The sequence below is a fragment of the Oenococcus oeni DSM 20252 = AWRIB129 genome, from assembly GCF_000372485.1.
Classification (GTDB): Bacteria; Bacillota; Bacilli; order Lactobacillales; family Lactobacillaceae; genus Oenococcus; species Oenococcus oeni.
The window spans coordinates 1-97,086 of the sequence record NZ_AQVA01000007.1; the positions used below are offsets into that span (position 1 = coordinate 1).

Annotated in this window: 94 protein-coding genes, 4 tRNA genes and 2 pseudogenes; 52 read left to right on the plus strand and 48 right to left on the minus strand. The window is 36.3% G+C overall.

The genetic code is table 11. The annotated features are described in order from the left end of the window. The 3 genes from A3G9_RS0105565 to A3G9_RS0105575 all read left to right on the plus strand — a co-directional run. The coding region (locus A3G9_RS0105565) for an MFS transporter (protein ID WP_018025257.1) at positions 1–1,183 on the plus strand (1,183 nt) is incomplete at its 5' end. A 257-nt stretch (positions 1,184–1,440) separates the two neighbouring features. Beyond that, positions 1,441–2,400, plus strand: a complete 960-nt coding sequence (locus A3G9_RS0105570; protein ID WP_002821509.1) for a Gfo/Idh/MocA family protein — start codon at positions 1,441–1,443, stop codon at positions 2,398–2,400. 184 nt (positions 2,401–2,584) lie between these two features. Further along, positions 2,585–3,181 (plus strand): helix-turn-helix domain-containing protein, encoded by a 597-nt coding sequence (locus A3G9_RS0105575; RefSeq protein WP_002821508.1) that lies wholly within the window; start codon positions 2,585–2,587, stop codon positions 3,179–3,181. Positions 3,182–3,319: 138 nt separating this feature from the next. Here A3G9_RS0105575 and A3G9_RS0105585 read toward each other — a convergent pair whose 3' ends face one another. Further along, positions 3,320–3,865 (minus strand): TetR/AcrR family transcriptional regulator, encoded by a 546-nt coding sequence (locus tag A3G9_RS0105585; protein WP_002817975.1) that lies wholly within the window; start codon positions 3,863–3,865, stop codon positions 3,320–3,322. 102 nt (positions 3,866–3,967) lie between these two features. Here A3G9_RS0105585 and A3G9_RS0105590 point away from each other — a divergent pair, with 102 nt between their 5' ends. Continuing rightward, the gene (locus A3G9_RS0105590; RefSeq protein WP_002817974.1) at positions 3,968–4,759 is read left to right on the plus strand and encodes an SDR family NAD(P)-dependent oxidoreductase; all 792 of its coding nucleotides are present in this window, start codon (positions 3,968–3,970) and stop codon (positions 4,757–4,759) included. 9 nt (positions 4,760–4,768) lie between these two features. Next, positions 4,769–5,101 (plus strand): hypothetical protein, encoded by a 333-nt coding sequence (locus tag A3G9_RS0105595; protein ID WP_002817972.1) that lies wholly within the window; start codon positions 4,769–4,771, stop codon positions 5,099–5,101. Positions 5,102–5,346: 245 nt separating this feature from the next. Here the strand turns inward: A3G9_RS0105595 and A3G9_RS0105600 are convergent, their stop codons facing one another. Next, a complete protein-coding gene (locus A3G9_RS0105600; protein WP_002817971.1) occupies positions 5,347–6,333 on the minus strand; it encodes a LacI family DNA-binding transcriptional regulator in 987 nt (328 codons plus the stop codon). A gap of 188 nt (positions 6,334–6,521) precedes the next feature. Between A3G9_RS0105600 and A3G9_RS0105605 the strand changes: the two genes are divergently transcribed. From A3G9_RS0105605 to A3G9_RS0105615, 3 genes are all read left to right on the plus strand, one after another. After that, complete coding sequence (locus A3G9_RS0105605) at positions 6,522–7,937, plus strand: SLC45 family MFS transporter (RefSeq protein WP_002821507.1); 1,416 nt, start codon at positions 6,522–6,524, stop codon at positions 7,935–7,937. Between the two features lie 35 nt (positions 7,938–7,972). Further along, a complete protein-coding gene (locus tag A3G9_RS0105610) occupies positions 7,973–9,643 on the plus strand; it encodes a glycoside hydrolase family 13 protein (RefSeq protein ID WP_002817968.1) in 1,671 nt (556 codons plus the stop codon). Between the two features lie 351 nt (positions 9,644–9,994). Then, positions 9,995–10,783: a sulfite exporter TauE/SafE family protein gene (locus tag A3G9_RS0105615; RefSeq protein ID WP_002821505.1), complete on the plus strand. Its 789-nt coding sequence runs from the start codon at positions 9,995–9,997 to the stop codon at positions 10,781–10,783. Between the two features lie 25 nt (positions 10,784–10,808). Here the strand turns inward: A3G9_RS0105615 and murQ are convergent, their stop codons facing one another. Then, positions 10,809–11,708 carry an N-acetylmuramic acid 6-phosphate etherase gene (gene murQ / locus A3G9_RS0105620; RefSeq protein ID WP_026163839.1) on the minus strand — a complete coding sequence of 300 codons (900 nt, stop codon included), beginning with the start codon at positions 11,706–11,708 and terminating at the stop codon, positions 10,809–10,811. 628 nt (positions 11,709–12,336) lie between these two features. Between murQ and A3G9_RS0105630 the strand changes: the two genes are divergently transcribed. The 6 genes from A3G9_RS0105630 to A3G9_RS0105660 all read left to right on the plus strand — a co-directional run bounded on the left by A3G9_RS0105630 (position 12,337) and on the right by A3G9_RS0105660 (position 17,325). After that, positions 12,337–13,281, plus strand: a complete 945-nt coding sequence (locus A3G9_RS0105630; protein WP_002817960.1) for an aldo/keto reductase — start codon at positions 12,337–12,339, stop codon at positions 13,279–13,281. Positions 13,282–13,838: 557 nt separating this feature from the next. Beyond that, positions 13,839–14,081: a hypothetical protein gene (locus tag A3G9_RS0105640; protein WP_002817958.1), complete on the plus strand. Its 243-nt coding sequence runs from the start codon at positions 13,839–13,841 to the stop codon at positions 14,079–14,081. Positions 14,082–14,203: 122 nt separating this feature from the next. Beyond that, positions 14,204–15,577 (plus strand): hypothetical protein, encoded by a 1,374-nt coding sequence (locus A3G9_RS0105645; protein WP_002821504.1) that lies wholly within the window; start codon positions 14,204–14,206, stop codon positions 15,575–15,577. After that, positions 15,549–16,067 (plus strand): stage II sporulation protein M, encoded by a 519-nt coding sequence (locus A3G9_RS0105650; protein WP_002817956.1) that lies wholly within the window; start codon positions 15,549–15,551, stop codon positions 16,065–16,067. The genes A3G9_RS0105645 and A3G9_RS0105650 overlap by 29 nt, the downstream gene beginning before the upstream one ends. Positions 16,068–16,078: 11 nt before the next feature. Then, complete coding sequence (locus tag A3G9_RS0105655; protein WP_002817955.1) at positions 16,079–16,636, plus strand: hypothetical protein; 558 nt, start codon at positions 16,079–16,081, stop codon at positions 16,634–16,636. Continuing rightward, a complete protein-coding gene (locus A3G9_RS0105660) occupies positions 16,633–17,325 on the plus strand; it encodes an ABC transporter ATP-binding protein (RefSeq protein WP_002817954.1) in 693 nt (230 codons plus the stop codon). The genes A3G9_RS0105655 and A3G9_RS0105660 overlap by 4 nt, the downstream gene beginning before the upstream one ends. Positions 17,326–17,426: 101 nt before the next feature. On the opposite strand, the gene A3G9_RS0105665 is transcribed toward A3G9_RS0105660, so the two are convergent. Continuing rightward, positions 17,427–18,803 carry a class II fumarate hydratase gene (locus A3G9_RS0105665; protein WP_002817953.1) on the minus strand — a complete coding sequence of 459 codons (1,377 nt, stop codon included), beginning with the start codon at positions 18,801–18,803 and terminating at the stop codon, positions 17,427–17,429. A gap of 77 nt (positions 18,804–18,880) precedes the next feature. Then, positions 18,881–19,351 carry a cupin domain-containing protein gene (locus tag A3G9_RS01000000109510; RefSeq protein WP_256210791.1) on the minus strand — a complete coding sequence of 157 codons (471 nt, stop codon included), beginning with the start codon at positions 19,349–19,351 and terminating at the stop codon, positions 18,881–18,883. Between the two features lie 221 nt (positions 19,352–19,572). On the opposite strand from A3G9_RS01000000109510, the gene A3G9_RS0105675 reads away from it, so the two are divergent. The 3 genes from A3G9_RS0105675 (at position 19,573) to A3G9_RS0105685 (ending at position 22,414) form a co-directional block, all read left to right on the plus strand. Next, positions 19,573–19,944 (plus strand): cupin domain-containing protein, encoded by a 372-nt coding sequence (locus A3G9_RS0105675; RefSeq protein ID WP_002821502.1) that lies wholly within the window; start codon positions 19,573–19,575, stop codon positions 19,942–19,944. A 61-nt stretch (positions 19,945–20,005) separates the two neighbouring features. Beyond that, entirely contained in the window at positions 20,006–20,965 is a 960-nt protein-coding gene (locus A3G9_RS0105680; protein WP_002817950.1) for a 2-hydroxyacid dehydrogenase family protein, read from the plus strand. A 132-nt stretch (positions 20,966–21,097) separates the two neighbouring features. Beyond that, on the plus strand, positions 21,098–22,414 hold the full coding sequence (locus tag A3G9_RS0105685; RefSeq protein WP_002821499.1) for a C1 family peptidase: 1,317 nt from the start codon (positions 21,098–21,100) through the stop codon (positions 22,412–22,414). Between the two features lie 67 nt (positions 22,415–22,481). Here the strand turns inward: A3G9_RS0105685 and A3G9_RS0105690 are convergent, their stop codons facing one another. The 3 genes from A3G9_RS0105690 to A3G9_RS0105700 are packed head-to-tail and all read right to left on the minus strand — an operon-like array spanning position 22,482 to position 25,438. Beyond that, positions 22,482–23,297, minus strand: coding sequence for a carbohydrate ABC transporter permease (locus A3G9_RS0105690; RefSeq protein WP_002817498.1), 816 nt, complete (start codon positions 23,295–23,297; stop codon positions 22,482–22,484). Beyond that, on the minus strand, positions 23,297–24,151 hold the full coding sequence (locus A3G9_RS0105695) for a carbohydrate ABC transporter permease (RefSeq protein WP_002817497.1): 855 nt from the start codon (positions 24,149–24,151) through the stop codon (positions 23,297–23,299). The genes A3G9_RS0105690 and A3G9_RS0105695 overlap by 1 nt, the downstream gene beginning before the upstream one ends. Then, a complete protein-coding gene (locus A3G9_RS0105700) occupies positions 24,152–25,438 on the minus strand; it encodes an ABC transporter substrate-binding protein (RefSeq protein ID WP_002817948.1) in 1,287 nt (428 codons plus the stop codon). A gap of 114 nt (positions 25,439–25,552) precedes the next feature. Here A3G9_RS0105700 and A3G9_RS0105705 point away from each other — a divergent pair, with 114 nt between their 5' ends. Next, positions 25,553–26,674, plus strand: coding sequence for an ABC transporter ATP-binding protein (locus A3G9_RS0105705; RefSeq protein WP_002817947.1), 1,122 nt, complete (start codon positions 25,553–25,555; stop codon positions 26,672–26,674). Between the two features lie 18 nt (positions 26,675–26,692). Here A3G9_RS0105705 and dtd read toward each other — a convergent pair whose 3' ends face one another. After that, positions 26,693–27,139 carry a D-aminoacyl-tRNA deacylase gene (gene dtd / locus A3G9_RS0105710; RefSeq protein WP_002817946.1) on the minus strand — a complete coding sequence of 149 codons (447 nt, stop codon included), beginning with the start codon at positions 27,137–27,139 and terminating at the stop codon, positions 26,693–26,695. Between the two features lie 85 nt (positions 27,140–27,224). Here dtd and A3G9_RS0105715 point away from each other — a divergent pair, with 85 nt between their 5' ends. After that, complete coding sequence (locus tag A3G9_RS0105715; RefSeq protein WP_002817945.1) at positions 27,225–28,016, plus strand: membrane protein; 792 nt, start codon at positions 27,225–27,227, stop codon at positions 28,014–28,016. Continuing rightward, positions 28,016–28,585, plus strand: a complete 570-nt coding sequence (locus tag A3G9_RS0105720; RefSeq protein WP_002817944.1) for a zinc metalloprotease — start codon at positions 28,016–28,018, stop codon at positions 28,583–28,585. Before A3G9_RS0105715 ends, A3G9_RS0105720 begins: the two co-directional genes overlap by 1 nt. A 13-nt stretch (positions 28,586–28,598) precedes the next feature. On the opposite strand, the gene A3G9_RS0105725 is transcribed toward A3G9_RS0105720, so the two are convergent. The 8 genes from A3G9_RS0105725 to A3G9_RS0105760 all read right to left on the minus strand — a co-directional run bounded on the left by A3G9_RS0105725 (position 28,599) and on the right by A3G9_RS0105760 (position 36,987). Then, complete coding sequence (locus tag A3G9_RS0105725; RefSeq protein WP_002817491.1) at positions 28,599–29,816, minus strand: MBL fold metallo-hydrolase; 1,218 nt, start codon at positions 29,814–29,816, stop codon at positions 28,599–28,601. Positions 29,817–29,960: 144 nt separating this feature from the next. Further along, positions 29,961–31,418, minus strand: coding sequence for a replicative DNA helicase (gene dnaB, locus A3G9_RS0105730; protein WP_018025260.1), 1,458 nt, complete (start codon positions 31,416–31,418; stop codon positions 29,961–29,963). A 5-nt stretch (positions 31,419–31,423) separates the two neighbouring features. Beyond that, entirely contained in the window at positions 31,424–31,879 is a 456-nt protein-coding gene (rplI, locus tag A3G9_RS0105735) for a 50S ribosomal protein L9 (protein ID WP_002817489.1), read from the minus strand. A 13-nt stretch (positions 31,880–31,892) separates the two neighbouring features. Next, complete coding sequence (locus tag A3G9_RS0105740) at positions 31,893–33,950, minus strand: DHH family phosphoesterase (RefSeq protein ID WP_002821498.1); 2,058 nt, start codon at positions 33,948–33,950, stop codon at positions 31,893–31,895. A gap of 102 nt (positions 33,951–34,052) precedes the next feature. Further along, positions 34,053–34,373 (minus strand): 30S ribosomal protein S18, encoded by a 321-nt coding sequence (rpsR, locus tag A3G9_RS0105745; protein WP_002817941.1) that lies wholly within the window; start codon positions 34,371–34,373, stop codon positions 34,053–34,055. Between the two features lie 22 nt (positions 34,374–34,395). After that, complete coding sequence (gene ssb, locus A3G9_RS0105750; RefSeq protein WP_002817940.1) at positions 34,396–34,953, minus strand: single-stranded DNA-binding protein; 558 nt, start codon at positions 34,951–34,953, stop codon at positions 34,396–34,398. A gap of 8 nt (positions 34,954–34,961) precedes the next feature. After that, the gene (gene rpsF / locus A3G9_RS0105755; RefSeq protein WP_002817809.1) at positions 34,962–35,402 is read right to left on the minus strand and encodes a 30S ribosomal protein S6; all 441 of its coding nucleotides are present in this window, start codon (positions 35,400–35,402) and stop codon (positions 34,962–34,964) included. A gap of 118 nt (positions 35,403–35,520) precedes the next feature. Further along, positions 35,521–36,987 carry a multicopper oxidase family protein gene (locus A3G9_RS0105760; protein WP_002821497.1) on the minus strand — a complete coding sequence of 489 codons (1,467 nt, stop codon included), beginning with the start codon at positions 36,985–36,987 and terminating at the stop codon, positions 35,521–35,523. Between the two features lie 230 nt (positions 36,988–37,217). Between A3G9_RS0105760 and nadE the strand changes: the two genes are divergently transcribed. Next, positions 37,218–38,045 (plus strand): ammonia-dependent NAD(+) synthetase, encoded by an 828-nt coding sequence (nadE, locus tag A3G9_RS0105765; protein ID WP_002817938.1) that lies wholly within the window; start codon positions 37,218–37,220, stop codon positions 38,043–38,045. Between the two features lie 50 nt (positions 38,046–38,095). Here nadE and A3G9_RS1000000110230 read toward each other — a convergent pair whose 3' ends face one another. From A3G9_RS1000000110230 to dnaA, 7 genes are all read right to left on the minus strand, one after another. After that, positions 38,096–38,263, minus strand: coding sequence for a hypothetical protein (locus A3G9_RS1000000110230; protein ID WP_018025261.1), 168 nt, complete (start codon positions 38,261–38,263; stop codon positions 38,096–38,098). Positions 38,264–38,429: 166 nt separating this feature from the next. Beyond that, positions 38,430–41,030: a DNA gyrase subunit A gene (gene gyrA, locus A3G9_RS0105775; protein ID WP_002821495.1), complete on the minus strand. Its 2,601-nt coding sequence runs from the start codon at positions 41,028–41,030 to the stop codon at positions 38,430–38,432. 8 nt (positions 41,031–41,038) lie between these two features. Further along, positions 41,039–42,997 (minus strand): DNA topoisomerase (ATP-hydrolyzing) subunit B, encoded by a 1,959-nt coding sequence (gene gyrB, locus A3G9_RS0105780; protein ID WP_002821494.1) that lies wholly within the window; start codon positions 42,995–42,997, stop codon positions 41,039–41,041. Beyond that, positions 42,990–44,111 carry a DNA replication/repair protein RecF gene (recF, locus tag A3G9_RS0105785; protein WP_002817932.1) on the minus strand — a complete coding sequence of 374 codons (1,122 nt, stop codon included), beginning with the start codon at positions 44,109–44,111 and terminating at the stop codon, positions 42,990–42,992. The genes gyrB and recF overlap by 8 nt, the downstream gene beginning before the upstream one ends. After that, on the minus strand, positions 44,098–44,319 hold the full coding sequence (gene yaaA / locus A3G9_RS0105790; RefSeq protein WP_002817801.1) for a S4 domain-containing protein YaaA: 222 nt from the start codon (positions 44,317–44,319) through the stop codon (positions 44,098–44,100). Before yaaA ends, recF begins: the two co-directional genes overlap by 14 nt. A gap of 126 nt (positions 44,320–44,445) precedes the next feature. Further along, on the minus strand, positions 44,446–45,570 hold the full coding sequence (dnaN, locus tag A3G9_RS0105795) for a DNA polymerase III subunit beta (protein WP_002817931.1): 1,125 nt from the start codon (positions 45,568–45,570) through the stop codon (positions 44,446–44,448). 174 nt (positions 45,571–45,744) lie between these two features. Next, complete coding sequence (gene dnaA / locus A3G9_RS0105800; protein WP_002821493.1) at positions 45,745–47,097, minus strand: chromosomal replication initiator protein DnaA; 1,353 nt, start codon at positions 47,095–47,097, stop codon at positions 45,745–45,747. 95 nt (positions 47,098–47,192) lie between these two features. Between dnaA and A3G9_RS1000000110755 the strand changes: the two are divergent. From A3G9_RS1000000110755 to lepB (A3G9_RS0105825), 6 genes and pseudogenes are all read left to right on the plus strand, one after another. After that, a pseudogene (locus A3G9_RS1000000110755) lies at positions 47,193–47,363 on the plus strand (hypothetical protein); the annotation flags it as partial. A gap of 182 nt (positions 47,364–47,545) precedes the next feature. Next, a complete protein-coding gene (rpmH, locus tag A3G9_RS1000000109885) occupies positions 47,546–47,680 on the plus strand; it encodes a 50S ribosomal protein L34 (protein WP_002819722.1) in 135 nt (44 codons plus the stop codon). Positions 47,681–47,710: 30 nt separating this feature from the next. Beyond that, on the plus strand, positions 47,711–48,079 hold the full coding sequence (gene rnpA, locus A3G9_RS0105810; protein ID WP_002817798.1) for a ribonuclease P protein component: 369 nt from the start codon (positions 47,711–47,713) through the stop codon (positions 48,077–48,079). Then, complete coding sequence (locus A3G9_RS0105815; protein WP_002821492.1) at positions 48,060–48,920, plus strand: membrane protein insertase YidC; 861 nt, start codon at positions 48,060–48,062, stop codon at positions 48,918–48,920. The genes rnpA and A3G9_RS0105815 overlap by 20 nt, the downstream gene beginning before the upstream one ends. A gap of 2 nt (positions 48,921–48,922) precedes the next feature. Further along, a complete protein-coding gene (gene lepB / locus A3G9_RS0105820) occupies positions 48,923–49,543 on the plus strand; it encodes a signal peptidase I (RefSeq protein ID WP_002819720.1) in 621 nt (206 codons plus the stop codon). Continuing rightward, entirely contained in the window at positions 49,540–50,160 is a 621-nt protein-coding gene (lepB, locus tag A3G9_RS0105825) for a signal peptidase I (protein ID WP_002819719.1), read from the plus strand. The genes lepB (A3G9_RS0105820) and lepB (A3G9_RS0105825) overlap by 4 nt, the downstream gene beginning before the upstream one ends. A gap of 39 nt (positions 50,161–50,199) precedes the next feature. On the opposite strand, the gene A3G9_RS0105830 is transcribed toward lepB (A3G9_RS0105825), so the two are convergent. Then, on the minus strand, positions 50,200–52,071 hold the full coding sequence (locus tag A3G9_RS0105830) for an FAD/NAD(P)-binding protein (RefSeq protein WP_002821491.1): 1,872 nt from the start codon (positions 52,069–52,071) through the stop codon (positions 50,200–50,202). 81 nt (positions 52,072–52,152) lie between these two features. Further along, complete coding sequence (locus tag A3G9_RS0105835; RefSeq protein ID WP_002821490.1) at positions 52,153–53,046, minus strand: aldo/keto reductase; 894 nt, start codon at positions 53,044–53,046, stop codon at positions 52,153–52,155. Positions 53,047–53,191: 145 nt separating this feature from the next. Here A3G9_RS0105835 and A3G9_RS0105840 point away from each other — a divergent pair, with 145 nt between their 5' ends. The 6 genes from A3G9_RS0105840 to A3G9_RS0105865 all read left to right on the plus strand — a co-directional run bounded on the left by A3G9_RS0105840 (position 53,192) and on the right by A3G9_RS0105865 (position 57,794). Continuing rightward, a complete protein-coding gene (locus tag A3G9_RS0105840; RefSeq protein ID WP_002819716.1) occupies positions 53,192–53,569 on the plus strand; it encodes a PaaI family thioesterase in 378 nt (125 codons plus the stop codon). A gap of 2 nt (positions 53,570–53,571) precedes the next feature. Beyond that, positions 53,572–54,204, plus strand: a complete 633-nt coding sequence (locus A3G9_RS1000000110695) for a hypothetical protein (protein WP_002821489.1) — start codon at positions 53,572–53,574, stop codon at positions 54,202–54,204. A 59-nt stretch (positions 54,205–54,263) separates the two neighbouring features. Next, positions 54,264–54,794 carry a phosphatidylglycerophosphatase A family protein gene (locus tag A3G9_RS0105850; RefSeq protein ID WP_002819714.1) on the plus strand — a complete coding sequence of 177 codons (531 nt, stop codon included), beginning with the start codon at positions 54,264–54,266 and terminating at the stop codon, positions 54,792–54,794. Positions 54,795–55,360: 566 nt separating this feature from the next. Continuing rightward, positions 55,361–55,777 (plus strand): MarR family winged helix-turn-helix transcriptional regulator, encoded by a 417-nt coding sequence (locus A3G9_RS0105855; protein WP_002819711.1) that lies wholly within the window; start codon positions 55,361–55,363, stop codon positions 55,775–55,777. Positions 55,778–55,801: 24 nt separating this feature from the next. Beyond that, a complete protein-coding gene (locus tag A3G9_RS0105860) occupies positions 55,802–57,217 on the plus strand; it encodes an MFS transporter (RefSeq protein ID WP_002821488.1) in 1,416 nt (471 codons plus the stop codon). A gap of 157 nt (positions 57,218–57,374) precedes the next feature. Beyond that, the gene (locus tag A3G9_RS0105865) at positions 57,375–57,794 is read left to right on the plus strand and encodes an Ohr family peroxiredoxin (RefSeq protein WP_002819709.1); all 420 of its coding nucleotides are present in this window, start codon (positions 57,375–57,377) and stop codon (positions 57,792–57,794) included. Between the two features lie 42 nt (positions 57,795–57,836). Here the strand turns inward: A3G9_RS0105865 and A3G9_RS0105870 are convergent, their stop codons facing one another. The 7 genes from A3G9_RS0105870 to A3G9_RS0105905 form a co-directional block, all read right to left on the minus strand. Next, on the minus strand, positions 57,837–58,919 hold the full coding sequence (locus A3G9_RS0105870; protein WP_236608169.1) for an acyltransferase family protein: 1,083 nt from the start codon (positions 58,917–58,919) through the stop codon (positions 57,837–57,839). Between the two features lie 274 nt (positions 58,920–59,193). Then, positions 59,194–59,655: a hypothetical protein gene (locus A3G9_RS0105880; RefSeq protein WP_002819693.1), complete on the minus strand. Its 462-nt coding sequence runs from the start codon at positions 59,653–59,655 to the stop codon at positions 59,194–59,196. Between the two features lie 254 nt (positions 59,656–59,909). Further along, positions 59,910–59,982, minus strand: a tRNA-Gln gene (locus A3G9_RS0105885). A gap of 47 nt (positions 59,983–60,029) precedes the next feature. Continuing rightward, positions 60,030–60,112, minus strand: a tRNA-Tyr gene (locus tag A3G9_RS0105890). Between the two features lie 257 nt (positions 60,113–60,369). Beyond that, complete coding sequence (locus tag A3G9_RS0105895; protein ID WP_002817784.1) at positions 60,370–61,179, minus strand: Cof-type HAD-IIB family hydrolase; 810 nt, start codon at positions 61,177–61,179, stop codon at positions 60,370–60,372. Between the two features lie 11 nt (positions 61,180–61,190). After that, a complete protein-coding gene (locus A3G9_RS0105900) occupies positions 61,191–61,565 on the minus strand; it encodes a DUF1634 domain-containing protein (protein WP_002819691.1) in 375 nt (124 codons plus the stop codon). Then, entirely contained in the window at positions 61,565–62,416 is an 852-nt protein-coding gene (locus A3G9_RS0105905) for a sulfite exporter TauE/SafE family protein (protein WP_002819690.1), read from the minus strand. The genes A3G9_RS0105900 and A3G9_RS0105905 overlap by 1 nt, the downstream gene beginning before the upstream one ends. A 175-nt stretch (positions 62,417–62,591) precedes the next feature. On the opposite strand from A3G9_RS0105905, the gene A3G9_RS0105910 reads away from it, so the two are divergent. Beyond that, a tRNA-Asn gene (locus A3G9_RS0105910) sits at positions 62,592–62,663 on the plus strand. A 32-nt stretch (positions 62,664–62,695) separates the two neighbouring features. Here the strand turns inward: A3G9_RS0105910 and A3G9_RS0105915 are convergent. Next, complete coding sequence (locus A3G9_RS0105915) at positions 62,696–63,556, minus strand: CPBP family intramembrane glutamic endopeptidase (protein ID WP_002819689.1); 861 nt, start codon at positions 63,554–63,556, stop codon at positions 62,696–62,698. 89 nt (positions 63,557–63,645) lie between these two features. On the opposite strand from A3G9_RS0105915, the gene A3G9_RS0105920 reads away from it, so the two are divergent. From A3G9_RS0105920 to cydB, 5 genes are all read left to right on the plus strand, one after another. After that, the gene (locus tag A3G9_RS0105920) at positions 63,646–64,119 is read left to right on the plus strand and encodes a DUF669 domain-containing protein (RefSeq protein WP_002821487.1); all 474 of its coding nucleotides are present in this window, start codon (positions 63,646–63,648) and stop codon (positions 64,117–64,119) included. Between the two features lie 194 nt (positions 64,120–64,313). After that, on the plus strand, positions 64,314–64,934 hold the full coding sequence (locus tag A3G9_RS0105925) for a LysM peptidoglycan-binding domain-containing protein (RefSeq protein WP_002821486.1): 621 nt from the start codon (positions 64,314–64,316) through the stop codon (positions 64,932–64,934). A 435-nt stretch (positions 64,935–65,369) separates the two neighbouring features. Beyond that, entirely contained in the window at positions 65,370–66,542 is a 1,173-nt protein-coding gene (locus tag A3G9_RS0105930; protein WP_002821485.1) for an NAD(P)/FAD-dependent oxidoreductase, read from the plus strand. A gap of 25 nt (positions 66,543–66,567) precedes the next feature. Then, positions 66,568–68,010 (plus strand): cytochrome ubiquinol oxidase subunit I, encoded by a 1,443-nt coding sequence (locus tag A3G9_RS0105935; protein ID WP_002821484.1) that lies wholly within the window; start codon positions 66,568–66,570, stop codon positions 68,008–68,010. Continuing rightward, complete coding sequence (gene cydB / locus A3G9_RS0105940; RefSeq protein ID WP_002821483.1) at positions 68,010–69,017, plus strand: cytochrome d ubiquinol oxidase subunit II; 1,008 nt, start codon at positions 68,010–68,012, stop codon at positions 69,015–69,017. Before A3G9_RS0105935 ends, cydB begins: the two co-directional genes overlap by 1 nt. A gap of 52 nt (positions 69,018–69,069) precedes the next feature. Here the strand turns inward: cydB and A3G9_RS0105945 are convergent, their stop codons facing one another. Beyond that, positions 69,070–70,077, minus strand: a complete 1,008-nt coding sequence (locus A3G9_RS0105945) for a polyprenyl synthetase family protein (protein WP_002821482.1) — start codon at positions 70,075–70,077, stop codon at positions 69,070–69,072. Between the two features lie 118 nt (positions 70,078–70,195). Between A3G9_RS0105945 and A3G9_RS0105950 the strand changes: the two genes are divergently transcribed. After that, positions 70,196–71,110, plus strand: a complete 915-nt coding sequence (locus A3G9_RS0105950) for a 1,4-dihydroxy-2-naphthoate polyprenyltransferase (protein WP_002817775.1) — start codon at positions 70,196–70,198, stop codon at positions 71,108–71,110. Positions 71,111–71,234: 124 nt separating this feature from the next. On the opposite strand, the gene A3G9_RS0105955 is transcribed toward A3G9_RS0105950, so the two are convergent. From A3G9_RS0105955 to A3G9_RS0105965, 4 genes are read right to left on the minus strand one after another with little or no spacing between them, the layout of a single operon-like run. Further along, positions 71,235–72,572, minus strand: coding sequence for a glycoside hydrolase family 30 protein (locus A3G9_RS0105955; RefSeq protein WP_002821481.1), 1,338 nt, complete (start codon positions 72,570–72,572; stop codon positions 71,235–71,237). A gap of 58 nt (positions 72,573–72,630) precedes the next feature. Continuing rightward, complete coding sequence (locus A3G9_RS1000000110290; RefSeq protein ID WP_079994139.1) at positions 72,631–72,891, minus strand: MFS transporter; 261 nt, start codon at positions 72,889–72,891, stop codon at positions 72,631–72,633. Then, the gene (locus A3G9_RS0105960) at positions 72,812–73,873 is read right to left on the minus strand and encodes an MFS transporter (RefSeq protein ID WP_002826184.1); all 1,062 of its coding nucleotides are present in this window, start codon (positions 73,871–73,873) and stop codon (positions 72,812–72,814) included. Before A3G9_RS0105960 ends, A3G9_RS1000000110290 begins: the two co-directional genes overlap by 80 nt. 2 nt (positions 73,874–73,875) lie before the next feature. Then, positions 73,876–75,891, minus strand: a complete 2,016-nt coding sequence (locus A3G9_RS0105965; RefSeq protein WP_002820687.1) for a beta-galactosidase — start codon at positions 75,889–75,891, stop codon at positions 73,876–73,878. Between the two features lie 119 nt (positions 75,892–76,010). Here A3G9_RS0105965 and A3G9_RS0105970 point away from each other — a divergent pair, with 119 nt between their 5' ends. Further along, entirely contained in the window at positions 76,011–76,892 is an 882-nt protein-coding gene (locus tag A3G9_RS0105970) for an AraC family transcriptional regulator (RefSeq protein ID WP_002820686.1), read from the plus strand. A gap of 71 nt (positions 76,893–76,963) precedes the next feature. Here the strand turns inward: A3G9_RS0105970 and A3G9_RS0105975 are convergent, their stop codons facing one another. Beyond that, positions 76,964–79,777: a YfhO family protein gene (locus tag A3G9_RS0105975; protein ID WP_002820685.1), complete on the minus strand. Its 2,814-nt coding sequence runs from the start codon at positions 79,775–79,777 to the stop codon at positions 76,964–76,966. Positions 79,778–80,099: 322 nt separating this feature from the next. After that, positions 80,100–80,303 (minus strand): hypothetical protein, encoded by a 204-nt coding sequence (locus tag A3G9_RS0105980; RefSeq protein WP_002826832.1) that lies wholly within the window; start codon positions 80,301–80,303, stop codon positions 80,100–80,102. A gap of 154 nt (positions 80,304–80,457) precedes the next feature. On the opposite strand from A3G9_RS0105980, the gene A3G9_RS0105985 reads away from it, so the two are divergent. Next, a complete protein-coding gene (locus tag A3G9_RS0105985) occupies positions 80,458–81,267 on the plus strand; it encodes an alpha/beta fold hydrolase (protein ID WP_002821479.1) in 810 nt (269 codons plus the stop codon). A 436-nt stretch (positions 81,268–81,703) separates the two neighbouring features. Here the strand turns inward: A3G9_RS0105985 and A3G9_RS0105995 are convergent, their stop codons facing one another. Then, positions 81,704–82,474 carry a MerR family transcriptional regulator gene (locus A3G9_RS0105995; RefSeq protein WP_002820682.1) on the minus strand — a complete coding sequence of 257 codons (771 nt, stop codon included), beginning with the start codon at positions 82,472–82,474 and terminating at the stop codon, positions 81,704–81,706. A 344-nt stretch (positions 82,475–82,818) separates the two neighbouring features. On the opposite strand from A3G9_RS0105995, the gene A3G9_RS1000000109910 reads away from it, so the two are divergent. Together A3G9_RS1000000109910 and A3G9_RS0106005 are read left to right on the plus strand one after the other, a co-directional pair. Continuing rightward, complete coding sequence (locus tag A3G9_RS1000000109910) at positions 82,819–83,094, plus strand: YibE/F family protein (protein ID WP_080034724.1); 276 nt, start codon at positions 82,819–82,821, stop codon at positions 83,092–83,094. Further along, the gene (locus A3G9_RS0106005; RefSeq protein ID WP_002820679.1) at positions 83,091–83,867 is read left to right on the plus strand and encodes a YibE/F family protein; all 777 of its coding nucleotides are present in this window, start codon (positions 83,091–83,093) and stop codon (positions 83,865–83,867) included. The genes A3G9_RS1000000109910 and A3G9_RS0106005 overlap by 4 nt, the downstream gene beginning before the upstream one ends. Before the next feature lie 63 nt (positions 83,868–83,930). On the opposite strand, the gene A3G9_RS0106010 is transcribed toward A3G9_RS0106005, so the two are convergent. Further along, positions 83,931–84,818 carry a LysR family transcriptional regulator gene (locus A3G9_RS0106010; protein ID WP_002821476.1) on the minus strand — a complete coding sequence of 296 codons (888 nt, stop codon included), beginning with the start codon at positions 84,816–84,818 and terminating at the stop codon, positions 83,931–83,933. A gap of 157 nt (positions 84,819–84,975) precedes the next feature. On the opposite strand from A3G9_RS0106010, the gene A3G9_RS1000000109740 reads away from it, so the two are divergent. The 6 genes and pseudogenes from A3G9_RS1000000109740 to A3G9_RS01000000109520 all read left to right on the plus strand — a co-directional run bounded on the left by A3G9_RS1000000109740 (position 84,976) and on the right by A3G9_RS01000000109520 (position 89,924). Beyond that, positions 84,976–85,281: an LCP family protein gene (locus A3G9_RS1000000109740; protein ID WP_004164925.1), complete on the plus strand. Its 306-nt coding sequence runs from the start codon at positions 84,976–84,978 to the stop codon at positions 85,279–85,281. After that, positions 85,251–86,033, plus strand: a complete 783-nt coding sequence (locus A3G9_RS01000000109515; RefSeq protein ID WP_080111455.1) for an LCP family protein — start codon at positions 85,251–85,253, stop codon at positions 86,031–86,033. Before A3G9_RS1000000109740 ends, A3G9_RS01000000109515 begins: the two co-directional genes overlap by 31 nt. Before the next feature lie 104 nt (positions 86,034–86,137). Then, complete coding sequence (locus A3G9_RS0106020) at positions 86,138–86,953, plus strand: undecaprenyl-diphosphate phosphatase (RefSeq protein WP_002821475.1); 816 nt, start codon at positions 86,138–86,140, stop codon at positions 86,951–86,953. Between the two features lie 82 nt (positions 86,954–87,035). Next, complete coding sequence (locus tag A3G9_RS0106025) at positions 87,036–87,491, plus strand: GNAT family N-acetyltransferase (protein ID WP_002821474.1); 456 nt, start codon at positions 87,036–87,038, stop codon at positions 87,489–87,491. A 176-nt stretch (positions 87,492–87,667) separates the two neighbouring features. Continuing rightward, a complete protein-coding gene (locus tag A3G9_RS0106035; protein WP_002817749.1) occupies positions 87,668–87,886 on the plus strand; it encodes a DUF2188 domain-containing protein in 219 nt (72 codons plus the stop codon). 300 nt (positions 87,887–88,186) lie between these two features. After that, positions 88,187–89,924, plus strand: a pseudogene (locus tag A3G9_RS01000000109520) (pyruvate oxidase). 117 nt (positions 89,925–90,041) lie between these two features. On the opposite strand, the gene A3G9_RS0106050 reads toward A3G9_RS01000000109520, so the two are convergent. The 5 genes from A3G9_RS0106050 to A3G9_RS0106070 form a co-directional block, all read right to left on the minus strand. After that, complete coding sequence (locus A3G9_RS0106050; protein ID WP_002821473.1) at positions 90,042–90,692, minus strand: DUF1345 domain-containing protein; 651 nt, start codon at positions 90,690–90,692, stop codon at positions 90,042–90,044. Positions 90,693–90,720: 28 nt separating this feature from the next. Then, positions 90,721–90,793, minus strand: a tRNA-Ala gene (locus A3G9_RS0106055). A 42-nt stretch (positions 90,794–90,835) separates the two neighbouring features. Beyond that, on the minus strand, positions 90,836–92,089 hold the full coding sequence (tyrS, locus tag A3G9_RS0106060) for a tyrosine--tRNA ligase (protein ID WP_002821472.1): 1,254 nt from the start codon (positions 92,087–92,089) through the stop codon (positions 90,836–90,838). A 233-nt stretch (positions 92,090–92,322) separates the two neighbouring features. Next, entirely contained in the window at positions 92,323–92,970 is a 648-nt protein-coding gene (locus tag A3G9_RS0106065; protein WP_002822724.1) for a hypothetical protein, read from the minus strand. 44 nt (positions 92,971–93,014) lie between these two features. Further along, complete coding sequence (locus A3G9_RS0106070) at positions 93,015–93,524, minus strand: aminoacyl-tRNA deacylase (protein WP_002817744.1); 510 nt, start codon at positions 93,522–93,524, stop codon at positions 93,015–93,017. 158 nt (positions 93,525–93,682) lie between these two features. On the opposite strand from A3G9_RS0106070, the gene A3G9_RS0106075 reads away from it, so the two are divergent. Both A3G9_RS0106075 and A3G9_RS1000000109925 read left to right on the plus strand, forming a co-directional pair. Further along, positions 93,683–96,136 (plus strand): phosphoketolase family protein, encoded by a 2,454-nt coding sequence (locus A3G9_RS0106075; protein WP_002817743.1) that lies wholly within the window; start codon positions 93,683–93,685, stop codon positions 96,134–96,136. A gap of 750 nt (positions 96,137–96,886) precedes the next feature. Further along, on the plus strand, positions 96,887–97,086 hold a 200-nt coding region (locus A3G9_RS1000000109925; RefSeq protein WP_143444855.1), incomplete at its 3' end, for a helix-turn-helix domain-containing protein.

The window sequence follows — 97,086 nt, forward strand, 5'->3', positions numbered from 1 at the left end:
ACTTTTTAAATTGCAAAGTATGGTTTTAATTGCCATTGCTTTTGTTCTTGGCTGCAGCGAATACATTATTGTCGGTATTCTGGACAATTTGGCCAAGCAATTTCAAATTGGAATTAGTCAGGTGGGTTATCTGGTCACAGGCTTCGCTTTAGTCTACGCCATTAGCACGCCTTTAATCACACTGGCAATTGGTAAAAAAAGTCTTTATAAGGCTCTTTTGATTTTGTTATCGATTTTTATCGTCGGAAACTTGCTGACAGCCGTTGCCAATAGCTACATAATTCTGGCCGTCTCTCGACTTATAACGGCAACCAGTTCCGGGGCCTGTATCGCTGTTGCTTTGGCTTTTGCCAACTTTATTGCACCAATTAAAAAGAGAGGTTGGCTAGTTTCGTGGGTCTTTTCCGGTTTTAGCATCGCTTCGGTTTTCGGAGTCCCTTTTGGAACCTGGATCAGTAAAAATTATGGTTGGCGATATTCTTTTTATGCAATTATCTTAGTCAGCATTATTATTCTATTCTTTTCGATTCTGCTTCTTCCTAAAAATATTCATCAACAGGCCAGCAAAAACTTCAAAGAACAACTACGAATTTTTGGTGACAGGAGAATTCAGATTGGCATGTTTTTACCAATGTTCAATTTAGCGGGAATTTATGTTTTCTATACTTACCTGCAACCGATTCTTTCTCATATCTTACTTGTTAAAGAAAATTTTTTAACATTAACATTATTTTTGTATGGCCTCATGGCATTAATTAGTAATCAACTAAGCGGAAAAATTTCAAGTAGTTCCGGTCTGAAAAAAATGCCGGAAATATACATAGGTCAATTCCTGTTACTAGTACTGTTTCCTTTTCTAGCAGTCGTTCCCTTTATTGGAATGATTGTTGTTATGCTTTTAGGAGTTAGTATGTATCTGCTAAATTCACCAATCCAAATCTTTTTTCTAACGGTTGCTGAAGCCGATTACCCGCAATCTTTGATATTAGCCTCATCGCTTAATTCCATTTTTGCTAATTTCGGGATTGCTTTAGGATCGGCTACCGGTGGAATTGTAACTGAATACTTCAGTTTAAATAAAATCGCACCTATTGGGTCGCTTTACGTTCTAATTGCTCTGGTTTTGACACTAATTCTCGAACGAATCGGAAAACTGTCAACCCATAAATTTAATATGATATAAAATTTCATAAATAATTCCTAGTTTTCATTCAATGATATATTTTCTTAGTTTTTCCTCAATTCAAATATTCAAAAAGCAACTTTACGATAATCGTTCTTTATATATTTCGACATTCTATGCTGCACTATCGATAATGGATTAGAAATATAATTAGAGGCAGGTAGGTCACTATAAGAACTCGATCCATTCTGAGCAAAAAGAGCCATCTCGGAAGGAGATCAATTGTCAAAAAATAAAAGCGACCAAAGAGGCAATTTATGATAAATTTCGGAATTATCGGCGCTGGCAATATTGCCAACCGCTTCGCAGACAGTTTGAGCCATTTTAAGGATGCTAATTTATATGCCGTTGCTTGTCGTGGAATTGAAAAAGCAGCTGCCTTCCAAAGAAAGCATCCCTGCCAATTAATCTACGATGATTATGATGAGCTCTTGTCCAATAAAGATATCGATATTGTTTATATCGCTGTACCTCATGGTTTTCACTATTTATGGATATCGAAGGCCCTTAAAAAAGGAAAAGCTGTGCTCTGCGAAAAACCTGCCACGCTCAACGCCGAGCAGATGAAATCGGTTCAAAAATTAGCAGAAGCAAAAAATATTTTCTTTATGGAAGCAATGAAAAGCCGTTTTACACCAGCATATCAAGAGATAAAAACAATCATTAACAATGGCGAAATCGGCAAAATAATCAGTATCGACAGCTCCTTTTGTCGGGAAATATCTAAAAAAACAGCAACTTATCATTTCCAGCCAATTCAAGGCGGCTGTTTGTTAGATATTGGAATTTATAATGTTGCCCTGACCGAAGACTTTGCCAAAACGCTGCCTAAGGTCGAAGTGCTGGAGAACAAAATGGATATCAGCGGTGTTGAATCATATACCAAGGCAAAGCTTCTGTTCCCAAACCTTTCGGCGACCATTGAGTGTGCCTTTGACCGGAACAAACAAACCGAAGCTACGATCAAAGGAGAAAAAGGTCAAATAGAAATCAAAAATTTTCATCGAGCCGAATCCTTTATCGTAAAGACATCCAGTGGGACAAAAAATTATCATATAGCTTATGAACAAGATGATTTTCATGGCGAAATCGCTCATGTGATTCAGTGTTATGGCAAAAATAAGACCGAAAGCAATAATATGCCAATCAGCGATTCGGTCAACTGTGCGCTAATCATTGAGAAAATCAAAAATCAAATCCCAGAATTAGCTGTTTGATAGTGGTTGTGTGATATTCCAACTTGGGGACGCTTTAATTAAAATGGATCAAAAGAATAAACTGGATTTTTGCGCATTTTTTTGTAATTAATTGAATCGAATATACAAAGAAGGAGTATCTAGTTGGATGTTTTTTAACGCAATAAATCCTTGCTGGCAATCATCTGTTTGACTGGATAGAATGATGCTGAAAGAAGGGTTTATGGTATTCAGTGAAATTATCTCCAGTAAAAGAAGAGAATTGGGCATGACTCAAGATCAAGTAGCCGAACTTTTGTATGTCAGCCGCCAAGCCTTATCGAACTGGGAAAAAGGTAAAAATTATCCGGATCTGGATACCTTGGTTGAACTAAGCAAAATATACGACCTGTCTTTAGATGTATTGATTAAAGGAGACAAAAAGGTTATGAAAAAAGTTCAGGAAGATTCGCAGGATCTTAGAAAACAAAAGAAATTAAGAGTGCTCGATATCTCTTTGGCCGCTGTAATCATAATCTTAATCCTGGTTCCGGTCTTATTGAACTTTTTTGGTGATAGAAACATTTTGAATGGTCATCTTATGAGCGGCCTGATGTCTATCCTGATTATGTATATTATGATTGCTGCTTTGTGGCATTATCATCTGGCCTATCCAGGGCCAATTAGTAAACAAGCACCGATTCTGATTCCTAAAAGTTTTGGGATTGGCTTGACGATAAATCCGCAAAGTCCGATCGGATTGGCAATCTGGATTATTTTATTAGTTATTATCGTAATAGCGTTCATGCCAATGATTTTTTGATAATGGAACCGAAATAAAATGACTTTGTTTAATAGTAAAGTAAATAGCTATTTTGGAAAACTGAGGCATATGCCTAATCAAACTCGTGCTTTGAAACAAATTAATTCTATAAAGGTTCAAGATATTATCGATAAGGTCTTAATCATTTAAACTTTCAGCAACTAATGCCCATATATTTTCAAACTGTTGTTCGGATTGCTCGTTCCATAAGAAAGCCAGTTTAGGAGCTGAAAAGAGAATAAAGGCTTCAATAACGGCAAGAGCTTTATCTCTATTTTCCCATCCTGTTGCTGCCAATAAACTATTTATTAATGCATTCATATGTTCTTGTAATAATTTAGGATTGGAATCAATGTACTCCGTATATAGCTTAAACATTTCTGGATCCTTCTGATAGGCCAATATTTTTTGAGTAAACAGAGTCCACAACCAATCATGAACAATGTCTGCTTTAGTGTTATAAGGGCTTTTGTTGAAAGGAAATAATTTGATTAACAACGCATCAAGCCATTCCTGAGCTAATGCACTTAAAAGAGCATTTTTGTTTGGAAAATATTTGTATAAAGCTGCATGGCTTGTACCAAGTACTCTGGCAATATCGGTCAAAGAAACCGAATCGATGCCCTTTTGCTTTATTAATTGTGTTGCTTCATCCAGGATGTTTTTTTTAGATAATTTATTCATTTTGTCTTTAAGTTACATAATTTGACTTTTGTAACCTACTTGTTTATACTCCTTTTTAGTTACATTTATTAGAAATTGTAACCTAATAAGGAGCACTTTACAATGGAATTAAAAAATAAAAAAATTGTTGTGACGGGCGGAACTTCGGGGATTGGATTAGCTTTTGCCAAGAAATTGGCGGCTATCGACAATCAGATAATTATTGGCAGTCGTTCAAAAGAAAAAATCACTGAAGTAGTTAAAGATAATAAGAATATCAGTGGTTACCAAGTAGATGTGAGCGACCAGGAGAGCGTAGAGCGATTTTACAAGCAGACAATTTCAGAATTTAAAAACATCGATATTGTTATTAATTCAGCTGGTATTATGAGACATTATAATTTGCTTGATGAAAAAACAACTTCTCAAAAACTTCAAGCTGAGATCCAAACAAACTTGATTGGAACAATAAATATTGACAAAATATTTCTGCCGATTTTACGTAAACAAGCAGAATCGATGATCGTTAATATAAGTTCCGGATTAGCCAATCTTAGTTCGGCAGCACATCCAATATATTCAGCTACTAAAGCAGGCGTACATATGTTTACTGACGCTTTGAGGGAACAATTACACTTTGCCGGCGAAGACCATATTCATATAGTGGAATTAGTACCTCCGCTGGTAGCTGAAACAAATCTCGAAAAAGATGTTAATTCACAAAATACACCACTTAATATAAAACTATCTGACTTAATAAATGAAGCCATTCAAGGAATTGAAGAAAATTCAATCCGCATTAATGCAGGTATGGCAAAAGAGATGAGAAAGATGGGCCAAACCGATCCTGATAAAAACGAAAGAGAAATGGCAACTATGATGATTCCAATGTATTTTCCTGATGGATTAAAGTGAGGTTTTATAATGAATAATACTGATTTGCCACAAGTAATTAATCAATTTGTTGAATATACTAATTCCGAAAACTCAAAAGATTTTATCAATTTGTTCGCCGAAGAAGCGATTTTAAATGATTGGGGACGTATTTTTAAAGGTCGTGATTCAATTTCAGAATGGAACAAAAATGAAAATATTGGTAAAAAATCCCGCTTCCAGATATTAGATAGTCATGAAACAGCTGTTAATAATTGGATGGTTCAAATAAAGGTAAACGGAAACGGTTTTAATGGCACCGGACCAATGGAATTTAAAATTAGCGATAACCATATTTTATCGATTAGAATATTACCCAACTAATCCATTTTTAAACGATTTTTCTAACATGCGTTTTTCCGGGAACGTCCAGAGAGTCACTGCTAACCGCAGACCGCCCACTTGTTTATTGACGAAAGCGAAGAAACAAATCAGGATAGGAATACGGCAAGTCGCTTATGTATTAATTTACAGGAGCGATTTTTAGAGTCTCAACTTTCGTCACCAGTTTTTGCCTTAAACACTTCTTAGGACTGAAAAAGATAAATAAATAATAGCTTTCTTAAAGATCAAATATTCCCTGTACTTTGACGTTCTTCAATTTTTGTTTCTGTATATTTGGATTTTAATTCGGGGTTCAACAACATCTTCATGCTCTCAACTCCCATTGTATAAAAAGACTGAGTAACACTCGTTAAATTGGGGTCAACAATATTCACAGCATCGGTCCCATCAATGCTCATGACAGAAAGCTGCTGCGGTACCTTGAAACCGATCTTTTTCGCTTGATTAATAATCCCGATTGCAACTAAATCGCTTGCTCCGATAATTGCTGTTAATTCAGTATCGGAACCATAATATTTCATTGCCTGAACACCATCGTCATATGAATAATTACCGGAAAATATCCAATTTTCATTAGAAGGAAGAGAATGTTCATTTAAAGCCCGAAGATAGCCGTTTATTCGCTGGCGGCCAATAAACGTATTTGGTTCCAAAGCCGCCAAACCAATTTTTTTGTGCCCTTTATTAATCAAAAAATTGGCCGCTTGATAGCCGATTTGAAAATCGTCAGAAGCAATAAATCTAATATTCTCGCTTTGAACTGCTATTGAAACATATACATACGGAATATTAGAACTGTTTAATAATTCTTGATTTTCCTTTTCCAATTGAGAAGATAACAACAAGATACCATTCACTGATCTCTCAATCACCGTTGTTAGGGCTCTTTTTTGTTTCTCCCGATCATTATTTCCGATATATAAAATAATTACGCTTAAATCAATTTTAAAGGCTTCATTTTGAATTCCTTCAATAATACTATTTGAAAAAGTTGTTTTTGTGTCTGGAAGGATAACGGCAATTACTTTACTTTTCATCGTAACTAACTCAACAGCAGCCGTATTTTTTCTATACCCTAAATCTCTAATAGCTTTTTTAACTTTTTTTTCGGTTTTTTCAGAATAAAAAAAATCTTTTCCAGAAAGTACTCGTGAAACCGTTGCAGTTGAGACCCCGGCAGCTTTGGCGACATCTTTAATTGTCACAGACATTAAGCTCTCCCATTTGAATATCTTTATAAATAAAGTCTAACATTATGAGTATTTTTTATTTTTACAGTAAACGTTTACTATCTTGTTAAAAAGCCATTGTAAACGTTTACTGTATGTGCTAATATTCTTTTTTGTAAACGTTTACTTAAAAACTTAAAGAAATTATTTTAGTTTAAGGAGAATAATTTATGAATTTGAGCCATGCTTCTGATTCAAAAATTTCTGCGGACATCCCTTTAGTAAATAAAAAAGAGAAACCGTTAATAAAAAATACAGACAAAGAAGAGAAACACCATCTTCCAAAACTTCGATTATCAACAATTTTTGCCATGACCTTTGGTTTCTTCGGTATTAACATGGCGTTTTCTCTGCAATCTTCCCAATTAGGAAGAATATTTCAAACAATTGGCGCCAATCCGAATAATTTAGGCTTTTTCTTTATTCTGCCGCCCCTTGCAGGCATGGTGATTCAACCTCTAATTGGAAAATATTCTGATAGAACCTGGAACCGATTTGGCCGAAGAATGCCTTATCTATTAATTGGTGCTCCGGCCGCAGCAATTGTTCTAATTTTGTTGCCCAACGCTGGATCATTTGGATTTGGATATGCATCCGTAGCTGCACTATGTTTTGGTGCTGTAGCAACATTATTTATGGATTTAACTTCCAATATTTGTATGCAGCCATTCAAAATGATTATTGGCGATATGGTGAATGAAGATCAAAAAGATCTGGCCTGGTCTTGGCAACAATCATTTTCAAATTTAGGTGGCGTTTTGGCTGCTGTAATTCCTTTTGTTTTAACGTTGGTTGGAATTTCCAATACTGCGCCTAAGGGTGAAGTTCCCTTAACAGTCAAAATTGCTTTTTATTCCGCTGCCATAATTTTACTGGTCACATCTTTACTCACAATTATAAAAGTTCACGAATATGATCCAAAAACATATGCCCAGTATCATGAAATCGACTTACAAGCTCAAAAGAAATCTCCAAGTCTTGTTAAATTATTAAAAGATGCTCCGAGAGCTTTTTGGGAAACCTCGGTTGTCGAGTTTTTTTCCTGGTTTGCGATCCTGTATCTCTGGACATATGCGACTGGTGCTATTTCGCTTAATGTTTGGCACACCAGTAATGCTTCTTCTGCCGGGTATCAAGCAGCCGGAAACTGGTACGGAGTTTTGACTTGTATAATGTCTATCGCTGCCGTGATTTGGGGAATTGTAGTCCAAGCCAGAACCAAACCAACATCTCGAAAATTCTGGTATTCATTTGGGCTCTTAGCCGGCGCCGTCGGATACTTTATGATTTATTTTATTCACAATAAGTGGTTAATGATTATTCCTTTTTGCTTAATTGGAATTTCTTACCTTGTTATCAATACCCAACCCTTCTCTTTATTGACTGAAGCACTGAACGGTCAACATGAAGGTTCATATTTAGGCCTGTTTAATTGTAGTATCTGTTTGCCTCAAATTTGTGCTTCAGTTGCCAGCTTCTGGCTTTTTCCGTTAATGGGTCAATCAATGCCGGCAATGTTCCTAGTAGGTGGGACTTCTCTCGTCTTAGGCGCTATCAGCGTAAGATTTGTTCATTCAAGATTTTAAAATAAGTAATATTAATTTCTAGAAAGGTATTTAAAATGTCAAAAAAACAATGGTTTAAAGATACAGTAGTTTATCAAGTATACCCAATGAGTTTCCAGGATAGCGATAACGATGGAATTGGCGACCTGCCGGGGATTACAAAACGACTTGACTATATCAAAAAACTAGGTGCCGATGTCATTTGGTTAAACCCGATTTATGAGTCACCCAACAAAGACAACGGATATGATATTGCCAATTATCGAGCTATCAACCCGGAGTACGGATCGATGAATGATTTTGATGATTTACTTAACAAAGCTCACCAATTAAACCTTAAAATTATGATGGATCTAGTCGTTAACCATACTTCCGATCAACATCATTGGTTCCAGGAAAGTAAAAAAACCAAAGACAATCCGTTTTCCGATTTTTATATTTGGAGAGATCCGGTAGATGGTCACGAACCTAATAATTGGTTGGCCGCATTTGGTGGTTCAGCATGGACTTATGTTCCGGAACGCAAACAATATTATTTGCATTTGTTTGCAACCGGTCAACCGGATCTCAATTGGGAGAATCCGGATGTTCGCCAAGCAGTCTTTGATATAGAACGTTTTTGGCTCGATAAAGGGGTTGATGGTTTTAGAATGGACGTTATTAATCTTATTTCAAAACCAAAGGGTCTGCCTGATGTTCCGGAACCTGCCACCGCAGGAAAGACGATGGATTTCGTAGCGGATGGGCATCGCCTAAATGAGTTTTTGAGTCAAATGAACAGCGAAGTATTGTCCAAATATGACACTATAACGGTTGGTGAAATGCCTGGATCAACTACTGAAGACGCTATTAAATACACGGGCCTTAACAGCCATGAACTGAATATGGTATTTCAGTTTGAGCATGTCGGTTTAAGTCCCAATCCGGATGTTAGATTGGGAAAGTGGAATGACCAGCCTGTTAAACTGACTGAATTAAAAGCCTCGTTGAACAGATGGCAAACTGGTCTTGACGGCAAAGGATGGAACAGCCTTTACTGGAACAATCACGATCAACCTCGGGCAGTATCCCGTTTTGGAAATGACGATCCTAAGTATCGTGTTCTATCGGCCAAAATGCTGGCTACAACTCTTCACTTGATGCAGGGCACTCCTTATGTATATCAGGGTGAGGAGCTTGGAATGACAAATGCTCACTTCACAAAATTAAATCAATACGAGGATATCGAATCTATTAATTTTTATCATGAGTTGGTCGAACAAGAAAAAATTGTCGATGGGCCAACAATGCTAAAATATCTGGCAAATATTTCACGTGATAATGCCCGTACGCCAATGCAATGGAACGATAAAAACAATGCCGGATTCTCAAGTGCAAAACCATGGTTTGCCCTTAACCCTAATTACAAATCAATTAACGTTGAGGATTCATTGGCTGACAAAAATTCCGTATTCTATTATTATCAAAAATTAATTAAGCTTCGTCACAATAATGAAATAATCAAATATGGAAGCTTCGAGGAAATAGACCCCGATGACGATCAAGTATACGCATATCGTCGTCATTACGAAGGAAAAACTTTGTTACTTATAAGCAATTTTACCGATAAAATCGTAAGTCGCGATTACGGTCAATCGAACGCTTCAAGTTTGCTTATAGATAATTATGAAGATGATAAAGTAAACGAGTTAAGACCGTATGAGGCGAAAGCTTATCTATTTAAATGAAGCAGATACAGAATATAAACAAAATTTACTGATCTTGAATTTGCTATAAATTCTGGTCATGTAATTTTTGTTTGATGATTAATGAGTTCCGCTACTAAAAAAACAGTCCGAGCTCATTTTTTATTCGGCTGCTTTATTGTTCGGATAATATCAAAATCATTCTTGCCAAACTCCAATTCCAAACACTAACTTTATTGATCTATAATAAAATTAACTGAGGTCCTTCTTTTTGAGGGTACCGAAATTTTCCACTTAAATCTTTGTCGAGCTTCGATTAAATTATGAATTAAAAAATCAAGCCCCTAAATCTTTTTTATCATTTTCAAAAATCTTGGAGAGTAGAGTGTTAATTTGTTAGAAAATTTAAATTCATGGTTGATTCTGTTTCCAGCTGGAATCCTGGCGGGAATTTTAAGTTCGGTAACCGGCTTAGCCTCGCTGGTATCTTATCCAGCCTTATTAGTAATTGGAGTTCCGCCAGTTTTTGCCAATGTAACTAATACAGCCGCCTTAGTCCTGACTGGTTTAGGTTCCAGTACATCTTCCCAAAAGGAGTTAAAAAACCATAAAAAAGAACTTTTAAAAATATTACCGCTGACGATAATCGGAAGTATCTTCGGATCATTTATATTGTTAATCGAGCCTGCATCGTCTTTTACTCATATTGTGCCTTTCTTTATTTTATTTGCCGGTTTATTATTGTTGTTTCCGGCCAATAAAGAAAGAAAAGAAATCGAGAATCAAACATTAAAAAAAGTAAATGGAAAAAATTCTGTTATTTTGAAAAAAATAGCTTATGTAATCGCTGTTTTCCTGGTTGGAGCTTATGGTGGTTATTTTGGAGCCGCCGCCGGAGTCATTATGCTGGCAATTTTTTCAATTACCAGTAAATCAGGATTCCCTGTTTATAACGCTTTAAAAAATGTTTCCCTAGGTTTTTCTAACTTAGTTGCCACGATAATATACGCTTTTAGGTCGCACATTTATTGGTTGCTGGTAATTCCTTTGGGTGCTGGCCTGTTTTTAGGGGGATATATCGGTCCAAAAATAGTCAGAATGTTTCCTGAAAAAATTATTAAAGCAGCTGTAGCTTTGGGAGCAATTATATTAGCTGCCAGTCTTTTCATTCAAGCTTATTAAGGTAAAAGATATCTCCGTAATTTTTTTATTCCGGAATTGTTTTAGAAATAAAGCCATCAGCTTTTCTAAGTTGCTCATTTGCCTCTTTTTTGGGAAGATTTGTCAAAATCATAACAATCGCTAATTTAACATTTCGATCTGCTTTTTCAAAAACTTCAGCAGCCGTGGCTTCATCGCAATTAGTTGCCTGACAAATAATTCGTTTACTCCGAATCAGCAACTTCTCATTAGTGGGGCGCACATCGACCATAAGATTCTTATATACTTTGCCGATGCCGACCATGGCTCCGGTTGAAAGCATGTTTAAAACCAGTTTCTGAGCAGTCCCTGCTTTTAGACGGGTTGAACCAGTTAAAATTTCCGGACCAACAGGGACCTCGATAGCAATTTGCGCGTGTTTGGATATTTCGGAATTTTGATTACAGGCCAGGCTGATGGTTGCGGCTCCAAGACTGTCGGCATAATCTAAACCGCCAATAACATATGGAGTGCGACCACTCGCAGCAATTCCGACAACCACATCGGCGGCTGTTAATGCACGTTTTTTAAGATCGGAAGAAGCGAGTTTATCATCATCTTCAGCGCCCTCTACAGCAAGCGTCATTGCAGAAGGGCCACCGGCAATTAATCCCTGTACCATCTCAGCTTCAATTCCAAAAGTCGGTACGCACTCAACAGCATCCAAAACGCCTAAACGTCCACTGGTTCCGGCTCCTATATAAAATAAACGTCCGCCTTGTTTAAAATGTTTGGTAATACTGTCGATAGCATTTTCAATTGTTGCCAATGAATTAGCAACACTCAAAGGAACGCTTTGATCCTCCTGGTTCATAATAGTAGCGAATTCATGAATCGTCATCCTGTCTAAATTCATTGTTCTTTTATTACGTGCTTCAGTCGTTAATTTTGAAAGATCCATTTGTATTGCCTTAGTCCGTGAAGGATAAATTGAGATTATTTTTTATATGAAGACAGCCATCATTGCTTTGTTTAACTTTCGAGCAAAACAAAAACCGCCAATAAGTAGCGCGAAGTGACGGTTATTAGTTAATTTTATTCTTGTGCTCAATTAAGAACACAAGTTTAATTATAAAATAAAAGCAGCTAAAACATTAATAATCAAATCGCTTCGTTTTAAATTATATTTCTATTTAAATAAAAGATATTGCTCAATAGGCTTAAAAAAGTAATTGCTTTTTTATCATAGAAACATTTTTTGTGAAGTTTTATATACCGATTTTTACCAATTGATAAATTATTCCAATCGTTTAGAACATTAGTTCGTATAATTTACATTGATAAGAGAAATAAAAATGAAGAAAAAGAAGAATAAAAAGATAAAAACAGCCTCGGTTGAAATAATCGAAAAGGCAAAAAAGAGATTATCGAAAAAATTAAAATCCAGTAATAACAAAAACAGCAACAAATAAAAAAATTTAATTTGTTTCGCCACTAATCCAAAAAACAAAATATTAAGTAAATTTTTTTAATTTGTATTCTGCTTAGATTCGAAATACAATGTAATTGTTATTACAAAAAGTAAGGAGCTAAAAATGGATAAGCAAAATGTCGTTATTGGAAAATCAGATGTAGTTTCAACCCCACTTGGTCTTGGAACCAATGCGGTTGGTGGAACAAATTTATTTCCAAATTTACAAGATAATACCGGGGTCGAAATTGTCAAAACAGGCCTTGATAATGGAATAAAACTACTTGACACGGCTTTTGCTTATGGCATGGGCCACTCGGAAGAATTAATCGGTCAAGCAATCAAAGATTATAAACGCGATCAAATCGTGATTGCCAGCAAGGCAGCTCAAGACACATCGACTGGCGATGTCACCATTAATAACAGCCCGGACTTTTTAAAAAAGGCTGTTGACGACAGTTTGATGCGCTTAAAAACCGATTATATTGATATTTTTTACATTCATTTTCCAGATGAAAAAACACCAAAAAACGAGGCTGTAGCAACTTTGAACGAGCTTAAAAAAGCAGGAAAAATTCGTGCAATCGGTGTTTCAAACTTCTCGTTAGCTCAAATAAAAGAAGCTAACCAAGATAACTATGTTGATGTCGTTGAAAACGAATACAGCCTGCTGCATCGGGATGCAGAAAAAGATGTATTCCCTTATCTGCATGACCACAAAATTTCCTTTGTTCCCTTCTTCCCATTGGCCTCCGGCCTTTTAACCGGAAAATATTCTAAGACAGTAACCTTCCCTGAAGATGATATCCGTCATGATAACCCCGACTTCAAGGGCGATCGCTTTGCCAAAATAGTGGATAAGGTCTCGTCGATTAAATCAATCGCCGATTCCCACGACGCAACAGTTGCTCAAACGATTCTTGCTTGGTACATTGCTAATCCAGAAATCAGCGTTGTTATTCCTGGTGCGAAAAAAGCTTCTCAAGTAGAAAGCAACGCCAAGGCGCTTGACGTAAGATTAAGCGACAGCGAATACAAACAGATCGATGATACTTTTAAGGAATTTTGAGGATCGCCTGGCCCGGATCAAGTTATCGAAATCATTAAGGCTTTCACTGAAAATAATTAAATAAAACGGTTAAAGAACTGTTGCTGTTTTTTATTTCCATTAAAATTAAGAGTAGTTACAGGCATTCATGAAAAAAATTATCTTTGTCCAAACAATCTCAATTTTGTTGATCTTGATTTTATTAATATTGTCTTTAATAAATATATTTAAGGTCCCTTATTCGAAATTCGTCAGTGTCCTGCTTGTGATTGCCGGCGTAATGATGGGGATCGTAGCGCTCTTAATTGATAAAAGATACAAATAATTAAAAGGAAAATAAATAATTCTGAAAAGCTTCCGACAAAAATCGAAAGCTTTTCTTATTGCCCTAGATTCAGCCAATTTTATCCAAAATTGGAAATAATTTTTTAAAAAATGAATATAGGAAATATTAAGCGGTTACACCTGTTAAAAATAGCTAATTTAGCAAATTCGTTAATGATGATATATTTCTCGATTATAATAATTAAATCATTTATTTAGAAAATGAATCTTATTAATCATTTGAAGATGATATTATGAAAAAAATTAATTTTTGTCTTTTTTTATTGACTGGAACATTTGGAATTTCAACTGGAACGGCCGCAGCAATTTATACAGCGTTAATTAGATGTGGTACCAACTTAAGCGTTGGACGTTTAATTGCTCTAGCAGGAATTACAGGAGGAACTACATTGATTGTTTCAGCAATTGTAGGGCTTGGCGGGGTTTATATCTTGCAGAAATTAAGGGCCGGAAAAAGAGCCTGTACTGCTTGGTAAAATTCAGAAAGGTTTAAATTATGGCAGAATTATTCTGCCTTATTTTGTTCAATGAAAAAAATTATTTATTTTGAGTTATTGGCGTTCATTCGAGAAAAATTCTATGACAAAAAATTGCGAAAATGATTTCCATTGTTCTTTTTACTTATTTGTTACTTGGTTATGCTATTTCTATTTTTGCCAATAGTTTTATCGAAAATCATTACGACTCTATATGTTTGATATTATTGTTTTTTGGTTTAATTGGATTTGGTTCTTCCGATAAGGACTTAACAAAATTTCTTAAAAACATTTCCTGCCGTTTTAAGGGTATTCCAATTAAATACCAACAAATAATATTTATAAAAAGTGTTAAATACGAGGTTTTCACTTTCATATCATTTATAACTTTGCTAACAATTATTAGTTTTCCTTTGTTGCTAACAAAAATAAATATGAGAATAATTTTATCTATAATTGCTGCATGGGTGCTGTTTTTAATTACGAATAAAAGCTCTCAAGTTTTAAGTTTTGTTTTCTACACTAAATGGATAAAACTAATAAAGAATATTGGAGAAATTATTTCCGAAACAATTATAATTTTTTATTTCTTAAATATTTTTAGAGTAAAAATTTCTATCAATATCAATAGAATATTTAATTGGAAATTATTCAAAATAAGTAATCTAGAACTTTTGATTTACAGTGTTGCAGGTATTTTATTGTATTTACTTTTATATAAAACTTTGGTAATAGTATCCATAAGATACAACACTAAAAATGATGAAGTTTTTTTAAAAAAAGGGGTTAACCCTTCAAATATTTTTTATAAAAAATTTTTAAGAGAAATGATTAACTCGGGAGAATTTCATTTCGTATCTAATTTGTTGATTTTTCCTCTTGCCCGGTTAATGATTAAACTTTTGCTTTTATTGTCAATCATATCTATGGAATCGTTAAATTTACAGAGTACTTTCATAATTTTGACGTTATCACAAGCAATTTTATTTGCAAATTTCATTTTTTTAAACTTATCGTCAGATCGAAAAATAATTAAGGGAATTATACAAACTGGCTACGACTTAAGAAAATATTTGCTGAGGAAAGCCTTTGTATCAATTTTGCTCTCGATTGCAAATATTCTCATATCTGTCGTAACAATGCTTTCTCTATCGTTGATTGATTTAAAAATTGCTGCCTACTGTGCCTTTCTTTTATTCATAAACGGAATCTCATTGGCGTTAACAGTACAGATTTTTTCAAATATCAGCATTCGATATAAAGGCCAAGAGAGGTTTGAAAATTCAATGGCTTTTCCTGTAACAATATCCGTATTGTTTATTCAAGTCACGATTGAAGAAATGACCATTCTTATGAACACAATTCTGAAAGTTTCAATAAATACAGTTGTTGTGATTATGTCAATTTATATTATCTTTACACTTTTTATAAATATATTATTGTTTATTTTACTTAGGAGAAATTTTTATGGCGAATATCGATTTTTTATTAGATAAAATTGTTACAAAACCGTTCGTTCTTTCAATAATGTTATCCACTGCAATCGTATCTATTTTCACCTTGGTAGGTTTGAACATCACCGGCATAAAAATTAACTTGAAAATTCAGGTTTTATCGATAAAAGAAATTTTTATGCACAATATGCTTATAATGGTAATTTTAATGATATCAATCTTAACGATAGGTGTGGTTTCAAATATACTTTTAGCATATAATTTCTTGATTTTCGGAATTAAAATTAGAGCATTACTAGAACAATACGGCTTTGGAATGTTGATCCATAAGGTCCTGTTGCATGGAGTATTTGAAATTCCAGAGATTCTTCTTGCCAGCGCATTCGGTTCTTATTTATTGATTCAAAAAATTACAAATAAAAAAATTATTTTTGACAATGAATTGTTAAAACTAGCAATAAAAACATTTTTTGTTTGTTTAATGCTAAGCATTGTGTCTGCCTACATAGAATCAAATTTATCAATAAAATGAAGGGAATTTAAATGATAGTCAACAAAAAAACTTTTTGGATCTTTGCTATCGCGGTTCTGATTCTATATTCAATAGTCTATGTTAACTTTCCAAATCCTTTTGGACAACTAATTCAGGAAATGAGCAGCAAAGAAGAGATAACAAAAACATTTTTCAATAGCGTTTTTGCTACATACAACAACGTCATATTACAGTTTGCTTTTAAAGTTTTGACTCTGATTGTCAATATCTGGATTGTAATTACAACCACGAGGCTAATTGCGAATTTAGAATCCTCAATTAGAAGAGAAACCAAGGTTGATTTTAAAATCATAAACGATTTTGCCTATAATTTAGCTTTTGTCACTTTAATTACATTTGCAGTACTGGCAATAACAACCATTTTTTTAGGCAAGGCACTTCCTATGATAAGCCTTAATAATTACACCCTATTGTTGGCAATCATGCTCTTGGGAAAAATCTTTATTGCTTGTATACCTTTAATTAAAAAATGCAAACTGTATTTAACAGCTTGTTTAGGAATCATAACCTCTGCGTCCTTAATATTTTCAGGAGCACTATTAAAATGATTAAAATTAATAATTTAACAAAAAAATACAAGGACAAGCTTGTCCTCGATAAGGTGAATTTACAGATTCCTTCTAATAAAATTTCTTTTTTCGTCGGGAAAAACGGTTCTGGTAAAACTACGTTGATGGATATATTGGCCGGCTTGAACAAAATAAATCACGGCAGCATTCAGATTGATAACAAAGATGCCAGTATTCCGTACTCCAAGTCTCTTCGCAAAAAAATTTTCTCTTTACCCGTTGAAAATATATCAGTAGAGTATTTAACAGCCAAAGAAAATCTGCTTTATTATAGCGAACTGTTTAAATTAAAACTTTCTGATCGCAAGATAAAAGATATTTTACAATCTTATAATCTGTTTGAAGAGACAGATTTTTCTGTGACTTTTTCGACTGGCATGAAGAAAAGACTCGATCTTGCAATTCTTGATATTATTGCTCCAGAAATAATTTTATTGGATGAACCGAGTTTAGGACTTGATGTTTACCATGTCGATTTTTTGCGTAAACAAATTTTAAATTACAAAAAATTAGGCAAAACAGTTATCGTAACCAGTCACGATATGGCATTATCGGAAAAGATTGCCGACATGATTTATTTATTTTCCGAAAAGAAAATTATTGCTTACAATGCAAAAGATGTTAATAGCGAAGAAATAGTATTGGAATCCTATAAAGATCATGATTAAGTTTTATATGAATCGAAAATTATGAACTATTTAAATAAAGGATTTATAGTGAACTGAATTTGGATATTTTAAATCATTAAACTTCAAATTACTGGCCAAAATCATTTATGTGAAGTCATTTTAAAAGGATCGACCCACTCTCTAAACTCTTTTTCAGTTACATACCCACTAGCTAAAGCGGCATCAATTAATTTGGTGTTTTCACGCAATGCTTTTTGGGCAATTTTGGCACTTTTTTCATAGCCGATATGTGGGCTTAAAGCCGTAACAGTCATCAACGAATTATCGACTAGATCTTTCATTCTTTTTTGATTAACGGTAATTCCTTGAATTAGATTCTTATCAACAGAACCAATTGCTTCAGTCAATAACTTTGCACTTTCAAGAAAGCTCTGAATTATAATTGGCTTATAAACATTCATTTCAAAATTTCCTTGACTGGATGAAAAATCAATTGTTGTATCATTTCCCATTACACGGGCAGCTACCATTGTTAGTGCTTCGATTTGAGTTGGATTTATTTTACCGGGCATGATTGAAGAGCCAGGTTCGTTAGCAGGAATATTGATCTCACCATATCCTGATCTGGGACCACTGGCGAGAAAACGAATATCGTTGCCAATCTTAACTAAGTCAGCTGCAAGAGTCTTAAAAATACCATGAATGAAATTAATAGCGCTATGTGCGGCCAGACCTTGAAACTTATTCGGAGCAACAAGATAACTTATTCCTTTTTGGACCGATAGTTGTTCGACCATTTGTCGATCAAAATCTTTGACGGTATTCAAACCGGTACCGACCGCTGTTCCTCCGATTGGCAATTCAAGTAAAGTCTTTTTATTATTTTGCAAATAATCAAAATTGTGTTTTATCTGGCTGGACCAACCACTAATTTCCTGTCCAAAAGTAATTGGGGTGGCATCTTGAAGATGGGTACGACCAATTTTTACAATATTTTTAAACTCAAGTGCTTTATCGTTCAATGAATTTTCCAAATGTTCCAAAACAGATAACAATTTTTTTACAGCATCATAAGCAGCAATTGCCATCGCGGTGGGAAAAGTATCATTGGAACTCTGCGAGTGATTAACATCATCATTTGCTTGTAACAAAACCTTAGGATTAATTTCAGCCGCCAAGTGAACTATCACTTCGTTCACATTCATATTCGTTTGCGTTCCACTACCTGTTTGATAAACAACTAATGGAAAATCATCTTGATATTTTCCCACCAAAAGTTGATCAATTACTTCAACAATTAAATTAGATTTTTCTTTACTAATTTCACCATTTTTTTCGTTAACCACTGCAGCTGCTTTTTTAATCTGTAATAGAGACTCAATTATTTCAAAAGGCATTCTTTGCCCGATTTTAAAATTTTGTCGACTTCGTTCAGTTTGAGGTCCCCACAGGGCACTTGCAGGAATTTTAACTTCTCCCAAAGTATCTTTTTCGATTCGATATTTCTCGTTATCCATTTTTAAAGATTTCTCCTAACTAAAATTTTGAACTAATCATTTTTTATTATTAAGTAAAAAACAGCTTACTCAATAAACTATATTTTTGGAGTCAAAACAAACAAAACATGCGCGATCAAATTCGATCGGTTTAAGAATCGATGTTTGACATATGGAGGAATTCGCACAACATCGCCTTCTTGCAAAGAATATTCCTTAGCGTTCATTTCGACTTGCGTGGTGCCGGACATAACGACTGCCAATTCCTCTTTATCTTCATGAACATAATAAGACTTGGTAGTCACAGAATGAGGTTTTAGATCCATCATCAAGAGTTTGATATGAGTCCTCATAAAATCAGGCGTCAAAATATCCTGAACGGTATGGGCACTATCCTGCCGATAAATTATCTTGCGATCTTTTTTTCGTGATATCAAACTGTCAGTATCGACATCGTTAATAAAAAGTGTATATAAAGGTACATTTAAGGTATTGGCAATAATCGTTAGAACGGATAATGATGGATTTGCCCGTCCGCGTTCAATTTGTCTAATCAAAGAGGCACTTATTCCCGACTAAACGGCCAATTCTCGAATTGTTAATTTATTTTGTTGACGATAGTTTAATAAGGTTTTTCCAAGATGATTAACCTGCAAAATATTCCCTCCGTACAATATATTTACTATTTAAACGATAATCATTTAAGATAATGGATTTCATTGAAAGAAACTTTCATACTGTCTATTATATTAGACAGGCAACAAAAAAATATATTTAAGAAGGTTTGATTATGGAAAAAGTTAATCTAGAAGATAAATTCAAACAATTCAACGATTATTGGTCACCCAAAATCGTTGGCGATCTAGGAAAATACCAAATCAAATTAGCAAAGTTTCACGATCAATTTGTCTGGTATCATCACAATAACGAAGATGAATTTTTCTTGATTATTAAAGGGTCAGTTACAATCCATCTCAAGGAAAACAATCAGGAAAAACAATATGAACGAAAAGAAGGCGAATTCTTTATTGTTCCTAAAGGCGTTGAACATATGCCGGTCGCAAATGGAGTAGCGGAGGTTTTGTTATTCGAACCGGCAACAACATTAAATACCGGAAACGTCAAAGATGAAAAAACCGTTTCCAATTTAAAACGCATCTGAAATATCAATTATCGGATTTATAATTCAATTTTTATAAATCCAACTAAAGAGGATTAATCTTATGAAAAATGTTCTCATCACAGCGGAGCTTCCTCAAGTTGCAAATAGTATACTTCAACAAGCCGGCCTAAATGTCGAAATTTTTACGGGTGATAAATTAATTACAAAGAAGGAATTACTTGATAAAGTCAAAGATAAAGATTTTTTAATTACCTCTCTATCAACAGATGTTGATGAAGACGTAATAAATGCAGCTCCAAAATTAAAATTAATTGCGAACTTTGGAGCCGGATTCAATAACATCGACATAAATAGTGCTCGAGCAAAAGAAATATCTGTTACAAACACTCCTTTTGTCTCGACTACTTCAGTAGCCGAGGTCACAGCAGGACTAATTATTTCCCTATCGCATCGTTTGGTTGAAGGAGATAATTTAATGCACGATCAAGGATTCAATGGCTGGAGTCCCTTATTCTTTTTAGGCCATGAACTATCTAAAAAAACATTAGGGATCATCGGCATGGGTCAGATTGGCAAGGCTTTGGCCAAACGTATGCAGGACTTTGATATGAAAATTGTTTACACACAAAGGCATCACTTAAAAGAAGATGAGGAAAAAGAACTTCATGCTGTTTTCTTGGAAAAAGACGAATTAATTAAACAAAGCGATGTAATTAGCTTGCATTTGCCACTAACGAAAAATACCCATCACTTGTTGGGTGCTAAAGAATTTGCAACTATGAAAAAAACTTCTTTCCTAATTAACGCTGCTCGTGGACCGTTAATTGACGAAAATGCATTGCTACAGTCCCTAAAAGAAAAGCAGCTTGCTGGAGCTGCTTTAGATGTTTATGAACATGAACCAAAAGTTGATGATCAATTTAAACAGATGAAAAATGTTATTCTGACTCCCCATATCGGCAATGCAACCATCGAAGCCCGTAATGCAATGGCTGAAGTCGTCGCCAAAAATGTGGTATCAGTGTTAAATGGTGAAAAACCGAAATATATCGTTAATTAATACACAGCCATAATTTAAACTCGTTGTTTCAAACAACCAACTAGCCTATCGCATATCTTAATCAAAAACAAAGTTGACAAGCAACAAAACATAACCTTAAATTAGAAGTTAATTAACTTTGGAGGAATGGTTATGGCATCTGCATTAACGAAAGAAAAAATATCATCTTTAAGAGATCAGTTCAAGCAAAATAAAGAAGCATCAATTCTAACGAGAACGGTCACAAAAAATGGTATTCACGCTGCAAGTTACGATAATACGGCTGCCACTCGTTTAAATCGCACTTTTTCGATTGAACTGGATACTGGAAAAGTCACCAATCAAAAACATAGTGGACGTTGTTGGGAATTTTCAATGTTAGATACCTTGCGACACACATTTGCAAAAAAATATCATGTTAAAGATTTCCAGCTCTCACAAAACTATTTATTTTTTTGGGACAAAATCGAGAGAGCAAACATTTTCTATCAAAATATCGAAAGAACCGCTCAAAAACCAATTAATGATCGTGAAGTCGAATTTTTCCTCGATACTCCCGGCCAGGACGGAGGTCAATGGGCAATGGCAGCCGGCTTAATCGAAAAGTATGGCCTAATGCCGGCCAGTACGATGCCGGAAAGCTATAATACAAACAAAACTGACGAATTTGCGGAAGTAATGGATAAAAAACTTCGCAAAGATGCTTTAGCAATACGGAAATTGGTTGCCAATGGAGCAACAAAAGAAAAAATCGAAGCAAGTGAAAATGAGATGTTGGCCGAAGTTTATCGAATCGCGGCTTACTCTTTTGGTGAACCACCAAAAAAATTCGATTTAGAATATCGTGATGATAACAAAAAATATCACCGTGAAGCAAAGTTGACGGCTAAAGAATTTTATAAGAAATATTTTAATAAAAATTTTGACAATTATGTAGTTGTCACCAACTCGCCGGATAAACCGTTAAACAAACTTTATAGTTTGCCATGCGAAAACAATATTATCAAAGGAAGAACAATTGAATTTTTAAATGTCGACATGAAATTGTTAGCCGATCTTTCAATCCAACAATTAAAAGATGGCGAAACGGTTTGGTTTGGTAATGATGTTTTACAGCAGCTCGATCGCCAAGCCGGCTTTCTTGACAGCATTTTGTATCGGACAGAAGAACTCTTTTCGATAAATACCAAAATGACAAAAGCGGAGCGTTTATTAACCGGAGAAGGCCAAGTGTCTCATGCAATGACTTTAACCGGCGTCGATTTAATCGATAAGCAGCCGACAAAATGGAAGGTTGAAAATAGTTGGGGTGACAAAATAGGAAAAGACGGGTATTTTGTTATGAGCCAAGATTGGTTCGAAAATTTTGTCTATGAAGTTGTTGTCCACAAAAAATACTTAAGCAAAGAACTCCAAGAAATATTAAAACAACCAGCAGAGGAATTACCTGTTTGGGATCCGCTTCATTAAAACTCAATAATAAAAAGAAAAAAATTGCCAAAGAAATATTTAACCGGCAATTTTTTTATAGAAGACACTATTTAACAGCACCTTCGATTGCACTTTGCATAATTTGTTTTTGCAACAATACAAACAAAATTATGACCGGGATAATAGCCAAAACCAAACCGGCTAAAGCCAATTGCCATTGACTATTTGTTTCTCCAAAGAAGTAATACATCTTCAGCGGCAAAGTATACATTCCATCTTTGTTAATCACGAGAGATGGCAACAGATAATCGTTCCAAATTTTCATCGCATTCAGGATGATTACCGTCCCGGTCATTGATTTTACATTAGGAAGGATAATCATGAAGAAGGCTTTAATTGTACTTGCCCCATCCAAAATAGCCGCTTCGTCAATACTCCTCGGTACGCCGAGGAAAGCCCCATAAAACAAAACCACCGATAAACTCAAGGCCAATCCTGTATTCATTAATATCAGACTTGTACGATCGAGGAAATCAATCTTACCAAAAATTGAAACCAAAGGAATCATAATCGATTGAAAGGGAATCAGCATTGTTCCAGCACATAAATAATAAATCGATGAATTCAATCGACTGTTCGTCCGAGCTAAAGCATAGGCTGCCATTGAAGAGAAAATTGTAATTAGAAAAACACTGCCAACGGTAATAATCAAAGAATTCCAAAAACTATGTATGAAGTCGAGTTGTTGAAAAGCCTGGTAGTAATTTTTAGTCGTAAAACTATTAAAACCAATCGGGTTCGCAAAAATACCATTTTTTGTTTTGACAGAATTAAGAACGATAATAACAAAGGGATAAATCCATACAACTCCTGCTATAAGAGCGAAAAGAGTAATTAAAAATTTTGTAGGTCTGATTTTCATTATGATTCACGCTTTCTTGAGAAATATAGTTGCGCAAAAGAAACAAGCATCACGAAGATAAACAAAACAATTCCTTCAGCCTGGGCATAACCCTGCTGGTAATTAACAAAGGCCGTATTATAAATATTCATTGAAATAAGTTCGGTGGACCGGTAAGGTCCTCCATTAGTTAAAGCCAGATTTTGTTCATAAATTTTAAAAGAGTTAGCCAGTGTCAGGAATAGGCTAATCGTAAAAGCGGGTGCCAACTGAGGCAATTTAATGTGCCAAAAAATTTGTTGATTATTGGCACCGTCCAGTTCGGCTGATTCGATTGTATTTTTTGGAATATTGTTTAAAAAGGATATATAAATCAACATAATATATCCACTCATCTGCCACCAGAATAAAATTACCAATCCCCAAAGACCAGTTGCCGGGGTGCTGAGCCAACCCTTCAGCCAAGACCAGTCAAGACTTTCGCCAAAAGCTTGAAAGATTTGAATAAAAATAAACTGCCAAATAAAACCCAAAAGAATCCCACCGATCAAATTTGGAACAAAGAAAATCGTTCTCAATAAACGATTAAAATAATTGTCACTTCTTGTTACCAATAAAGCAAAACCAAGTCCAATTACATTAATTCCAACCACCGAAAGTAAAGAAAAGAGAATCGTTAACCAGCAACTTTCCAAAAAATTATCATCAGAAAGTAAAAGTTGATAGTTTTTCAAACCAATCCAAGATGCAGTTAGGCCATTCGAATTGGTAAAGGAGTAGAAAATTCCAATAATAAAAGGAATAACAATAATAACAGCTAATAGAATTAATGTCGGTGCGATAAATAACCAATAATTGTATTTTCTGGTGAACATTTATTTGCCTCCCTGGACTTGCCTTAACTGATAATATTGCCTACTGGTAAGTTTTTGAAACTCCTTCCAAGTTATTCGATTGGCGAAATAGCGCTGCATATTCGGTCCTATGGCTTCCTGGGTAAAACCGTTTGGAAACTCCTTATGGACCGGAACAAAGGCGTTTTTGGAAGTTCCATCAACATAAACAAGTTTCGAGATTGGGTCAGGCAGCTTGCTTAACGGATAATTAATTGTTGCTGGGACCAAGCGCATTTCGTTAACAGTAATATTTTGACTTTCTGGAGAGGTATACAGCCAGGTCACGAATTTTTTTGCTGCCTTCTCTTTAGCCGGATGTTGGTCGGTAATACCGATATACCAGGACGATCCAGTCATAATTTGTTTATTATTGCCGACATAGAAAGGCAACATTCCTAATTTATCCTTTACAAAACTGCTATCTGCTTCGTCTAAAGTTGGGATAATCCAGTTGCCTTGAGGAATCATTGCGACCTTTTCATTAAAGAATAAATCCTGGACCGAAGGGTCGTATTTGACCGAAAGAATCGGCTGAACATTATACTTTTTAATCAAATTAGTATATGCTCGCATTTGCTTACTGTATTTCCAGTTCAAATGTTCACTGTAATAAGCTTTGGTCAGGTTATTTTTAAAATGTTGAGATAAAAACTGAGCTGCATAAGAAGCAATAGTCGTTGTATCACCGCCGTTAAAACCAAAAACAGCTGTCAAACCAAGTTTTTTCTTTTCTGAATTCAGTTTTTCAACAGCCTTTTTAAAAGTCGCATAATTATGAATGCTGTTCGGGTCGATACCGGCTTTTTTAAATATCTGCTTATTATAGGACCAACCATATCCTTCAATATCAACTGGAATACCATACAAAGTCGAACCAATTTCGGCTCCCGTTTTTAATGACGGAACGATCTTTTTTTGAATCGACATCGAATTTAAAGAAATCAAATGTTTGCGATAACGATCAACATCTGGTAATCCGCCCAGCATCACAACATCGGGAGCATCCCCAGAAACAAATTTGGCCTGCAAAGAAGAAGCACCACTGCCATTCCCAACCGTGGTAATTTTTACTTTAACGTTTGGATGCTCCTTTTCATAAAGTTTTGCTAATTTTTGATAACCAGCAGCTACTTCCGGCTTTTGGTTGAAAAAATTAATCGTTGTCACACTTTGCGAACTACTCGAAGATTGCCTCAATTTATAAATAGCAAAAATAATAACACAGGCTAAAGCAGCAAATAAGATAAATAGCTTCCTAACTCGCATTGAGACTCACCTCCTTTAGGTTGACACTATCCAAGAAAGAGATTACATTTATTTTATTCATTATAACTTAGAAACTTGGTAAATAGTTTCAAACTAAAGGAAGAGAGTGAGATTATGCCAAATATAGTTGTTAGTCATCTAACCAAAAAATACCCAAAGGCTGTTAAAGAAACTTTGAGCGATTTAAACTTTACGATTGCTAATGGCGAGTTTTGGGCAATTATCGGCCCTTCAGGATGCGGTAAATCAACTTTTTTAAGAATGCTTGCCGGTTTGGAACCTATTAGTGGCGGAACAATTTCTGTTGATAATAAAGTAATTAACAAATTGCCACCCCAGCAACGCAAGATGGCAATGGTTTTTCAAGACTACGCTCTCTATCCGCACATGAATGTCTACGGAAATATGGCTTTTAACCTCAAGATGAAGAAAAAAACAAAGAAAGAGATTGAAACAAAAATTAAAAAAGCCGCTAACGCCTTGGGACTTAATGACTTATTAAATAGAAAACCGGCTGAGCTTTCCGGTGGGCAAAGGCAACGCGTTGCTTTGGGAAGAGCGATGGTCCGCGATCCCGATTTCTTTTTAATGGACGAACCATTATCCAATCTTGATGCTAAATTACGAGTCGATATGCGGAGCTTGATCATCAAGCTGCATCATCAACTAAAAACAACAACAATTTACGTAACACACGATCAGGCCGAAGCGATGACGATGGCCGATCGAATTTTGCTTTTAAATGACGGCGGCATTCAGCAAGTTGGCACACCTTTTGAGTTGTACAATGCACCGGTTAATTTATTTGTCGCTCAATTTATTGGATCACCCAGCATGAATATATTAAAGGGGAAATTAGATTCCGGAAAGTTTTCTATCAATCAAAGTGATTTGGATTTAAGTCATATTTTACCCGATAAATTAAAAAATTATCAGGGATCAATTTTAATTGGCTTTCGACCAGAAAGTATCAAAAATATCCAAGTAGAGAAAGAAACAAAAAACAAAAAAATATCAAACAACTTAAATCTACAAGGAAAATTGAATTTTATCGAATATCTTGGCGGACACAGCTTGCTGTCGCTTGATATGTTTGGTCAAACAATTATTATTCAAACCGAAAAAAACTTCTCGAGAAATACTGATAAAAATTTTCAGATTTCAATTCCAAACAACAAATTGTTTTACTTTGATCCCAAAAGTGGGAAGAATTTATCACTTATGGAAGAAAAATAATAATCTAGATCAACAAAATCACTTATGATCAGTATCGAAAATGATTGTCACCGGCCCATCGTTTTCTAGTTTAACTTCCATATGTGCTCCAAATTCACCGGTGGCAACTTTTAAATTATGGTTCATTAAAGCTTGATTAAATGCCTGATAAACTGTTTTTGCATGTTCGGGATCCCCAGCATTGATAAAGCTTGGCCGGTTACCTTTCTTTGTATCGGCATACAAGGTAAATTGCGAAATTGATAAAATAGAACCTTTTACATCAGTAATTGAGAGATTCATCTTATCGTTTTGATCGGCAAAAACACGTAAATGAGAAATTTTCCGAGCCAAATAATCAACCTCTTCTTTCCCGTCGGTGTTCTCTATTCCTACCAAAAGGACGAATCCAACTCCAATTTCCCCAAGTATTTTTTCGCCTACCGATACCTGGGCTGAACTGACTTTTTGTAAAACTATACGCATAATTAAAACTTCTTTCAATCAAATTAAAAAAATAAAATGTTTATGATCTTTTTAATTAATGCCGTTATTATACAATGACAGATGAATGTTCAAGAAAATAAAAAAAATTAAAGAGTCCTACCGTAATCTATCGTCCTGGATACTTAATCAAGGTCTTCGTTTACCCCAGTCAAACGAAGGTATCGAAGATCGAAAGATATTCGAGTCTCTCAATGACCAGACAGATGTGAATCAGCGCTTTTCCAGATTACTTAATATTTTTAAAAACGTGATTCAAAGACGCTTATACATGCCAATTCTCATTTTCGTGATCTTTTTGTTTTTCCTGCCAACTCTCTTCCCGTCATTACAGCTAATTGCCAACTTGCTGCTGTGGATCTCTATCAGTCTTATAGTGATTGCATTTTTCTTCCTTTATCTTTATCTAGCAGATGTTTGGTCATTCAGCCATCCGGACAAGGTATATGATTTTAAAACGCGTTTTAGATTAAAGGATGAAAGTTACGAACGTTCATTAGCTGTTGTTACTAGTGGAAAATGGTACGAGAAAATTATTTATTCAAGTTTTCTTCGCGGTTTTATTCAATGGATAAGTTCCGGATCCTTTCAATGGATCGCTCTAATCATAATTATGCTGCCAAACAACTTTCAAAACTCTTTTACGCAAACCATTAGTAACTTATTTTTCTTTGCAATAATTATCAATATCTTTTCTAATCCACGAATCATTCAGTATAGACGTAATCATAATTTACCGGCTTATTCCTATCTGCCACTCAGCAAATATTTCAGCTGGGTTAGTTTATCGGTAGACTTTTTATTTGTTTTGTGGGCTGCTGCTCAAATTGCCGATATATTGCATGAATTTTTTGGTTGATGCTAAAAAATAATCTCAAAAAATTGCTGTTTCCAATTATTTCTCTTTTTGTGGTCCTCTTATTAATCGCGAGCAGTTTTACCTCTATTGTTGATTTATATCGACCGCCAATTAAGGATTCGGTCATGAAATCGCAAATTCCGAAAAATAAGAAGGTGACCGTCAATCTATCCCAAACGGAATTTAAAGAACAAGCTGAAGAAGCGATTAATTCCTGGAACAGCGATCTTCACAGAAAGCTTTTTATAATCACTCAAAATCAACATCCGACAATCATAATTGCCGATCTATCGAACGAACAAATAAATAAACTTTCAAAAGATGCAGATTATGGAGAACATATTTTAGGCGTCACAACCGGTGGAGCAATCTATATGAATGCTGGTTTTTTAAGTAAAAGTAACAATCAAGGTTTGATCGTTCCGGTTTTTGAACACGAATTAGGTCACGTAATCGGACTAAAGCACATCAACGGTGATGCTCTGATGAACTCTTCAATTCAGACAACATCCTTTATTACAAGATACGATATCAAAGTTGCAAAATACATTTTGAAAAAGATTCATTAAAGAATCCCTTGTTTTATTGAAATTCAATATCCTGATTCTTTTCAGGCAATTTAGCAGTTAATCCTTCGGCCTTCAATAAAGCCACTTCATCTTCAAAATTAGGCGAATCAAAAGGAATTGTGAGCTTCGCATTAATCTGTTTGACGATTTTAATAAGCTTCGTTCTACCTGTCTGCCCAAAAATTCCAAGATCAAGAAACTCGGCTGATAAATCATTCAATTTATTTCGTCGGATTTTATAGCTTGAATCATGATCATCGAGCGGCTGTCCATCAATTTGCAAATAAATCGGTTTATAAAAATCTTTTAAGTTATCAAGATTGTCGTAACTGTTCTGTAGCACATAGTCTTCCGGATAAGCAATAATTTCCGGCAAATCAATATCCCTTCCCAAAGTCAGCGGTTTGCTGTCGGAAAAGAATTTTTTTAAAGCATTTGAATAATTTTTTTCCCAAACAATCGGTCGACCAAAATTTCTGGCGGCTTTTTCCAAAGCCGACAAAACTAAAATATGCTGAAGATCAGGATTAATTGCGACCAAATGATTCGATCCAAGTTTATCAGCAAAATTATCAATCAAATCTTTTTCCTTTTGTGACAACTTTTTTTCTTTAGGGTTGTCAAAAGAAAAATCCGCTCCTTCGAGCAACAAAAGATCAGCTCGGCGATTTGCTAGTTTTTGTATCCAATGATCAATTTTTTCCGGGGAAGATTCGCTATAACCTAAAGCACCGAAATAAACAAAAACATGTCCATTGCTGTCGGAAATTTTAATTACACTGGAATTAATTATCTTTTGATCAGAATGAAAAAAATTAACTGTAAAAGAACCAATTTTGATTTCTTTTTCATAATCAACTCTTCTTAAATTAGAAATATTGGTTCTCTCTCCAGTTTCATTCGAAGAACTATATAAATCTCCCGATTGAAATGATACATAGATCGGCATGTCCACTTCCGCCTTAAAAGATTCCAAAGCCTCAGCACAATCGGTCGGCAGATTGGAAATAAAAATCGCCTGTTTCTTGTAGATTGTTTCTGGATTTTCTTTAACTAGTTCAGAAATTTTTGAAAGAAGCTTTTCACCCATTGATTTATCGCTCGTCTTATTTTTGTTAGAATCTAATGAAAAACCAAGAAATATCAAAACTCTCGTTTCATTATCTGAAAAACTGACAATCTTGTTCCCAAGTGTTTTCAAATCACTCAAAAATTTTACTGAAGTAGTCATGTTTTAATTTTAAAACAATAATAAAGACTCTACAGAATACTGAACAATTATAGTTAATGTAATGCTTTTCTCGAAAATCTATTCAATAATCGACAGTAAAAAACACCGAAAAATCGGTGTTTTTATGCTTCGCAAAAAATAAGGCTATGCTTGCCGAGGATCTAAGTTACCGTAAAATTGAATACTTCTGTCAAACATTAATTTAACAGTACTATTAGCTCCTTGACGGTTTTTGGCAATAATTAATTCAACCGGTCCCCGATCCGGAATTGCCGATTCATCAAAATCATCGTCGTCTTCGGAATGTCCGTCCTGATCATAATAATCATCACGATACAGGAACATAACAATATCGGCATCCTGCTCAATCGCTCCAGAATCACGTAAATCAGACAGCATAGGCCGTTTGGTAGTTCTGCCTTCAACTCCACGAGATAATTGCGACAGGGCGATAATTGGGACGTTTAGTTCACCAGCCAACTTTTTCAAGGAACGAGAAATCGCAGCAACAGCCTGCTGCCGTGATTCCGTTACATCTGATTCGATCAATTGAAGATAATCAATGATAACCAAACCAATTCCGCCATCAGGATCTTCACGCTGTAACTGCGACTGCAGGTTACGAAGTTTGGCCCGAATCTCGTTGATTCTAATTCCAGGTGTTGTATCAAGGTGAATATTCAATCTACTCAGTCTCTCATTTGCCAACATAATTCGCGTCCAATCGGCATTTGGATCAACTTGTCCATTGGAGGATTGAGTCAGGTTTCGACCTGTCATCAACTTGTCCATTGGAACTCTTGCATTAGCTGCCAGGATACGTGTCGACAGAGATTGATCATCCATTTCCATGTTAAAAATAACAACGGTTTTTTTACCGATTTCTTTTGATTTCGCTGCATTAATTGCTAAATTCAGAGCAAAAGCAGTTTTACCAACAGCAGGACGAGCGGCCAAAATAACCAGGTTATTTTGTTGCCATCCCTTGGTTAATTTATCCAAATATGGATAATCACTCGGCAAAGCTCCCTCACGTAAAATTGAATTACTTCTGGCCGCAGTATTTAAATTATCAATTGTGTTGCTCAGAGATTTTTTTAATTCAATAAAATCGGTGTTTTCCGATTGATCTTCAATTGAATCAAGTTTGCTACGAATATCGGCAATTAAATCCTGCGATTGCGAGGCGGGATCATGAGCCAAACCATTTCCCTGATTGAACAAGTCGATCAAGCGGCGCTGGGTTGCTTTTTCATGAACAGCCTTTGCATAATTCTCCACATTAGCAATCGTTCCATCCGATGACAGAACTTCCGAAATATATCCTTCACCACCAACCGAATCAAGGCTTTTATCGGCTTTCATTTGGTCAGAGACAGTTAAAGGTTCAACGATTTTGTCATCGTTTAAAAGTTCATTGATTGCCTGAAAGAATTTTTTATTTTTGACATCATAAAAATCATCTGCCGTAATAATTCCAAGCATTCGATCGAGAACGNCCTGCTGTTCGCTTAAACCGCTCGTATAAAAAAAAGCAGAAAGTAATGCTTTTTCTGTTTGAACTTCTTGAGGAATATGATTGTTAATAATTGAATCTTCCATTTTGCTCAATTTAATTCGGAAACATTTACCTTAATCATGGCTGAAACCTGTGTATGTAATTTCGCAGGAACTTCATGGAGCCCAATCGTTTTAATTGGCTGTGGCAACTGAAGTTTGCGCTTATCAACTGTTAGATTAAATTGTTTTGCCAACTGATCGGCGATTTCTTTGGCTGTAACCGAGCCGTTTAAACGTCCATCCGGTCCAACGTGCTCAGAAAACTGGACAATTGTTTTCGTAGAAGCAAGTTTATTTTTCAGTTGTTTAGCCTCTTCTAGAATTTCAGCAGCTTTTTTTGCTTCAAGATTTTGCTGCCCATTTAGTTTTGAAATATTTTCAGGAGATGCGTAAACTGCCTTTTTGTTTTTAATCAGGAAATTATTTGCATAACCATCGGGAACTTCTTTAATTTGGCCACGCTTGCCTTGATTTTTTACGTCTTGTAGAAAAATGACTTTCATACAATGAATACTCCTATTCTTTTTCTTTGTTGTCTGTTATTTGCAAAACAGCTTGTTGAAGAACTTTTTTAACTTCTTGAATATCATCGGATTCCATTTGGACGGCTGCGTTCGACAATGATCCGCCGCCACCGATTTTTTCCATAATCAATTGTACATTTATCGATCCATCCGACCGAGCTGATATACCAACTTTTTCATCAGGATGCCTGCTAACAACAAAACTTGCCGAAACACCCTGAATTTTCAATAATTCATCAGCTACCTGAGCAGCCAAAACAGGATTATAAAAAACATCATTTTCACCAACGACCGTTGCGATGTTACTGTCCAACTGCATTAATTCAAATAGATGGGATTTAACCAATAAATCGTCCTTGGATTCCTTGCCAAAACTACTGAGCAATTGCGCATCGGCTCCAGCTGCCCGCAAAAAACTAGCCGCATCAAAGGTTCTGGACCCGCTGTGAGAAGTAAACCCTTTTGTATCCAATTGAATTCCACCCAGCAAGGCTGTTGCTTCAACTTTGGTTAATGGCGATTTACGACGATCTTCATAACCAAGTAATTCGGTTACAAGTTCACAAGTAGAAGAAGCGTACTGTTCGACATAAAAAAGAATCGGCTTTTCAGAAAAACTCTCGTCAGCAATTCGATGGTGATCAATTACAATCAATGACGATTTCAGTTTTTCGAGCAACTGACCGGCGGCCGAAATGCTTGGACGGGAATGGTCTACCAAAACCAAGAGACTTTGGTCGGTTGCCAGAGACAAAGCTTTTTTTTCAGTGATAAAAGGCTGTTCGATTAACTTCGGTGTTTTCCCATCAGTGGCCTGATTCTTTAGTTTTTCGTTGGCTGCATCAACTTCGTCATTTATTTTTCCGATAACCAACTTTACATCCCGTTGCAGATTTTGATCATCGATAATAATATAAGCCGTCAAATCATGGAGTCGACTCATACGCCAAATGCCCAAAGCAGCTCCAAGCGAATCCATGTCGGCATTTTTATGACCGGAAATAAAGACTGAATCGGCATTATTAAACAAATCAGATAAAGCCTGGTCGATCATCCGGGCACGGACACGGGTTCTTTTAGCCATTGGATTAGATGTACCTCCGAAGTAGATCGCCGGATTATCATTATCGCGAATGACAACTTGATCGCCGCCGCGTCCAAGAGCCAGATCAAGATTTCGATGAGCAAGTTCGGCTAAATCATTTAAGTCGGAAACACCAAAGGCAATTCCAACCGATAGGGACAGGGGCATATTTTGTTTCAAAGATTCTTCACGGACAGTATCCAAAATTGAAAAACGATCATCTTCCAATGATTTTAATTCAGGCAGACGGCCAAAGAAAAGATAGCGATCAGCCGACATTCGCCGCAAAAATAAATGATACTTTTTTGCCCAGTTGTCCAAGCGTCCAGAAATGAATGCAATTAAACGACTCGATTCGGAATCGGTAGCATCCTGAATAATTTCTTCATAATTATCAACGCTGATTAAGCCATAAAAGAGACGACCTTTTTCATAAAGTAATTCGTATCTGGAAACATCGGTCAGATCCAATAAATAAATCACTTGACCATTTTGTTGAATTTGAAGAGAAAACTTACCGTCGCGCCAATCGATTTCCGTTTCTCCGCTGTCTTTATTTGATTGAACCAGCTCGTATAAATCAGCATCAACATCTTTTAATTTTTTGCCAAGAACTGTTCGATCGCCAATTATATTCAACAAATTCTCGTTAACCCATTCGATCTCTCCATGAGAACTCAAAAGCATCACGCCAATCGGCATCTGATCAAGCGCACTGGCTTGAGAGATTGAAACCCGACCATTCAACTTGGTCATATAGGTTTGAAAGTCGACACCCAAGGAATTAATCAAACTGTAAATTAAAATCGATGCTAGAGCGACAACAATAACCCACGCAACTGCAACGATTGGACCAAAATGCAAAGAAAAAACAAAACCGAAAATTGCTAGTATGCTAAAAACCGCGATCAAGTAAATGACGCGATAATTTTTAATAAACGATGGTAAAGTATGATATTCCTTCATCTAAGGATTTAATTTTATCACGATCAGCTCTTCTTATACCTTTTTTAAGAAAAACAAAAAGTACTTCAATTAAGAAGTACTAAAAAAGATGTAGCGTAAAAATCAGTTGTTTGCAACGAACGGAAGCAAAGCCATAATACGCGCACGCTTGATTGCCGTAGCAATTTTACGTTGATTTTTAGAGCTTGTGCCAGTAATCCGACGCGGTAAAATTTTGCCATTGTCGGCGATGAAACGTTGAAGCAATTCAGTGTCCTTATAGTCGACATAATCGATATGATTAACAGCTAAGTAATCAACACGACGACGTCCACCTTGACGACGTCCACGTCTTTCACCGTCGCCACGAGGTTTGCGGCTTGGACGATTAGTACGTTCGCCATTAAAGGTCTGACTTCTTTGATTTGAATGTTCTTCGGCCATATTTGATATCCTTTCTTAAATTTTAAAACGGAAGATCATCATCCGAGATATCAAGCGAATCATTCCCGGTGTCTGTATTAAAAGGACTGCTGGAAGAACTCGTTTGACTATTAGTTGAAGCGGAACTCGCATTATTGTTGAATTGCGAATCAAATGGATTTGACTGTTGATTAGGAATATTGAAATTACTCTGACTTTGCGGAGCGGTATTCCCCGTGTTACCAGCACTGCCATTTTGCGAACGACGCGCTTCAGATTGAGCACGTGTCTCCAATAATTGGAAATTATCAACAACAACCTCGGTCACATAAACCTTCTGTCCCTGATTATTATCGTAAGTTCTGGTCTGAATTCGGCCTTCGACGCCAACCATTGCTCCTTTACCTGTAAAATTGGCAAAGTTTTCGGCAGGTTTACGCCAAATCACGCAACTGATAAAATCAGCCTCGCGCTCACCAGCGCGATTCGTGAAATTTCGTTCGACAGCGATTGTAAATGATCCAACTGCATCACCATTTCCTGTATAACGCAACTCAACGTCGCGGGTTAATCTACCAACTAATACAACTCGATTGATCATAAAACTCCTTATTTTCCAGATGTAGTCGCGGCAGTTCTAGCTTGATTAGAAGCAGAAGATTGTGCTTGTGCGGCATTGCGTTCAGCCTCGCGTTGTGCACGGCGTTCTGCTGCGCGTTGAGTAGCAGCGGCTTGTTTAGCATGAGCATCAGCAAGCTTTTCAAGATCAACGGCGACAATCATATGCCGTAAAATATCTCCTGAAATCTTCGCTAAACGATCAAACTCATTAACTGCTTTTTCATCTTCAGAAGAAAAAGTAACGATATGATAAGTTCCTTGTCGATAATTGTTGATTTCATAAGCAAATCTACGAGTATCCCAATCTTCGGATTTATCAATCTTGGCACCGTTGTCGCTCAAAATAGAATCAAAACGTGTTACCAAAGCTGCTTTGGCATCTTTATCCAAGTCCGGACGAACAATATAAGTCAATTCATAATTAGCCATTTTTTACCTCCTTTTGGTCTCTGACCGCCTAAGCGGTAAGGAAAGTGATATTTCATCACGAATAATCATGATACAGGGAAACAAAGTCAAAATCAAGAAAACAAAATAACATTTAGGATTACATTTGCATATTCGAATCAGGCATGTTTTTATCGCAAAGATCCTTTAAATTCCAGTGTTGCGGATTATTTGGATCGACAGCCTCGATCTGAGCCATCATCCCGGTATCTTCGTGTTCGAGAATATGACAGTGGTACATAAAAATTCCTGGAACATTGAATTTAACCAATAATTTGACATGTTCTCCGGGATTGACAGCAACTGTATCTTTGAAACCAAATTCGTTTGGATAAGGTTTTTTACCATTTCTCGATAGGACCAAGAATTCCGTTCCATGCATATGAAAAGGATGAATCATTCCCATCCCCGGCATAGAATCATTCGTATTGGAAACATCCCAAATTTCGTTTTTACCAATCTCTTGACGATCGTCAATTCGCGTCATATCGTAAAGTTTTCCGTTGATTCTAACTGAATCGTCCATCCCCTCCATAATTACTTGGTGGCTGGGACTGCCGGTGAAATCGCGTTCAATTTGCTTTAGGGTCTTGGGTAGCTGACGTCGATTGTCTTCAGTAAATTCGCCTACTTTTAAAGTCAGGATCGGTACATCATCGGCTTTCAAAACAATCCGATCGCCTTTTTTATAATCGGAAAAATACAATAATATTTCTGCTCTTTCGGCATTCGTTAACATGATTTTCGTCATTTCAACGGCATGCGGCAAAAAGCCTCCATCAGAAGCAATCTGCGTCATAACAATGTTTTGATCGGAATTCAACCGCAGTTCCCGCCGATTGGCGCCGTTTAAAACTCGTAAACGCAAGCATGGACGGGTAACAGTAAATTCGGCATTGACTGTCCCGTTAACAAGTGCTGTATCTCCCAATGTTCCGTCCATGTCATAATCAGCCTGATAATCCCATTGGCTATCGTGAAAAGTCCGGTCCTGAAAAATAAGCGGAATATCATCGACTCCCCAAGTATGTGGAAGCTGAGGTAAATCATCCAGGGGATTAACGACAGCAACCGGAGCTGCTAGTCCCTTCCAAACCTGTTCGGCAGTATGCGGGCAGGGATGTGGATGCAGCCAAGCCGTCATTGTCGGCTGGTTAACATCAAATTCTATTTCTCGGGACTTTCCCGGCAAGACCGGGGCATGCGGACCACCGTCTTCAATCGGACCGGGAATATTAAGTCCATGCCAATGCCAGGTGGTAACCTCCGGTAAATCATTAACCAGGGTTAAATGATAATGTCTGCCAGACTGGTAACGAATCAAGGGTCCAAGCAGCGAACCATTGTAACCCCACGTATGGGTGACTTTACCATCCAGAATATTCGTTTCCCCTTCTTGGGCGTGAATCGTGTAATAAGTCGTATTGCCCTCTATTTTGTCGGCTTTCAAAACTTTGGGGATGATAAGCTTATGCGTTTTTGTTTTCGGACGAATTAAGTGTTTGTATGCTCCATCGTGATAATCGTATGCACCTTCATCAAAAAAATAATTTTTGATTAATTCCATAATTAGGCCTCCCTAATGTTATTTAACAAGTCTTCACTATCAAGCAAATCACTAGTATTCAAAACATGCAACCAATCTGATTACACCAACTGGGATTCTTTTGATCTTAAAAGTGATTAAAGCAAAACATACGCAGCATTATAAAAAATCTTTAAAAAGTATTTTTTCAAGATTAAAATCGTTAGCAAAAATCAGTTAGAGGTAAAATTAAATGGATTATTGGAGGACAAATGCGACTTTTACAAGCTAAAATAATTGCTGATTTACATGTTCAACCGGTCATTAACGCCAAAGACGAGATTGATCGAACAATTGCTTTTTTGAAAAATTATCTAATTGCAAACCCACAATACAAAAGTTATGTTTTGGCTATTTCAGGTGGTCAGGATTCTACTCTGACCGGTAAGTTGGCTAGAATTGCCATTAATCAGCTCCGACAGGAAACCGGAAATGATCAATATGAATTTATTGCTGTCCGCCAGCCTTACGGCGAGCAAGCAGACGAAGAAGATGCCCAGACAGCTTTGAAATTTGTTGCACCAGACCAGACAATAACAACCAATATAAAGGAAGCAACTGATGCTTTAACAAAAACATTGAGGGTTTCCGGACTGGCAGTCGATGATATGAGCCGTGGTTCAATCAAACCAAAAATGCGAATGATTGCTCAGTATGCGGTTGCCCGTGAACATGACGGCGTTGTTCTTGGAACGGATCACGCAGCCGAAGCCTTTGCCGGTTTCTTTACAAAATACGGCGATGGAGGAACCGATTTGGATCCGCTCTGGCGACTAGATAAAAGTCAAGGCCAGCAAATGTTAAAAGCTTTGAACGCTCCGGAATCACTCTACAATAAAGTCCCTTCAGCTGATTTGGAAGATAAACGTCCACAATTGCCTGATGAAGTTGCCTTGGGCGTTAAATATAAGGACATAGACAAATATCTTGAGGGACGGGAAGTTTCCGAAGAAGCTGCCAAACAAATCGAAAAACTTTACCTTACTACGAAACACAAACGGCATTTACCGGTAACAATTTACGATACTTGGTGGTATTAAAAAAGAGCACTTAAGCGCTCTTTTTTATTATCAAATGATTCGTAATAGACTTACTTTTTATCTTTTCGATAAAGAAAAATCAAAGGAATTACCGCTTCGGCAAACATTCCGATAGCCATCATCTGCATTGCCAGCATATTGTGCATCGAGAAAACCGCCCAGACCAAAACAGCATAAAAAACAACAAAAACTGCTGTAATCAATTTTGAATACATCATAAAAATTCCTCCCAAAAAATAAAAGTTCCTAATTAAATTTTTCAACAAATTAATTCAAACCATGACCAATTAATATGGAAAATCGATTTAAATTGACTAACGTTAATCATACATAACAAACAGCAAAATAAAAAGGCTTGAGAATCAAGCCTTTTAAATATTCTTATTACTCACTGGTTTTTGAATCAGAATCATCTGAATTCTTTAATTGGTTATCAGCCAGTTTTTTAATTTTTTCTGCAATCTGATCATCACTCTGATTTGTTGGCAGAGAAACTTTTTCTTCTTGATCAGTTGCCGGAATTTCTTCGTCTTCTTCTTTTTCGACTTTGGCTAAAGTAGCTACTTTTGAACCCTCTTCAATTTTAATTACATGAACACCAAGCGTTGCCCGGCCCGTAATCGAAACATCAGCAGCAGCAAAACGAATCATAACTCCGGAATCAGTTGTAATCATAATATCTTCGTCTCCAGAAACAACCGCTAGTCCGGCCAGAGGACCGTTTTTCGATGAAATATTGGAAGTCTTGTAACCTTTTCCTCCACGACCACGAATCGGATATTCTTCAACGGCAGTCTGCTTACCATAACCTTTTTCGGTAATAATCAAAACATTGTCGCCAGGAATTAACAAATCGGCTCCAACAACATAATCCTTATCACGCAAATTCATTCCACGGACGCCGGATGCTGTCCGGCCCATTGCTCGAACATCGCTTTCGGCAAAAGAAACGGCATAGCCGGAATGTGATGCAATCACAATGTTCTGTTTCCCATTAGTTAATAAGACACTAATCAAGGAATCGTCATCGCGAAGATTGATTGCTCTTAATCCTGATTGACGAATATTTGTAAACTCGGAAACAGCTGTCCGTTTGACAGTTCCCAACTTCGTTGTAAAGAAAAGGAAATCTTTGGAAGTTGCCGCATCACCGCGAACATTTATAATGGCCTGAACGCGTTCGCCGGCATCAAGCCCAAGGAGATTAATAACCGGGATTCCTTTGGCTTGCCGACCATATTCCGGTACCTCATATCCCTTCATTTTGTAGACTTTTCCTTGGTCGGAGAAGAACAGCAAAGTGTCATGAGTACTTGTAGAAACAAGTTGCTCGACAAAATCATCATCATGGGTATTCATTCCCTGAACACCACGGCCACCACGATTCTGTGTATGAAACTCGCTAGTCGAAAGACGTTTTATATATCCCTTATGAGTAAGAGAAATAAGAACTTCTTCTTCATCAATAAGATCTTCGTCTTCAATTGAAGAAACATCGCCAACCTGTAATTCCGTCCGACGCTCATCGCCAAATTTATTTGCAATGTCCAAAAGTTCCTGATAAATAATTTGGTCGATCCGTTCGGGTTTAGCCAAAATATCTTTGAAGTCTTCAATCGATTTTAATAAATCGGTATATTCGGTTTCGATTTTTCCGCGTTCCAAACCGGTTAGCCGAACCAAACGCATATCCAAAATTGCCTGAGCCTGCTTATCGGATAATTGATAACGATTAATCAATTCATTTTTAGCAATTTCAGCGGTATTACTGGAACGAATCAGTTCAATAATTGCATCAATGTGATCCAGAGCAATTCGCAGGCCTTCAAGAATATGAGCACGATCTTGAGCTTTCTTTAAATCAAATTCTGTCCGTCGGCGAATAATTTCGCGTTGGTGTTCCAAATAGGCTACAAGAATTTGCTTTAAGCTCATCGTCTCCGGCTTGCCATGATTAATAGCGATCATATTAAAGGAGAAACTCGTTTGAAGCAGTGTTTGTTTATATAAATTATTTAAAACCACGTTGGCGTTGGCATCACGACCAACATCAATTGCAATCCGCAAACCATTTTGATCGGATTCATCACGAATCGCCGTGATACCTTCAAGCTTCTTTTCAAGAACCAATTCACGAATCCGCTCAATTAATTTGGCTTTGTTAACCATATAAGGAAGTTCGGAAACGGAAATTCGTTCATGACCGGACGAAGATGTCTCAATATCGACTTTGGAACGGACAGTCACTGAACCACGACCAGTTTCGTAGGCCCGGCGAATTCCCGACTTCCCCATAACAATCGCTCCAGTGGGAAAATCAGGTCCAGGCAGAGCTTCCATTAAATCAGCAACGGTCGCATCCGGATTCGCCATCAAAACATGGATTGCCGCAATTACCTCACGGAGATTATGAGTTGGAATATTTGTAGCCATTCCAACGGCGATGCCCTGTGCACCGTTAACTAAAAGATTTGGAAAACGTGAAGGCAAAACAACTGGTTCGCGATTATCGCCATCATAACTCGGTTGAAAATCAACGGTTCCCTTGTTGATATCGCGAAGCATTTCCAAGGCTATTTTTGATAAACGGGCTTCGGTATAACGCATTGCCGCGGCTGGATCGCCATCGACCGAACCAAAGTTTCCATGTCCATCAACTAATGGATAGCGATAGCTAAAAGGCTGGGCCATTCGAACCAAGGACTCATAGATTGCCGAATCCCCGTGGGGATGAAATTTACCCATGACATCACCGACGATACGAGCTGACTTTTTATGCGGTTTGTCGGGCGTAACACCTAATTCGTTCATACCAAATAAAATCCGACGGTGGACAGGTTTCAAACCATCGCGGACATCCGGTAGAGCTCGGGCAACGATAACCGACATCGCATAGGACAAAAAGCTTGTCCGCATTGTTTTATTTAAATCAGTATCCTTGATTCGGGAATCCGGTGTGAAATTGTTGTTTTCTTCATCAGCCATAAATTACCTCACACATCCAAATCTTCAACAAATTGAGCATTATCTTCGATAAATTCACGTCTTGGTTCAACCCGGTCACCCATCAGCATGTCGAAAGTTGTATCGACTTCCGGTTGATATTCCGGATCGACACGCAAGAGACGACGATGTTTTGGATCCATAGTTGTATCCCAAAGCTGAACGGCATCCATTTCACCAAGACCCTTGTATCGCTGAATCCGTGGTTTAGGACTTGCCGGCAGTGTAGCAGTATATTGATCAAGTTCCTCATCGGAATCAAGGTACACACGCTGATCCGAATTTCCGATCGCGACTCCATACAAAGGTGGTTGAGCAATATAAATATAGCCGGCGTCAATCAAAGGACGCATATATCTAAAGAACAAAGTTAAAAGCAGGGTTCTGATATGCGCTCCATCGACATCGGCATCAGTCATAATAATTACCTTGTGATAATGAGACTTGCTAATATCGAATTCTTCGCCAAAACCGGTTCCCATCGCCGTAAATAAAGACCTGATTTCTTCGTTAGCCAGGACCTTATCCAAAGTAGCTTTTTCAACATTCAAAATTTTTCCACGAATCGGTAAAATAGCCTGTGTCAAACGAGAACGGCCTTGCTTGGCGGAACCGCCGGCTGAATCCCCCTCGACGATAAACAATTCGGAAATCTCTGGGTCGCGGGAAGTATTATCTGCTAATTTTCCAGCTAAAGCACTAATTTCCAGTCCGGACTTTTTACGCGTCAAATCACGTGCTTTCTTGGCAGCGGCACGTGCTTTAGAAGCGATTAATCCTTTGTTAGCGATCGCTCTGGCAGTTTCCGGGTTCTCCATCATAAAACGATTAAAAATCGTTGAGAACTGATGATTTACAACCTGCTGGGCATCTGTATTGCCCAACTTGGTTTTTGTCTGCCCTTCAAATTGCGGATCGGGATGTTTGATTGAAACAATTGCCGTAATTCCTTCTCGGACATCCTCACCACTCAGCGGATCATCGGAATCTTTCAAAATACCTTTTTTCTTGGCATAATCATTAATAATTCTTGTCAAAGCCATTTTAAAACCGGTCTCGTGCGTACCACCTTCATGAGTATGGATATTATTAGTAAAACTCATCAGGGTTTCGGCGACGGCATCGGTATACTGCAAAGCGACCTCAACTTGAATACCGTTTTCTTCCCCTTCGACATAAACTGGTTCAGGAAAAAGCGGTTGCTTGTTTTTATTTAAAAATTTGACGTACTCGGCAATTCCACCCTCATACATAAATGATTCATTTTTTACAGGATCAACTCTTTTATCGGTTATAGAAAGACGCAGCCCTTTATTCAAAAAAGCCAATTCGCGAATTCGGCTTGCAAGGGTTCGATAATCGAACACGATTGTTTCCCGGAAAATATCCGGGTCCGGAGCAAAGTGAACAATTGTGCCGCGTTTAAGGCGCATTGGTTCATCGAGCAATTTCATTTCTGTCTTAATGTGGCCGCGTTCAAAATCCATGTAATAGATTTTGTTGTCCCGATAGACTCTGACGTCCATTTCCTTTGACAAAGCATTAACAACCGAAGCGCCAACACCATGAAGCCCACCGGAAACTTTATAACTTTTCGAATCGAATTTACCACCGGCATGCAGAATCGTAAAAACAGCTTCCATAGCCGGACGCCCGGTTTTAGGCTGAATTTCGACCGGAACACCACGGCCATCATCGGTAATCGTAATCGAATTATCTTTTTCAATCGTCAAAGTAACATGATGGGCAAAACCAGCCAGTGCTTCATCGATTCCATTATCGATAATTTCCCAAACCAAATGATGCAAACCGGAACTTGCAGTCGAACCAATATACATTCCCGGTCGTTTGCGAACCGCTTCAAGTCCCTCCAAAATTTGGATGGAAGACCCACCATAAGAGTTATTGTCACTAGGAGCTACTTGATTATTTTTTTTTAAATCAACCATTAACGAGCGTTCCGCCTTTCACTTGATAAATTTTCGGGTCTTTTATTAAATCTCTTTCCACGTCAGAAAGACTCGTAGTTGTTAAAAACGTTTGTACTTTATCCTGAATAAAATTCAATAACTGTGTTTGGCGATCGCCATCTAACTCAGAGAGAACATCATCCAGCAATAAGATCGGATATTCACCGGTCTCGTATTTCATCATTTCAATCTCTGCCAATCTGACTGACAGCGCAGTCGTCCTTTGCTGTCCTTGAGAAGCGAAGGAACCAACCTCTTTTCCATTAATAGAAAATTTCAAATCATCATGATGTGGTCCAACACTTGTCGATTTTAAAAATAATTCGCGTGTCTTATTTTTGAGCAGTTGATTATTAAAAATTTTAGAAATTTCTTCTTTCGTCGACTGGTCGTCAATTCCAGAAAAACTTGCATATTTAATCGTCAGTTTTTCGTTCCTGGAAATTGCCTTATGAATTTGATAAGAGTATTTTTCGAGTTCTTTAACCAAAACAAATCTTTGAAAAATAATCTCACTTCCAAAATCAATCAATTGATCATTTAAAACTTTTAGATAATCTTCATCTATTTTCGGATTATTGCCAATCCATTTAATATTTTTTAAATAAGCATTGCGATTTTTAAGAACGCTTCGATATTGTAAAAGATTAAACAAATAATTTGCCGACATTTGGCCGAATTCGCTGTCGATAAATTTTCGGCGGACTCCCGGAGACCCCTTAACCAAATCAAGGTCTTCCGGCGCGAAAAGAACTGTATGTAGGTTACCAATATAATCTGATAAACGATTTTCGGTCAGATGATTAACAAAAACTTTTTTGCCGGTTCTTGTAATTCGGACTTCTAAAGGAAATTTGCCCATCTTACTTTGAACTTCACCGGTAATATCCGAAAAATCAGATGACCAATTAATCAAATCGCGATCATTATTATCACGATGGGAACGTGCCATCGATAAAATATAAATCGCTTCTAATAAGTTTGTCTTCCCTTGCGCGTTGTCTCCAATTAGGACATTAATCGAATTAGAAAAATCAACTTGTAAACTTTTATAATTACGAAAGTCTTTGAGCTTGAGACTATTGAGAAACAATTTCGTACTCTCCGATTTTAAGAATCTTCACTAAGTCTCCTGGATAGAGTTTCCGTCCTCGACGATTTTCCGATTCACCATTTACAAAAAAAGAGTTTGCGTTCTCTTTAAGAAAAAATTTTGCACTGCCGCCGGAACTGACAATATCTTCAATCTTCAAAAGTTGACCAAGCGTAATAAATTCGGTGTTGATTTGGACTTTTTGCAAATATTCACCCCCAAGATTACTCTTCCCATTGTAACAAAAAACGCCAAATTTTACTATATAAGCAATTTTTTGGCGTTTTGGTAACTTTTGTTATATTTAATAATTTTTGCTTAAATCGCAATAATTTTAGAACGTGCGCACCGGTGTAATTAATTGAACCTTATTATTATCAGAGGCGCCATTGGGTCTAATGACGAAAGGACGCAAATTTGTTGTAAATGAAAAATCCAATTTGCTTTCACCGATTGAACTCAATGCATCGCGAACAAAATCGGGATTAAAACTAATCTTTAAATCTTCGCCTTTAAAATTATCTATCGACAATTCTTCCAGGACTTTGCCAACCTCGCTTTGAGCCGTCGATAATACTAACTTATCCTGACTGATCGAGAATTCAGCGACAATATTGCCTGATTGGTGGGCAACCAAACTGGCTCTGTCCAAAGAAGGAGCAAGCTGAGCAGCATCAATCGTGAAACTAGTTGTCGAATCAGACGGAATCAATCGATCCGTTGCTGGATACTGTCCTTCCAGCAAACGGGAGTAAAAAGTTGTTTCTCCCAAATCAACCAGTAACTGGGAACGATCAAACTGTAAATTCAAATTATCAATATTTTCAAGCAAAGCACGTAATTCTATTAAAGCCTTGCTGGGAACGACGACATCTGCCTGACTGTCATTTCCTATTTTGGTGATTCTTTGAGATAAGCGGTGTGAATCAGTGGAAACAGCCTTTATTTGATTGTCGCCGATTGTAAAGTGAATTCCTGTTAATAAGGGTCTTGAATCTTGAATCGAAACAGCTCTAATTGTCTCGCCAATAATATCGATTAATTCAGAAGATGGAATATTAATCGTATTTGCATCATCGAGTCTGGGTAGTTGCGGATAATTATCAGCTGATTGTCCTGCAACTGTAAAATCAGAGCTTCCACCAACAATTGCAATTTGCGATCCCTCAGTCGATATTTCTACTTTGTCGCTGGAAAGATGTTTGATGATATTACTAAAGAAATTAGCATTGGCAATAATTTCTCCGGGCTCTTCGATTACCAAATTTTTTTTATCTTTATCTGCAGTTAAAACTGTCTTGATTGATATTTCCGAATTAGACCCGATCAAAGTCATTTCGTTATTGGAAACAGAAATTTTAATACCGGTCAGGATTGGAATAATTACCTTTCCAGAAATTGCCCGACTTACAATATTTAATTTATTTGTTAGTTCGTTTCGTTTAACAGAAAATTTCATCGCTTGTCCTAAATAATATTTTTGGTTAGTAATAATAATAAGGCCTGTGGAAGTTGTGGATAAGCAAATTCATCAGTCGATTTTCCGCTAATAGCGAGGTGGAAAATCTTGGGACAACTTTACGTATAACTCCATATTTCTCTACAACTTAATAATACGTAATTTGTTTGGTCTTTATGACTTTTCTTTGATTTTTGTTGAAAGATTTTCAATTCTTTGCTTTAAAGCATAATCAGTCTCGATCAAATCGGCTATTTTTTCTGTTCCATGCATGACGGTTGTGTGATCGCGTCCGCCAAAAGCCTGACCGATTTTAGGAAGAGAAGTATCGGTTAAGGTTCTAATCAGATACATAGCCACTTGTCTTGGCAAAACAATATCCGAATTTCGCTTTTTTCCAATCAAATCATTAATGCTGACATTGTAATCATCGGCAACTGTCTTTTGGATGTCGGGTAGAGTAATTACTTTTTGTCTCGTAATGTTTAAATGTTCCAAAATCTTTTGGGCATTTGATACGTTGATCGGCCGGCCGGCGCGTGCCATCAAGGTTAGTGTATTGAAAGCACCTTCCAGTTCACGGACATTCGTATCGATTTGTTCGGCAATTAAAGTTAATGTTTGATTATCGATACTGATACCTACTTCTTCCGACTTATTTTTTAAAATTGCCAATCTTGTCGGGAAATCCGGTTTTTGGATATCGTAAGCAACACCCTGCATAAAGCGGGAAACAAGTCGGGCATTCAGTCCGGGAATATCTTTCGGCAGGACATCGGAGGTCATAACGATTTGTTTTTGGGATTTGGTAATTTTGTTGAAAATATTAAAAAACTCTTCTTGGAAACGATCTTTACCCTGAAGCATCTGAATGTCATCGACTAAAAGAAGATCGACGTTTTCATAGTTACTGGTAAAATCGGCAGTTGTTTTCTTGCTGATTGCATTAACCCAATCATTCATAAAATCGTCAGTGGTTATATAACGGACAATTGCATCGGGCTGCAGTTCTTTCAAGCGATTTCCGATAGCCTCCATTAGATGTGTTTTTCCCAGACCGGAAGACCCATATATAAGTAAGGGGTTATATTGACGACCGGGTTGTTCGGAAACGGCCATTGCTGCACTGGTAGCTAATTCGTTGGCATCACCGATGACCCAAGTGTCGAAAGTGAAATTTTGGTTTAGCTGATAATCAGTTGCGACAAAATCGCTATTTGATTGATTTGATTTTTGATTATTAACTGGATTGGCAACGACTTTTATGACTTTTAGTTCAGGCTTAAAAAAATCGTGCGCAACATCGTAGGCATACTCCATGAATTTTGCTGTGTAATTACCATTATCCCAAGCCTGCATAACGATATCGTTTGGTGCCTGCAGTTCGACGGTTCTGTTAGCCAAGTCGACTTTAACGGCGCGAACAGGTTTAATCCAGTTTTCATAAGCAGTTTCCCCCATATTAGCGGCGAAACGGCCCTGGATTCCCTTCCAAAAAGTATTTAAATCAAAGTAAGAGTCTTTCATATTTTTCCCAACTAGACTAATTAAACGGGAACAGAGCGTTATTTTCAACAGTCTGTGTAGATAACTTTCCGAGATATTTACAGTCTGTTAACCAATTTATCCCCAAGTTTGTGGGTAATTTTGACTCTTTCCACTTTTTTAAAACTTTTCCACAAGCAAAGTTATCCACAAATACCCGATCTTTCCACAATTTAACCGCTTATCCACAGAATCCACATAAAAAACAGGGTTATTTGTTAACAAGTTGTGGATATGTTGTTAATTAGTGGAAAAGCAGGTATAACGGCACTTTTCTCTTTAAACTTTCTTAATAATTCCACACCACGTAACGTGGTAATGTGGACAATTAAATTTCTTTTAAAAGCTTGTCACTATTGAGATTATTGGGGTTTTTGTGTTACCATATTTCAGTACCTTTGTCTGTAAAGACATAATATTGGAGTAAAACATGAAAAGAACTTATCAACCAAAGAAGAGGCACTTACAACGTGTCCACGGATTCCGCAAGCGGATGAGTACTGCCAATGGTCGTAAGGTACTTGCACGACGTCGTGCCAAGGGCCGTAAGGTATTAGCCGCTTGATTCAGTCGCTTATGCGACTTTTTTTGTAAAATGGGCACTAAGAAACCATTTCGAATAAAAAAAACCAGCGATTTCCAAAGAGTTTTTGCTAAGCACAAATCTTTTGCTAACCGTTATTTTGTTGTATATAGCGATACTCAGCCAAAAGAGGTAGACGTTTCGCATTGGCGAATTGGATTATCCGTTTCAAAAAAAATTGGTAAAGCACATGAGCGCGTTTGGGTTAAACGTCGTATTAGTGAATCTTTTAACAATATTTCTCTTTTTATCCCGAATAATTTAGATATTGTTATTGTCGCTCGACCTTTGGTTAAGGGGCAAAAACAAAAAATAATTCAGGATCAATTAATGCATGTACTGGATTTGGCGGGAATTTTAAATGGAAAAGAAAAAAACTAGTTTTATTAAAAAAGTCGGCTGGCCTTCGATTATAGTTGCGATTGCCGCTTTGATTGCGATTGTGGCGTTCGCTTTTGTTCCGAATAACGCTTCGACAGTTTACAAAGGATTTCTTGGATCAATCACAGGATTTTTTGCGAATTCGATTCTTGGTGTCTCTAAATTGTGTGGAAATTCCTATGGTTTTGGTATTGTAATTTTCACACTATTGATTCGCTTTCTGATTTTGCCCTTAATGGTCTATTCGATTTCATCTTCGAAAAACATGGCAAAAGTTGCTCCCTTGGTTAAGAAAGTACAGGCCAAGTACAAAGGCAAACGTGATCGTGATTCAATGACGAATTTGCAGGAGGAAACCTCTTCTATCTATAAGGAAGCGGGCGTTAATCCATATGCTTCTCTTTTACCAGTTCTGATTCAGCTACCGGTTTTATGGGCTTTGTTTCAGTCGGTTTCTTCAACCCCTGCCCTTAAAACTGGATCTTTCTTCTGGCTTCAATTAGGAAGTCCGGATCCTTACTTTGTTTTGCCTATATTGGCAGCTCTGTTTACCTTTATCAGTTCTTGGATGAGTACTGCTTCGATGGGGAAAGACCAACCTGGATTCTCCAAGGCTATGCCTTATATTTTTCCATTTATCATTTTGTTTTCTGCTCTGGCCGTTTCATCGGCATTATCGCTTTACTGGGTAGCAACAAATGCTTTTCAGGTTGTACAAACTTTCTTTCTTCAAAATCCATTTAAAGTCCGCGCCGAAGAGAAGGCAAAAGAGCTTGCTGAATTAGAAAGAAAAAAAGCAATTAAAAAAACCTTGCGTAAAGCACATAAGCGGAGGAAATGACAATGGAAAGGATTAAGTCGATATTTTCCTGGATTATTCCGATTGCTGTTGGTTTACTGTTAGCCTTGCTAATTCAAGCCTTTCTATTAGTACCTGTTACGGTTAATGGCGACTCAATGCTTAATAATCTTAAGAACGGAGAACGGATTTGGGTCTTTAAGACAGAAAAAGTTCATCGTGGTTCGGTTATTGTTTTTGATGCCAAAAAGGAAGATCCTGGAATTCAAGCGGGAGAAAAAGATTATGTTAAACGTGTAATTGGTGTTCCTGGTGATAAAATTGAAGCTAAGAATGGTGATATTTATGTTAACGGTAAAGAAATATCGCAAAAGTATATTTCTTCCTATAACCGTACGACCGGCACCAGTAATTGGACTCTAAAGACTTTATCTTCAGGAAATTCGCCATTTGTTTCCGGAAAGTCTCATTGGATCGACGGAAAAGCTATCACTGTTCCTGCTGGTAATTATTTTGTTCTTGGAGATAACAGATCGAAATCAGAAGATAGCAGATATTTCGGTTTTGTTAAGAAAATTCACGTTCTCGGTGTCGCGAAGGTTTTTCCTTGGGCAAGTAGACATCAAGAAATAAATGATGTTTGGAAGAATTTTTTTGTTAAATGAATAAACATTTGAAGTATTTTTTGAAAATTTGGTTAATTCCCGCAATTGCTGGCATCGCGATTGCGGTTTTTCTTAGAGGAAATTTCTTCTCTTTTGTTAGAATATCTGGTCAATCTATGTCGCCGAATCTTGTAAATAATCAAATTGTTCTTTTGGAAAAGAAAGCTAATGTTTCACGTGGAACAGTTATCGTCTCTAAAACTAATAATTTGCAAAAACAGAATACTGGAGTTCAAGATATTGCTTTACGTGTGGTTGCGTTACCAGGAGATAAGGTTAATTACAAAAAAGGACAGTTGTATGTTAATGGCAAAAAAGTGAATCAATCTTATATCAGTTCACAAGTTAAAACTGAAACAGGAATGTCGATTGATACAGGTTGGTCAATCAATTCCCTTTCATTAAGTAAAAATTGGCCTAAAAGTCAGAGAAATATTAAGAAGGTTCAAAAAAACAGTTATTTCGTTTTAGCCGATAATCGAATTGACCCAGTTGATAGTCGGCAGTATGGCCTTATTAAAAAAAGGCAGATTGAAGGAGTTGTTAAGGTTTTTTTCTGGGAAACAAAAACAAAGATTAATAATATAAATCATTTTAGTCGCAACTTCTTCGAATGAATAATATGTTTCACGTGGAACACTGCAAAAAAGAACTGATTATGTTTCAGTTCTTTTTTTAATCTCATTAATTATCTCTTTAGAAATTATAGCCGCTTCTTTATAAATAATCGTTCTAACTCCTGGACGGGGTATTATTGTTGTAAACCAACTTACACCTTCATGAGGAATTCCCGCAGAATAAATTCCTGGTACAACTTGTCCCATTCTATCAATCAGTTGGTAGGTTTTAGGATTAATTTGTGCAGCATTTAGAATAATTTGTTGTTGGTTCTTTTGATATCTTGTCTTATGATACCAGCCATATTTATTGAGAATTAATCTTAATGGTTGAGTTGCCAGATCATTGTCAACACTTGGTAGGCGAGCTTCTATTAGGCTCTTTGCATTAATCATTTCTAATCTTTGACTCTTTGCAAAGAATGATTTATTTCGGGGATCATTTTCAACTTTCATTTCTGGTCCAAGAATATTCACAATGTGGCAATCCACCAGAGCTCTTAATTGCTTAATCCTTATTAATGGAGGACCGACACTTAAAAAGTTATTGACAGCATTAAATTTTGTCAAGAACTTTTCACTGTCATCAGGAAGAAAAAATTGATTCTCGAATATATCACGAATCAAATTACGAATATCCCGCAATATGTCATAAGCTCCGGCATAAGGTGCGTCTTTATTTCCTTTGCTGGCGTCTTCAATGTCAAAATCGAGATACTTGATATACCAATTCTTGAAGCTCTGATGAAGATCGGCTTTGTAAGCAGAATTTAGGATTCTATCCCAGTTCCAAATTTGATTTTTTGGCATATGATACTCTTCAGCAATTTTTTCATAGTTGGATGCTGGATTTCTTCTTAATTCACGTAGAAAACGGTTTGTCCTTTTGTGAATAATATTACTATAATCAGGGTCTTTGATTAGATTCTCGTAATGTTTATATTGAATTTCTTTATCAAAGAGTTTAAAAAAACTGTTGTAATCCAAATTGCCCGTATGATTCTTTAAATTTTTTAAATTATTTTTAGTGAAAAATCTTGGTTTATATTCCTCACTTGGACCTTTTTGATTTCTTCCACGCGCATGAAGAGGTAGGCCACTACGAGAACCGGCGAAAATAATCGGTTCCCGACCGCTTGCGATATATTTTAATTGTTCACCGTCTTGGACAAATTTTCCGCCCCTGTTTTCTGTCAGCATGATCATGTAGTCAAAGAAGGTAAGACCCAAACCACGAATTATGACCGCCTGAGTAGCTGGGATATCATCGAGATTTGTCTCTGAGGGATTGGCTGGCCCAAAATAAGATAATTTATTCCTTTTGGCAAATTCCGCGAAAGTTCTTTCTTCATCATTATATTTATTTTCTCCGTATCCTAGTGCCATGAAAACGAAATCAAACTTCTCTGAAGTACCGGAGAAATCGATTTTGTATTGTTGATTTACTGGAGTAATTGCTTTTATTTCTGTTTGTTCATAGGCCAGAGAGGAATTTTTTCCAGTCTGTTTCCTAATGTTTTCAAAGAACCACTGTTGATAGAGTCCGAGTAATCCGCGTGGAGCGAAATCATTTTCTTTTAAATCTAATTTGTCTAGATAAGTTTTACCAACTGAGCTGCCCTTCAAATATTCTGGTGCGATTTGTTGGATCCATTCATAAAAACTGGGTCCTTGCCTGATTGGACCGGGATTTTCAATCGAATCGTCAATGAAAAAACTCACCTGACTAACAACTGTATTCGTGATTAAAGAATGATTAAGTTTATTCATTGGATTCCATACCTTGCCTCCAATTGGGTAGGGATCGTACATTTTTATTTCTACATTTACCTTTTCTTTTTCTGATCGAGCGACTAAACGGTCTGCTACCGCGATTCCTCTCGGACCAGCACCAATGATTGCAATTTTCATAACTTTAATTATAAGAAAAAGCCATAGTTTTATTTAACTATGGCTATATTCGTTAATATTTCGCATCTATTCTATTGAAAACTAATTGTTTAAGAAGAGAACGACTTTTTGAAAATTATGCTCATGTGGGTCCGTATGTTGCTTTCCTTGACCGTCTAAGGCATCCAAAGTTTTATGATCATCATAGTCTAATTGGAAACTAAAAACTTTTTTGTTTGATTCAATATATTTCTGGTGAGTTGATTTTGGTAATGGCAGATATCCTTTTTCAAGATTCCAACGAATCAAAATTTGTGCGACATCAACACCGTGCTTATCGGCCAATTTTTTTAATTCCGGATTGTCCAGTAGATTACCGGTTCCCAATGGAGAATAGGCTTCTGTCAATATATTATGATTTTTATTATAAGTCACCAAATCTTTTTCCTGATCACCAGGATTTAGAAAAATTTGGTTTACCATTGGGGCGATTTCTGCTGTTTTCATCAATTCGTCAATATGTTTTTCACGAAAGTTTGAAACCCCGATTGCCCGTGTTTTCCCATCTTTGTAAATTTTTTCCATTGCCCGCCAGGAATCAGCATTCAATGATTGCCAGTGATCACGATACTCGATTGGCTCAGGCCAATGAATTAAATAGAGATCAACATAATCAAGCCCTAAACGAGTAATGGAATCATGGAATCCGCGTAGGGAATTTTCATAATTATCTCTTTGATAATTCCACAGCTTTGTTGTTACGAATAAATCTTCTCTTTTTACTCCGGAGTCTTTGATTGCTTGACCTACAGACTCCTCGTTGCCATATGCCGCTGCTGTATCTATATGTCGATAACCGGCCTCTAAGGCCCATTTTACAGCGTTATAGGCTTCTTCTCCATCAGCTGATTGCCAGGTTCCGAAACCAATAACCGGAATTTGAACATTGTTGTTTAATGTGTAAGTATCAGTTAATTTATTTGCTTTGATTTCCATTTAAAACCTTTCTTAATCCAGAAGATCTGGATTCAATCATTGTTTTATTATCAAACAGCGATGAGTTTATTCAGGCAATGAATAATGAGCTCGCTTTTTTCTCTATGTTACTAATTATATAGAAGTAGAGAGTAAACTATTATTTATGAATGTTTACGATGCTTTAAAAATACGTTTCGTTAAGATTGATAAAGACCAAACGATTTTGGAAATTCCTATTACTGATGCGATTTTACAGCCGGCGGGGATTATTCATGGCGGTATCAATGCCTTTATGGCCGAAGCAACTGCTTCGATTGCGGCAAAAGAGAACGTTAGTGAAGATAAAACGGTGTTGGGACTTTCTGTTAATACAAACCAAATACGTTCGGTTAGTCTGAAAACAGGGAATGCTTTACAGGCAGTTGCGATTCCTGAACATCGGGGCCGAACAACACAAGTTTGGTCTGTTAAAACTTACGTTGATGGAATCGGTAAAGCAACAACGGTTTCTACTGTGACTTTATATATCAAAGACAAATAATAATGAAAAAAAATCTGTTTGAAATAAAATTAATGATTCCGCCAATCATTCTTGCTTTATTGATCGTTCAGTTTAACTTTCAAAAAATTAATTGGTTTGTTTCCAGTACTATTATATTAATTTATCTGATATTATCTTTTCTCTTTTCTTTTTTTGAACATTTTGAATATACAAGACTAAGCGCTGTGTTTTATGCCTTGATTTTTGGTTATTTCTTACCTTTAATCATTTTTTATTCTAATTATAGGAAAAGTCCTTTTGAATTTTATTTATTAATGTTTTTATCTTTGTTACCGGTTGTTATTTCGATTTACGATTATCAGTTGGCTATAATAATTTCAAATAATAAAGAAAACAGAGATAGTGATTCAAGAGGTTTACGCAGGGACCTTATTTTTTTCTCAAGTGATTATGGAGTTACTTTTTTTGCTGTTGCTGGAGCAATTTTATTTGGTTTTCTTCCTTGGACATCCTTTTTAATTTTCTTCTCTTTGTTTTCGGTCTTTAATAATATTCTAAAATTCGTCGCTCGGCCCTTTCTTAAATCAACAGCAATTTTGGCTCTTCAAAATTATTTCATAATTTCTTTTTCATTGATAATCGGAATTCTTCTTGGAATTATTATTAAAGTATGATCCAAATTTTTGTATGTTTTTGTTTTTAAACTATAATTATTGTCTACATCGAGGTAGTTATGGATGAACACGTCAATTACGAAAACACAGTTGAAAAATTAAAAGAAAGAAAAATCGAATTATCAGATATCGCTGAAATTACCTATTACTTTCAGTTAAAGTATTTGCCGGGCCTCACAAAAGAAATTGCTTTGCATTCGGTTAAAAGGGTTCTTCAAAAACGAGAAGTTCAGCACGTTGTTTGGGTCGCGCTGGAACTTGATCGTTTGACAGAAGAGGATAAACTAAAAGAACCAATTAATGGTGTTATTAAAGAGGATTTTGGTCTTTTTGGTGTTGATGAACTGCTGGGAAATGCGATTGCAGCCTCATTTGGATCGATTGGCTTTACTGGATATGGATATGTTGACAACGTTAAGCCAGGGATTATCGGCAAGCTGGATCGTTTGGGTAAAACCAATGATCACATAACAACTACTTTTGCCGACGATATTATTGGTGGAATTGCGGCTGCAGCTGGATCAAGGCTGGCTCAAAGATACCCAAACGGCTTTGTTGATTCAATTGAATCTGATGATGAAATTGAATAATAAGTATCTGTTTGTGATAACTAGATAATTTCTATTCTAAGAAATGTAATTTTGTTATTATTATCGAACTTGTAAGAATCAAATCCTTGCAAAACAAAGGGGACTTATCTTATTTTTTTCCAGCAACAGATCATTAAACTGATATTTATTTTATTAATATTATCTAAATCCTTAAATCATTAAGTGATTCGACCGTTTAGGAATTTTTTTAATCTTTGCCAAAGTTGGAACAGAATTATCATGTTCGACATTTGAGACTTTAGGAAAAAAGAGTAATCTATCACAATATTATAGGAATTTGCGTCGAAATGAATTGATAACAATCAGACGGGAGGCTTGCATAACGATTTGAGTTTACGTTCCAAGGAATTGAATAGAAAATTTCCTAAACTGATTGACACGATTTTCAAAATTCAGGTAAATACCTAATTTATTTTTTTATAATTTTATATCGTTTTTGGCCAACAGATAAATATGAAATTGGCCAATATAATAACTGTTTTTGAAAGGAAAAGTTTATGTTAGTATAATAATCGTTAGCTAGCTAGTGTTTTAGGAGAATTAAATTGTCACGTGATTTAGGAAGACTACTCAAAATTGCATCAAATCAAATGTCGACAAGGTTTGATATTTTTGCAAAAAAATATGATTTAACCGGAACCCAAATGACGATTATCGATTATCTTTCGCGCAATAAAAATAAAGAAGTTTTACAAAGAGATTTGGAAAGCGAGTTCAGTATCAAGAGTTCGACTGCTACTGTTTTATTGCAACGAATGGAGATAAAAAAACTCTTATATCGAAAAGTAAGCGGCAAGGACTCTCGACAAAAATGTCTTAAATTAACTAAAAAAGCAAACAAATTGGAAACAATCATTTTAAGTTATATGGATTCCGATCAATCACAAATGACTTCCGGGCTAAACAAAGAAGAAGTTGTTTTTCTTGAGAAAATTTTGAAACGGATGATTGAATCGGATTGAAAGATTTAAAAAAGGATAGATTGTATGAAGGAAAACGAAGAAGGAATTTCAAAAAAATTATTAGCAAGTATTTTAGCGATCGGAATTATGTCTTTTTGCGGTGTGGTTGTGGAAACGGCCATGAATATTACTTTTCCAACATTAATTAAGGAGTTTAATGTTTCAACGGCAACGGTTCAATGGATGACGACAATTTATCTTTTAGTTGTCGCGATTATCATGCCATTGTCAGCTTTTTTTAAAAAAAGATTTAAAGTCAGATCACTTTTTGTGATGGCTAATTTACTATTTATTTTCGGTGTTTTTTTGGATGCAATTGCCCCGAATTTTCTATTTTTATTATTAGGGCGTTTCATTCAGGGTATCGGTACCGGAATTGCTTTGCCTTTAATGTTTAATATTATTTTAGAGCAGGTTCCTTCAAATAAAATTGGAATGATGATAGGGATTGGAACCTTGATTACAGCAATCGCTCCAGCGATTGGGCCAACATTTGGCGGCATCGTGGTCGCTACGATCGGTTGGCGTTTCATTTTTATCTTCCTTTTGCCAATTTTGTTTGTTTCTCTGATACTTGGATTGATAACAATCAGACAAGTTTCTTCAATTGAAAGGGATAGCTTTGATTTTTTAAGTTTTTTCGGAATTGTTCTTCTTTTCGGTGGTTTTATTATTGGTTTCAGTAATGTTGGTACAAGTAAGTTATTTGGTTTAGCTGTTTTAGGAGCCTGGTTGGTTGGCTTTCTTGGTTTTGGCCTATTATTTTGGCGCTCTAAAAATATTTCTCAACCATTAATTAATTTTGATGTTTTTAGAAATCTTAATTTCACCGGACATGCCATTTCTTTGTTTCTTTTGCAATTAATCTCTTTAGGCTTAGCTTTGATTTTGCCTAATTATATTCAAGTCGTAAATGGGAAGTCAGCCTTTATTTCTGGATTGATTTTATTTCCTGCGGCTGCCTTAGGGGCCGTTTTAGCTCCCTTGGGAGGCAAAATATTGGATAATTTTGGCGCCAAAAAACCGTTAATGTTTGGAGCCTTTTTAACATTTGTTTCTTCGCTTTTATTTCTAATCTTCAGCTTCCATTTGACTGATAATTTAATTCTTTTCATTTACATCTTTTATATGGCCAGTGTCGGTTTGACACTTGGTAATCTGATCAGTAACGGTTTAAAACAATTACCAAATAAATTAAATGCTGACGGCAATGCTATTTTGAATACTTTACAGCAGTTTGCCGGAGCTGTCGGAACATCTATTGTCGCTGCGATTATCACTTTTAGCCAAGACAAAGTCGATTCGAGTAAAAAAATATCGACAGCATTAGGATCTAAAAATGCTTTACTTTTTCTATTAATACTTGCTTTTATTGAATTTGCGATCATAACAAAAGTGGTTTGCTTTAACAAAAAACAGTATAAATCGTTGGGCAATTAATAGTTTTTGCCTTTAATCTGATTGTGAAGGTCGTTTAGTTTATACAGGTATACAAAAAATTTTGTTGTATGCGTTTACATTTAATCGTGAAACGAAGTACAATTAACTTATTAATAATAAGTAAAGTTTGAAGGACCGACATGTCGGAGGTGACATTATGCAAAAAATTTATGCAGCAACCATGATTAATACTGGTGGACGTTCAGGGGAATCACATTCTCCGAACCACTCGTTTGAATTGAATATTGAACAACCAGGAAGCAAAGTATCAGGAACAAATCCTGAAGAACTATTTGCGGCAGGTTATAGCGCATGTTTTAATAGCGCTTTGGACTATATCAAAAAAAGCGATGGAATAAACGGATCATCAACAGTCAAGGTTAGGGTTTCTCTTTACAATCAAAGTCAAAACGAGATACCGGATGTTGTTTTGGGCGTTGAAATTAAAGGAGTAATAGAGGGGATTTCTTTAGATAAGGCACAAGCTCTATTAAATAAAGCCCACGAAACTTGTCCTTATTCGCGGGCTGTTAAGGGTAATATCGAAGTCAGCGTTGAGGCTGTAGATCAGATATAAATTCTTCTTTTGATTTCGTAAGACAGGCTGCGACCTGTCTTTTTATTTTTTAATTGATTTGCGTGGAAAAAAACACGATTTAAGGAGTGGAACAAAAGGAATGATCTTTACTACCAAGTATGCAAATATAATTAGATAGATGTTTCCAATCATAATGGCAAACCAGTAAGGGACAGTATCGTTCAGTTTTTTTAATAAAATAGTCCAGACAGAAATGTTATCCAAATCAATCAAATGAAAACAGAGAATCGCAAGGGAACCCGATCCAATCAATAGAATTTCCTGTCTAAATTTGTATTTATCTTTTTTAACGAGCCATGAATCTATAATCATCGAGAGTTTTATTAAAAATAAACAATCAGCCACTGAAGAAATCAAATTAAGAAAGATGTTTGGGGCTGCCATATTTTCGATTGAAAACAAACCGAGAGTCGCAACATAGGTCCATGAAGCTAAGAAAATCAAATAAGCATAAAGGGGTAATTGATCAAAAAGTTTTTTGTATCTTCTAATCAGGTATCCGGCAAAAAAGAAAAGCATTGATCCCAAAGCGGAATTAAAGGACATTGGTAAAGTTACAATCTTTGATAAATAATAGCCGACTAAAGTTAAGACAGAAAATATCGCAAATTTTGACAGCAGATCGTATTTTTTAAAAGACAATTTCATAATCTGATTAAAAATTAACGATCCCCAGAAAAAAGCCAATAAAAACCATATTGCACCAATCCAAGGGATAAAAGTTTTAAAAGGAGTGATACTTTCTCCTCCTGATCCATACACAGCTGCCAGGAGAATTCCTTTGATTGATCCGATTCTTGAGAATAAAAATTTATTATTCGGAAAAACTTTGACGAAACAAGCGATTGCTATTTCTATCATCACAGTTGCTATATAGGGTATTATCAAAGTTTTGATTCCGGTTCTCACTCGATATAAAAAACTCTTGGCCTTATAAAGGTATCCGCTTAACACGAAAAAAATTGGTAAATGAACAGCAAAAATAAAATTGCCAAAATTTCCTGGCCAATAGGAACCTAGAGAATGACTAATGTAATAGCGATTGCACGGCAAATATCGATCCAAGCAATACGAGTATTTTTTAATGTTTGTTCCATTATTCACCCTTTTGCAACAAAAGCACTATTTTTATTCATACCCTTAAGACAGGGAATAGTCAATGTGATTAAAACTATTATTTTCATTTTAAAAAAGATTAAATTTAAAATCGATGATTTTATTTATTTCTGAACTAAAAATGCCTTAATTTTTTAAAAATCGTGAGTTTTTTAATTTGAAAGGAGGACTGGAGTCCGCTGAATAAGGCTTTATAAGTTATTGGTACTACTTTGTTAGTGACGATTAAACATATTATAGAATTAATAATCATTTATTAAAGTTAATATTCATTTTTTATTACGAAAAAGGAACCACGTATCGTACCGGCTAATTTTGATTTTTGTCGGGCAAATTTGAACTTACCTTCAAATTCGGGAGGAATTGTGATTCCGTCTGCTAACTTAAAGCCAACTGCACGTTTTTTTCTGTCTGTTAATGAATACATGATATTAACTACCAAACCGTTTTCATAAAATGCATAAGCAAATTTGATTCCTTCGACTTCGAACTGACTAACTTCCAACGCTTTGTAGGAAAAATGAAGATCCCGTTCAGCCAATATTTTTTTAATCCATGCTATAATTTCTGGATTTTCTGCGGCGGGTATTGTTATAAAATGATGCTTATATTTATTCCAAAAATAGCGAGCCTCGTTTGCCCGCAAACCGGCCAAAGCTTCAGCAACTGATGAACTTTCCAAGCCTATTGTTGAGACATTTTTAAAGTCAACTTTGTATGCCATATAATTTTTCCTAATTATATTATCGCCTTAATTAAAGATGTCTTGGAAATTGAGCAGTTTTAAAAAAATACACTTTGTTCAGACATAAAAATTTATTTTAAATTATAGAAGCAACGTTAATCGCTATGCCTATAAACATTAGATAGCGATTTTAATTATTGAAATTACTGCTAATACCCTATCTTATTTCATACAATTTAACTATCAAAAAAGCCGGTATATCAACATTTGGATATATCGGCTTTAATTAATTATTGCCCCAGCTGGACTCGAACCAGCGCATGGCGGTACCAAAAACCGCTGCCTTACCGACTTGGCTATGGGGCAATATACTGGTAATAAATTCGTGACGAACAAGCGAATCCTATTACCGATGGGAGCGGTAGGATTCGAACCTACGAACTCGTAAGAGGGCGGATTTACAGTCCGCAGCGTTTAACCACTTCGCTACACTCCCAATCGCATTGACTAAATTATTCTAAGGGAAAATGATACGAATATCAAGTATTTTTCCAAAAAAAGAGAAATAAAAACCCGAGCCATCTAACTAAATTTGCCCGGGTTCTCTCAACAGCTTCCGCCGCTCTTCCTTTAAGCGGCGAAACCGTTGAGAAGTTCAGATTTAATTGAATTCAAAACGGATCGCCTCCTTTCCTAGATGTGCCTATCTTATTGCTCCGTCTTTTAAGTTTGTCAATCAAGTAAATTTAAAAATTAATTGATCGCAAATTTCGATATTGCAAAGCCGACGCCTGCTTGATTATTCGTTTTTGTTACGAAATCGGCTTTTGATTTTATTTCATTTGCTGCGTTACCCATTGCGACAGCTAAGTTACTTACTTTAAACATTGATAGATCGTTACCTTGGTCTCCGATCGCCATTGTTGCGTCACTTGAGATTCCCAAATGATCGATGAGGATTGCGAGAGCGCTGCCTTTAGAAGCCTTTTTGGACATAAATTCCAAGTTATACCAGGCCCCTCTGACGACATTGAAATTTTTTTCTATTTTTTTGGGTACTATCGATATAAGACGGTCTAATTCCTGCTGACTTCCGTTGATCATTGGTTTAATAAACTCAACTTTTTCCGGCATTTGGTCGTGAATTTGTAAAGCAGAATTAATTAAATAGTTTTCCATCTGTGCTTCTTTGGGTATTAAACGGGAAATAGTATGCGATCCATCCAGCGATTCAACTTGAAAATAAGCATTTTGTTTATCTGCAAAATTTTGTAATGTTTTATAGCCGTTATAGTCAATTGCATTTTTGGCAATTAATTTTCCTGAAGTCGTTTGAATTACTCCGCCATTAAACGCAATCACAAATTGATCATCAGCTTTAGGGACGCCAATGATTTTCAGCCAAGGCAGAATCCCCGATAATGGCCGGCCGGAAGCAATAACAATCTTAATTCCTTGGTTGACCGCTTGCCTAATTGCTTGAATATTTTCTTTGGGCACTTGCTGACCGCTTGACAGTAAAGTTCCATCAATATCAATTGTGATTAGTTTTATTTTCGACATAGTTTTTTTAGTTAACCCTTTAATCCAATAAAAGCAGCAAATAACAAAATGCAGAATACAAGTCCAGTAATTGCTGTATATAGATAGTCTTTAACGATCAGAAAAGCAAAGATTGAAGCAAAAACCCGAATAGTCGGCGTAAGAATTAAGATAAAAATTCCAATCATAATCCAGGCTCCGGCTTTTAGTTCTTCCAATCCTTTAATTAATAAAACCAGATTGACGGGAATTGTTTTTCCGTAACCGGTATTTTGATTAATAAAGAATAATAGGACACCAACAAACATAATAATAACCGCAATAGCGACTCCGATTCTAAGAATCCAACCAATTCCTTCTTCTATATTGCTTTCGTTTTTAATTTCTTGTCTATTTTCGTTTTTCATTAGTATAAGTTAATTCCCAAAGCCTTAATAACCAACTGAACTCCAGCCAGAACAACAACTGGAATAAAAATACCTCTCAACAGTTTATTTGGTAAATAGGGCATTACTTTTGATCCTAAAGTCGATCCAAAAATGATTCCAATTGCAATTGGGGCGACGATCAAAGGCTGGATCGTTCCATTGAAAAAATAGATTAGAGCCGAAGCAGCAGCTGTAACTCCCATCATGAAGTTGGAGGTAGCGCTTGATGGTTTTAACGGCATTTGCATAACAGTATCCATTGCAAAGACTTTGAACGTGCCCGAACCGATTCCCAACAAACCGGATGCAAAACCGGCGCCAAACATTATCAGAGCTCCAAACGGTACTTTTTGAATATGATAAGTGACTTCTTTTCCTTGCAATTTATCATAATAAGAAGAATCCAGGTTTAATTTTCGAGCAGCTGTATCGTCTTTTAAAGCTAGTGTATCGGCTTTTTTGCTATGCATTTTCTGCCACATTGCAAAACCTTGGTACAGTAAAAGAAAGCCGAAGAAAGCATTTAACCAGGATGCTTTAAAAATACCCACTAAAACAGCTCCGATTAAAGCGCCAATAGTTGTAAAAATCTCAAGAAACATTGCAACACGAATATTTAGCAAATCGTCTTTTAAATAAGCCACCGAAGCACCTGAAGAAGTTCCGATTACGGCAATAATCGAAGCGGCGATTGCATAGTGAATTGGTAGGTTAAAACCCAAGACAAGAATTGGAGTTACGATCATTCCTCCGCCCAAACCCAAAACAGCTCCGAAAACACCGGCAAGAATACCAATCGAAATATAAACAATAAGCAAAGTAAAACTCATATTTACTATGTTATCGATAAATAGGTAGGAAGGCGATTTTTATTTTTCTTGAGAATTAATAAAAAGTCTCTTTTTCTTTATGAATTTTATGTAAATTTTCAATTATGATTATTTTATTGATAATCGTTAATAAGCTTGCTAAAATCAAATAAAGTAGTTATAATTACTTTACTATTGTCTAGTAGTTCAGTGGTAGAACGCCGCACTGTTAATGCGGATGTCGCTGGTTCGAACCCAGCCTGGACAGTTTTTGAAACAGCAACAATATTTGCTGTTTTTTTATTGCCAAATTTTATCCATTTTCGCTTTATTTGCCAAAAGAATCGTTAATGCCTCATAGGCGATAATGAAAAGTAAGATTCCCGCCATTACTACATATGTCGAAGACGGCAGAGTTTCTAAACTTTTTTTCATTACGGCTGTCGGATCGGCTATAAAGGCCAGTCCGTCGATTAAAGCATGAGCCAAGATTGTAATAACAATGCTGCCGCTTTTTTCATAGACAACTCCAAAAATTATTCCTATTGCACTGGCATAAATAATTTGCGTAAAGGTGACCGAAAAAGTTTGACGATCGAGATTAACCAAATGCAGTCCACCAAAGAAAAATCCTTGAATCAATATTGCCGAAAAGTAATAAAACAGACTTTTTTTATGATAAGTCAATAAATTTCCTAATATCAATCCCCGAAAAGCAAATTCTTCGGCTATTCCGACGATCACAGAAAAAACAAGTGCCAGAATAATTTCATTTTGATCAATCTGTTTGTTTATTAAAGTGTTGAGAGCCTGAATAACGTTTCCAATCAGGAAAATGCCCAGTGGTAAAACGTATATCAAGCCCCAGGCAAAACGTCGTGTCGCTATTTTAATCTTTACATGGAAGAAAAGACGGTTGCCTAAGAATAATAGGATAAAAAACAGACTTTCGGAAATTATATTTAATTCAAGACTTGTTGTCGTGTTTGAAGAGTTATTTGTAAAACTATTGGAGAAAATATTGACATTTTCCTCTTTTAAAAAATATTCCTGGGCAAGCTTGCCGACTAATATACTTGTTGAATAAATACTGAGCAGGATCCAAACGAAAATCAATACTGTTTTAACTGCTAGTCTGCTTTTCGTGAGTTTTCTTGCCATAAGTTTCTATCATTAAAGCATTTATATTTTTAATCGTCAATTTTTCTTATTTTAATCAAAAAAACGTAATAAAGAATATAGGAGAAAAGATGACAGATTTTTTGAAAACAGACTATGATCATTTACCAGAGGCCAATAACTATGATGCTTTGCCAACCGGAACATACGAAGTAATTATTAAGGATATCGTTGAAAAACAAGCAACAACCGGTAATTCCGGAATCAGGTTTCAACTTGAAGTCAGACGCGGTTTAGATCAGGAAGAAGATTTGGACAATACTAATGGGAAATATGCCGGACGGGTTTTCTTCACGGCTGTTTGGAATTCGGAGAAAAACCCAGAATACCGTTTTACAACTCTAAATGCGATCGCTGTTGCGGCTGGCGCCTCTAACAAACGTGTTTATACAAACTTTGATGAATTCAAAGAAGAATTGTTATTGAAGGCAGTCCGAGTCAATTTAACACACGACATTTCGACCTTTCAAGGTGAAGATCGGGTGCAGGAAACAATCGCTCCGTGGGACTGGGAACCAACACAAGTACTCTTAGAGGATGTTTAAAGACCTTAGTTATGTTGAAGATGGATGATAATATCCATCTTTTTTACTAATTAAAGGCCTTTTTATTAAGCTAATGTTACTTTATTACATCAAACGGCTTACATACTCCCTTAATTTAATAACCCGTAAATAGATAGTAATTAAAATAATATTGATCAAAAGTTTTCGTAATATCGCTAGGCTAATCTATATTTATGTTCAATTTAAAAGCAAACCTAAGTACTGTACTTGTGACTTCAATAGCTGCAATTTCTTTTTCGGCTGTCAGCGCTAGTGCAGATACAACCTATACTGTAAAATCTGGCGATACATTATCGAAAATTGCCAAGAACTTCAATACAAGTGTTGATTCACTTGCTCAAGAAAACAAAATATCTAACGTTAACCTAATTTATACTGGTGATCAATTAACAGTTGATGGCACCGAAGCAACACAAACTTTGACTTCATCTCAAAGTTCGCAAGCTGCTGTAGAAACTACTACGCCTGCAACAACTTCGACAACTACGACTAGCACTACTACAACTCCAAGTAGTGCCGCTACTACTAATGTAAGTAGCTATTCAACAACTTCTGGCGGTAGTTCAGCATTGTTGCGTCGTGAGATTGAATCAGGAAATAACTACAGTACCTTTACTGGGAACGGTTATTTGGGAGCTTACCAGTTCTCTGCTTCAACTTGGGCGGCTGGTGTTGCCGCAGTTGGTGGCTCTACTTCTGATTTTAGTGCTGCCCACCAAGATGCTGTTGCTAATTGGTATGCTAATTCCCGTTATGGTGGATGGCAAAACGTTCCAACAACCGGTGGTTGGTAAAAATAGTGTTTATCATAGAAACGTCTCTAATTTGTTTAGGGACGTTTTTTATTTTTCTTTTGAATTTGGTTGTAATTGATACGTTTTTTTCGATTTTGGTATGAATTTCATGAAAGCGATTGTTATTATTTATTAATGATGGACGTGTCTATATTTACCTTGACATTTGTCCGTTTCTTTTATTTATTGGTTTCCAAAGGATACTGTCGGTTATCATTTGATTTTCTTATTAAATTTAGAATATCTCTGATTGGTCTTACAATTGTCTTAGAACCAGACCTGTAAAATCTGGTTCTAAATCCTCTAGTTATGTATGGGTTAAGAAGGTGCTGAGATTATTTTTGCTGATTAGTATCCGCAAACCAAAAATGTTTTGCTTTTCTATTTGGGTATTAAGCAAAAAGCTTATACAAATTTTTTATTAAGGAGATTTTTATGAAAACGATTGTTGTTTTAGGTGCCGGTTATGCCGGATTACGAGTTGTTAGAGAACTCGTTGACCATAAAGCTAATGCCAAAATTGTTCTTATTAACAAAAACTCTTATCATTATGAATCCACTCAACTTCATGAAGTTGCAATCGGTAGTAAAAGTCCAAATGATATAAGTTTAAATATTCGTGATGTAATTGGCAACCAAGTCGACTTTATTGAAGATGAAGTTGTCAAAATAGATCGTCAGAATAAAAAGGTTGAATTAAAGAGCAAAAGCACTGTTTCCTATGATTATTTGGTAACCTGCCTGGGCTTTGAGTCCGAGACCTTCGGCATTAAAGGCGCTGATGAATTTGGTTTGCCAATCATTGATATCGATACTGCTTTAGTTGCTAAGAAGCACTTGGAAGAAACTCTGGCCCGTTTTCAAAGCAGTCATGATGAAAACGATCTTCACATTGCTGTTTGCGGAGCTGGTTTTACTTCGATTGAATATATTGGAGAACTGCTTCATCGCTTGCCGGACTTCGTTAAAAGATTTAATTTGCCGGCAGAAAAAATTAAAATTTATTGCATTGAAGCAGCGCCTAAGGTACTGCCGATGTTTGATCCAAAATTGGTCGATTATGCAGTTAATTATTTGAAGAACCAGGGTGTTGAATTCTATACCGAAACACCGATTACAGAAGTTAAAAAAGGAGCCGTTATTAGTAAAGACAAAGCTTTCAATGCTAATACAATTATTTGGACAACCGGTGTTAAAGGCAGTCACGTTATTAATGATTCCGGCTATACACAAAAGCGAAATCGAGTTGCGGTTCAGAATGATTTATCTTCTTCCGATGATCCCAATGAATTCATCATCGGGGATGTTTCCGCTGTTCCAAGCCCAGATGGTCGTTTTTATCCAACGACCGGTCAAATATCGGTCGCTCAGGCTACTTTGGCCGCTTCCAATATTATTGCTAAATTGAATAATCAAAAGACCAGTCCATTTAATTATCACAGTCTTGGAACCGTCTGTTCTTTGGGCCCAACCAACGGAGTCGCAGAACTATCCTTTATGGGCCATTGGAAATTGAAAGGCCATAAAGTTGCTCCACTTAAACGTATTGTTAATGATCGCACTGTTTTTGAGTTGGCCGGTTTTAAAGCGATGATGAGCAGTAAGTGATTTTAAGTTGAGGAGGTAGATTATTATGCCTGTATTATTGATGAGTGTACTTTCACTTTCGCGATTTCAATTTGCGATGACTACCTTATTTCATTTTCTTTATGTTCCGCTTTCGATCGGTACCAGCTTGGTCGTTGCGATTATGGAAACGACTTATGTTTTCACTAAAAAAGAAATTTATTTGAAAATGACTAAGTTCTGGAGCAAAGTCTTTCTACTAAGCTTTGCTGTGGGTGTTGTTACCGGAATTATTCAGGAGTTCCAATTTGGGATGAACTGGTCCAATTATTCCCGTTTCATGGGAGATATTTTTGGGGCGCCTTTGGCAATAGAAGCTCTCTTGGCTTTCTTTTTGGAATCAGTCATGTTAGGTGTTTGGATGTTTACTTGGGACACTTTTAAACCTTCCATTCACGTTATTTTTATTTGGTTAACCTGGTTTGCTTCGGCATTATCAGCACTTTGGATTCTTGCAGCCAATGCTTTTATGCAGCATCCGGTTGGTTTTATGATCAACATCAAAACCGGTCGGGCACGGCTGACTAATTTTTGGTCTGTATTAGAAAACCCTCAATTATGGCGAGAGTTTCCCCATGTCTTGTTTGGCGCTTTTACAACCGGGGCAATGGTTATCGCTGGAATGGCCGCTTTTGGTTTAATTTGGAAACAAAATCATGAATTTCATATGAAGTCCTTGCGAATCGCCTTATTAGTTGCTTTGCTTTCTTCTGTAGCGACAATTGCTGCTGGAGATCTACAAACTCGCTATATTATAAATGACCAGCCAATGAAATTCGCTGCAACAGAAGCAATCTACAAAGATACTTCCAGTCCGGCATCTTGGCGTTTGGTCGCTTTGGTCGACACAAAGGATAAAAAAGTTACCGAATCAGTCGATGTTCCTTATTTGTTGTCGATTTTGTCCTACCATAAGCTTTCTGGCTCCGTTAAAGGTATGGATGAGATTAATAAGGAGCTTCATGCTAAATATGACAAAAAATTCGGCAAGGACATGAATTATTATGTTCCTGTTAAAACGCTCTTTTGGAGTTTTCGTGTCATGTCCGGTGGCGGGGTATTTATCGTTCTGATATGTTTGCTTGGTTTGTTTTTCAGTCGGCGCAAGAAAAATACCCTGTTGAAAAAGAAATGGCTGCTTTGGGGTTTAGGCTTTTCAACTTTTCTACCTTTTATAGTTAATAGTTGTGGTTGGTTAATTACGGAAATGGGCCGTTATCCATGGGTAGTTTATGGTTTGCAAACTGTTTCCGATGCCGTTTCTCCAACTAGCACGGTAGCTGGATTGCTGTTCACGAATATTGTTTACTTTCTCTTGTTCAGTTTTATCGGCGTGTTCATGTTTTATTATTCTCGTCGCGTCCTTCAAGCTGGTCCCGATCAAGCGGATCAAAATAATGAAGATGATGTGTATTCTTCCAGTTCTTTAAAGAAGGGAGCTTATAACTAATGTCCATTTTTCAATTTTTATGGTTTATTGTTATTGCAATTCTATTTGCCGGTTTTTTGTTCTTTGAAGGTTTTGATTTCGGTGTCGGAATGGCAACACGTTTTTTGGCCAATAACGATCGTGAGCGTCAGACTGTTTTAGGAGCAATCGCTCCTCACTGGGATGGAAACGAAGTTTGGCTAATTACAGCCGGTGGAGCAATGTTCGCTTCTTTTCCGCTTTGGTACGCAAGTCTGTTTTCGGGATATTATATCCTGCTCTTTTTAACTTTGATTGCATTGATTTTTCGTGGAGTTTCATTTGAATTTGTTACGCACGCCGAAAATTCTTTTCAACGTTCACTTTGGCTCTGGTCTAATTTTTTCGGTTCTTTGTTTTCACCTTTCTTTTTGGGGATGATGTTTACCAGCCTTATTCAAGGTGTTCCGATGGATGCTCAAGGGAATGTTTGGGCAGGCTTTAATGTCGTTGTTAATATCTTTTCGGTTATTGGCGGTTTGGCAGTTACTTATCTTTCCTTAATACACGGTCTTCACTTTCTGAGTTTGAGAACGAAAAATAGTCTGCATAACCGTGCTATTAATATGGCTGATAAATTATACTGGCTGCTTTACCCGATTTTAATTTTGTTTGTTGTTTTTTCAATCTTCAAAACTGATTTTTATGAAAAACACTTCTTTAGTAGTTTATTAATTGTGTTGATTGTTGTTCTTCTTACTTTGTGGGGCCATTTATCAATCCACTTTAATCACAATGGAAGAGCTTTTTTTGCCAGCGGATTCAGTCTTGTACTTATTATTGCTTTTATTTTTAACGGGCTTTTTCCTCGGGTTATGATTTCAAATAATAGTAAGTATGATCTGCTGATTAAGACCGCTTCTGCTTCGAAACTTACTTTGGAAATCATGACAGGTATTTTAGTAGTTCTTTTGCCAATTGTTTTGATCTATTTCTTCTGGAGCTACTGGGTCCAGCGGAATCGACGCAGCGATTCCTTAAGTGATTAATAATTGTTCGTTTTCGCTATTCTTTATGAATAGTTTTTTTGTAAAGGCAATCTTAAATGTTGTAGTTTTCCAGATTGAGTCTTAAGTTTGTCAACAATGAATTTAATTGATCGGACTCCGGGCTGTCGATCAGAAATTCCAAAGACTTTTGTGCTTCGTTTAGGAAATGATCAATAATATCTTTACATCTTTTTAAATAATCCGGATTCTCAATGAAGTAGTTTTCGATAATAAAAGGATTAGACTCGCCTTTACTAAGGATTTTTTGGAAACTTTTGTCCTTAAGCGCCAAAATAATCGGAAAAGTGTAAATACCAGCCTTCAAATCTTCAAACTTCGGTTTTCCATTTTTAACTAAAGGATTCAGATCTTTTAAATCATCGAGCATTTGAAAAGCCATCCCCAGGTTATAGCCAAAGTTAAAGGCGTTTTTAAATTCTAAATTATCCTCGTCGAATTGCTTGTTCTTTTTTCCAAGCCAAACGCCTGAGACAGCTGATAAACTGAAAAGAGTGGCCGTTTTTCCTTTAATTGCTTGATAATATTCTGCAAGAGTCGTCTGTTTATGGAATTTAAGCGCATCTTGAATTAATTCCCCTGTCAACACTTTTTCCATCGCTGAGGAATGATAGGCGATAAATTCTTTTGAAGGAGCCAAAGACGTTAAAAGATAAAAATATTTGGTAAATAGGATATCGCCTAAATAGATCGTGTTTTTATTGCCGAAAAAATTTTGTAAAGTTGTTAAACCACGTCTTTTCTCGGCGTTATCGATAACATCGTCATGAACCAAAGTCGCCAAATGAAGCAATTCGATTGCTGCTGCGCATTGGTCGATTGAAAAAATTGTCTCTTGATCATAATTCTTTTGATTAACAGTTAAAGTGTATCTGCCAAAAAGAATCGTAATTAAAGCTCTGATCATTTTTCCATTGTTTTGAATTAGGACTTCAGTCTTTTCTCGATATGGTTCTACGTTAAAATGTTGTTGTGCGAGAATTTCTTTGACTTTTTCAATATCCTGCTTGTAAGAATAAGTTTCCCCAAAAAATTCAGTCATATCCCTTCCTTTTCAATTATTAATATCTCATAGTTGGCAAAGATATGCGTTGTCAAACCAATTTTTTATCAGGGTAATCATTAGGCTTCTAATTTAACACCATTAAAGGAATTTAGAAATGAATTTAAAAATATTTTTAGAGTTAGTTGAAATTAAAGCTAAAACAGCAAGTATTTTTCCCTTTTTATTGGCCGCTCTATATTCTTATTATCGCTTTGGTTATTTAAATTTTACCAATATGTTAATTTTCTTTGTTGCAATGCTCTTATTCAACATGGCTGTTGACGCAAACGATAATTATCAGGATTATAAAAGAGCCAAGCGAAATAAAACGAATGATTTTATTTCAAAGACAAATGTGATTGGTGTCAATCATTTAAATATCCACATGATTGGCTGGCTGGTTTTTGCTTTGATTTTTGTCAGTGCGCTTTTGGGAATATGGCTGACAATCAGGACCAACTGGATAATTCTTGTTATGGGTCTGTTCTGTTTTGCGGTTGGTTATTTATATGCCGGTGGACCTTGGCCACTGTCTTCTTTGCCAATAGCGGAGTTTTTCGCTGGATTTACGATGGGTTATATGATTTTTTTGATCAATGTTTTCTTGAATCTTTATTCCAAGATGACCTTTAATTGGTCAATCGCAATCGAAGCGCTTTTGCCAGCTGGCCTGATATCCTTTGCCATTTCAGCCTTGTTATTAGCTAATAATATTTGTGATGAGGAAGAGGACAAAACTTTGAAACGTCATACTATCGTCTATTATCTTGGCCGTTCGAAGTCATTGATTTTATACGACAGTTTTTATGTGATTGGTTTCCTTTTGCTCTTGTTTTCAGTTATTTTAAAGCTTCAGCCGATTGCCAGCTTATTGACTTTCGCGATTGTTCCCCTGATTTGGCATAATCTAGTTATTTTCCATAAAAAGCAGGTTAAAAAAGAAACTTTTATTTTGTCAATTAAGAATTTGCTTTTTATTTCGGTTGCTCAGACTTTAACGGTTGCAATTGGTGTCTTTCTTCATTTTTGATTGAGTTTTCTTTTTTTAAACAAATAAGTTTCTCATAAAAACCCGTTGCTTATGGGCAACGGGTTTTATTATAAAAGACTTTGAATAAAATAAATTTTCCTTCGACTGATTAAATACAATTTACTCAATCAATGCAGAAACTGTTAAAGGAGTGTGGCGATAATGTTGCTTTTATGCTTTTAGCAGGATTATTCGGGTCGACAAAGGTAAAAGGCAGTTCGCGTTCCAATGCATTTTGAACCACTACTACAATTTGATCATCGGGATTCCTAAATGCTATCCCCATTGAGTTAAAGTGGCCAGTGCTTTCAAGTACGCGAGCACCGGGTTTAACATAGTGAGAATAATGCCGCATTACGTAATATTCAGGATTTCGAGTTACCTTGTTGTTGTCCTTGGAATCGATGGAAAATAAGGAATTTTGCTGCCATCCCCAGGTACTGATCGAGTCAGCCAGAATAATATTCCAGTAAGTGTAGGCAGTTGCTCCGGCCGTAAAATAATGATTGAATAGACGAAAAATGTATTCGGCGTATTCCCAACTGTTTTCACCAAAACCACATTCGGACTCAGTCTGAATCAGTTCGATTTCCGGCCATGATTCATGCGTTCTCTCAATGGCGTGTTGGCCAGCCCATTGATAACCAACTCCTTTGATGCAGTTACGGGCTTTATTGTCAAATAAAATATTGTCGACATAGCGATTATAGTTATCCAGCTTAATTCCTGTAGCGCTAAAAGACATATCTTCCGGACCATTCAGTGTCCCAAGGAAAATCTCCGTATCTAGATTTTCTTTTTTAAATGTTGGTCCCAGATAATCGCGAATGAAAATTCGCAAGTCTTCACTATTCCACAAGCAGGAAGGAAATTTTTGGTCGGCAAATACCTCGTTTTGTGGGCATATTCGTTTTATATGAATTCCTTGTTTTTCGTAGGACTCTATATATTTAACGAAGTAATTTGCATATGCCTGCAAATTCTCCGGAGTCATAACTATTCGACCGGAATTGTATACTTTGGGGTATTTCATCCATGTTGGCGGACTCTGAGGGCTGGCAAATAGTTCTAAATCAGGTTGATATTTTTGCGCATTTTTAATATAGGGAATTAGTGTTTCTTTATCATGATCAATCGAGAAGTTTTTAAGATCATAGTCGCCATCAGTTTCATCGTAACTGTACCAAGTTTCCGCGAAATCGTTTGCACCAATCGGAGTTCGATTAAAAGAGAGATTTAGTTCATCCGGTGAGAAAAGATCTCGATATATTTCCTCTTGTTTCTTCTTGTCGAGTTGCTTGAGCGGCAGATATCCCAGTTCATTAAAACAACCGCCGAATCCACGCAACTTTTGTAACTCTTTACCGGTCAATTGCAGATCAGATGATTTTGAGGTTTCAACTTGTTCGGGTGATTTAATTTTTAAATATTCGCTTGGAGTACTTTCAATCCATCTTGTCATGTTACCTCCTTAAAAAAGCAATCATTAAAGAATTCGGCTCTGAAGAATTATCAAAATTTTATTTGGTTGAGCGAATGAGCTGAATAAAGATGCAGGCAACAATGGCAAACGCAATTGCGGTTGGGAAGACCAGATTATATCCGCCGGCTATAACAAGGACGCTGGTCACGATTGGTCCAACCATCTGGCCAAGGGTAGTGGCGATGTTTAAAATTCCAAGATCTTTACCGGCTTCTTCTTTAGACGGCAGAACATCGACGTTTAGCGCCTGATCGACTGCGCCGTAAACAGCGTAACCAAGACCGGCAAAACCGAACAAACAGCATCATTGAAGAAGCAGATTTCATAATCCAGGGAAGGAAGTAACCGACCGCAAGCAGGATTGAAGCGACAATTACAGGAAGTTTACGACGGCCAATCCAATCAGAAATTGCCCCGGAACCGATTGAACCGATTAAACCAACAATCATTGTAATTACAGACATGACCGAAATTGTCGCCGCAGCCGCTTCTTTGCCCTGTCCAATATAGTTTTCCAAAATATATAGCTGATAATTAAGAATCATATAATAACTAAAAAGCAGAAGACTGCGGCCAACGAAAGCCAGCCAGAAGTCCCGAGCACCCTTAACCGGCGGACGGAAGGAGGCCAGAATATCTCCGAAGCCCTTTTTAACCGGCGGCATATCTTTGGATGATTTTTCTTTTGGCCAAACAATAACCGTAAAGATCCCAGCAACACCCATTAGGACACCGGCAGTGATAAACCCGGGAATTTGAATACTGATAAAGCGGGCACCGATCAAAGTACCAAGAGAAGCACCAACAGTTGTTCCGGCCGACATGAAGGCTGACATAGTTCCCCGCATGTCATTTGGTATACGGTCGGATAAAGTAGCAATCACTGGAGCGATCATCGTGTTTAGACCAAACATACAAATACAGTAACTGATACCGATTGCCCATGAATTATTCAAAACACCCATTAGCAGCAAAGAGATGCCGCCAACAACTCCGCCGCCAACAATCCACGGCGTACGGCGGCCAAAGACGGAACGGGTTCGATCGGAAAAGTTTCCGAACATAAGATTGGCTATCAGCGATGCTGCGGCGGTTACAGCATTAAGAATACCGAAAAGCGCAGTTGCTGCAGTCGCTCCCATCAGATTCGTTAAATGTTGCGGCAGCAGAACAGCCGCAACAATTTCAAGTCCGCTCATCCATAAAAGTGCGAAAATAAAGAAACTAATTGAGAAACGGATACGACTTGTTTTACTGATTTTGATTTCGATGTTATTCATTTTCAAACCTCTTTTTCCTTGTTCTTAAAAATTTTTACACCCCAAGGAGGAATGCTTTCAAAATTTTTTCCAACTTGATTTGTGAAAATGTCGACTTTACTAATTTGCGAAGGCAAAATTTGTTTTTTGTCGGAATAATTTAAATAAAAAGTTAGATTTTCATTTTTTATATTTTTTGCCGTTTTCACAACAATTGGGTACTTTGGCGAATTTTTATTTGTAAGATGCAGCTGCTCGGCTTGATCCTTTATTAAATCGTTGATGACGTTTTCGGATGGTAAGCAGCCGATATAGACAACTTGGCCTTTGCCGTAGTTATTTTCGGTGATGGCCGCATATTTTTTCCAAACAGGATGATCGTAATTAGCCAAGGTTTTTGCAGAATCAGGAATAAGCAGTTCCATCCAATCGTCGAGATGTAAGTTGTCATCACTGGAGATTGGTCCCTCAAGCGATGGTTTTAATTTGGCATCCAGATCGTCTGGAGTAACAAACAATTCGTAATGGACTCCGGCTGTTTTTTCGATAATTGCCGGTTGAATCGATGTCCGGACCTTAACATGTTCGTCGGTAAAACCGGATTTGAACATATAAATAACGTGTCCGCCATTTTCGACATAATCGTTTAACTTTTCCAAAACCTTATCGCTGACGCTATACAGAGATGGAACGACAATTAATTTATAATCGCTTGGTTTAATATGATTTTCGTCACTGATATCTGTTCTGATATTTAATTTATAAAACGGATCATACAAACGACGAAAAATATCGTTGTAGTTTTTGTTTTCGGAAAATGGAAACCAATTAATTGCAGTTAGTGATTGATTGGAAACCAAGATACAAACATCTGCATGGATGTTTAAATTAACAAGCGAGGAAGAAATATTTTCAAGTTCGCTACCGGTTTTTTGGATTTCTTCATAAATCGGATTGGATTGGGAATCATGGCTCAGGATTCCTTTCCAGTAAGTTTCAAAGGAATTGTGAGTTGAGTGCCAATGCCAGTATTCGATCATGTTTGCACCGGAAGCAATATGGCTATAGGCTGATAGACGTAACTGGCCGGGGTAAGGTACCCTGTCTTTAAAAGCTTGAGCTTGAGTTTCTAAAACGAGATAACTTTTGTGCTTAATACTTCTGATTAAATCTCCGGCAAAGGATATCTCTGTACCTGTAAGTTTTGATTGCGATGGATGATAAATATCCGTTCCGACGAAGTCGAGTGTTTCCGCTGCATCGAAATGATTCACATCCGGTTGAATTCCATATGAGTAATCACGCCATTCAAAATCAAAATTATGTGTTACGAACTGCTTGCTTTTCTTATATTCGTTAACGATATTTACTTGCCACTTAAGATAATCAGTCACAAGTTGCCTCTGATATTTAGCAAATTCCGTTCCCAATGATCCATTAATGGTCCCGTCCATAGATGGGAAATCTTCCCAGCTATTTATACGGTTGCTCCAATAATCGAGACCAAATTCACGGTTGAATTTTTCTATATCGTTGTTGAATTCTTTTTTAATATATTTAACAAACCCTGCCTGAACATTTGAGCTCGATGTACCATAAGACTTTGTTTCATTATCAACTTGGTAGCCGATAATTGCTGGGTGTTCATTAATATGCTCCAGCATTTTTCGAATAATTCGTTCTCCATAAAAAAGATAGGCGGGACTCGTAATATCCATTATTTGTCTGGCACCATACGGAAGACGTTCTTCTTTTTGTTGAACCATAATTTCAGGATGTTCCCGAGCCAACCAAGTCGGGATAGCGTATGTTGGAGTACCAACAATGACGCTTATACCTGCTTTGCCCATAGCGTCGAGGACTTTATCCAGTGGTGAAAAATCAAATACTCCGGACTGTTTTTCATAAGTACCCCAGGTGCTCTCGCCAATCCGAACAATATTTAAATGTGCTTTTTTCATCATTTCGATGTCTTTAGCTAATCTATCAGTTGGCAAATACTCATAATAGTAAGCAGTTCCGTATAAAATCTTATCCATATCACTCCTTTGTCTTGTTTTAGTAAGCGCTTACTACTATAATTTTAAATTAGAAATATTTTTTATAAATGCCATAATATTTGGCAAAAGGACCCTAATCGAACTTTAAAGGGGAAAAAATGAATATTCTAAAAAATGCTCATCGTTTACCGGTGTTGGATTGGAATTTGAATTTTTTTGGCGGACATTCTCAAAAAGTTGATGATACTTGGATCGTACCTTTGAATAAGCATCAAGCATTCGAACTGATATTTGTTGTTAACGGGCAAGAAATTGTTAATTTTGAGCATGATAGTTATCTTCTAAACAGTGGGGATTTCGTGTTGATTCCACCAGGATTTATTCATACGGTTTCAGCGTTAAAAAACCTAACTTATTTCTGTTTTCATTTTGATATTGATGATCCAAGTTTTGTGGTCGGTTTAATCCAAAACTCACCGATTTATTTTCCTAAAGATTCTTCAGTAAACCAAGAAATTACCCCGATTATTGAAGACATGAATAAAATGATTTCCTCTAAGGTCTATTCTTTTGAGGACAAAATGAATCTGCAAATTTATTTATCGAAAATGCTGTTGAAATTTAACAGTCTGATTAATAAACAGCCCACTGTAATTGGCTCCAGTCAATCAAAATATGCAAAAACAATATCCGAAATGATCAAAAATGAATTTAATGATCACGTCTTATATTTTGCTACACGTTTTTTGAATGGCCCGGATAATCAAAAAATACAGGTACCGGAAATGCCGACAATCAAACATATAATGGAGGCAACCGGAATCAGCGTTGGCTACGGCAACAGAGTTTTTCGTTCTGTGTATTGTCTTTCGCCCTGCGATTATTTGTCAAAACTGAAATTAAAATGGGCCCAACAAATGTTGGCTAAACCGCAATATAATATCGACGAAATCGCACTTGTACTGGGATACTCCGATTCAACTCATTTCAGTCGTCAATTCAAGAGATGGACGGGTGTTTCCCCAAAAAAGTATCGGTAACGAATAAAGGGACCAGGTCCTTATATCCTAATTCGCGCAAGTAGAATTTAGGATAAGCAAGTTCAAATTTTTTAGTTGCTTCTTTTGATAATTCTTTTTGCTTTAATCTTAAAAAAATCGAAAAACGCAAGCAGAATCAAACTTAACAAGCCAATGATAGTTAGAATCATACCTAAAGATAAATAAGGTGTCTTGTAGGACAAAACTACTTTGTTAAAACCTTTTTTAACCGGTATTCCTATAAAAGCCGTATTAATTCTTGGCAGATCTTTTTTGCTCTTGTTTATTTTCCAGCCCTTCGAATAGGGAATTGTCGTGCTTAAAATTTCGGTTTTTGGTGCCTTGAAAGTAAAACTTACGCTGTCTTTTTTTAAAACAAGATTGCTGACACTTTTATCTGCCGAAATTGCCCGATCGGTTGTCTTCCCGGTCGGAACAGCCCATAAACTGACTTTGAATGAATATTCTCCGACTAGTGGAAGTTTTAAAGTAACAAACTTATTTTTCGAACTGGTTTTTATTCGTCCGAGATTAAGCGTTGTTTTTGTTCTTGGAGTATAAAAGGAAAGATCGTTTTCTCCGACTTGGTAGAAGCTGTTGCTTTTGCCGTTATAGTATGCATCAATGGAAAATCCTTCATTGCTATTTCCCAAACTGCCAAAGTTATTTTTAAGCCAGTTCATTTTAAATAAGACAGTATTGAATCTGAGATCATCATTAAATTGTTTTGGAGTCCGTAAGATCAGCTGTTTATGACTAAGAGTATATTTATTAACGGCTGTCGAATATCTTTCTTTGAATGTGCCGCTCGAATAGTTAATACTGTCTATTTGCAAATGTAACTCATATTTTTTGTTTAGTAATTTTTTTGGTATTTTGAATGATACAGCTGGCTTAATCAGTGGATCCTTGTTTGTAATTTTTTGTTTTGTTGCGAATTTTTTTCCATCCAAAGAAAGCGGCAGAGAAAACGTTTTGGACAACAGTTGGGTGTCAGTAGAGTTCTTCTTTTTTATGGTATTACCACTGTCCTCTACTTGATTGTTAATCAAGGCAACTTCTTTTTGGCTTGGAGCTAATTTGGAAAAATTACTTTTACTGATCGTTCCAGAGGATTGATAGATTAAAGGAACGGTTGATTTTGCTTGATAAACAGTTTGCCCGTTAACCAATTCACCGGTATTGATATATTCCGATGGAGCTAGTTGATCACTGGTGTTTTTAAAGAAAACCGAGACGCCAAAATAACGCATCAACAGCGAACGATGATCGATCGTGCTTACGACGTCATTGGGATCGCTGGTATTGTTTTCAAGCTGTTGATTCAATTCTCCTAAATATTTATTTTGAAGCGACCAATAACTATTAATGTTCCCAGCTGGGGAGATGATCGATAAATTGTCGGCAGGAGAAATTCCTTGGACATTTTTTAGTTGATCGTCGATTAAAGAACGAGAACCATTTTTCTTGTTGATATATTTTTGATAATTTTTTTGTTCTTTGGTGAGCTGTTTGAGAGTTGCGTAATTAATTAATGTAGTTTCTTTTGGGTTAAGGTCAGAGGAACGAAGGTTTTCTACAATCATAAATGCGTTTAAAAGAGTTAGCAGTATTAGCCAGATATCAATTGATTTTTGAGATATTAAATTGTTTTTATTTCCTTTTATTAGACAAATTAACAATATCGATCCGGCATAAAAAGCGAGTACACTCACTAGTTTGAAAGCAAAACCGGCTTTGATAAATAGACTAATGGCAATAACAAAACCCAAGATGGCGAGGATGTGCAGATCCTTTTTGTCGACCGAATCAAGATTTTCCAAAAAAACGATTGTTGCCAAGGCTAATGGAAGCGAGAGCATAAAGGACCAGCGATTATTTGGCGAAGTGCCATCGTTAATGATTGCTGCAAAGATAGGACTCAATAAGATTAAAGAAGAAAAAATCAGAACATAGCCTAAGCTTTTATATTTCTTAAAACGCCGAACGGTCCACAGTGCTGCAATAACACTAATGGCTAAGAATCCGCCTTTAAACCAATAAGAAGTATTTTGATCGGTTAAAAGAACGCCAGGCAGCGACAAGTAATATTTAAGCGGGTAAAAAGATAAACCGTTTGCAAAAGGGACTTTTGTTCTGGATGAATTTAATAATTGCAGAAAGCTCGGCAGAAAAAGAATTGAACCGGAAAGAAGCCCGATTAAAACGCTGATAACCATTTTAGTATTATTTTTTACGACTCTGAAACGCTTGTTGGAAAGCAATAAAGAAAGCCAGAAGACAAACGTACCAAAAGCCAACAAGACAGCAAAGTAAAAATTATTGAAGATTGTCCAGGCAACCGCTAGAGCTAGGAGCCAACCCTTGTTTTTTAAGAGGCATTCATATAATCCATAGGCCAGGAGCGGCAAAATAATTAACGGATTTAAAAAAAATGGATGAGTGAAGATCGCATATGCGCTGTAGCCGGTGAATATGTAAGTAAATGAAGCAATAAGCAAAGAATTTTTCTTGGCAGTTGGTATAAAACGTTTTGCTGCCCAGAGAAAACTGAAGCCGACAAAGTAGAGCCTTACCAAAATCATTATCGAGTAATAAATTCCCAAATGGGCTTGGGAAACGAAAATTGACGGATACGTAAATATGTCTCCCAAATTATAGTAGGAGAAAGTTTGGATGGTCCCCTGGCCCAATCCGATGTGCCAGTTCCAAGAAGGAAGGGAACGATGATAGAAAATCCATGCTCTTAGGATTTTTCTCCAATAAACAAGGGCGGGATAATGTTGGGAGATGCCGTCTGCATTCCAAATCAAACTGCTTTTAGTCAAAGCCGTTCCGGCAAAAATCGCAATTATCAGAAGAACAAAAAGAATGGTGTAAATCACATAAACACCCTTAAAAAATCTCTTTGAGTTACGCGCGGCGCGTAAAATTTTTTCTTTTTTAATAGAAATAGATTATTACTTTCTTTTAAGATACTGATATCTGATATATTTTAGTGTTTCTTAAACAAAAGCACTAAAGACAGCGTTAAATATAAGGCCTGAAGTAAAAAATTATGTAATCTTTTAACTTCTCTTTAAGACCAGCTTCAAATAAATAAGAGTTGGTATAAATCAATTTTATGACTTAATGAGGAGCAACTTGTGGATCTTTGACATTTTTTATTGCTTTGAATTATTTTTTTGATTGAAGTTTTTTACGGTTTTATCTGTTCTTGTTGTCACGATTGGACTGTCTGGGGACTAAAAGAGCAATTAAAAAGACGATTAATAGGGCCACAATAATCGAAAGCGGTAAACTGAGCTTAAGTTTTTCAATACAAAAAGAAGCAATTAAAGGTGTTAATATTAATCCGAATAGGCTGTAGGCAAAACTTTTCAGAAGTTCTTTTTTATTCGTTTTTTTCATGTTTGTATTATATATTTTTATGTCTAATCTGTTTAATTCAAAAAAACGATCCAACTATAAATATCATCCGGATTGATTATCCAATCTTGCCAAAAATACCTGCTTTAGAGATAACTAGCCTTTGCAAACAAAAGAAAAAAAGGAGTTCTTCTTAATGAAAGAGTATCTTACAAGGTCGAATATAAGCTATTTTTCGATTGGAAGTGGAACGCCGATTATCTTTTTACATGGTCTATCATTGGACAAACAATCTACCTGTCTGTTTTTTGAACCATTATCAAATGTTGGTCAGTATCAGAGAATTTATTTGGATTTGCCGGGGATGGGAAACAGTGATCCGATTTCTCCAAGCACTAGCGATAATGTTTTAGAAACTCTCATTGAAGCAATTGAAGAAATTATTGGAGCCAGAAGGTTTATTTTGTATGGGCATTCATATGGCGGATACTTGGCTCAAGCGATTGCTTTTCATTTGAAGGATCAAACATTGGGAGTGTTTCTGACCTGTCCTGTAATTACAGCCGATCATTCTAAAAGACTAACCGGGAAACACATTAATATTTTAGAGGAGGATATTAATCCTGTAGAAAATAAGGAATATTTTGCTGATTTCTTGAGTATGAACGTGATTATTAATAACCAAGCCTGGCATGACTATCAAAATTTAATCATTCCAGGACTTCAAAAAGAAGATAAGACTTTTATAGACCAACTTCAAAATAATTATTCCTTTACTTTTGAAGAAAAGCTTAAAAATATTAACTACCAGTTTCCATTTAAAATTATGGTCGGTAGAAACGATCAAGTAGTCGGTTACCAGGAACAATTGAAATTAATTAATCATAACGAGAATGGTGAAATCGTCCTCCTAAACAGAACTGGTCATAATTTAATGATTGATCAACGCGAAGCAGTTGGTTTTCATTTTGATTTATTTCTCGATGAGCTGAACTCAAACAATTAGCTTTTAATTTGGAGTCTCAAAATCCGGTGTTGGAAATCGTCGAGAGAAATAAATAATTTATGAGCACGACACGACTTGAAAGTTTTTTTGACTGTGGTAATTAATGAAAAGGCCACTTAGATATTCCTAAGTGGTCTTTATTTCTTTATTCAATTAGAATTAACATTTCACAATATTCGTTGTCAACCAATAGTTTTCGTTATATTCGTATAGAATTGCTTGATTGCCTTTTCGGCTACGCGCCAACTTAAGGATTGTATAGTTTCCGACTGTTAGAGTCCTTTGTTCAATGCTGTTTTTAAAGCTTGTTTTATCAGTAATAAGACGAGGATCATAACGGTAATTTTTTTTGCAGGGTTTAAAGGATTGCATTAAAGTTCTGTTTTCTATGCCATCAGTTCCAATAAAATGGAATTATCTATTTTTTTAAAGCCAATTAAGCATAATAATCAATTATGGCTTTTAACGTTTCGGCCGCATCTTTTTCTCCGGTGCCTTCTTCATAATATTTCGTAAAACGAGGATCAGAAACATACATGGCAGCCAAGCCCTTATGGGCCTCGGGTGAATACTGTTCCTTTGGCCAAGTCATAAGCAAAAATTCTTTGTGCAGTTCAAAAAGTTGCTTTGCGGCTGGCTGATCTAAATTCTGCGTTCCTACTAATGATTTAAGTGCTGCTAAAATCTGATTTTTCAGTTCTTGTAAGTGTGTCATGTCGATTTCTGATAAGGAATTAAATTTTTGATTGGAATTATCAATTGTTGAATTACTATATTTTTTACGAATTTCTTTACCGTATTGTGTTTCATTATCATTAATTGTTTTTGTCTTAAAGGCTGCAAATTTTTCCGTATCTTTCATTTTTGATGCTCCTTTCATAGTTGCAAGTGTTTTATCTAAATTAACAAGTAAAGATGATAAACGGTCTCGTTCGACAATGATATGTTGGCGCTGATTACTTAAGGCTTGATATTGTTCCGCTTCAGATTTATCCAAGATTTTCTTAATTTGGTCTAACGGCAAATCGAATAATCTTAGAAACATAATCCTCTGTAATTGATCGACTTCAGTTTCATCGTAGTAACGATAATTGTTGTCTGAATCTCGTCGAGCTCTTAACAGACCTTTTTTATCATATGCCAGCTCTATTAAATCGATTTTGCCTTTCTTCGTCAATGGATCGCTTCTTGTATTAATGGTCGTCATTTGTTCGGCTTATCCAAGTTTGAGTTTGAGTTTTGCGTCGTCGATTATGACATTGTTTTTCATTTTTGTATCGTTATTTTTCATTGATGGAATTAATCAAAAATTTATTTCGGATTTCTCTGTATCGATTGTGACGATCCTTATTAGTTTATCCTTGATTTTTTTCACTATTATATCGACTAACGAAAAAGGCTTGTTTTTACAATCGATTTCTTTTTTTGTCCCGGCCGGTTTCCGAAATTCTTTATTCGCAAATTTTGTTGGGTGTATCAGCTGGTGTGATAGAAACATCAACCACTATTTCAACATATATTTTTAGTTAAAAAGAGTTCTCCAAGGAACATTTGTTTAGACAAGAAGACGTAACCAATGTTGCCTATAAAACAATATCAACAATGTCAGTTACGTTATTTATTTCATATGCGGTAATGAGCGTACCGTCGCTGGTTCTATATCTGGAAAACAACAATAGTGTAAATTATTCTGTCTCGGTTAACCTCAGTATGGCGATTACAGAGACTATCAGCTCCATATTGGCAATGCTTTTAACGGTACCAATCACAATTTATTTTCATGCAAAATTTGGTTTAAATAAAGAAAGCAGTAGGCCAAAGTTATGAGTACCGACTTGGTTTTATTTATTTTCGTAATTCTAGCATCTCTTTTTGTTTTTCGAAAAAGAGCATTTGCTTTTCTGCTTTATGCTTTTTCGGTTATTGCCATCACAATTTTTTTAATCGTCTTGATGGCTTATAAGAATGGCATCTATTTTTTTGGAATTATTGGTATTTTATTTCTAGTTTTTTCACTCATTTTTGTCAATAAACTGGATAAAATTGCTTCGAAAACTATTTTGTATTCTTCTTTGGTTGTTTATCCAATTTGTTTTTTAATTTTAAAGATCAACGAACATATATTCCAGGTTCAAGGTTTCGATCCCTTGATGCTCCAATATTTAGACGGATATTCTTTTAAGTTTGACCTTAACTATTACAAGCTCACCACGATTATTATTATGTTTCTTTCCGTTTGCATATCTCTTGATATCGGCATTAGTTACATAGTGTCATTAGAAGAGGTCGATAGAGATCTTCAGACAAACAAGCTTTCTTTGTTAAAGCAACTGGAAAAAAATATTTCTGAAAAAATTCTTGGTATCAATATTAATACACTGATCTTCTCTTTTGTGGCAGGGAATATTTCTTATTTAATTTTTTTAAACGATTTCAAATATAATATTTCGAGCATTCTTAATTCCAAAATTATTTGTTTTGAAATTACGCAGATAACTTTCAGCTTAATTTCTTCAATCGCGTTTATATCTATATCGAAAAAAATCTTCGAGAAAATTTATATTAAAAACCTTAAGGGCGAAGGCTTCGACAGTTCTTAGACAATTTTATTAAGCTGTTTTTTGGATCATTATGTAAAAAAATAGAACGAACTGTTTATAAAATTACTTTCCTATGAACATTTTTAAAAAATTTTCCGTTAATGGATTGAAGGAGTCATCTCTTCTCCACATAATCGCTAATTGGGTTTCCAGAGCTTTCTCTTTAATTTCTCTGAATTCGATGTCCTTTTCTCCTTCGTTTTCGACTTGGAGAATGGCCGATTTTGGAACAATTGCAGTACCGAAACCAACTTTTGCCCCATCGAGGGCAGTTCTTGCATCATCGCAACGAACCACTATCAAAGGATTAAAACCAAGATTTCTGAAAGTATTTTCAATTAATTCTTTAAATCTGCGATAGATTATCAGTGGTTTATTCGATAAATCGTCAATTTTTAAATATTTATCCGGTAAGCCGACAGTATCTTTTTGATTGTTCTTTGCGGAAACTGCAACCATCGGTTCCTTGTCGAAATAATATCCGATTACTCCCTTACTGGAAAAAGGCGTTCTCAGGATCGCCAAATCGATCAGGCCCTTTTCCAAGTAGCCTAAAAGTTTGTAGGTATTCCCTTCGATGACATTGATAGCGATATTAGGATAATATTTTTTAAGTTTTAATAATCTTTGATTCGGTAGTTTGTTTATTGAAGAAGAAATACTGCCAATTGAGAGCGAACCAGAAATTCCTTTATCGAGATACTTAACTTTCGTTTTGGCGACATCCGACAGTTCTGTTATTTGTTCGGCGTAAGGTTTTAGTACTTTACCAGCATCCGTCAGAGAAATTCCTCGAGGGCCTCTTATAAACAAACTTGTTTCTAATTCCAGTTCTAATTGTTTTATCTCATAACTCAATAGTGGTTGTTTAATGTGGAGACGTTTGGCAGCAGCAGTAATTTGCCCTTCTTCACAAATTGTAACGAAGTATCTTAATTGTTTTAAATTCATAGGAATGCACCTTAATCTTTCATGTTGATGATTGATCGATTTAGAAAAAATATTTAAACGCATTATATATCTGTCAATTATTTTTTTAAACAAAAGCTCTAATGAATGTACTGTTTGATATTTCATTGATTTTTAAATTAAAAAAAGGGGGAACAAAATGCATAAAATAAGAAAAATTTCATTGTTTGTTATCTTTATCTTACTGATTTTTGTTGGCTACAAATATTTAAGCCTTTCCGGTCTATTAAAAAAAACAAACATAAGTATCGGCGATAAAAGCAAATCAGTCAAAAACAACAGTACTTTGAGTTCCAAGAAACCTTTTTCTGTTCTGTTACTGGGGACGGATACGGGCGATTTAGGACGCACAGATAAGGGACGAACCGATACACTTATGATTGTAACGGTAAATCCAAAAAAAAGACTACTACGATGGTATCGATTCCAAGAGACACAATGGTAGCCATCCCCGGTCTGGAAGATACTTTCCCTCAAAAAATCAATGCTGTCTATACTTTTACAGACTTGAACCAAACGGTTAACGACATCTCTAAATATTTAAATGTGCCGATTAATTTTGTTGCCTTGGTTAATATGGGTGGCCTGATTAAAATGGTTGACAAAGTTGGCGGAGTAAAAGTCAAATCTCCTTTATCATTTGCCTATAATCCCTATACAGCACATGATACCGGAAACGATCTTTATAAATTTATTAAGGATTCGACGAGTTATTATCACACGACTAATGGTGTTGATTGGACGAAACATAAGACGATGTTTGGCAATGCGGCCCTAGCTTTTGCCCGTATGCGTTATGATGACCCTTTGGGAGATTATGGTAGAATGTTGAGGCAAAGGTTGGTAATGCAGGCTTTGTTGAATAAAGCTAAAAATCCAACTATTTTTCTCAGTAACTCATTTTTTGAATCGCTTTCCAAGAATGTCAAGACTAATTTAACGCTTAACGACCTTTTGCTAATAGCCAAAAATTACAAAAAAGCAAAAGAGCATATAAAGTCTTATTCAATCTATGGAACATCCGATTGGGAAGACGGGGTATCATTCCAGGTTGTTTCCAAAACAAATCAACAGCGAGGCACTAATATCATCAGAAGAAGTCTGGGTCTGTCCAAGGCAACTACTGGTTCGTCTCTAATGGGAAAAACTCAGGAAATAAATGTTCCGGAGGATGTCACCGATATTTTGGGACAATGATTTTTTAGTTCTTTCTTTTATACGGCTATTTTAAGAAAGATAAGCAATTGTTTTGGCAGGCTGTTTCCTGTTTTTAATTATTTTTTTAAGGATTTAATTTAATTATGAATTTTTTTCAAGCAATAATTTTAGCAATCGCACAGGGCGTATCCGAACTATTTCCGATTAGTAGTGTGGCCCATTCGGTGATCATACCCTATCTATTCGGCTGGAAACTTAGTCCATTTTTTTTGAAAACAAATTTTCTGGAATTTGTGGTGATGATGCATATTGGAACAACAATATCCTTAATTGTTTATTTTCGCAAAGATTGGAAAAAGATGCTTAAGTCGTTATTCAATAAAAAAACTTCGAAAAGGAATCTTGCTTTAATTGTTATCGGAACGATCCCGGCAATTATTTTAGGGGCAATTTTTGAACAAACAATTACTAATGCTTTCAGTGATGTCATCGTTGCCTCGATTTTTTTGATATTTAATGGTTTGCTACTTTTCTTTGGAGAACAAACTAAAAAAAGAGGGAATAAAAGTATCGAAGATTTAAAGGGTTGGCAGGCACTTGTCATCGGATGTTTTCAGTCTCTAGCATTGATTCCGGGATTTTCTCGTTCCGGATCAAGTATAACCGCTGGTTTTTGGATGGGACTTTCAAATGAGGAATCTGCCAGATTTTCTATGTTATTGTCCACACCAATGGTTGCTGGTGCAGCCACTTTGGAAATTCCAAAACTGATCAAAAATCATGTTCCCGGACTTTTGAGTTTGTCTTTAATTGGGGGAATTGTTGCTGGATTAGCAGCTTTTCTGAGTATATATATATTAATGCATTGGTTTAATCATAAGAAAAATAATACGATGCTTCCTTTTGCGATTTACTGTATTGTTATCGGTATTGGAGTTCTCGCCTCCAAGGCAATTTAATTCGCTTAATTAATTACTGATTTTCAGTTTGCCGATGTTGGTGTAAATTATAATTACATTGCAATCAACAAAGGAATAAAAAATGGTTTCAAAATTTTGCCAATTAAGTGTTAATGATGTCGATGTGGTCACGAAATTATATATTAAGGTATTTTCTCAATATCCCTGGCATGAAGATAATAAATATGACGATATCAGCAATTACATTATTCATTTGCTCCAAATGAATACCAATCGTTGTTATTTATATAAAGACGATAATGAGCTGGTGGGCGTTGCTTTGGGATTCGTTAAACCTTGGTATAAAGGAGTTGAGTATCAACTGGATAATTTTTTCATATCCTCGGATCATCAACATCAAGGTTTTGGTTCCGACTTTTTAAAAGAAATTAAACGTGCGATGCATAAAATCGGAGTTGAAAATATAATTTTGGAAACAAATAAAGACACGCCGGCCGAGCATTTCTATTTTAAAAACGGTTTTACATCGGTAACCAACCTTCACTCGTTGTCACTGGTTTGCGAAACAAAAAAATAAACTGGTCAAAAATTTAACATTTAAGATGATGAGGAGATTTATTGGAAATCGTTTTTTTATATTTTTTAACGGGTAATTTTTTCAGACCTTATGAAAAGATTTTCAAAATGATTCATAATATATAGAGAACCTAATTTAATAATTTTCTGATTTTCTAAACGAAAGGGAATAATATCATGCCTTGGAATGAAAAAGATTACCCGGTTTCAATGAAAAATATGAAGAAAGTTGTTCGCGATAAGGCTATCGAGATAGCCAATGCTTTAAAGGAAGAAAAATATAGTGATCAAAGAGCCATTTCGATTGCCACCGAACAAGCGGAAAAATGGTATCGTGACCACCATAAAGGCAAAGAAGAGAACCCGTTTTTAAAAAGCAAACGGGATCAAGAGTAAAAAGATAAAATATTTTTTTCGTTTTTTTGATTTATTTGGATATTATATTTTTTAACAAACATTAGCGATAACAGTGAAAAATAGTTGAAAGAAATGTTTTCGCTTTTTTGTTGTTGAATTTTATTCACTTTTAAAATTCTAAATTGTCATTTTTAATAGTGTACTTCCATTTTATAAAAATATACCTGATACAGAAGCAGTTAAAGTTCAATAGTTCAGTTTATAACTTTAAAAATTTTTTCTGACTTAGAATAGTCTTAAAGATTTCTTAATTCTAATCATTTCGAAGGGGGAATTTATATGACTAGTAAAAAAGGTTCGGATCTGTTGGTTAGCGTATTAACTGATTGGGGGATCAAAGAAGTCTACGGTCTTCCTGGAGATTCCGTAGATACAACCGTCGATGCTTTAAGAAGACAAAAAGATAAAATTAAGTTTATTCAAGTTAGGCACGAAGAAGTGGCATCATTAGCTGCTTCTGCCAGCGCAAAGTATACTGGAAAGATAGGTGTTTGCTTATCAATCGGTGGGCCTGGTGCTATTCATCTGCTAAATGGTCTGTACGATGCCAAAATGGATCATGTTCCTGTCTTGGCTTTGCTCGGTCAAGTAACTTCTCAGTCGTTAAATGAAGGATATTTCCAAGAGGTTAATACTCCTAAATTGTTTGATGATGTTGCTGTCTTTAACCGCACGATTTCATCAGTAGATAACCTAGCTGAGATTGTGGATCAAGCTATTCGGAGTGCTTACGAAAACAAAGGAGTTGCGGTTCTAACTATCCCTGATGATATACCTGATCAAGAGTTAAAAACAATTTATCATTCCTCTGCTAAAGCTTTCTCTTTAGCTAAGCCATCAATAAACGAGGAGCAGATTAACAAGGCTTCGGAACTAATAAAAAATTCTCAGAAGCCAATTGCCTTAATTGGGTTGGGGGGCTAAAGAATCCGGAGAAGAAGTTACTTCCTTTCTAGAAAAAAATAATATTCCATTTGTGCAAACTCTTCCGGCTAAGGGCACAATTTCCGATGATCATCCAAATTCCTTGGGCAACGTCGGTAAGCTAGGAACGAAACCGGCCTATGAAGCGATGAAAAACGCCGACTTATTGATTTTGTTAGGAAGCAATTATCCTTATCTACCATACTTGCCAAATAAGGGCCAGGCAAAATGTATCCAAGTAGATTTAAAAGCTGAAAATCTTGGTAAGAGATATAGCGTTACGACGGCAATCCAAGCCGATGTTTACGATGTGGTTCACGCTCTCAATAAAAAAGGAGTTTTGCGTGATAATAAAAGCTTTTTGCAAGCCTGCCAAAAGAATATGGATAACTGGAACAAATGGATGCAAGAAAAGAGAGAACTTGATACTACTCCGATTTCTCCAGAAAGTATGGTAGCCTATATCGATCAAACTGCTCCTGATGACTTAGTTTATTCAATAGATGTTGGCACTTCGACTTCTTGGGCTGCACGATTTTTGCATGTGAAAAGGAACCAAAAGTTCGCTATCTCGGCTTGGTTGGGAACGATGGGATGTGGTCTTCCAGGAGCGATAGCTGGTCAGATAGTATTTCCGAAAAGAAGAGTTTTGTCGCTAATTGGCGATGGTGCATTTTCAATGGTCATGCAGGACTTTGTCACAGCTGTTAAGTACAAACTTCCAATTATTTTTGTAATTATTAATAACCAAAAATTGGCATTTATAGAATATGAACAGCAATCTGCTGGACAACTCAATTACGAAATAAATCTCGCAGATATTGATTTCGGAAAATTCGCTCAGGCAGCCGGCGGAATTGGTATTACAGTAAAAAGCAATGATAAATTTAAGGAAGCCCTTGATCAGGCTTACCAAACCAAGGACAAACCGGTCTTGATTAATGCGTATGTAGAAGATAACGCACCATTACCTGGGAAAATCGTACTTGACGAGGCAAAAGGTTTTGCTAAATTTGGTCAGGAATACTTAGAAAATTATTGGAAGATTCCAGAATTGCCGCCATTCAAAGATATTCTGAGACAGTTTTTCTGAAAATAATTTTCGACTACAAAACGGGTTCTTCGGGAACTCGTTTTTTATATATTCAGAATTATGATTTTCTACTTTAATTGATGATTTTATATCATGGCTAATTAATTTTAAAATGTGTTATCGCATTATGCTGGCTAGGGAATTAACCATTGTGGAAATAAGGACCGTACTAAACAAAAAGGAAATTAAAGCTTGGCCCAATGCTACCTTTCGAAATTCGGTTGTTGAAAAGTTAGTGTCTGAGACCTGATAAGTCATGCCAATGGTATAAGACAGGTAAATAAAATCCCAAAAATTAGGCAGCTCCTTGTTATTAAAATCGACTCCGCCCTCTTTTTTACCGATATTTTTCTTGTAATACATTTCTGAATAATGGACTGCATATAGAATATGTATCAAATTCCAAGAACAGAAAATGCTGACAATACAAAAAATAATTTCAATGGGATTTCCTTTACTATAGGTAAAAATAATAATCCCGATAACTAAACTGGCCAAGCAGGCGACGATAATCAAGATATCTAAAATTGGGTAACGAACTCCTTCTTTTAAAGTGATTTGTTTAGTATGTTGACCATCATCCGGCTGAAATGCTAAATAAATTAAAGCAATTAAAATTAAAGCTCCACTGTCCCAAGCAATCAATAAAGATATTTCCCAATTGAACCAAAATTTTGCAAAAATACAGATAAATAATCCCAGGACAAATGAGAGTATGAAACGACTTCTTTTTCTTTGAATAACTTTTTTCTGGCTTTTATGATCCATAAATTTGGATTCTTCCTTTATACCATTCTGGACATTACGGGATTCGAACCCGTGACCTCTGCCATGCGAAGGCAGCGCTCTCCCAACTGAGCTAAACGCCCGAAAGACAAGAAATAAATCTTGTCATTACTAATAACTTTATTTTATTGCACTTTAGCCAAAAAGTATTTTTTCTTGCCACGACGAATGATGATGAATCTACCGTCGAATTTTTCTGTTGGATCGATTACCCCATTAACATTGGAAATTTTCTCGCCATTAATTGTGATTGCACCGTTCTTTAAATCCTCACGGGCTTGGCGGCGAGATTTCTCGATTACTTTGTCCTTCACTAATAATTCAACTACATCTGTTTTTTGATCTGCGACTTCGATTGTTGGAACTCCTGAAAATGCAACGGCAACCTGTGAAGCTGTCAAGTTTTCAACGTCTCCATTAAATAGAATTCTAGAAATCTTTTCTGCTTCTTCGACGGCTGTTTGGCCATGAACAAATTTTGTTACTTCCTCGGCTAAACGTCTCTGGGCTTCTCGTTTCTCCGGCTCGTTTTTAACTTTATCGGCCAATTCTTCAATTTCTTCGCGGTTCAGAAAAGTGAAAATTTTCAGTAATTTAACCACATCGGCATCCGTCTGATTATAGAAAAATTGATAAAACTCATATGGCGATAAAAATTCCGGATCAAGCCAAATAGCTCCACCGGCTGATTTGCCGAATTTTGTACCATCCGATTTCAACAACAACGGAACTGTTAAACCAAAAGCCTCGGTGTCCGGACCAACTAATTTATGAATTAATTCAACACCGCTGGAAATATTTCCGTATTGGTCGGCTCCGCCAACCTGCAATTGGACAGCTTTTTCTTTGAACAGAGTATAAAAATCAATTGCTTGTAAAATTTGATAAGTAAATTCGGTAAAGCTAATGCCTGCCTGTAAACGTGAGGCGACCACATCGCGTTTAAGCATAACGTTAATTGAAAAGAGTTTTCCATAGTCACGTAAGAAACTGATTAAATCCAGTTTCGAAAGCCAACCGTAATTATTCACAATTTCGAAGCCATCTTTGCCGAATAGGCGGGTCATTTGTTTTGTAATTCGGCTAACGTTCTCATCAAAAACATCTTTTGGCAAAAGTTTTCTTTCTGATGCTTTTCCTGAGGGATCTCCGATCATTCCGGTTCCGCCTCCAACGACTATCACGGGACGATGACCAGCATTTTGGAAACGTTTTAAAATTGTGAGCGGAATTAAGTTTCCTATGTGAATTGATTTGGCGGTTGGATCGACGCCAACGTATAAACTGATTTTTTTATGTTTTAATAAGTTGGCTAAACCACTTTCGTCTGTCGTTTGTTTTATCGAGCCACGCCATTTCAAATCTTCAATAATATCCATATTATTTGCTCCTAAACAATAAAAAACGCCTCGATATAATCGGGACGAATTTCTCCGCGGTACCACCCGGATTGTGTTTTCAAGGAAAACACCAACTTAATTATCGAGACGGATCTCAAAGTTTGCTGTGTAATTCATGAATTTTCTGGGTTGGTTTTCAGCTCCACCAACTTTCTGTGTGACCGCCAATCCACTACTATCAGCCGAGATTGCTTAAATTATAACAAACAAGTTCAAATTGCGCTAATAATCTTTGCAATTATTAATTCGATCAGAGCGATTATCAACGCCAAGCCAAAGAGAGTTGTTTCTTTTTCAGAGAAGGATAGTAGTTGATTAATTGAAATCTTATTTATTATCTCGAACAGAAAAGCAAGGATTAAAAGAATTAATAAAGCAGGCCACAGTCCTTGAAGCGAGTTTTGAAAATCTTCGTGAGACAATCCGATTCCCAAGGCCAGAGAAAAACTAATCAAAAACCAAACAAGCAGGCTCCAGTTGAATGTGACTCTAAAGGAAAAAATTTCCGGTTGCAGCCATAGAGTCAAATAATAAATTGCCAGGGAATTCCCGATCATAGGTGCAAATCCAATTAATAAGTTGCCAAAGGCCTGCCAAAGATTTTTTGGATTTGATGAATGAGTGACAAAACCAACCTGACCATTTTTCGGGACTTGTAATAAATGAAAATTTTCAATATGATGACCAAAAAACAAAGCTAAAAGCAAATGAGATAATTCATGAACGATTACGCCGATTGAACTTATAAATAAGTAAAAACCAGTGCCAAAGCGACTGATAATTTCCGAACCGGCGCGATTAATTAAATAGGAAATCAGCCAAGCGAAAAAAGCTGGAATTAAAATAGCAATTCCCAACATAATAAGGAAATATTCAATTGTTTGTTGAAAAAAGTTTATCAAATTCAATCGGCTAACAAATCGGCAAAGGAAGCACCGATTAGTTCGGCAACCTGTTTTGCATTAATTAAATCGCTTCTGTTCAGTTCTCCGGCAGAAACATAAATCAATTCATCGCTTAAGGACGTTTTGTCGAAATATATTGGAAACTTACCATGATGATTATGCCAGATACCGACAGGATTGTTTGCCCCATGAATGTATCCAGTCGTTTTTTGCAGTTCTTTTAAGGGAATCATTTCTGTACGCTTGTTTCCGGAAACAGCTGCCAGTTTTTTCTCGTCCAAATGTTTTGTGACTGGTAAAACGGCAATCACCGGGCCGCTTTTGTCACCATTTGAGGCCAGCGTTTTATAAATCAAAGACTCTCGGGGGATACCCGCCTTTGACAAATTTTTTTTAATTTCTGTGCTGCTTTGATTTAAAACATTAAGTTCTAATGATTGGTAGGGAATCTTATTTTTATCCAAAAGTTGTTCAACTTGTGTTTTTTTAATCTTTGTTCTTTTGCTCATAATTAGATTTTAATTCTTTATTAAATGTAAGCGTTATCAGTTATACTAAGGGTTTTTACGGTCTTAACCGGCTAAATCTTTGCTGTATAATGGATCATGTTAGGGTGCGTCTAAAACACGTGCTTTAGAACAAAAAGATTATAGGAGATATTAAATACATGGCAGCTAATGCACCTGCAGTTGATTATGATTCAACTGAATATCTAGAACTCGTCGATAAGTGGTGGCGTGCAACCAACTACTTGTCAGGCGGAATGATTTTCCTAAAGAACAATCCGCTCTTTAGTATTACAAAGACTCCTTTAAAGTCGGAAGACGTCAAGTTCAAGCCAATTGGACACTGGGGTACGATTTCAGGACAGACATTCATTTATGCCCATGAAAACCGTCTCATCAATAAGTATGGTTTGAATGCTTTTTATGTCGAAGGACCTGGTCATGGTGGCCAAGTTATGGTTACTAATTCATACCTTGATGGTTCTTATACTGAGGATTATCCTGAAATTACTCAAGATCTTAAGGGTATGTCCAAGTTATTCAAGCGCTTTTCATTTCCTGGTGGAATTGGATCTCACGCTACCGCTCAAACTCCTGGATCACTCCATGAAGGTGGCGAACTAGGCTATTCACTTTCCCACGGTATCGGAGCTATTCTTGATAATCCTGACCAAGTTGGTTTCGTTACGGTTGGTGATGGTGAAGCTGAAACCGGTCCAGCTATGACAGCTTGGCACGGTATCAAGTTTATCAACCCTAAGACCGATGGTGCTGTCCTTCCTATTCTTGATTTGAATGGTTGGAAGATTTCCAACCCAACAATCTTTAGCCGTATGAGTGATGAACAGATTGCCAAGTTCTTTGAAGGACTTGGCTGGTCTCCTCGCTTCCTTGAAAATGATGAGATTCATGATTTTATGACTTATCACAAGAAGGCTGCAAAGCTTTTTGATCAAGCGATCGAAGATATTAAACAAATCCAAAAAGATGCTCGCGAAAACAACAAATATCAAGATGGCACAATTCCTGCATGGCCGGTTATTATTGCTCGTTTGCCAAAGGGTTGGGGCGGTCCAAAGTTTGATGAGGATGGTAATCCTATTGAAAATAGTTTCCGTGCTCACCAAGTTCCATTGAATTTCTCGGCAGAGCACATGGAAGAATTGCCACAATTCGAAGAGTGGATGAATTCTTACAAGCCTGAAGAACTGTTTAATGAAGATGGTTCTTTGAAAGCCGAGATTTCTGCAATTGCTCCTAAGGGCAGCAAGAGAATGGCTGCAAATCCACTGGCTAATGCTGGTGTTGATAATTCTGATTTGAAGCTTCCTGATTGGAAGGAATATTCAACTGGTGTTACTCCTGAGAATCGTGGAACCGAAATGAAGGATGCTAACATGAACATGGATATGGTTACCTTGTCTGGGTTCTTGGCTGGCGTTGCTAAACTAAATCCAACTCGTTTCCGTTTCTTTGGACCTGATGAAACGATGTCTAACCGTCTTTGGAAACTCTTTGATAAGACACCTCGTCAGTGGATGAGCAAGATTAAATTCCCTAATGATGCTTTGTTGGCGCCTGAAGGTCGGATTATTGATTCTCAACTTTCTGAACATGAAGCTGAGGGATGGCTGGAAGGCTATACCTTGACTGGCCGTGTCGGCATGTTTGCTTCTTATGAATCATTCTTGCGCGTTGTTGATTCAATGATTAATGAATACTTCAAGTGGATTCGCCAAGCCGATGCCGAACCATGGCGTAATAAGTACCAATCATTGAACTTAATTTCCACCTCGACTGTCTTCCAACAAGATCATAACGGTTATACTCACCAGGATCCTGGAATGTTGACTAATTTAGCCGAGAAGAAACAAAATTATATTCGTCAGTACTTACCGGCTGATGGTAATGAATTATTAGCCGTTGCTTCTCGTGCATTGGTTGATCGTCAAAAGATTAATCATATTGTTGCTTCTAAACAACCTCGTCAACAGTGGTTTACTGCTGAAGAAGCTGAGAAACTGGTTAACAATGGTCTTGGTATTGTCGACTGGGCTTCTACTTCTCCTGATGGGGATGTTGATATTACCTTCGCATCTGCTGGTACTGAACCAACGATTGAGACTTTGGCCGCTTTGTGGTTGGTCAATCAGAGCTTCCCAGACGTAAAGTTCCACTATGTCAATGTTGTTGAATTAGGTCGTTTGCAGAAGAAGGTTGGTCCGTTAAACGATGATCGTTCACTATCTGATGAAGAATTTGATAAATTCTTTCCAGCTGGTAAGCCGGTTGTCTTTGGCTTCCATGGCTTTGAAGATTTGATTGAAGCAATCTTCTATGAGCGCAATCATCATAATCTTCATGCTCATGGTTACCGTGAAGATGGTGACATTACTACCCAATATGATATGCGTGTTTATTCTCATTTGGATCGTTTCCACCAAGCTATCGATGCCGTTTCAGCATTGAAAGACGAAGGCGTTATTGATGGTGAAAAAGCCGATAGCTTTATCGATGACATGAATAAAATTCTTGATAAACACTTTGAAGTTACTCGTAATGAAGGCCGTGATATTGAAGAATTCACTGACTGGAACTGGACTGCTTTAAAGTAATAACTTTTATTGAATTACTTAATTAAAACCACGGACTTTAATCCGTGGTTTTTCTTTGCCCAAAAATTTAAAAAAATAAGTCATTTGAAACAATGGTTCCAAGGTTTGTGGAATTTAGATAAGACAAAAAAGCCATTAAATAATTTAATCTGGGGGATTTAATTACTAAGAAAACAAATCTCTATTTTTGATATTTAATCTTCTTTTAAATACACTTTTAAGCTTAGATAATAAAGACTGATAATTATTAATGCCCACATTAATGAATTTAATAGATCGAACATAATCACTTGGTTGCAAATCAGGAAAATCAATATTCCATAAGCTGAAATTAGATAAATTCGGTAGCGAATTAATTGTTCTTTGTGTTCGCGATAATAGTACTTATTCAGTAGCACTGACAAAATTAGTAAGATGAGCAGAATTGTCTTGAGAATTGCAAAGTTATCCATAACAATTTTTTAAAAACTACAATTATTTATTAACGTTTAACATTTTTATTTTACTATAATTTTCATAAAAAGTAAAAAACTAGTCAGATAGTACTAATTTTCGCGAAAAAGGCCCTAAAAATAGTAATAAATTACTATTTCTTTAAAATCGTCAACATATGCTTCATTTTTTAAAATTACAAAAATCTTTTCTTTAATAGGTAGATTGTAAAATTAATCCGAACGCTGTTCGGACAAAAAAGATCAGCTTCCTTTAAAATGGTGTTTACCACAAACCCATCTTTTAGGAGCTGATCTTTTGTCTAGTATAACCTATTCCGAACGAATTAAAATCGAAACTTTTTGTGAACTAGGGCTGTCCAATATCCAAATGGGCGTTCGGCTGAACCGATCACCGTCAACAATTTCTTATGAATTATCTCGATGTCAACCTTATCAGGCTGAATTAGCACAAACAGATGCCGAATACAAGCGATCACGATGTGGTCGGAAAACTAA

What these genes read in the sequence shown, in the direction of transcription:
- A3G9_RS0105570 (WP_002821509.1), top strand. Translation starts at nt 1,441, where the DNA reads ATGATAAATTTCGGAATTATCGGCGCTGGCAATATTGCCAACCGCTTC.
- A3G9_RS0105575 (WP_002821508.1), top strand. Translation starts at nt 2,585, where the DNA reads ATGCTGAAAGAAGGGTTTATGGTATTCAGTGAAATTATCTCCAGTAAA.
- A3G9_RS0105585 (WP_002817975.1), bottom strand. Translation starts at nt 3,865, where the DNA reads ATGAATAAATTATCTAAAAAAAACATCCTGGATGAAGCAACACAATTA.
- A3G9_RS0105590 (WP_002817974.1), top strand. Translation starts at nt 3,968, where the DNA reads ATGGAATTAAAAAATAAAAAAATTGTTGTGACGGGCGGAACTTCGGGG.
- A3G9_RS0105595 (WP_002817972.1), top strand. Translation starts at nt 4,769, where the DNA reads ATGAATAATACTGATTTGCCACAAGTAATTAATCAATTTGTTGAATAT.
- A3G9_RS0105600 (WP_002817971.1), bottom strand. Translation starts at nt 6,333, where the DNA reads ATGTCTGTGACAATTAAAGATGTCGCCAAAGCTGCCGGGGTCTCAACT.
- A3G9_RS0105605 (WP_002821507.1), top strand. Translation starts at nt 6,522, where the DNA reads ATGAATTTGAGCCATGCTTCTGATTCAAAAATTTCTGCGGACATCCCT.
- A3G9_RS0105610 (WP_002817968.1), top strand. Translation starts at nt 7,973, where the DNA reads ATGTCAAAAAAACAATGGTTTAAAGATACAGTAGTTTATCAAGTATAC.
- A3G9_RS0105630 (WP_002817960.1), top strand. Translation starts at nt 12,337, where the DNA reads ATGGATAAGCAAAATGTCGTTATTGGAAAATCAGATGTAGTTTCAACC.
- A3G9_RS0105640 (WP_002817958.1), top strand. Translation starts at nt 13,839, where the DNA reads ATGAAAAAAATTAATTTTTGTCTTTTTTTATTGACTGGAACATTTGGA.
- A3G9_RS0105645 (WP_002821504.1), top strand. Translation starts at nt 14,204, where the DNA reads ATGATTTCCATTGTTCTTTTTACTTATTTGTTACTTGGTTATGCTATT.
- A3G9_RS0105650 (WP_002817956.1), top strand. Translation starts at nt 15,549, where the DNA reads ATGGCGAATATCGATTTTTTATTAGATAAAATTGTTACAAAACCGTTC.
- A3G9_RS0105655 (WP_002817955.1), top strand. Translation starts at nt 16,079, where the DNA reads ATGATAGTCAACAAAAAAACTTTTTGGATCTTTGCTATCGCGGTTCTG.
- A3G9_RS0105660 (WP_002817954.1), top strand. Translation starts at nt 16,633, where the DNA reads ATGATTAAAATTAATAATTTAACAAAAAAATACAAGGACAAGCTTGTC.
- A3G9_RS0105665 (WP_002817953.1), bottom strand. Translation starts at nt 18,803, where the DNA reads ATGGATAACGAGAAATATCGAATCGAAAAAGATACTTTGGGAGAAGTT.
- A3G9_RS0105675 (WP_002821502.1), top strand. Translation starts at nt 19,573, where the DNA reads ATGGAAAAAGTTAATCTAGAAGATAAATTCAAACAATTCAACGATTAT.
- A3G9_RS0105680 (WP_002817950.1), top strand. Translation starts at nt 20,006, where the DNA reads ATGAAAAATGTTCTCATCACAGCGGAGCTTCCTCAAGTTGCAAATAGT.
- A3G9_RS0105685 (WP_002821499.1), top strand. Translation starts at nt 21,098, where the DNA reads ATGGCATCTGCATTAACGAAAGAAAAAATATCATCTTTAAGAGATCAG.
- A3G9_RS0105690 (WP_002817498.1), bottom strand. Translation starts at nt 23,297, where the DNA reads ATGAAAATCAGACCTACAAAATTTTTAATTACTCTTTTCGCTCTTATA.
- A3G9_RS0105695 (WP_002817497.1), bottom strand. Translation starts at nt 24,151, where the DNA reads ATGTTCACCAGAAAATACAATTATTGGTTATTTATCGCACCGACATTA.
- A3G9_RS0105700 (WP_002817948.1), bottom strand. Translation starts at nt 25,438, where the DNA reads ATGCGAGTTAGGAAGCTATTTATCTTATTTGCTGCTTTAGCCTGTGTT.
- A3G9_RS0105705 (WP_002817947.1), top strand. Translation starts at nt 25,553, where the DNA reads ATGCCAAATATAGTTGTTAGTCATCTAACCAAAAAATACCCAAAGGCT.
- dtd (WP_002817946.1), bottom strand. Translation starts at nt 27,139, where the DNA reads ATGCGTATAGTTTTACAAAAAGTCAGTTCAGCCCAGGTATCGGTAGGC.
- A3G9_RS0105715 (WP_002817945.1), top strand. Translation starts at nt 27,225, where the DNA reads ATGTTCAAGAAAATAAAAAAAATTAAAGAGTCCTACCGTAATCTATCG.
- A3G9_RS0105720 (WP_002817944.1), top strand. Translation starts at nt 28,016, where the DNA reads ATGCTAAAAAATAATCTCAAAAAATTGCTGTTTCCAATTATTTCTCTT.
- A3G9_RS0105725 (WP_002817491.1), bottom strand. Translation starts at nt 29,816, where the DNA reads ATGACTACTTCAGTAAAATTTTTGAGTGATTTGAAAACACTTGGGAAC.
- rplI (WP_002817489.1), bottom strand. Translation starts at nt 31,879, where the DNA reads ATGAAAGTCATTTTTCTACAAGACGTAAAAAATCAAGGCAAGCGTGGC.
- A3G9_RS0105740 (WP_002821498.1), bottom strand. Translation starts at nt 33,950, where the DNA reads ATGAAGGAATATCATACTTTACCATCGTTTATTAAAAATTATCGCGTC.
- rpsR (WP_002817941.1), bottom strand. Translation starts at nt 34,373, where the DNA reads ATGGCCGAAGAACATTCAAATCAAAGAAGTCAGACCTTTAATGGCGAA.
- ssb (WP_002817940.1), bottom strand. Translation starts at nt 34,953, where the DNA reads ATGATCAATCGAGTTGTATTAGTTGGTAGATTAACCCGCGACGTTGAG.
- rpsF (WP_002817809.1), bottom strand. Translation starts at nt 35,402, where the DNA reads ATGGCTAATTATGAATTGACTTATATTGTTCGTCCGGACTTGGATAAA.
- A3G9_RS0105760 (WP_002821497.1), bottom strand. Translation starts at nt 36,987, where the DNA reads ATGGAATTAATCAAAAATTATTTTTTTGATGAAGGTGCATACGATTAT.
- nadE (WP_002817938.1), top strand. Translation starts at nt 37,218, where the DNA reads ATGCGACTTTTACAAGCTAAAATAATTGCTGATTTACATGTTCAACCG.
- A3G9_RS1000000110230 (WP_018025261.1), bottom strand. Translation starts at nt 38,263, where the DNA reads ATGATGTATTCAAAATTGATTACAGCAGTTTTTGTTGTTTTTTATGCT.
- gyrA (WP_002821495.1), bottom strand. Translation starts at nt 41,030, where the DNA reads ATGGCTGATGAAGAAAACAACAATTTCACACCGGATTCCCGAATCAAG.
- gyrB (WP_002821494.1), bottom strand. Translation starts at nt 42,997, where the DNA reads ATGGTTGATTTAAAAAAAAATAATCAAGTAGCTCCTAGTGACAATAAC.
- dnaN (WP_002817931.1), bottom strand. Translation starts at nt 45,570, where the DNA reads ATGAAATTTTCTGTTAAACGAAACGAACTAACAAATAAATTAAATATT.
- dnaA (WP_002821493.1), bottom strand. Translation starts at nt 47,097, where the DNA reads ATGAAAGACTCTTACTTTGATTTAAATACTTTTTGGAAGGGAATCCAG.
- rpmH (WP_002819722.1), top strand. Translation starts at nt 47,546, where the DNA reads ATGAAAAGAACTTATCAACCAAAGAAGAGGCACTTACAACGTGTCCAC.
- rnpA (WP_002817798.1), top strand. Translation starts at nt 47,711, where the DNA reads ATGGGCACTAAGAAACCATTTCGAATAAAAAAAACCAGCGATTTCCAA.
- A3G9_RS0105815 (WP_002821492.1), top strand. Translation starts at nt 48,060, where the DNA reads ATGGAAAAGAAAAAAACTAGTTTTATTAAAAAAGTCGGCTGGCCTTCG.
- lepB (WP_002819720.1), top strand. Translation starts at nt 48,923, where the DNA reads ATGGAAAGGATTAAGTCGATATTTTCCTGGATTATTCCGATTGCTGTT.
- lepB (WP_002819719.1), top strand. Translation starts at nt 49,540, where the DNA reads ATGAATAAACATTTGAAGTATTTTTTGAAAATTTGGTTAATTCCCGCA.
- A3G9_RS0105830 (WP_002821491.1), bottom strand. Translation starts at nt 52,071, where the DNA reads ATGAAAATTGCAATCATTGGTGCTGGTCCGAGAGGAATCGCGGTAGCA.
- A3G9_RS0105835 (WP_002821490.1), bottom strand. Translation starts at nt 53,046, where the DNA reads ATGGAAATCAAAGCAAATAAATTAACTGATACTTACACATTAAACAAC.
- A3G9_RS0105840 (WP_002819716.1), top strand. Translation starts at nt 53,192, where the DNA reads ATGAATGTTTACGATGCTTTAAAAATACGTTTCGTTAAGATTGATAAA.
- A3G9_RS1000000110695 (WP_002821489.1), top strand. Translation starts at nt 53,572, where the DNA reads ATGAAAAAAAATCTGTTTGAAATAAAATTAATGATTCCGCCAATCATT.
- A3G9_RS0105850 (WP_002819714.1), top strand. Translation starts at nt 54,264, where the DNA reads ATGGATGAACACGTCAATTACGAAAACACAGTTGAAAAATTAAAAGAA.
- A3G9_RS0105860 (WP_002821488.1), top strand. Translation starts at nt 55,802, where the DNA reads ATGAAGGAAAACGAAGAAGGAATTTCAAAAAAATTATTAGCAAGTATT.
- A3G9_RS0105865 (WP_002819709.1), top strand. Translation starts at nt 57,375, where the DNA reads ATGCAAAAAATTTATGCAGCAACCATGATTAATACTGGTGGACGTTCA.
- A3G9_RS0105880 (WP_002819693.1), bottom strand. Translation starts at nt 59,655, where the DNA reads ATGGCATACAAAGTTGACTTTAAAAATGTCTCAACAATAGGCTTGGAA.
- A3G9_RS0105895 (WP_002817784.1), bottom strand. Translation starts at nt 61,179, where the DNA reads ATGTCGAAAATAAAACTAATCACAATTGATATTGATGGAACTTTACTG.
- A3G9_RS0105900 (WP_002819691.1), bottom strand. Translation starts at nt 61,565, where the DNA reads ATGAAAAACGAAAATAGACAAGAAATTAAAAACGAAAGCAATATAGAA.
- A3G9_RS0105905 (WP_002819690.1), bottom strand. Translation starts at nt 62,416, where the DNA reads ATGAGTTTTACTTTGCTTATTGTTTATATTTCGATTGGTATTCTTGCC.
- A3G9_RS0105915 (WP_002819689.1), bottom strand. Translation starts at nt 63,556, where the DNA reads ATGGCAAGAAAACTCACGAAAAGCAGACTAGCAGTTAAAACAGTATTG.
- A3G9_RS0105920 (WP_002821487.1), top strand. Translation starts at nt 63,646, where the DNA reads ATGACAGATTTTTTGAAAACAGACTATGATCATTTACCAGAGGCCAAT.
- A3G9_RS0105925 (WP_002821486.1), top strand. Translation starts at nt 64,314, where the DNA reads ATGTTCAATTTAAAAGCAAACCTAAGTACTGTACTTGTGACTTCAATA.
- A3G9_RS0105930 (WP_002821485.1), top strand. Translation starts at nt 65,370, where the DNA reads ATGAAAACGATTGTTGTTTTAGGTGCCGGTTATGCCGGATTACGAGTT.
- A3G9_RS0105935 (WP_002821484.1), top strand. Translation starts at nt 66,568, where the DNA reads ATGCCTGTATTATTGATGAGTGTACTTTCACTTTCGCGATTTCAATTT.
- cydB (WP_002821483.1), top strand. Translation starts at nt 68,010, where the DNA reads ATGTCCATTTTTCAATTTTTATGGTTTATTGTTATTGCAATTCTATTT.
- A3G9_RS0105945 (WP_002821482.1), bottom strand. Translation starts at nt 70,077, where the DNA reads ATGACTGAATTTTTTGGGGAAACTTATTCTTACAAGCAGGATATTGAA.
- A3G9_RS0105950 (WP_002817775.1), top strand. Translation starts at nt 70,196, where the DNA reads ATGAATTTAAAAATATTTTTAGAGTTAGTTGAAATTAAAGCTAAAACA.
- A3G9_RS0105955 (WP_002821481.1), bottom strand. Translation starts at nt 72,572, where the DNA reads ATGACAAGATGGATTGAAAGTACTCCAAGCGAATATTTAAAAATTAAA.
- A3G9_RS0105960 (WP_002826184.1), bottom strand. Translation starts at nt 73,873, where the DNA reads ATGAATAACATCGAAATCAAAATCAGTAAAACAAGTCGTATCCGTTTC.
- A3G9_RS0105965 (WP_002820687.1), bottom strand. Translation starts at nt 75,891, where the DNA reads ATGGATAAGATTTTATACGGAACTGCTTACTATTATGAGTATTTGCCA.
- A3G9_RS0105970 (WP_002820686.1), top strand. Translation starts at nt 76,011, where the DNA reads ATGAATATTCTAAAAAATGCTCATCGTTTACCGGTGTTGGATTGGAAT.
- A3G9_RS0105980 (WP_002826832.1), bottom strand. Translation starts at nt 80,303, where the DNA reads ATGAAAAAAACGAATAAAAAAGAACTTCTGAAAAGTTTTGCCTACAGC.
- A3G9_RS0105985 (WP_002821479.1), top strand. Translation starts at nt 80,458, where the DNA reads ATGAAAGAGTATCTTACAAGGTCGAATATAAGCTATTTTTCGATTGGA.
- A3G9_RS0105995 (WP_002820682.1), bottom strand. Translation starts at nt 82,474, where the DNA reads ATGACGACCATTAATACAAGAAGCGATCCATTGACGAAGAAAGGCAAA.
- A3G9_RS0106005 (WP_002820679.1), top strand. Translation starts at nt 83,091, where the DNA reads ATGAGTACCGACTTGGTTTTATTTATTTTCGTAATTCTAGCATCTCTT.
- A3G9_RS0106010 (WP_002821476.1), bottom strand. Translation starts at nt 84,818, where the DNA reads ATGAATTTAAAACAATTAAGATACTTCGTTACAATTTGTGAAGAAGGG.
- A3G9_RS1000000109740 (WP_004164925.1), top strand. Translation starts at nt 84,976, where the DNA reads ATGCATAAAATAAGAAAAATTTCATTGTTTGTTATCTTTATCTTACTG.
- A3G9_RS01000000109515 (WP_080111455.1), top strand. Translation starts at nt 85,251, where the DNA reads ATGGTATCGATTCCAAGAGACACAATGGTAGCCATCCCCGGTCTGGAA.
- A3G9_RS0106020 (WP_002821475.1), top strand. Translation starts at nt 86,138, where the DNA reads ATGAATTTTTTTCAAGCAATAATTTTAGCAATCGCACAGGGCGTATCC.
- A3G9_RS0106025 (WP_002821474.1), top strand. Translation starts at nt 87,036, where the DNA reads ATGGTTTCAAAATTTTGCCAATTAAGTGTTAATGATGTCGATGTGGTC.
- A3G9_RS0106035 (WP_002817749.1), top strand. Translation starts at nt 87,668, where the DNA reads ATGCCTTGGAATGAAAAAGATTACCCGGTTTCAATGAAAAATATGAAG.
- A3G9_RS0106050 (WP_002821473.1), bottom strand. Translation starts at nt 90,692, where the DNA reads ATGGATCATAAAAGCCAGAAAAAAGTTATTCAAAGAAAAAGAAGTCGT.
- tyrS (WP_002821472.1), bottom strand. Translation starts at nt 92,089, where the DNA reads ATGGATATTATTGAAGATTTGAAATGGCGTGGCTCGATAAAACAAACG.
- A3G9_RS0106065 (WP_002822724.1), bottom strand. Translation starts at nt 92,970, where the DNA reads ATGTTGGGAATTGCTATTTTAATTCCAGCTTTTTTCGCTTGGCTGATT.
- A3G9_RS0106070 (WP_002817744.1), bottom strand. Translation starts at nt 93,524, where the DNA reads ATGAGCAAAAGAACAAAGATTAAAAAAACACAAGTTGAACAACTTTTG.
- A3G9_RS0106075 (WP_002817743.1), top strand. Translation starts at nt 93,683, where the DNA reads ATGGCAGCTAATGCACCTGCAGTTGATTATGATTCAACTGAATATCTA.